This window comes from Blautia sp. Marseille-P3087, from assembly GCF_900120195.1.
Taxonomy (GTDB): domain Bacteria; phylum Bacillota; class Clostridia; order Lachnospirales; family Lachnospiraceae; genus Blautia_A.
Window position 1 is genome coordinate 2,081,600 of the sequence record NZ_LT635539.1, and the last position, 115,343, is coordinate 2,196,942.

Here is a 115,343-nt window from a genome sequence, read left to right on the forward strand (position 1 = left end):
TTTGATATCAGATAATGGTACACACAAGCACGGAAAACACTTTATGCAAAATCTTCCACAGTAAAATCTATAAATGATCCGCAAAGGCAAAGGAAACCGACAGTTTACCATGTTTGGAATTATGGCAGTTCTTTTAGGAAGTGGAGATGCATTCCATCTGGTTCCCCGTGCAGTAGCGCTTTGTACAACTGGACTTGAGAACTTTACTGTACAGATGGGGTTAGGAAAGTGGATTACCTCTATCACTATGACTATCCTAAAATCATCCCCGCCTCAGAATTTGCAACAAGTTGTTGCAAATTTTCTATATCCTTTTATTTTACAGAAGTACTTATTTTTAACTTTTTTCCTTCAGATTTTTATATTGCAAAAATCATATCACCATCTGCAGTATATCCTCTATATGTTCTGCATAATAATCAGCCCCATTCAGTTCCCCTTTCTCACCATATCCATACAGGCATCCTATAAAAGGGCTTTTGCAGGACCTGGCACATTCCAGATCCTGTCTCCTGTCTCCGACTACCAGATAAGGGCCACTATATTCCCGGATGATTTCCTGCACAATTTCTGTCTTTGGACGGAATCTGTATGATTCACAGTCATAAAAACGATCAAACCATCGTTCCATCCCAAATTCCTTCCAGTGTGCCTCACGATATGAAGCTTTACAGTTACTTAAGATCACAAGGTGATATCCCCGGTTCTTCAAAGCTGTTAGCATCTCCTCTGCTCCCGGATACCACACTGCCTTATGTTTCCTGATCTGTCTTACCATCAGATCTCCTACCATCCTGCTTGCCTGCTCTTTATAGCTCTGATCCAGTTCCGGCAAAAATGTATTCCACATCTCCTTACTGTTAAGTCCCAGCCAGCCGGCAATTTCCACCGAGCCTATCTCCCGTTCTTCGGTAACCTTCTGTTCTGTCAGCCACTGATAGGTTTCACGAAATGCCGGTTCATAGATTCCAAGGGTATGATGGATCGTTCCATCATAATCGAATATGATCGTTTTTGTCATCATTTATTTTCCTGTCTTTTAGAGTTGCTTCATCAGATTGACCATCTCAATCGCAGATAATGCACAATCATAGCCTTTATTTCCCGCTTTGCTTCCTGCACGCGCAATAGCCTGCTCGATATTTTCAGTCGTGATCACTCCGAATAAAACCGGGATTCCTGTTGCAAGTTCAACCTGTGCGATTCCCTTGGCAGATTCATTACACACCAGATCATAATGTGAAGTATCTCCACGGATGACAGCTCCAACGCAGATAATTGCATCATATTTTCCTGACTGTGCCATCTTCTGTGCTGTAAGCGGAATCTCAAATGCTCCCGGTACCCATGCTGCAGTAATGTTCTCTTCTTCTACTCCATGTCTTACCAGTCCGTCGACTGCCCCTCCCAATAATTTATTCACAATAATTTCATTGAATCTCGCTGCCACGATACCAACCTTCATTCCCTCCGGTGCTACTACTTTTCCTTCTACTAAATTGATCTGTCTCATTTTTTCTTCCTCCTGATATTTGCTGTTTTTTATAAATTTATTTCTTTAAAAATATGACCCATCTTTTCCTGCTTCGTCTTCATATACTTCCGGTCATACTTTTGTGCCGGAATCTCCAGAGGTACTCTCTCATTGATCTTCAGTCCGAATTCGCCAAGTCCATAGACTTTATCCGGATTATTTGTCAGTAATCTTAATGATTTCACACCAAGGTCTGACAGTATCTGTGCCCCGACCCAGTACTCTCTGAGATCCGGTGCAAACCCTAACTTCACATTAGCCTCCACAGTATCGTATCCCTGCTCCTGAAGCGCATATGCTTTGATCTTATTGATCAGTCCGATTCCTCGGCCTTCTTGTCTCATATACAGAATGATTCCTCGGCCTTCTGCTTCTACCTGGCGCATCGCTGTCTGCAGCTGCAGGCCACAGTCACATCTGAGCGATCCGAATGCATCCCCTGTCAGACACTCCGAATGTACCCGGCAAAGCACATCCTCACCATCTCCCAGATCACCTTTTACCAGTGCCAGATGATGCTCTCCTGTAATATCATTGATATAACCATACATTTTAAAATCACCGTACTGCGTCGGGAGGTTTGCAACGGCTTCCTCCTTTACATGCTTTTCATGTATTCTTATATAATCCTGCAGATCACGGATCGTAATAAATGTAAGGTTATGCTCTTTTGCCATTTCCCATAGCTGTGATGTACGCATCATAGTTCCATCTTCTTTCATAACTTCACAGCACACGCCGCATTCTTTCAGTCCGGCAAGTCTCATAAGATCTGTTGTTGCCTCTGTATGGCCATTTCGTACCAAAACCCCGCCTTTTCTGGAAATAAGCGGAAACACATGTCCCGGTCTTCTGAAATCCTCCGGTTTTGACTGATCATCCACACACTTCATGATAGTATAGGAGCGCTCTTCCGCAGAGATACCTGTGGTTGTATCTGCGTGATCTACTGCCACGGTAAATGCTGTACTGTGATTGTCCGTGTTCTCCGCAACCATCGGCGGAAAGTTCAATCTCGCCGCAATTTCTGCACTCATCGGTGTACAGATAAGACCCTTTGCATAGGTCGCCATGAAATTAATATTTTCCCTGGTCGCAAACTCTGCCGCACATATCAGATCTCCCTCATTTTCTCTGTCCGGATCATCTGTGACCAGAACTATTTTTCCTTCCTTAAGATCCCTAAGTGCTTCTTCAATTGTGTTGTACTGATAATTTTGTGACATAGTGTATATCCTCCTGTTCTAAAACCCGAATTCTTCAAGAAACTCCATCGTAATTCCGGATTCTTTTTTCTCTTCTTCGTTTTTTCTGATGCCAAGCAGTTTTTCTACGTATTTTCCGATCACATCATTTTCCAGATTAACCAGATCCCCCGGCACCTTTTCCAAAAGAGTGGTTTCTTCTCCTGTATGTGGAATGACCGACACCTGAAAACCAGCTTCATCAACCCTTGCAACTGTCAGGCTGATCCCATCAATACAGACGGATCCTTTTTCCACGATCAGATGCAAAATCTGTGGCGATGTCTCAATTGATACCCAGATGGCATTTTCTTCCCGGAGCATGGAACGTATCACGCCAGTCCCATCAATATGGCCGCTTACTATGTGTCCCCCGAACCTGCCGTCTGCAGCCATTGCACGTTCCAGGTTTACCTGGCTTCCGGCCTTGCAGCTGCCAAGACTGCTTCTTCTGATCGTCTCTGCCATCACATCGGCAGTAAATCCGTCCGGCTGAATCGACGTGACTGTCAGACACACACCATTCACAGCGATACTGTCACCGATCCTTGTCCCTTCCAGGACTTTCCGGGCTTTCACTGCCAGGATCCCTGATTCCCCTGTCAGCTGTATATAACGGACTTTTCCTTTCTCTTCTACGATTCCTGTAAACATGATTCCTCCTGTTTTTTATCACACACCTGACATTTTATCCGGATATCCTCACCGATCTGACAGATATCTGTATATTTCAGTTCCACTGCTTCAGACGGCAGTTCAACTCCAATACCCTCTACCGGTGTCTTCCCAGCCACACCGCCAAACAGCTTTGGTGCCACAAAAGCCTGTACTTCCTTTACAATTCCAGCTCGCAGTGCACTGTCATTTAACGTACCTCCTCCCTCCAGGAGGATGCTGTCAATGCCTCTGTTTCCAAGATCTGCCATCAGCTTCTTAAGGTCTATCTGATTCTTTTCGTCGGGACAGTAAATGGTTTCAACTCCCATGGTATGTAATATTTTTATTTTCTCTTTTGCATTTTTCTGTTCTGCATAAGCCACGATCGTCCGGTACTTTTCCGCACTTTTTACAATCTGACTGCCCGGCGGGATCCTGAGCTTACTGTCACACACAATCCTGACAGGACTTTTCCAGCCTTCTACCCGGACGTTTAACATCGGATCATCTGCAAGCACAGTTCCAATACCAGCCATGATTCCCATGTACTGATGCCGCATATGCTGTACTTCTTTTCGTGCAGATTCTCCGGTGATCCATTTTGATGCTCCTGTTTTCGTTGCGATCTTCCCATCCAGTGTCATGGCATACTTCATTACCACATAAGGGGTCTTCGTAGTAATATAATGGAAAAACACCGGGTTCAGCTGATCACATTCTTCTCTCATAAAATCTTCAACTACTGTTACACCGGCTTCCCTTAACATCTGTACACCTTTTCCTGCCACTTTCGGATTCGGATCTCTGGAACCGATCACCACTTTTCTGATCTTCTGTTCAATGATCGCTTCCGTACATGGAGGTGTTTTACCATGATGACAGCAAGGCTCCAACGTGACATAAATCACCGCACCTTCTGCAGATTCTGTAAGAGAAGCAATTGCATTACGTTCCGCGTGAAGTTCTCCATACTTTTTATGATAGCCTTCCCCGATGATCTTTCCGTCTTTTACGATCACTGCCCCTACCATAGGATTGGGATTCGTCCAGCCTTCTCCTTTTTGGGCCAGTTGAATAGCCCGAAGCATATATTCCTGATCCGTCATTTCTATTCCTTCTTTCTTATTCCTGTTCTTTGCCTGGGCTACGCCGAGGCTTTTAAACATGTGCAATCGGATTCACAGACAAGTGAATGGTATAGTTATTTCGAAAACGATGTACCAGATACAAAAAAAGCCTGCAGAAATATCTGCAGGGTGGAATTGATCTGTTACATATGATTGATAAATGAATGTCTGATTTTCCTATATAAAAAGCTCTGAAATGGATCACCATCTCAGAGCTCTGATACTACATTCATTCATACAAAAAATCAACTGTACTATCATCTTCTTCCATCCAGACTGTACTGTCGGCCCCGGAATCTCACCGGATCATGCCTCTCGGCTCGCGGGCTTTACCGCCGGTAGGGAATCTCACCCTGCCCTGAAGATATCTTTTTATTTATTTTAATACTTTATCTGTTGTTTGTAAAGCAGAATTTTTATTTTACTTAGTTTACTGATGGAGATAGAATATCCATATACACAATAAATATCCTCATTTTATCCATATATTATATCGTTTTATGGATTGTTTTTTCATTAAAATTACACTATTTTTTCACTATTTTTCATTACTTCATCGTTTTCGCCAGTGAATTGAGCAATGCCCACATCTCTGGATTAGCCAATACTTTTGCCAAAAGTTCCCATAGTGCATTATCTTTTAATTTTGCACGCTGGTGATAGAAGGCGGCTTTTGATGGTGTTTCATCAGTGCGTCCGAAAAAATGATAAAGTTCTCTCTCTCTGATATTGTATATCCACTATAGTTTTAGATGTATCATCTTTACCATCTTGAATTGATCAGAAACTGTCATACTGACCTTTGTGGATAGCTTTAAGTCATTTTTAGGGATGTAACGATAGTATGGTTTCTCCGCAATCACCTTCACATTACCCCCGATCTTTGCTGCCAGTTCTTCCGCTGAATCCACATAAAAGAACATTTGTGCATCGGCATGGCCGACCTGTTTCATATATTTTTTCTTCATCATGGTCATTCCTCTTTTGTTCACCGTATCAAAAACAACTTCCATATTTCCAAATTGCCCAATCATACGCAGAAGGGCAATGACCTTATGTTCCTCAAAATAATGAAATAACCCGCCTGCAGTAACGAGAATAGGAGCATCAAGTACATCATTGCGAACTTTTTTGATCCAATCCTTTGCAAAGGCATCCCCGGAAATATATAATTCCCTCTCTGGTTCGGGAAGAAGTCCCCGCCGGTATTCGATCACATGAGGCAGATCCATGGCATACCAGTGTGTCTTTCCGTTATCACATCGGTGATAGGTTGTTTCCAGACCACAGCCCAACTGGACAATCACACCGTCCGGTCTGCATTCCAGAAAAGTCCGAATAATCCGATCCATATTAGCAGACCGGGAAGCAGAGGCCAAAAGGGTATACTGGCTCTGCATATTCTGTTTAATCAAGTCTGAAGGCAGCTTCTTTTTCAATTCCAATGCTTTTTTATCATATAAAATTTGCGGGTAATGCTCACTAGCATAAATTCTTCCCAGCATAGGGACGAACAGTGTATCCTCCACGACTCCTAACTTGGACATAGCCAAACCTCCTGTTTTGATACATTACTTTCTGCCGACAAGCAACCAGGAAGACCCTAGCATCATCATGGCAGCCCGACGGTGGGAGCCAAAAGCTTCCTGTGCGATATCAACGAGTCGTACTTCCTCATACCCCATATCCCGCAGTTTCTGCGCAAAACCTTCCATGTCACCGTACATCTTTTGTTTCATATTATCGTTAAGTGCAAAGACGCCGCCTTTTTTCAATACCCGCAGGCTTTCCAGCAGCAGTTTCTGCATATCAGCACCCATAACATTGTGATAGACATAGTTGCTGATTACTACATCAAAACTCTCATCAGGAAAATCCAGCTGCTTCGCATCACCGTGCTGAAATACACAGCGGGAAGCCACGCCCTCACTGGCAGCATTCTTCTCGCAGAGTGCTTTGCTGTAATTGTACACAGCGCCCCAGTGATCAACACCGATCACTTTTGCTTTCGGCCATGTCAGAGCTGAACGGATTGTCAATGCTCCGGAGCCGCAGCCTACTTCCAGAATCTTCCCCTCGCCGTCATAGTCCAGATGAGAAAGAACGACTCGATGAACCTGTTCCATGATTCCGCCAATGATGTAAAAGACAGGGTTGGACATCCAGCTTCCATAGTCTTCTCCGTGGGTACCAAGTCGGATATTTTCCTGCTTACAATGGTTCTTGTTCATTACATTTCCTCCTTCTTTACCCAAGTTTCCAATTCTGGCTTTCTGTCTGCAGTTTTACCATATGGGCATATACACCATTCTTTTCTTCCAGATCCTTTGGTGATCCTTCTTCTGCCACGGTGCCATCAGAAAGGACAACGATCTTATCCGCTCCGGCTACGGTACGCATTCTGTGGGCGATAACCAGAACGGTTTTATCTGCGATCAGACGGGAAAGGGCTGTCTGTATCAGAGTTTCATTTTCCACATCCAGGGAAGCAGTCGCTTCATCCAAAAGAATGATCGGCGCATTTTTCAGAAATGCACGGGCAATAGAGATACGCTGGCGCTCTCCGCCGGATAGTTCACAGCCATTTTCTCCGATATTGGTATGCCATCCATCCGGCAGTTTTTTGGCAAATTCATCCACATTGGCAAGTTTCGCAGCCGCAATGACCTGTTCATCTGTGGCGTCTTTGTTTCCGATTCGGATATTCTCCAGAATCGTATTGTCAAACAGTGTGACATCCTGGAATACGATGGAATACAGAGAAAGCAGTGTTTCCGGGTCTATTCGGGATACATCCATGCCTCCCACGGTAATCTTTCCTCTGTTAATATCCCAGAATCTTGCAGCCAGCCGGGATACGGTTGTTTTCCCGCCGCCAGATGGGCCGACCAAAGCCGTAACCTCTCCCTGTTTTGCCGTAAAGGAAACATCTTTCAATACTGTTTCTCCGGTATTGTAGGCAAACCCAACATGGTCAAAGACAATATCATACCCCTGATTGGAAAGCCTGTCACTGCCTTGCTGGATCGGATGATCGAGAATCTCATTCATTCGGGCAATGTTGGTTCGTGTACTGATGACTGCCGCAAGATTCTGGAGCGCGCCCTGCAGAGGGTCATATAAACGTGATACTACCAGAAGGAACATAAAGAATGTAAGCACGGAGAGGCTTCCTTGCATGAGTAGAACAGCTCCCACCAGCGCAACCGTTGCAATACCAAGCTTCAGCACCAGTGACGCGGAAACCACAAAAGCAGCAAGACCAAATTCATTGAGGATGGAACGATGCTCCACAGCACGGATCTTCTTTTCCAGCCCTTTTAAATATGCCTGCTCCGCATTGTTCGCTTTCAGATCACGAACTGTTTCAATACACTCCTGTATCCCGTCTGCGCAGGCCATCTTCACATCCATCGCTTTCTGATTCAGATTTTCCTGAATCTTTGCGGAAAATCCCACAATCGCAAAAGCAACCGGCAGAACCCATAAGGCAGCCAGCGCCATTCTCCAGTCCGTAAAGAGCAGACCGATAGAAATCAGAACCGTAGAAATGATCGAACCCGCAAGCTCAGGGATAAAATGTGAAAAACTCTGTTCCAGGAAGGTACAGTCCGCCATAATGGTACTGGTAAGATCGGCTAAATCCTTTTTTCCGAAAAAAGAAAGAGGGATTTTGCGCAGATGCTCTGCCAGGGTAATGCGGCGGACACCGCTTTCTTTGTAAGTTGCAAAATAGGTCGCATTGTATTGAAAGAAAGTGGTCAGCAGAATCAAGCCGATACACACCACGCAGCCTGCCACATAAAATGGAATTTTCCCACCGGGAACACCCCCGTTCATCAAATCGCTGACCAGGTAATATAAAAGTCCTACCGGGAACATAAAAGACAGATTCTGAAGGACACAGGCCAGGCAGCCTTTGATCAGGTCTTTTGCTCCCTGTTCAGACAGGGCATATTTTTTCTGCAGTTTTTTGATCATATCACTGCACCTCCTTTGTTACCTTCCATTGCACGGAAGTCTGGTAATTTTTCCACATACGGCTGAAAATGCCGTCTTTTGCAAGCAATTCACGACTGTTCCCGCACTCGGCAACCTGTCCGTCCTGAATGACAAAAATCTGATCCACATTTGTTACGGTAGAAAGCCTGTGGGCAATCATAATCACTGTCTTTCCCTCGGAAAGTTTTGAGAAAGCAGCCTGTACACGGCTTTCGTTATCCGGGTCAGCAAAGGCAGTGGCTTCATCCAGAATAATAATCGGAGCATTTTTCAGCATCACACGGGCAATGGCAATTCGTTGCTGCTCTCCACCGGATAGATAGACCCCCTTTGTACCGATGACCGTATCCACACCCTGTGGGAGTTTTTTCAGAATATCATCGCATTGCGCGTGATGAAGGGCAGTCAGAACTTCCTCACGGGTAGCTTCCGGTTTTCCCATACGCACATTTTCCAGAATGGACGCCTTGATGAGACGGCTGTTCTGAAATACGAAAGACACCGTATTCATGAGTTCCTCTTTTGGGATGTCTTTCACATTAACACCACCGATTTTTACCATTCCGCTCTGGGGATCAAAGAATCGGGAAATCAGGTTGGCAAGGGTTGTCTTACCACCGCCGGACGGGCCTACAAAAGCTACCGTCTGCCCTTCAGGAATGGTCAGTGAAATATCTTCTAATACTTCTTTTTCTCCATCATAACTGAAATGAACCGATTTCAGTTCCACGGAAGCATTGTGCGGGTGTATTGGGTGTTTGGTTTCCTCCAGAGGCTTCAAACGCAAAACGCTGTCAATTCTCTGTAAAGCGTCATCTACGATCATGGCATTTTCACTTTGGAACATGATACGTGTCAGTGTAATAGAAATAACCGGCGTAATAATGATATAGAAAATGAGATCCAGTAAGAAACCGGAAGTCACACCGTCTTGTGTCAGCAACAAGCCTCCGGCGATCAGTGTGGCAAAAACTCCGTTGATTGCAGCTGTATAGAACATCATCGGTGTCCGAAGCTGCTTGGTATAAGCGATCACCCATACTTTATACCGGTCAATGGAGTCTTTAAACTTCTTAAAGGAAAAGATGGTCTGGCCAAAGGTTTTTACCACCGGAATCCCGCGGACATACTCTACCGCTTCGTTGGACATATCATCCAGCGCATTCTGGTATTCTTTCATCTTTTCCTGCATCTGCTTTCCGGTCATTGTCATCATGATCAGAAATCCCAGCACAACCGGAACAAGGCTCAACAGTCCCAGTCTCCAGTCAAATGCAAACAACAGCACCAAAAGACCACAGGGGGTTGCAATGGCATTGGCTCTGTCGGGAAGCTGATGAGCGAGATAGGTTTCAGTGGCTGCGCTGGATTCGTTGACGATCTTGCGCAGTTTTCCGCTGCCAAAACTTTCAGCAAAACCTAAGGGAAGTCTGACAATATGTTCCATGGTCTGGATACGCAGGTTTGTGGCGATACGAAATGCCCCTAAATGGGAACACATCAGCCCTGCTATGTAGACAAGCACCGCTATAACCGCAAACAATACTGCCATCCAGCCATTACCGGTCAGGTTCTGTGCCTGGCCAAAATTCGGTGCCACCTCCAGTACTTCCTTGATCATTTTCCAGATGTAATAGAAGGGTACCAGAGCGATCAGGGCACTGATTGCAGAAAGCACCCAGGAAGCATAGGTCAGGTACTTATGGCTACCTGCAATTTCCAGCAGGCGTGATAAATTGGATTGTTTTTTCAAAAAAATTCCTCCTTTTCTTTGTGTTTATGATAAAGAGAACACGTCTATGTTCTTACAATATCCGAATTTAGGTTAGTTGTTGCTAACTGTCAAACAAAAATTATAAGGCATTACTGCCCCATAATTTTCATCCATCCTGCTGTATAAAAGGCGCGCATTTCTCTAACGTAGTTTTCGGCATCTTTTAGCGGCATTTCATGAATGATCAATTCAAAAAAAGTATGAAACATGCCGGTGATCAGAATATGCTCCAGCGAAGGATCGATATGGGGAGAGGGCCTTCCAAGCTTCCTTAAAACCTCCTGATAGGCATGAGTCCCTTCCACTTCAATCTCCACCATTTCATCAATTAGCCCGGCAAATTTTGTTCCTTCCGAACAGACAAGGATCAGTTTACATTCCTCTAAATGCTCATACGCATAATGAAGAATATCGTACATGCAGATTCCCGAAATATCACTCATGACTTCCGGCTGTCTGGCAGCTGGAAGTTCGGCAAACTCCTGCTGTGCCTTTATAAAACGGTTGCGAATATATTCATAATGCTCACCAACGATGGCTTCAAAAAGTTCTTCTTTACTTTTGTAATATCCGTAAAAGGCTCCGGTAGTCATTCCCACGGATTTCACAATATTCCGCAGGGAAGCGTCTTTATATCCTTTTTCTAAAAATTCCGTTTTCGCTGCCCGGTGGATATTTTCTAAAGTCATTCCATTTCCGTTTATTTTGTACACCTCCTATATAACAGCGCTATATAACACTGTTATAATTTTAATCTCTGAAAAAGGTTTTGTCAATAGCAACAAGAAATAGTTGCATAAAAACTGCAATCCAAACATCATTCTGCACTTTATTACTGATAAAATTTTTAAATACTGGTTTTGACAAAAGTTTCCTTTTTTCTAATAAATGATAAGCAGGGTGGAGTTTGTTCTCACACCCTGCTTTGTGATTATCATGAATTACTCGAAGATCTTCTTCACTTTTTCTTTCAGCCTGTCCATGCACCTGTAAACTGCCTTTTCGGTAATCTTCAGATACCTGGCGATTTCATGAGTGCTGTGGTTGTCTTTCCCACGCCACCTTTTTGATTGGTCAGAGCAATCACTTTGCAATTTGACATAGGTGCGTCCTCCTTTTCTGATTTGAAATACTTTTTTGCGTATTTTTTACTTCTTTCACCAACAACTGAACATTATCATAAGCCAGACCGAATTTAAATAGCTTTTTACCTTGCTTATTATAGAAAGTAGTGACCTTATCCCAGCTACTAGTTACATTGCCATCGCCATAACGAAATCATTATTTCCCTCAAAATTATAAATTCTTTAGTTTAAAAAACTTGAAGTTATAAACATCTTTGCAAATATATCATATCTATCAACTGTACGCCGCCCTCATAAATTGGGTGGTCATAATTGTCAGTAAAGAAATTGGGAATCTTGTGAGAACGGACAAATCCACATTTTTCATAAAATGGTATCGTCAATGGACTGTCACCTGTTCCAACTTGCAAAACAGAATATTCATCTGCATATTTACTGGCAAGAAAATCAATTAGTGCTTTGCCATAGCCCTTTCCCTGACTTTTCGGATCGACTGCGATATTCTTGATTTCAAGTATTCCATTACCTTCATCGGTAACAACACATTCAGCTTTTACATTACCATCTTCAAGTACATACATAGTACTTTTTTCAAGATAGTGATCAATCATATTTTCCTGCTCATCAGCTAATAACAATAATGCTATAAATTGCTTTTTATTCTCATTCACTTCTCGGATTTTCATATCTATTACTCCGTCAAACTTGAAGTTGTCAGTTTAGAAAACCGGAAGTCAATCAAATAAAGCTTCCCATTTTTCTGATTGCATTGCATTAAAACACATCGCAATTTGTTCTTTATTATTCTTTTCTTCTGCAAGTTCTGGAAGCTCATCAATTCCAAAATAATCAAAACCTGTTGTTTCAATATTCGTTTTAAATTGACCGCCCGTTACTTCACATTGCATAAAAATCTTACATACTTTATACGCATATATTGGAAGATTATGTTTCTCCCTATCTTGAACAGCAATCACACGTTTTACAGTAACATCAAGTCCTGATTCCTCTTTGACCTCCTTTATTGTATTCTCCTCTACGGAAATATCAACATCACACCAACCTCCCGGTAATGACCAAGTACCATTTGCTTCATGAACCAATAATATTTTCCCATCTTTAAAAATCGCAGCCCTTGTATCTATTTTAGGAGTCTGATATCCTACATCACTGCAAAATAAATTTTGAACTTTTTCTGTAGATATTTCAGTTTTATAGCTTATCATTTCAGCAGAAATTTCTCGGATTCTTTCATATCGTTCTATATCAAATTTGTCCTTTCCATAAAACAAACCACCCTGAGCAATAGCTTGTAATTCTACTGCCCATTTTAGCCATTGTTCGTTTTTATTCATAGATTATCGCTCCTTTAAATTCCGAGTTGTTAAACTCTTTCTAACCTCCATCTTCTTGCCCTTCGGACAAGAAGCATCCCTCGCTCTAAGAGCTCGGTCAATTCCGATTGTTCGAGCTTTTCAAATACTAACGTACTTAATTCTGTTCAATAAGTGATTTATAGTAGTTACCAAAGTCAGCAAGTGAATTAACAATTGGAAGCATTTTTGTTCCGAGTTCCGTTAATCCGTATTCAACTCTCGGTGGCTGCTCATGGTAATCGTGGCGATATGCCAGTCCATCACTCATCATTTGTCTTAAACTATCTGTCAAAACCTTTTGTGAAATACCATCTATACTTCGTTGTAGCTCATTGAATCTCCATGGGCGCTCTTTCAAGTTACGCAAAATCAGCAGTTTCCATTTTCCTCCGATGAGAGATACCGCTGTTGCAACTGGGCATTCCGGTAATTCTTCTTTTGCTCGCATAATTCTCACCTCCGAGTCTATTGTAACACATTCAATTTTAAGTGTGCAGTTACAAAAAAGGTGCGTACTTGTTTTTGTATGTGTCTCACACTATACTAATACCAAGCAGCCAGAAACTACAAATTAACTATGGAGGTATTATTATGGCAAATTACACAAAAACAACTATTGGAAAGGAAAACCGAATTGAGCTGCATGAAAAGTTGTCTTTAACAGGTGCAGAAATCAGTTTAAACGAACTACCTGCAGGAGCAAATGTCCCATTTGTTCATTCTCATAAAGAAAATGAAGAAATCTATGGAATTCTTTCAGGTAACGGCAAAGCCATAATTGATGGAGAAGAAATCAGCCTTTCAACTGGAGACTGGCTAAAAATCGCACCTGCTGCAAAGCGTCAGTTTTTTGCATCCGATATTTCCGGAATTACTTATATCTGCATACAGGTAAAAGAAAATTCTCTGGAACATTTTACAGCAGAGGACGTCCTAATCGGCTAATTAAAAGTATTTATTTACAAAAATGCACAGTTCCCGATAAGCTAAGAACTGTGCATTTCTTTTTTCTTCAATTTTACAATTTCTCTATTTTTCAAACAAGAACTTCTCGATTTCAAATGGCGATAAATAAATCTCTCCACCATCATCAGTTTAATTTTCGTTTAGATTAACGATTTCTTTTTCCGGTATTTTCTGTCCCTCGGATTTCCTCATGATAGAAATAATCCACGATCACCGGATGTCCCTGCGGGACTCTGCCATAAGGCATTTCATTATCCACAAAAGGACAATCATACTTCTTAGCCATTTCCGTAGCTTTTACTTCAAGCGCTTCAAAGTAGCTGCGGTTATGCTTGTTATAGATCTCATCGTAAAGCGGTACAAGATCAGGATATTTTTCGGCGATATAATCCATAATTGTCTTTTTGAAACTGCCTCGAAGATTGAGATTTTCGAGCCAGAACAGATCGCACTGATCCTTTACCCTCTCAAAGATTGCTTCAAAATCCGTGATACCGGGGAATACCGGGGATACGAAACAGACTGTACGGATACCTGCTTCATATACCTGCTTCATAGCAGCGATACGGCACTCAATGCTAGAAGCAGAGTCCATATCGTTCTTGAATTTTTCATCTAGTGTGTTGATCGACCATGAAACGGTTACTCGTCCAAGCTTCTTCAGCAGATCAATATCCCGTGCCACAAGATCCGATTTTGTGCAGATCAGAATATCTGCGTCACTGCCGATCAGCTGCTCCAGAAGTTTTCTGGTATTCCCGAATTGCTTCTCCTGTGGATTGTAGCCATCTGTCACAGAACCGATGACCACCCGTTGTCCGGCATATTTCTTCAGATTCTTAATTTCCGGCCAATGCTTCACATCAAGGAAAGTGCCCCATTCCTCCTTGTGTCCGGTAAAGCGCTTCATAAAAGAAGCATAGCAATACTTGCAGGCGTGTGTACAGCCTACATATGGATTGACCGAGTAACCGCCTACAGGCAGACTGGACTTGGTCATGATGTTCTTTGTTTCCACCTCACGAATGAGGATTCCATTTATTACTTCTGCCATGATCTCTGTACCTCCAACACTTTATTGAATTCATCCGGCATTTCCTGAATCATATTTTCATTCCCTATGATAGGGACAAGATCTTCCTTCATAAATACCGGAATGTCAAGCACATGCGCCTGATCTGTCAGAGACCATGCCCACTCCGGCTCCGTATGAACCTTCCTGCTCTGAACTCCAGTCATGGTGCCGACAACGATCCAGTTAATCCCGGAAAGATCAACTGAACCTGGATTGTCGAATAGCGGCTCAAAGGTAACATGATAGTGTTTTGCTCTGACATTTTCCCGTAGTGCGTCAATACGCCACAGTTCTGCTTTTCTCGTCACCGTAACACCAAACCATGCGTTTTCCAAATCTGTATCAAAATCCAGCAGATCTGGTCGCTTTGTAAGGAACAGGAACTGATGCTGTGGATTTTCACGGATTTTTTCAAATACCTCGTCTCTCCATTCTGACTTCCAGCCGGAAAGATCACTCATGCCGGTAAGAAGAAAGTTCTGCGGACGTTTCTTTTCCATCATCTTGAGCTTACCCGGAAAGAATTCAGGGTCAGCAAAGTCATCAATCATATGCCAGCGTTTCACATTATTGCGGGCATAGCAATATGCACACCCCACTGTACATCCGATGACGATATTCATGTTTTGAATCTGATCTTTGATACAAATATTCATGATTTCTGCCACTCCTCAAGATTCTTTCTGATACGGTCGAGGCATTCCTCAAACTGGGTAATTTCTTCCTCCGAAAAACCTTTGTAGTAAATACTGCCCATTTTATCAGATACAGAATCGTATTCGTCCTTTAAGGCATGTGCTTTTTCAGTCAGAAACAGGAGTGTTTTCCTTTTGTCCGTTTCAGACTGAACGCGTCTTAGCAGCCCTTGATTTTCCATTCTTTCCAGCATCGTAGTAAGAGAAGTTATCGCTAATCCACATTTAATCGAGAGTGACCTGATTGAGATTCCATCTTCCTGCCACAGTACATAAAGAATACGCCCCTGGGCTCCGTTAAACGCATCAATATTCTTTTCGCTGAGAATCTTCTCAAAGATTCGATCTCCAAGTTGTTTTATTTTGGTAACAAGAAATCCGCCATTCATTTTCACACAAAAACTCCTATATAGTATTTTATCAAATAATACTATATAGGAGTTTTACTGTCAACAGTTTGTATGTCTAAGTAGAAGTAAACTCCGATTGTATAATCACTTAATTTAAGGGTTTCATTAGCTGTTATATTTTATTAATAAACTCCCCGCTAACCCTTATAAACACTAACTTTTCTGTAGGTGAGCTTTCCCTTAGGTATTCCCTTGTGTTATATCGTTTCACAAGGCTTTACGAACCCTCGTAAGGGAAAAAATAAGGGAAGCAAAATCGAATAACACATTATAGCATAATATGAACGGACTGTGTGAACTGCTTGAAATGCTTTTTGAATTTTACAGAAAAGAGGATTGGTTTAATGAACATAATATATGCAGATTACAACATTTATCATAACAGCATTGATATATGCACTTATGCCGGATATATTCTTCGGATTGATTGTGCAAAGGCAGAGGAAGGATTAAAGACAACACCTAATTCAGAGTGTGCCTTGAATGCTTTGGCAATAGACAATCCTGTGAAGTATGCTCGACTTTATCTTGACGGTACTATGCAGATGTGGATAGATGCGGAAGATTCGTTGGAACTATGGTAAATAATTCTTAAGTCAAAACAAGCACCAAATGACATTACAAGTCATTTGGTGCTTGTTTTATAGATTCCATGGAGCTTTTCTTTGTCGTCCTCTATGAGAAGATTAATAAGGTCAGTATTTTCTATCTAAAATTTTATTAAACCGACTAAAGAACGTTGAAGTTGTTATTATCGCTGCCAAAATATCACTGATTGGCTCAGCCAAAAATACCGCAAATACTTTATTCTGGATAAAATGCGGCAGGATAAAAATCAACGGAATCAACAGAATCAATTTTCTTAAGCAGGCAAGTAATAAACTAACTTTTGCCTGGCCCAATGCCATGAAACTCTGCTGACAAGCAACTTGGAATCCAAGAGAAAAAATACCTGCCATGTAAATTCTTAACGCCCATGCCGTATACGTGATTAACTCTGTATTATTCGAAAAAATACCTGCAAACATCTTCGGAAATAGAAGCATAATCAACCAGAAGCATCCCGTAAAAATTGTACAAACTGTAAATTGAGTAAAAAATGCTTTTTTTACTCGATTTCTATTTCCTGCACCATAGTTATAGCTCATGATTGGCTGTCCACCCTGACAAATTCCCTGTAATGGTAATGTTGCAAGCTGGCTAACACTGGTAATAATTGTCATAGCCCCTACTGCGAGATCTCCGCCATATCTTGACAAACTGGAAGTAAAACTGATAGACAAAATACTTTCCGTAGATAACATGACAAATGTAGATATACCAAGAGCAAGGCATGGTAAGATGATTTCTTTTTGCAGTTTAAAGTTTTCTTTTTTAAGATGCAGAATCGTCTTCTTTCCTGACAAGAAACGAAGGATCCATATTGCCCCTACAGCCTGACTCAAAACAGTTGCGAGTGCAGCTCCCTTTACTCCAAGATGAAATACGAAGATAAAAATCGGATCAAGAATGATATTGATTACAGCACCAATCACTGTTGTCATCATGCTGATCTTTGCAAATCCCTGTGTCGTAATAAATGGATTCATTCCCATCACGATCAAAACAAAAATACTTCCAAGAATATAAATCCTTGCATAATCCACGCCATAAGGAAGTGTCTTATCGCTAGCACCAAACATCGTCAGTAACTGTGGCGCAAAAGTAAAGAATATCACCGTCAAAGCTGCGGCCATAAGCATGAGAATTGCAAAACAGTTTCCAAGAATCTTTTCAGCTGTCTTATTATCTTTCTTTCCCATAGAAATCGCTGCACGCGGTGCACCTCCGGATCCTGCCAGCATGGCGAAGGCATTGATCAGCATGAGAATTGGCGTAAACAATCCAACACCTGTTAATGCTGCGGCACCGACACCTGGAATATGTCCGATATAAATACGGTCAACAATATTATATAAAAGGTTGATGATTTGAGCCACAACAGCCGGTATTGCAAGCTGGGCCAAAAGACGTGGTATTTTTTCTGTTTCCATAGCTTGTGCGTTTGACTTACTGTTCATGTCTGTGTTCTCCTAAATATTATCTAGTCATCTCAATATGATCAAATTGCTTATGCAGTCTCTCCCCTAAGTGTTCTGGTATTCTTGATAATGTACAAAACAACTGATACAACCATCATTATAGCACACAAACCAATTAACAGATCTGACACCATTGGTGTAATGTGGAACCATATAATATGCACAGCCACAGTTCCATATAATAAAAAGGTTACTATTTTTCCATGCCAGTCTGCACCATGCACTTTTCCTGTTTTTCGTATCACAAGGCATCCACTAACCGCCATATAAAGTTCCTTAACTGCCATTATAACGATCAACGGGAGCATATGTGGAAAGCGAGTAAACGAGCAAATCAACATTGCTGCCTGTGTCAGCTTATCGGCAACCGGATCGAGAATCTTTCCTAGATTGCTAATCATATGAAATCTTCTTGCAATATATCCATCAGCGAGATCCGTAAGACCGGATAGCAATAAGATTTCTCCTGCTAACAAAGGATTTTCCTTTACACAATAACTCCATATAATTACTGGAATCAGACAAAACCGAAAAAAAGAAAGCAAATTGGGTACTGTAATAATTCTATTCAAATTTTCTTTCTGACTTCCTTCACTCTGCATGTACGGTCACATCACTTTCCTTTTGTTTCGACATAAACCAATAAAATACAGCACAAAATGCCAATGCAAATACAACACCAAAAACATTCTGAATCACTCTAAGACTAACTGCTCCTTTTAATCCATAACTTTCCGCAGCAATTGCGAGAGCGCCAAAGGTATTAAATACAGCCTGCCAGCCGTATTGCGCTGAAAATCCTACACCAATTCCACCAAGAATTCCTATATAAGCATAGATGGATGATGGAAGCAGAAAATATAATACGGTGAAGCATATAACGCCTACAATATTTCCGACAATCCTTTTACGGACTCTGTATTGCATGTCTTCCACAAACGGCAAAATTGCTGACATAGCTGCAATACCTGCCCACATTGCACGTGGCATATTGCAAAGTTCTGCAATGCAAAGGACAATTGGTACACATATAATCTGGCATAACTGCCATTTTGTTCTCGATGAAGTGATATCAAATTCCTGGATTAGATCTTTCAAATTTCTTTTAAAAGTTCTATTTTTATGATTTCGATAAAATACAAAACAGGTAAGAACTGCACCTAAAGCCATTCCGACTAATCGCATCTGATAGCTTTTTCCCGTAACATCATAACCATATAGCAGCAGATACCCAAGAACCAATGTAGATTGATTAAACATGAATGGATTATGGCATCCGAACAGAATCAACACAGCCAGTGCCGCAATATTTAACAGCATTCCCAATACCGGTGAAAACTGATTTGCTAAATGCGGACATACAGTCATAATTACAAAGAACAAAGCCAAAAGCATCGTAGATTGTCCGGTGTGGATCCCCAGATCCGCATTCCGAAATACCATAAGGCATAATAAAACTACTACACCCACAATACTATTCTCATTTCCAAATAAGATACTGAAAATAGTAACAAATAAAAAACAAAATGCCATTGTAACAGCTATCTTTACCAAATATACCAGTATATGATATGATTTTTCTTTCACTGTTTCACTCTTTTTCAACAGATTTTTAGAACCTGCCTGATTTAACTGCAATTCCTGATAAAATGTCATGTAATTCCTCCTCTATCTGTTTTTCTTAAACTTATATGGCCTCATCTTTCTGTATTGGAAGCTCTACAACAAATCTGCATCCACCATATTCACGGTTTTCTGCTTTGATTGTTCCTCCGGCACTATCTACAATCCGTTTTACAAGTGCAAGACCAAGACCGTTTCCTTCTGCCTTATGAGAACCATCTACCTGATAAAACTTGTCGAATATTCTAGTCTTTACATCTTCCTCGATTCCTGGTCCTTCATCCTCCACAATGAACTTCACAGAATTCTTTTCCTGTTTCAGAAACATCGTAATTGTTCCCTTTGCCGGACTAAACTTGATTGCATTATCTAAAAGATTCATCCAGATATGCATAAGAAGTCCTTCATTTCCAGTATATTTGACTTCCTCCAATTCTACCTGGAAGCCAATTTCTTTTTCTGTCCATTTTGATTCCAAAGAAAGAAATGCCTGACGAATCTGTTCATCCAGTCGATATTTCGTTTTTTTCATTGGTATATTCTGATTCTCCAATTTAGACAACAACAAAATATTTCCAACCAACCCAGAAAGCCTCTTCGTGTTAAATAAGATTTTTTCTACATATCCCTCTTGCTCCTGCGATAATTCTTCTCCCTGAAGAAGCATTGTATAACCTTCAATGGCATTGATAGGGGTCTTAAACTCATGAGAAACATTAGATACGAAATCCATCTGCAGCACTTCTGTTGCACGAAGCTCTTTTGTCATCACGTTGAAACTTTGGTAGGATTCACCAACCTCTGCTATACGACTGTTCGTTTCCAAATGCTGTTCAAAATCTCCTTGAGAAACTTCCTTCATTGCTTTACTGAGTCTGGTAATTGGCTCCAGTAACTTTGCATTAATAAAAGAAGTAATGAGCCCTGCGATCAGTGTATTAAAAATCAAAAGCCAGCCAAGCACAGGTATACTCCCCGGTAGCTTAAAGAAATGATTTAAAAATGCAAATAATAAAGCAGATATCACTGTTGAAAATACGAGAGACAGCCAGATTGCACCAGTCAGACAGGACCGAATCTTCAATCTTTTTTCTTTCTTCTGATTCATTATTTTTTCACCACCTTATATCCAATTCCACGCATAGTTACAATTTCGAAATTTGGATTATCTTTAAAACGCTCCCTAATTCTTCCTATATGCACCTCTATCGTATGTGGGTCTGCCTCTGTCTCATATCCCCAAACTTCATCCATTAACTGCTGTTTTGTAAATGTTCTTCCCGGCGAAGCTGCCAGCTTATATAAAAGCAGGAATTCTTTTTTAGGCAAAACAAGACTTTCCTTATCAGTTGTAACCGTCATTGCATCATAATCAAACTCTGTTGAACCGATCACAATTTTGTGTTCATTCAGTATCTGTGCACGGCGAAGCAGTGCTCCGACTCTTAAAACCATTTCATTCACATTTACCGGTTTTACCATATAATCGTCACTTCCCGAAAGAAATCCCTGGCGCATATCATCAAAGGAACCTTTCGCAGTAATCATAAGCACTGGTATCTGATATCCTGCTGAACGAAGTTCTGACACCAGTTCATAGCCATCCATAACCGGCATCATAATATCTGAAATGATCAGATCAATATATTCCTTATCCAATACTTCTAATGCCTGTGCTCCATCCGATGCACTTTTGACTTGATATCCATTCTTCTCAAGCACTTTTTGGAATAGCTGGCTTAATTCTTTATCATCTTCTACAATCAATATTTGAAACACGTTTTCCTTCCTCCTTATTAAAACAGATACCTTGCCCATCCAAGCAGATGCTGTACCAAAAATATTTTTCTCTGACGTTTCTTTGTTAATTCGATTGGCTCTACATGATATGGATCACTATAAGTTCCGCCTTCTAATATCTGGCGGGACACTTTTTCATATTCCATCATGCCCTCTTCCAACTGTTTATTAATATCTTTACTACGTATTACAAGCATCAGTTCCGTATCCAGATATGCACTTCTCATGTCCATATTAAAGGAACCGATTACAGACAGATCATCGTCAATCAGAATACTTTTTCCGTGGTATGAATAACCGCCTTCATATTCCCAGATATTAATCCCTGTACTTAAGATTCTATTTCTGTTTTTCGCATAATCGGCAGACCCAAATGGATTCCCATTATTCGCAACTGAATTTGTCATGATAGAAAAATCTGAAACGTTCTCTGCAATCTCCTCCAATGTATTATACATCATATCATTACATATAATATATGGCGTGTGGATCTTCACACGATTTTTTGCATTTTTCATCAATTCTCCCAACTGATACCACACTACTGGTTCTTTGGAACCTGTGTGAATAGGATTTGACACTAATGTAATCTTTTCTGTCTCAAAAGTTTCGTCCGTATAATCGGTCTCGCAGATTTTTTCCTTATTCTCTTCAAAATATTTCTGATAGCTGTTCTGCAGCTCTAAAACTGCGTTCTTTACAGATTTTCTATTTGCCAGTTTTTTATTGTTATGAAAATAACCACTATCTTCCTGATTCCATATGGTTTCAAAATACTCTGACAACTGGTTAACTGAATTTTCTTTCTCAGGTTCATCGCAAACCACTAACACGTCTCTGTCATAGTTCTTATGTCCCGGAAAATCACCCAGGAAATAATTGTATGTATTTCTTCCCCCAAGAATATATCTCTTTCCATCTGCAATCAAATATTTATCATGCATTCTACCCATCATTTTCCACGGTTTCAACGGATTGGCCTTATTATACAGTTTAATTTCAACATTCTCATGGGAAGATAATCCATAGAAATACGGATTTCCTTCCATATCAATCCAACTCTCCATTCCATCTACTAACAGACGAATATGTACACCTCTGTCCGCCGCATCATGCAGTGCTCCTAAAATCAATTTTCCACTTTCATCGGATTGAAATGCAAAAGTAGAAAGAATAATTTCCTTTTTTGCATTCTTAATCAATCGCACTCTTTGTAAAAGAGCTTCCGAATTCTTTTCTATGATCACTGCCCGTTCTGGATTCTCACTGCATTCGTTCCACGACTCATTTTTTGTTTCTTTTTTGGTTGTATTGGACACTTCCGGCTGCTTTTTATATGCAACGCAGATTCCGAGCAATTCATAAAAAGCCACACATAAAAAAATTGCCAGTATAACAAGAAGGATTTTACATATTTTATGCTTTTTCATTGTACATCACCTGATTTCTTTTTATTTCATACTTATACAATACAAAGTCAATCTCAATTTAACCTCAACAAGGTTTGTTTTTTTCATCCATGCAAAATCTTCTTTGTACAACAGACTGTTAGATATAGCAAAAACGGCCTTTCAAAAACAGTTAACTTCTAAATCAACTGTTTTTTGAAAGGTCGTTTCATCAGATTCTTATAGCAATCCAGCAAATAATCTCATAAATAATTGTCCCAGTCGCAAATATGCACTTCGTCCGGTTTGATATTGGTCTGTCACATCACGACATTCTCCCATCGTTCTTATCAGATCATTTTTTATTTCCACAACTGCCTGACAATCTGCCATAAAACAGCCGTTTTCAAAATGGTGATATAAACTTCGATAATCCAGATTAATTGTTCCACAAGTTGCCATACAGTCATCTGCCACACTCATTTTTGCATGACAGAAACCAGGAGTCCACTCATAAACACGAACACCATGTTTAACTAATCCATGATAAAAAGAACGAGTTATATTATAAATGAATTTTTTATCAGGGATACCAGGTGTGATAATTCTTACGTCTACCCCTCGCTTAGCAGCCAGACATAACGCATGCGTCATTTCATCTGTTATGATTAGATATGGAGTCATAAACCAACAGTATTTTTCAGCTTTATTTATCATACTGATATAAACTTCTTCTCCTACTTGCTCATTATCCATAGGGCTGTCTGCATAAGGTTGAACAAACCCAGTTTGCTGTGCCGCATAATCATAGTGGAAAAGGTATTTACTAAAATCAGAATCATTAGCATCCTTATCACTTACTGCATTCCACATTTCCAAAAATGTCACCGTAAGCGACTGAACAGCATCTCCTTCTAAACGAATACCTGTATCTTTCCACTGTCCATACGGGTGTGTGTAATTAAAATATTCGTTTGCTAGATTATATCCACCTGTAAATCCGACTTTTCCATCAATAACTGTTATTTTTCTATGATCACGATTGTTCAAAAACAGATTTAAACCTGGCATAAACGGATTGAATACACGGCAATGAATTCCTATTGCCTCCATCTTTTTCACAAAATCTGTGTTAATAAAGCCTATAGAACCCATATCATCGTAGAATACTCTAACTTCCACACCTGCTTTTACTCGCTCTTCCAGAACATCTTGAATCTTATGCCATGCTTCAGCGTCTTCTATCGCATGATATTCCATAAAGATAAACTTCTGTGCTTTCTCCAAATCCTTAAGCTGTGCCTCTAATCCTTTCACTGCTTCATCAAAATACACAATATCCGTATTCTGATAGATTGGATACTGCGAATTTCTTTGTATGTAACTTGCTATATTTCCTGCTTTCGGAATTGTTTCTTTTATTCTGCTCAAACACTCCTGACTGTCCGGAAGCATTGGTAACAATTTGCTATCAATTTCTGCATATCGCTCACGCATTTTATGTGTGCCACCATTCAAACCAATCAACAAATACAGGCCTACACCCATAATTGGGAAAATTAGAATTAAGATGACCCAAGGCATTTTCATAGAGGATGTCTTATTTGATGCGTACAATCCCAAAACCAAGATCCCACTCAAAATCCTTGTAAATAAATTTATGATTTCTGCATATTCATTCAAGCGTGTTACGATAGTAATAATAAAAATCACTTCTAGAAGAATGCAGATTATGGAAAAACACAGCCGTTTTACCCCATTTTTTGTTTTTGCTTTGCCCTCTAAAGTATCTTGTTTCATATATATTCCACCTTCCTATTTGCTCAGTTTTCTCCCTAAATTTCGTGGAACATACCAATTTTGTCTTTTATTCTCTGCATTTCATTATCTGCTTCAATGATAGCTCTTGCAGAATGAAGTAATTCTTCACTTATCTCATCATAGCCAGGCATTTCTTCAATTCCTTTTTTATAGCGAAGTTGATGTTCCAATGTTGCCCAGAAATCCATACCATTGGTTCGAATCTGTAATTCTACACGCATAGGTGTTTTACCCTTAGCAAAAAATACTGGTATTTCAACAATCATATGATAGCTTCGATAACCATTCGATTTTGGATTTTTTATATAATCTTTTATTTCAATAACTTTAATATCATCCTGTTGGGTAATCAAATCTGATATCATATAAATATCGTCAATAAACGCACAAACTATTCGAACGCCTGCTACATCATTGAGATATGTCTGTATATTTTCTGTTGTAAATTCATATCCCATCTTCTGCAGTTTATCGTAAATACTATTGGGCTGCTTAATTCTTGTTTTTATAAAAGAAATAGGATTTCGATTGTTCTCAACTGAAAATTCATCATCCAAAACCTCAAGTTTAGTTTGTATCTCCCGAATAGCACAACGATACATCATCATTAAATTATAAAATTTTGTAGCATTATTTAAAAACTGTAGTGATTCCGGACTGTCCATCCTGAGTTTTTTTACTTCATCTTTTGTCATGGAACTTTCCTTTCTACCTCATCCCTGATTTCAAAACATTATTTATTTTGATAGTTGATTCGTTCTCCTTGAATTACTGGATAACAAATCATTTTATCACTATCCAGATTTTCTACATGCATATCTACTGCACTGATCTGATGGTTTTCATAAGTATTGTAATAATAAATACCTTTTGTAACATTACAACACGACGTATACAATGTGATTTCATATTTTCCATCCGCTACTTCGCAACATCCTCGTTGCTGATCCACAGATCCGAGAATGTGGAAGAATTGGCTAACGCTTTCTTCCTCTGATTCACCTGAAATTGCATTTACCTTTGTAAAAGCTACACGTACAAAGCGAGAGGAAGATGAGAGATCTCCCGGAAGACCTAATCCTCCCATACCTCTACTATATGCATCAAGAGCCAAATTTTCGCAGAAAGTATTTCTGGGCTGTTTAGGAGATAAATACATATAATTATTTAGTTGAAACATCTGCTGTGGAAATGGCGGATTATTCGTAAGCACTCCTACTGGATTGTCATAAATATGCAAACCATCTGACATAGATTCTACCGTAATTGACTCATTCTCATCAGAAATGATCCAGTGTAATTGTGCTAATGGTAATTGCTCGCTGAAAGGAGTATTAACAATATTAATTCGTTCAAGAAGCTCGCGAACTTCAACTAAAGAAGAACACTGACTTAAAATCCACGGAATAAATTCAAACTGTGCAATATTTTCCACATCTGGCTTAATCGCGGCATAAACAGCATTTCCGACAAAATTCAGTCCTGCCATTGCCACTCCTTTTTCATTCATAGCATCATAATACAAAGGATAATCTTCTGCAACATGAGCCATTCCAATAATTGCATAATGATTTTTCATATCGCCAACATGGCGAAAATTAAACGCATAATTACGTGGTGTAATTACTATCTGATCACCATAAGAGAATTCATAATCGAGGGTTCGTCCAAAGTAAAAATCTTTTGTTTTATAAGTTGCTGCTGTACACATGATCGTTTATCCTCCTAAATAGATTGAAATATGTCAATGAGTTTTTTTCTTGAACAATATTATAGCACAATTCTTTTATTTTGTTCCAACTTCATACATGATCATAACATGTAAACTTTAAACTATTTTCCTAGATTATTTCTCCATCAGTTTTTCAAACCAGGTATCCATAGCTAGGATGAATTGACCTACGTCTGGCAATTCTTGCAGCATTTCGTTTAGGGTTTTGTGCTTCACATATTTCTGCACATACACCCAACAGGCAACGCTACTGGCTTCTGATACAATGTCAGCTATGGTTTGGCGCATAAGCTCTTCAAATTCAGCAATTTCTTCTTTCGGAACAACATCATACAGTGTTGGTGCCTGATGACTTATTTTTACTCCATTTTCATTTGCATCTTTAAGCAGATTCTTAACTTTTTCTCTTGAATCCTCCGGTACTTTCATGTATTCCCACATAAATGCTACCACATCGGCTGGTGTGTCTTTTTTAAGTGGTGGTAGCTGAATATAATCATTGTTTTCGCTCATTTTCATATCCTCCTCACGATATAATAAAATCAATAATACGTTCTCTTGTCATGTCCAGTACAGTATCTACGAACACTCCTGCAAACAGGATCAGATGCAGAATTACACTCAGCGCAAACAGAAATGCAACCTGTACCCAGTCATGGTAACAGTATGCAGTCGCTATAATCAACATAGTGAATATAAACCCAAGAATCCCTCTGGCAACCGCATAAGTCTGTACTGTCATCTTCACTGCCAGGCCGATCACAAAAAGGATCAGCCATACTGGCAGTAATAATATTTTCCCAGCAAATTTTAAAATAAACATGTGCACCTCCTATCTTACCAGTCCTGGCATATCATGGTTCACCTCTGCCTGATAATACCCGTTCATCGTAGACGGTGCATTAAACAGGGCTGCTAATAAATATTTCTTGATGTTCTTCACTTTGGTGGTGTTACCACGCATACAGTGTAAGACATCCCTTGCGTAATTGGTTCTGAAATCTACCATAGTCAGGAGAATACCCTCAATCGCCAGTTTTCGGTTCAGTCTTTTCTTTACTGTAAGAATAGTCTTGATCAGCTGTTGAAGTCCTTTAACAGGCAGATATGCGGCCTGTACAGGTATCAGCACAGAATCAGAGGAGACCAGTGCATTGATTGTCATCATACCAAGGCTTGGCATACAGTCGATCAGGATATAATCGTATCGGCATCTTATCGCATCGATATATTCCTTCATGATCATTTCTCTGCTCATAACATTTCCCATCGTTACTTCCAGGGCAGAAAGCTCAATATTTGCCGGAAGTAAATCTACATTTTCCTGGTGATGTAAGATACCATCTTTCAAGGAGATTTCTTCTTCATTGATGACATCCATCATGATCGTTGCCAGTGTAATGCGAAGATCATCCGGTTCCTCATATCCAAGACTTGCTGTTAAACTTCCCTGTGGATCCGCGTCGATCAGCAACACTTTCTTACCTTCTCGTGCCAGTCCAATGCCTACATTTACGGTTGTGGTGGTCTTTCCAACGCCGCCTTTCTGGTTTACTACGGATATAACTTTACACATGATTTCTTCCTCCTTTAACTTTCCCATGATTCTTTTTTCCATAATTTCAACAATGCCAGTATTTCCCGCTTCATCATTGCCGGTGTATAGGAATTTGGAAAATACTTGTGTAACTGCTCATTAGTAAATGCTACTCTTGTGATCTCACCCTTTTTAACTTCACACATGATTTCTTCCATCTTTTCCAGTGATAACTGTTTTTCTTTACTCAGCTACTTTATCCGCTGAGCCTGTGAGAGTGACGGAATCGCTTGTGCATCAGTTCTTTATCTACCTGATTCATTTTGCCCTCTTTATCAAAACGGTAATTCTTCTCCATATCCATCCGGGATATGCTGAAACCCATCTGCATCTGCTTCTGGAAAAGGTATCGGAGTGTTCCCACTAGCATCTTTTCCGTCAGCGAATTCCAGTCGGCTTGCAGTTACCTCTGTGGTATAGACCGTTTTATCTGTTTCCTTATCTTTATAGCTTCCGATCATCAGCTCACCAAGAATTGCAACACGCTTTCCTTTTGTCAGGTAATCCCTTGCGAAATCTGCCTGTTTTCCAAAAGTTGTAATTTTAATATAATTGACACCTTTATTAAAATTTCTCGGCACAGCCAGATAAAATGATGCAATATGATACTTTCCTTTTTCTGTCTCGACTTCACTATAACTGGGATCTCTCACCAGACGTCCAATAAGTACAACCATATTCATCCATCCTTCCCCCCTTTCTTACTCTATTTGCTGCCTTACTGGCAACACAAGAGTACGGCAGATCAGATACGAAATAAAAACCAATCTGCCGCACAGCTTCTATTGTCAGCAGCCCTGGCGATAACCAGGGCTGTCATCATTTCAGAAAACAGTGCTAGATTGTCTTTTCACATGTGTAACCCATTTCAGGGTTCACCCAATCCGTTCACGCCATTGCAGGCAGTCTCAGCCATATCGTGTATGGTCTTCAGATTCCTCACTTTATCTGACCGGCATCATCGGGAGTATCATTATTGATCCGCAGCTTTCCATAGAAAAGCCATATGCAGACCCCTGTTTCTATTATCCTTACGGACTATCCGGAACTCTCTACAGCAGCTCCGGCGAATTGGCAAGCTCATTAAGTTGTCATTGTACGCAAGCTGCCACGACTTAAATGATGGTGTGACCTGCTCAATTCCTAAATACAAAAGGTGGGGATTTAGTTAAGAATCTTTTTGAAAAAATTTTTGATACAATTTTCAGAACTGTAAAAGTCAAAAAAATAGGGGCTGTCGGGAAATAGATAGTTCCAAAGCAGAGAGGGTATGGCTCACAACGAGTCATACCCTCTCTGAATTTATCTGAAAAAAGAAAAAAGATGGCTAACGACAACCATCTTTCTCTCCGTTACATGTTATAATGTAACTATGCTAACAACTAATTATTATAACGATTTTTTTGAGTTTGGGCAACAGAAAATTAACTTTAGTTTCTTCGAATTGAGTTTACCTGACGACGATCCAGTCTATACCCTGAAAAAAGTGATGGAGGAATTAGATTTTTCTGGCTTGTTAGCCAATTGTTCAGATAAGGGAAGAACCGGGTACAACCCAATTATGATGTATGCTGTAGTTACCTATGCAAATATGCGGGGAATACGTTCTGTTGACTGTATTGTTGATCTGTGTGAAAGAGACCATGCTTTTATCTGGCTGACGCGCGGACAAAAACCGAAACGTGATGCTTTTTATGACTTTAAAAACAGGAAGCTGACATCTGATGTCCTGGATGACCTGAATTACCAGTTTATGCGGCGGCTGCAGAAAGAAGGGCTGGTCACATTAAAAGAACTTTTTATTGACGGTACAAAGATAGAGGCAAATGCGAACCGTTATACTTTTGTATGGCGTGGAAGCATCAATTATCATCTGGCAGGACTTCTGGACTCTATCGACCAGCTTTTTGAAAAATATAATTCTTTTTTGCAGGAGAATGATTATGGAACAAAGTACGAGCTGGGAAATGCACAGATGTTTGTGATCGAAGGGATGGATAAAGTCCGGGAAGTGATCGAAAAGAACAGAAAACGAAAGCTTGTAAAACATAAAAAGCTTTCAAATAACCGTATTATAGAGATCGATAACTGTTCACCGCTTGAAATACGGAAACTCCAGAACAATCTCACGATGATCGCAGACAACGAGGAAATCGAATTCGTTTACGGAAAAGTAAAAAGAAAACCTGCACTTCAACAGCTGCATGAGGAACTGGAACAATGCGAAAAACGACTGATGGAATATAAAGAATGCTTTGAGATCATGGGAAAAAACAGAAACAGTTATTCCAAAACAGATCTGGAAGCGACTTTTATGCGTATGAAAGAAGATCACATGCTGAACGGACAGTTAAAGCCAGCATATAATGTTCAGATCGCGGTAGAGAATTATTATATCGTACATGGATATGTAAGCAGCGACCGCACCGATTATAATACCCTGATCCCGGTCCTTGAAAAACATAAGACTGCTTTCGGGAGTATTCTGGAAGAAGTAACTGCGGACAGCGGGTACTGTAGTGAAAAAAATCTGCTTTATTTAAAACGGAATGAAATATCCAGTTATATAAAACTTTGAGGTATATGGTTGTGCAGACTGCAGCGGATGTGAACATAAAGCGCGCTGTCTGTATAAGTATGATGCGGAGAAAGATGCCGAAAAGAACAAAGTCATGAAGATCAATGAACAATGGGAGGAACTGAAAGAAAGATCGCATGCCAATATCCAGAGTGAACGCGGGATCCTGAAACGCCAGACACATTCCATTCAGACGGAAGGACATTTTGGAGATATAAAGGAAAATGAGAACTTCCGGCGTTTTAATTACCGTTCGGCAGATAAGGTATATAAAGAATTCATGCTGTATGCTATTGGAAGAAATATAAATAAATATCATCGTTTTTTATACGAAAAACTGAGAAAATTTGAAGGAAAAACTGCCTAGAAAAAAATGCGGCTGAAAAAATCCAAACAAGGATTTTTTGCGGCCAAAAACAGAAAGTATTTATCAAAATAAAAATATCCTGAACAAGTTGCAGAGCCAGAAAGCTCTGTAACTGTCAGGATATTTTTGTTTGGTGCTGTCAGCTCTAAAAAACGTTATTTACCGACAGCTCCCTGTTTTGTTTTAATGATATTTATGCATCCGTACATAATAGCTGATACATAAGATCACAGTGGCTCCGCTCCATGCTGCAATCTCTGCAAAGAAAATACCGTCCTGTCCGATAAAATGGGGAAGGATCAGTGCAGCACTGATACGCATGACAAATTCAGCCATACCACTTACCATAGGCATTAAGGTATCTCCCAGCCCCTGAAGTACAGATCTGTACACGTACAGGAAGTACAAAACCCAGAGCATGGCAGCCATAATAGAAAGGTATTTAAAAGCAATTGCCAATACCTGCTGTGTCTGCTGCGGTTCACCTGAGATGAAAAGTGAGAGAATATTTTTTCCAAATAAAAACATGGCAGCAGAAATGATCAGTGAGGTAAGCAGGGAAAGCAGCATACTGCTGCGGACGCCTTTTCTGATCCTGTCAATCTTTCCGGCTCCCAGATTCTGACCCACATAGGTAACGATGGCATATCCATAGGAAATAGCAGCCATTTCCAGCAGACCATAAAGCTTGTTTGTAGCTGTAAATCCTGCTACAAAAAGGAAACCGTAGCCATTGATCACATACTGGACTACCAGACCGCCCACACCGATGATGATATTCTGAAATACAACAGGAATACCAAGCTTCATCAGGCGGGCATTCATACCGGAGGCAGGCATAAAATCTGCTCTGGTCAGATGAACGATATCAATTCTGCGTAAAATCAGGAAACAGTAAACAGCGGAGAAGCTCTGTGCAATCACAGTTGCGATTGCTGCTCCTGCCACACCCCATCCGAAGCCTGCCACAAAAAGGATGTCCAGTGAGACATTCAGCACAGATGCGATGATCATTGCGGTCAGCGGTGTTTTACTGTTTCCCATAGCCCTTAGAGCAGAGGCAAACATATTATAGGCTGCTGTGGCGGGGATTCCACAGAAAATGATGCGCAGATATAACAGAGACATTCCGATAATATTGGAAGGTGTATGCAGCCCTGTTAATACCAGCGAAGCAAATGACTGGCTGAGAATCAATACTCCGGCTGCGATGAATGCGGTCAGCCGGTAACTGTGAGCCAGAGATTTACGCAGATTTTCGAAATCCTTTGCCCCATAATACTGGGAGAGTTGAATAGAAAATCCCTGAGTGAGTCCTGTGGATATTCCTGTGACAACCCACATCAGAAAGTCAACAGCACCCAGTGCGGCAAGAGCCTCCACACCTGCAACCTGACCAACAACCATGGTATCCACCATTGTATAAAGCTGCTGACAGATATTTCCCAGCATCAGGGGAATTGCAAAAAGAATAATCAACCGTCCCGGTGAACCGGAGGTCATATCCTGAATCTTGGTTTTCATTAGTATAAAAGTTCCTTTCCGGAGCATATTTGAAAAAGTTTAGAAATGATTATTCGAATATGCCCTGATATTTACATTGATAATTTTACATCATTAACGTGAAAAATGAAATATAATATATCATCAGAATGATATAAATTTATCAATACCTGCTATAAGCAGCATGTTGTTGAAATTATTATGCATAGCGCCTGAGAGGAGTTTTTGATTGCTATTTTTTAAAATACAGATATATAATAGAAGGCAAGTCTTTACGGAAGGAGACATGAATTATGCTGAAAAGATTCACTAAATATGTAACCCAGAGTGTTGCCGGAATGATCGGGATTTCCGTTTATGTTCTGGCAGATACTTTCTTTATATCTGTATATTCCGGTGCTGACGGACTGGCAGTTCTCAATTTGATCCTGCCGGTTTATGGACTGATCTATGCGATTGGGGCTATGATCGGGATTGGTTCCGCTACCAGGTATGCCATAAGCAGGGCAAAAGGAGAAAATACAGAACATTATTTCGTACAGTCAGTAACCTGGAGCATACTGGTTGCAGTTCCATTTATGCTGATCGGAATTTTTATTCCGGACAAAGCATTGGCTTTGCTGGGTGCAGATGCCGGACTGATCGGACTTGGACGAAACTATGTGAGAATTATTCTGATCGCAACACCATTCTTCATGTCAAATTATACATTTACTGCATTTGCCAGAAACGATGGGGCGCCTTCTATTGCAATGATCGGTTCCATCAGTGGAAGTATCTTTAACATTATATTTGATTATATATTCATGTTCCCAGTCGGTCTGGGATTTTCCGGAGCCGGACTGGCTACTGCAATCTGTCCGATCGTAACAATGAGCGTCTGTACCATACACTACAGAAGTAGCAGAAACCATGTAGGATTCCATTGGAAAAAACCGTCATTCAGACACCTGATTTCCTGCTGTCAGCTAGGAGTTTCCGCATTCGTCGGTGAACTGTCTTCCGGTGTGATCGCTATTGTATTTAACTTCCTGATCCTGGGAATTGCAGGAAATGTAGGTGTAGCAGCCTATGGAGTTGTGGCAAACCTTTCTATCGTGGCATTTGCAATCTTCAACGGTCTGGCCCAGGGCGCACAGCCTCTGATCAGTGAAAGCTACGGAAAAGGTCAGCCTACTCAGGTAAAAAAACTTCTGAAATGGAGCCTGCTCGTATGTCTTGCCGTAGAAGCATTGATCCAATTGATCATCTGGACAGCAACTGACCCGCTAATCAGCATTTTCAACAGTGAAAACAATGTTCAGTTATTGAATTATGCACATACAGGACTGCGTCTGTATTTCCTTGGATTTATAGTTGCAGGAATCAATGTTGTACTGGTGGCATATTTCTCAGCAGTAGATGAACCGAAAATCGCGATTGTGGGATCATTCCTGAGAGGAATTGTTGCTATTGTTATCTGCGCAGTTATACTTGCGAAATTATTCGGATTAAATGGAATCTGGATCTCTCTTCTTGCAGCGGAGACAGTTACGTTTCTGACGATTCTGTTTCTGGCATATAAAGACAGAAGAAAAAGAATGGGGCTGTCGGGAAATATGTAAAAAACGTTATTTACCGACAGCTCCACTATTGATTGTGATTTCCTTAATTATGATGTCATAAAACTGTTTCCCTCAAATGGACTTTCGCTTCCCTCTGCGTCATCCATAAGTATATTCATTGCAATAATATATTTTGCAGCATGTGGCTGCTGGTCTATCATCTCCTCCAGAGATTCTTCCAAATCATATTTATGATAACGAACCCAACAAGCTAAGTTACAGGATTGCTGAACAATATCACGAATCATGCTCCGCATGGTTTCTTCATATAAATGAATTGCGTCTGCATCAATCTTTTCGATATTCTCCTGTAATTGCCTGTCTGCTTCTTCTTTCCTCTGATTTAACAATTCATATTGCTCCTGATAGCGTGCTTGGTATTCCTCAGGTAATTGGATAAACGCCCATAAAGCCTTTACAACATCTGGATCCAGATCTCTTTTTAATGCAGGTAGCTGAATATATTCTTTCTCCATAATAGTTTCCTCACTTAATAATCAATTCTCCAATTTTGTGTTGTGCTGATTCCAGTATAACTTCCATAAACACTCCGATCCACAGAAAGAACAGCAAGATACCACTGGCAACTGCAAGTAAAGCAAACCGCTCCCATTGTCTGTACCAGAGCAGTGTTCCAATCAGCATAAAACCCAGAATGAGATTGACAATCCCTTTGCCGATGCAGTAGATTTCAACTACGATCTTTACCAGTAAATGAGCAGTAGCTAATAATAACCACACCGGTAACAATAAAATTTTTCCTGCCATTCTTAAAACAATCATAAGTACCTCCTTCAGTTTGCGTACTGTGGCATGTCGTGATTTACCGCTGCTTTATAATAACTTCCAATCGTTGATGGTGCATTGAATAAAGCAGCCAGCAAATATTGTTTTATGTTTCTGACTTTCGTAGTATTTTTATCCATGCACTCCAGCACATACTCGATATGCGAATAATTCAGTTTCAGTAATTTTCCCTTTACAAATCCTGCCGGATAATATTCGCCGGCGATCCGTATCATATCCTTTTCAGTTTGAACGGTCTCCAGAATCAGCTGATATATTTCTTCTACCAGATCCTGCTCTCTGCTGTATGTATGCAGTAAAACATCAAAATCAATATTTTTCTTTACCAGTTCAGCATAAGCATTGATTGTCTGTTCTTTTTGATCACATCGAATCCTATCGCCATCTGATTTGATATGATTCGATTTTATATTACTCTGGTTATTATAATTCATATAAGTCTTATTATATAGAGGTACCGTTTTGGGAACCTCTTGAAGTCCGCTATTTGGCACTTCTGAGGTATCTATTTCGGCACCTCTGAGGTGCTTATTCATCACCTCAGAAGTTCCTATTTCGATACTTCTATGTACCAAATCTTTTTCCTGTGAAGTTCTCATTTCATTACTTCTCTGATGTGCCATAAAGCTCTTAACATATATAATGTTCGGCAATCCAAAGCCTCTCTTTTTCTTTTCAATCAGTCCGATTTTCTCCAATTCTGTGAGATAATCCATTGCTTTTTTCTTAGAGAATCCCAAGTCACTCTGTATCTCCGTGATCTGATAGATAATGTACACCTTGTTTTCTTCGTCAAGCCATTTATTTTTCATTGACAGTCCCATTCTATCCAGAAGTACCGAGTAAAGGACTTTAGCTGATAAAGACAGTGCGGAAAATGCTTCATCTAATAATAATATTCTTGGAATCCGGATAAAACTGAACTGATCAGCCTGAGTGCCATAATAGTATTCAAAATTCATACTGTTATCTCACCTCTCTTCCATTGATCCAGAAGTTCCAAAATTACACTTTCCATATCCTCTGCCGTATATTTTTCAGAGAAGAAATTTCTCAGTTTTTTCTCTGAAAATGTGATTTTCTGTTCCTGCTTCCTACCAGGCTGACTGTTTACCAGTATGGAGATCATTTTCGCCTGCGTCATCGGTCCTACTTCAAGTGCTGTGCGGAGTGCTGCTACCTGAACTGCTTTAACCGTACCATTTTCCTTGATGTATTCAAATAACCATGTTTGAATCTCTTTGTCAATATAGGAAATGTCAACCGCAACGGTAAACTGCAGACGTTTCTTATCTACATAATCAAGAAGGTCTGGAATAAGTTCTGTCAGACGGATATACCGCTGAATACTTCTTGCACTTTCTCCTATCTGTTCTGCCATTGCAGCATCAGCTCTGAACTTCGTGCCATTTTGGCACGAAGTTAAATCTGTCCGTATCCCTTGCCTTTTCATAGCATCCATTTTCATCTTATATGCAAAAGCCTTTTCACTTGGAAGCAATTCTTCTCGTTGGATATTGGCATCTACCATTATGACAATGGCTTCATCGTCTTCCATATCCCGCACAATAGCCGGTATTGTCTCCAGTCCAGCTTTTATGGCTGCGTGCATTCTTCGATGCCCGGATATCATCTCATAGCTGTTATTCTTATCTGGCCTTACTAAAACAGGTGTCAGCACACCATTCTGTTTAATACTCTTTACCAGGTCATCCATCTTATCATCATCCAAAACTTTAAATGGATGATTTGCAAAGCTGTGTATTCTGCTAATCTCAATATCTGTTGCACTTTCCTCACCGGACACTCCCAGCAGTTCATCTATACTGGGCATCTTTATTTTGTCTGCACTTTTACTCTTCATTTCTCAATATCTCCTTTGCAATCGTCTCATATGCTTTCGCTACTTTTCCATTCAGGCAATGGGAAAAGATACTGACGCCTTCTGCACTTGTTTCAGCTGCTTTCACTGACATAGGAATCACCGTATCAAAAATCTCTATCTTTTCTCCATAAGCTTCACGCACTTTACCAGCCACATCCTTTGCATAGTTTGTGCGGAAATCTACCATTGTGAGAAGTATTCCTTCAAATATGAGCTGCCTGTTCAGCCGTTTCTTTACCATTGCAATCGTATGTATCAGCTGCTGAAGACCTTTCACCGGAAGGTAAGCCGCCTGTACTGGAATCAACACGGAATCCGCAGCTACCAGCGCATTGATTGTCATTAATCCCAGACTTGGCATACAGTCAATCAATATATAGTCATACTCCGTTCTCACAGCCTCAATATATTCCTTCATAATCAGCTCTCTGCTCATCACGTTCCCCATTGTTACTTCCAATGCAGATAATTCAATATTTGCCGGAAGCAGATCTACATTTTCTTTATGATGCAGAATGCCATCTGTGATCTCAAATTCTTTTTCATTGATGATAGCCATCATAATTGTGGCAAGTGTAGTTCCTATTTCGTCCGGTTCTACATAACCAAGACTTGCTGTAAGGCTCCCCTGTGGATCTGCATCAATCAGCAACACTTTCTTTCCCTGTCTGGCAAGTCCAATTCCAAGATTTACGGTTGTGGTGGTTTTTCCAACTCCACCTTTCTGGTTTGATATTGCGATTACTCTACACATAATTTTCCTCCTATTTTGCTACCGTTTTCTGCGGTTTCCATTGGTTTAACATGCTCAGTATCTCTTCTTTCATTTCTGCCGGGGTATATGATTTTGGGAAATACCGATACAGTTGTTCGTTGTTAAACATCACTCTGGTAATTTCCCCTTTTTTGATCTCACCCATGATCTCTCTCATTTTTGTTCCAGTCAGCTTTTTCTCCCGGCTTAATTTCTTCATTCTCTGTGCCTGGGAAATAGATGGGACTGCCTGTGTATACTCCATAGCATCTATAAATTCCTTTTGTTCCTCTATCGTTAAATACGAAAGTTCCACAGCCGGGTTAAATGAAAGTTCACCGTTATCCAGCTTTTCCAGTAACTCAGGAATAAGATCCGTCAACTTCAGATACCGCTGTACCTGTTTTGCGCTGTCACCAAATTCTTCACCAATGATTTCTACTGTCTTTTTTCCTTTCAACGGGTAGTCAGACTGGCTACTTTTTCTTCTTCCTCCGGTTCGCTTCATAGCTTCATTCTTCATCTTATAAGCAAAAGCCTTTTCACTGAATGTTATCTGCTGCCTCTGTAAATTTGAATCCACCATATTAATTACTGCTTCATCATCCGACATGACTCTGATAATGACCGGCACCTTCCTGTAACCAAACTTTTCAGCAGCTGCCTTTCTTCTGTGTCCGGAGATAATCTCATAAACACCATCTGGAATCGGTCGTACAATCAGTGGATTTATGATTCCGTATTTCTCAACACTCGCACTGAGCCGAATCATTTCCTGATCCATCCGAACCTTAAATGGATGGTTCTTAAAGGTCCGCAGACGTTCCAGCTGAATCTCTATAATTTTTTCGCCATCTTCTGGAACTGATGCACTTCGTGTATCCACTGTATCCATATCTTTCCTCCATTTCTTATCTGCAACAGAAAAAGCCTGTCCAGATAGATTTTTTTGAAATCTGATCCAAACAGGCTTACTGTTGACCTTAGTTCTCACTAAGCAAAGATTCTATTGTATTCACACCTAATAACTTACCGCCGGATATTTCCCTTTCTCTTTTTTCTTATCTGAGCTTGGATTTACATCCACTTTCTCAAATAAACAGCTGGCTTTTCTCTTTTATTAGAATTTCGATTTATTTCCAGCTATTATACCAGCAGTGCGTTTTATTAGACAGCGGCTAATAGGATTCTTTCCGTATTAGCTGATATTCCATTCCTTTTTCCCTCTGAAAAAACAAAAAAGCGGAAATCATATTAGAAATTTTTCTAATACATTCCGCTTTTGATAGGACGTCCCGTGCGGGAATCGAACCCACATCTAGTGCTTAGGAGGCACTTGTTCTATCCATTAAACTAACAGGACTAATACCGGATTTTTGGCTTAAAATCAAGGTTTTCAGCCATTTCAACGGCATTGGATTTTATGATTTAAAACTGACTTACGTCAGCTGAATCAATCTTATATGATGAAATTTTTTGGTATGAAGCTATCGCCTTTTCCAAAAACGCATGTCCTTTTAATTGTGACATCACATAACAGAATCGAACTCAAATTCATTTTTCTGTTATACGCCGAGGCGATAACTCTGGTCACCGCTTAGGAGTTCCCTGTGGCGGTTAGTATGCAGTAGTTCGATTATCCTGTAAGGGACGTTTAACGCCCCAAAAAGCGGAAAAGGGGCTTGCACAACGACTCTGTTAATAAACTCTAATATTCAATTATATCCTTTAGAGTGTTAGCAGGCTGTTAGCAAACCAACCACTTTTTCGGGAATTACTGATAATTTGTTACAATCGTATTTAAAATCATTTATCACATGGAAACAAGATACCCGTTAGGTTGAATTTAATTAAATTAAAGGCGTTCAATAAATGAGCGTCTTTTTTCATACCCAAAATCGAAAGGAGAAAGAGAAAATATGAATAAGCTAGTAAAGCGATTGCTGACAGGAACGCTTGCTTTTGCAACCATTCTCACGGCATTACCAGTGACGGCGGTTCATGCTTCCGGCAATCAATACTGGACAGAATCAGCAGAACGTGTCGGCTACATTGAACACGTTATGAATGATGGTTCTATCAAATCTACATTCAATGAGGGACACATGAAAGTTGAGGGCGAAACTGCCTACTGCGTGGATATCAACACCAGTTTTAAGAATGGATATAAAACACGTTCTGACGCAAGCTCCCGTATGAGTAGCGATCAGATTGCGGACGTTGCTCTTTCCTTAGAGTACGTCAAACAATATACCGCTTCTCATACGAACTTGAATTATAAACAGGGATACTTGCTGGAACAGTGTGTTGTCTGGCAGAGGTTGAGTGAACAGCTCGGCTGGCAGTGCGATAACGTCAGAGCTTCCTATAATGAAATCTCACAGGTAGTACAGAATGAAGTTTACGCTGGTGCGAAAGCATTTGTGAAAGCAAATAAGGGACGCTATGAATGTGGCGGTTACATCTACACTGGCGAAGGACAGGACATCGGACAGTTCTGGGCGAAGTTAAATGTAGGAAATGCAAAAGTCAAAAAGACTTCTTCCAATCCCACGGTCACAGATGGTAACGCCAGTTATTCCTTTGAGGGTGCGACATTTGGTGTCTATTCTGATAAGGGCTGTAACAGCCAGCTTGCCACACTTACTGCCGATGGAAACGGCGATACCAAAGAAGTTGAGGTAAAAGCAGGAACAATTTACATCAAAGAGCTTTCTGCTCCAAAGGGTTATAAGCTGGATTCTACTGTCCATGCCTTAAATGTGGAAGTTGGAAAAACAGCGACATTAACTGTTGCTGACACTCCAAAGGTCACAGAAACTTTGATTGATTTATTCAAAATCGACATGGAAACAGGAAAATCCACTCCACAGGGAAATGCATCTTTAGAGAGTGCAGAGTTCACATGGAGCTATTATGACGGTTACTACAATGCAGACAATCTTCCTGCAAAGGCTACCCGTACATGGACAACTAAAACCGTTGCCGAAAAAGACAGTGACGGAACTATCCATTATGTATCCAGACTTGCCGACAGCTACAAAGTATCCGGCGACAGCTTCTATACACAGGACGGTAAGAATGTACTGCCACTTGGTACACTCACTGTCACAGAAACAAAAGCACCAAACGGCTACTTATTAGATGGTGCATATATGCAGGCTGACGGAAGTTCTGAACAGATTAAGGGGACGTACCTTACACAGATTTCCGAAGATGGCGAACTTGCCGTACTTTCTGGAAGTAACCAGTATTCTGTATCTGACAAGGTTATCCGTGGCGGTGTAAAAATCCAGAAACGTGACCTTGAAACAAAGGATACCAAAGCACAGGGAAGTGCGACCTTACAGTACACAGAATTTAATATCATTTCCTTAAATGACAGTCCTGTACTGGTAGAGGGAAAATTATACAACAAGAATGAAACTGTCAAGAAGATTCAGACAGGCATTGACGGAATCGCTTCTACTTCTGCTGACTTGCTTCCTTACGGAAATTACAGATTAGAAGAAAGCAAAGCACCAGAGGGCTACTTAACAGATGGTGCAAAAGCAATCGACTTTTCTATCACGGAAGATGGAAAAATCGTGGACTTGACTGACAAATCTCACTCTGTCTACAACCAGATTAAGCGTGGCGATATTGAGGGTGTAAAAATCGGTGCAGGTACACACAAACGCCTTGCAGGTGTTCCATTCAGAATCACAAGCAAGACAACGGGAGAATCCCATATTGTAGTTACTGACAAAAACGGTCAGTTCTCCACTGCTTCAAGCTGGGCTTCCCACAAGGTCAATACCAATGCCGGAAAATCCAGTGAGGACGGTGTATGGTTTGGTACATCTGAACCAGACGACAGCAAAGGTGCATTACTTTATGATACTTATGTGATTGAGGAATTAAAGTGTGATTCCAACGCCGGATTTAAGCTGATTCCAGCTTTTGAAATAGTCGTATCCAGAAATAAAGTGACCATTGATTTAGGTACGCTTACCGATGAATACGAAAAAGAAATCACAATCCATACCACAGCTACCGACAAGAAAACAGGCGAAAAGATGATTGTTGCCGGAAAAGACATCAAGATCGTGGACGAAGTCACACTTGATGGATTGGAAACAGGCAGAAAATATAAACTTTCCGGCTGGCAGATGGTAAAGGAAGAAAATGCGGAACTTCTCATTGATGGGAAACGTGTAGACAGTGATTATACCTTTACTGCTGACAGCGAAAAAATGACGGTTAGGATTACTTACAGTTTTGATGGTTCAGCTCTTGGTGGTCAGAACCTTGTTACCTTTGAGGAATTGTACGATATGAGCAATCCGAAAGAGCCTGTCAAGGTTGCCGAACATAAGGACATCAACGATGATGGACAGACCGTTCTTATCACGGAACGTGTCATCAAAATCCATACGACCGCTACGGACAAGAACGGCAAGAAAGAAATTGAAGCCGGAAAAGACGTAACGATTGTGGATAAAGTCACATTAGATGGGCTGGAAGTTGGAACAAAATACAAACTTTCCGGCTGGCAGATGTTAAAAGAGGAAAATGCAGAACTTCTGATTGATGGAAAGAAAGTATCCAATGGTTATGAGTTTACAGCCGACAATGAAAAAATGACGGTTGAGATTGCATTTACCTTTGATGGTTCTTCTCTTGGTGGAAAGAGCCTTGTTACATTTGAGGAATTATACGATATGACCAATCCAGACGAACCAAAGAAAGTGACAGAACATAAGGACATCACAGACGATGGACAGACTGTGACAATTAAGGAAGTGCCGGAAGTCCCAGACACACCAAAGGATACTGACACGCCGGATACACCATCTACGGTTAAGACAAGTGACAGCCCAAAAACAGGCGACAATACCAATATCTATGCTTACCTTGCCATGCTTGGTCTTTCCTGCGTAGGGCTTGGCGGTATGCTTTATTTCAAACGCCGTAGAAAGAAATCATAAGGCGGTAATGTAGCGGTTGGTAGAGCGTTCAAGGTCGCCACCCTTTTTGCAACTTCACGCTCCCGTGAAGCACTTGGTTTACGGGAGCGTGAAGTCCACTAGGGGCGTGGGGAGTGTAGCTCCCCACAAAGTACAGCAGGAAAGAAAATAAAACAGAAAGAAAAGAGGTCAATCATTTATGGAATTAAGATTTGTCGTACCAAACATGGAAAAGACATTCGGAAACTTGGAGTTTGCCGGAGAAAATACTACGGAACAGCAGAGAATCAACGGGCGTATAGCTGTCATTAACAGAAGCTACAACCTGTATTCCGATGTACAGAGAGCCGATGATGTAGTTGTGACACTTCCTGCCAAAGCTGGCGAAAAACATTTTTCGCCGGAGCAGAAAGTAAAACTTATCAACCCACGAATCACTACCGATGGTTATAAAATCGGGGAACGTGGATTTGTCAATTACATCTTACTTGCAGACGATATGTTACCAGTAGAAAATAAATAAGGGGGTATTCAGATTATGAGATTAGCAAATGGAATCGTCATTGATAAAGAAAAGACATTCGGAGTGTTGAAGTTCTCCGCATTACGCCGTGAGGTTCATGTACAGAATGAAGATGGGACGGTCAGTGAGGAAATCAAGGAACGTACTTACGATTTAAAATGCAACACACAGGGACGCATGATACAGGTATCTGTTCCGGCGACTGTTCCGTTAAAAGATTATGATTACAACGCCGAAGTGGAACTTATCAACCCTGTTGCAGATACGGTAGCCAATGCGAATTACCGTGGTGCAGATGTGGACTGGTATGTAAAAGCGGACGACATTATTTTGAAGAACAAAGGAACTCATACCGGAAATCCACAGAACAATGCTCCCCAGCACCCGCCGAAGAAATAAGTTTGTAACTAATGGATTTTCATTGTATTGTTCAAATGTAATTGATATAATATAAAAAAATCAAATTGGAAGTTATAAAGGAGAAACACTATGGGATTATTTGGTAAAAGCAAAAAAGAGCGAGAAAAAGAGTATATGAACAGATTAGATGTTCCATTATGTTTAAAAGAAGACTTTGAATTGATTATTGATGATGTATTTACAATTATGGGGGTTGGAACAGTTGTCACAGGAAACATATCAACAGGAATGTGTAGAGAAGGAGAAAATGCGTGTGTTTATAAAACAAATGGAGGTGTATTAGAGACTATAATTACTAACATCGATATACATACAAAAGAACGAAAATCAAATGGTTGTGGATATAAAACAGAACATGTTGGACTTGGGTTAAGAGGAGTTTCTAAGGAACAATTAGAAAAAGGAGATAGAGTGATTGTAAAGAATGCCAATATGTATGGAATGTAATTACAAATTCAAGTTTGCAGAATCAAGAAAACTGGAATTTGAGGTGATGAAACTATGACAGAAATACAAATTGCATGGTTAGAATTGATGACAGTTGGAGGTCTTGGTGTAATATTGGTTTTACTAGGAGTTACTTTCAATATCATTGTAAAAAGACAGAATCAATTGTGTACAAAGCAGACAGACGGTATTGTTAAACAATATGGGTTTCCGGGAAATGGAAGGGTGTATCCAATCGTGGAGTACTTTGTGAATGGAACTTGTTATAAAACAAAGAAAATATTTCGTGGAATTAAAACAACGCAAATATCTGGAGTACCCGTACCGGTGAAATCAGAAGTCTATGAAGATGAAAAAGGCTGGCTACATGTAAAAACTGGATCCATTGCAAATTTGCGTCAACTTGCAGAGCAGTTGTGGCCTATCAACAGTAAGATGACAGTTTATTATAATCCAAACAATCCTAAAAAGTGCTATGTTGATAGACCAATTTCAAAAAGTTTTACTTCCATGATGTTTATCATAATGGGAATAGTAACGATACTCTTGAGTGTATTGGTATTCTTTTTGATGCAGCTATAAATTACAAAAGATAATTGGTAATCAGACAAAATTCAAGTTTATAAGTTAGCTTATATGTTCCAAATAATTAAACCAACATTTAAGGAGATGGGAAAATGAATTTTACTGATGAAAAAGATTACATCATGCGAATGATAAAAGAAATGGTAAGAGTATTATTTTCATTAGCCTTTGGGAAAAAGTATGTTTCTGTTGAACTTGAAAAAGAAAACAAGTATGAAGTATCGGGAAAAAATTTGAAAATTTTTCTTAATATGATTGATTTAGGACAGATTAACGAAGCAGAGAACATACTTTTAGATAGCATTGACTATACAAACAAAAACGAAGTAATGGCGGTGGCTCTTTTTTATCAGTACCTTAGTGAAAAAGATAATCAGTTTTTGGAAAACAACAATTATACAAAAGAAGAAGTGCTTTCTGGTTTCAAACAATTACTTATGAAATCGGGATATAGCGATTTGCTTTATTTGCTCAAATATGATGAGTAATACAGAATTAAAAATTCAGCCTTTATAATTTTATATTTATATTCACAAAGCAGTTAGTCTACATGATTGACTGCTTTTCTTACGTCCAAAGAAAGGAGTTTATATGAACGTATGGAAAAAATCTAAAGGTAACAGGATTCGTGCCAGTGACAAATCGCTGGTCTATCATTTCTGTATTGGCTGGCTGTTGCTCCTGTTTGTTGCGGTATTCTTGCTACTGAACCTGCGACAGCCTCTTGTTACAGACTGGAAAGAATTTAACCTGCTCCATGCCGGAATTACTTGGACTGCCTACAACTCCATTACGGTTCTGATAGCGACTGGTATTTGTGTATTGGTCACTTTTCTCTACTACCGTTATGGATATGACCGTATCAAGCGGTTGCTACACAGACAAAAACTGGCTCGCATGGTGCTGGAAAATAAATGGTATGAAGCGAAGAACACCAAAGACAGCGTTTTTTTCACTGACCTGCAAAGCAGATCAAGAGAAAAAATCGTGTGGTTTCCGAAAATTTACTACCAGATGGACAATGGATTGCTCCATATCCTGTGTGAAATTACAATGGGAAAATATCAAGAACAGCTCCTGTCCTTAGAGGATAAACTGGAATCGGGACTGTACTGTGAGCTGACCGACAAGACACTGCATGACGGCTATATCGAATACACCCTGCTCTATGATATGATAGCGAACCGTATTTCGATTGATGAAGTAATTGCCGAAAACGGCGGTCTGCGGTTAATGAAAAATCTGGTGTGGGAATATGATTCACTTCCCCATGCCCTTATCTGCGGTGGTACAGGTGGTGGAAAGACCTATTTTCTACTGACCATCATTGAAGCACTGCTTAGAACCAATGCAGATTTATATATTCTTGACCCGAAGAACGCTGACCTTGCAGATTTGGGAACGGTCATGGGAAATGTCTACCACACGAAAGACGATATGATTGACTGCGTCAATACCTTTTATGAGGGCATGGTCACACGCTCGGAAGAAATGAAACTGAACCCGAACTACCGTACAGGAGAAAACTATGCCTATCTGGGACTTTCTCCACAATTCCTTATCTTTGATGAATATGTGGCTTTCCTAGAAATGCTCACAACAAAAGAAAGTACCGCCCTGTTAAGCCAGCTAAAGAAAATCGTCATGCTTGGCAGACAGGCTGGCTATTTTCTGATTGTGGCTTGCCAGCGTCCAGACGCAAAGTATTTCGGGGACGGTATCAGAGATAACTTTAACTTCCGTGTGGGGCTTGGTCGCATGAGTGAACTTGGTTACGGTATGCTCTTTGGAAGTGATGTGAAAAAACAATTTTTCCAGAAGCGAATCAAAGGGCGTGGATACTGTGATGTGGGAACAAGTGTCATATCAGAATTTTACACTCCCCTTGTACCCAAAGGCTATGATTTCTTGGGTACGATTGGGGAACTTGCAGAAAGGAGAACAGAAAAAAAGGCTCTGGAATAATCCGAAGCCTTACTTTAATTTCAAGATGTCATTAGGTGTGCAGTCCAGATATTCACACAACTTTGCTAAGATGGAGAAGTCGATTCTGGTTACTTTATTTTTGCAGTAGTTGTTGAGCTGTGTCCTCTGTAAATTACAGGCTTCACAGACTTTGTTTTTACTGATATTCTTTTCTTTGAGAAGATTTTCTAAATCCATGTATACTGTCATTTTTGTTTACCTCGTCTTTTAATCAAATTATAAATATAGCTGTATTGAAAAATAAGCTGTTTTGCTCTACACTTGTACTGTAATATAGGTGTACGGAGGGAATTAAAATGATAAGAAAACGGACAATAATTATAGTAATCACTATACTTCTGCTCTTGGCAGGAATCCTGTTTTACCTGCAATGGGGACGACAGATGGACGTATCTTCTTCGTCTGGCTCTGGCTCTGATAACCATTATGAGCTACGGGTGTCGGTCATACTCAACACTTTGGTCGTGACCGATCAACAGAAATGTGCGGAACAAATATTTGAAAAATGCAGGGACAACTCTTTTCACAGTGTCCGTTTCAGTTATGATATTCAGATTCCCCACGCACTTTCTGTTACGGTCTACAAGAACCAGAAAGACGCTGAATCCGGCAACTCGGCATTTAGCTTTTCCTATCGGCAGGAGAACCAGATAGACGGCACATACAATATTGTGGACAATCCAGAAAAATTTACTCTGGAAATGGACTGATTGTACACATAAGGCAGGACGGACAGGTGGCGTGCGAAGCGAAAGCCACAGGTACGGACTAGCCTTGCTGGTGTGGCGGTAGCCACGCCAGCAGACAATAGCCCCTCGGTATCTAACAGAGGGGCACAAATCACAAGGAAACATACACAAAAGTTACCGATTCTTGGCTGAAATCAAGCATTTGGTAGCTTTTTTTACTGCTGTGACATCGGATATAAAATGTCACAGTTTTTTCGTAAAGGGGGTATCGCACTGAATGATACAGAGTGGATACAGGATTTTGCAGACAGACGTTTGCAGTACGGTGTATCCCAGACGAAACTTGCGGTCATGGCTGGAATCAGCCGTGAACATTTAAGCCGTATCGAATCCGGAAAGGTGGCGGTCACAGAAGAAATGAAAGTGAAACTTTTGGAAGCTCTGGAAAAATTCAATCCAGAAGCACCGCTTACCATGCTGTTTGATTATGTGAGGATACGGTTTCCGACACTGGATATTGGACACATCATTAAGGACATCTTACAGCTCAATATCCAGTACATGATACATGAGGACTTCGGGCATTACAGCTACACGGAACACTACTACATCGGAGATATTTTCGTATATACTTCCCCCGATGAAGAAAAAGGTGTCCTGCTGGAACTGAAAGGAAAAGGCTGTCGCCAGTTTGAAAGTTATCTGCTGGCACAGGAACGGAGCTGGTATGATTTCCTTATGGACGCTCTGGTGGACGGTGGTGTGATGAAACGCCTTGACCTTGCCATCAATGACCATACAGGAATGTTGGATATTCCAGAACTGACCGAAAAATGCCGGAATGAGGAATGTGTATCGGTGTTCCGTTCCTTTAAGTCCTATGCTTCCGGCGAACTGGTCAAGCATGAGGAACAGGACAAGGCTGGTATGGGTTATACGCTTTATATCGGCTCGCTAAAAAGTGAGGTGTACTTCTGTGTCTATGAAAAGAGCTATGAGCAGTACATCAAACTAGGGATTCCCATTGAGGAAGCACCGATAAAAAACAGATTTGAAATACGGTTAAAAAATGAACGTGCTTATTATGCTGTCCGTGACCTGCTGACTTACTATGACGCTGAACGGACGGCATTTTCTATTATCAACCGTTATGTACGCTTTGTGGATAAGGAAGCAGACAAGAAACGGAGCGACTGGAAATTATCTGTCCGCTGGGCGTGGTTCATCGGGGGAAACAGAGAGCCGTTAAAGCTCACGACCAAACCCGAACCCTACACACTGGACAGAACCCTACGCTGGATTCAACGGCAGGTTGACCCGACACTCAAAATGCTGGAAACAATCACAGCGAAAACAGGGATTGATTATCTGAAAGAAATCCGTAAATCCACGAAACTGACGGAAAAGCATTACAAGATAATTGAACAGCAGACCACATCTACCGAAGATGTGATTTTAGAAAAGGAGAATTGAAAAATGCAACGATTATTATTTGACTTCCTGTTCTTCTCTTTAGGGGGAACAGTTGGCGTGGTTGCCATGTGTATTTTACAGGCTGGCAGACAGTCTGACAAAAAAATGATGGAACTGAAAGGAGAAAAGAAAGCATGAATTTTGGACAGAACCTTTATAACTGGTTTTTAAGCAATGCACAGAGCCTTGTGTTGATGGCGATTGTTGTTATCGGTATCTACTTGGGATTCAAGCGTGAGTTTTCCAAACTCATCGGATTCTTGGTAGTTGCCTTAGTAGCCGTTGGTCTTGTATTCAATGCATCCGGCGTAAAAGACGTATTGTTACAGTTATTCAATAAGATTATTGGAGCGTAAAATTAAGAATCCCACATTTTAAACACAAACTTGTGGTAATATACTACTTGTGGTAATATACTAATATCATTAAAATGTTTAAAGGAGATTCTTATTATGGTTAGATACAGTATTGAAATCGGACAGCAAGAACAAGATATTTTAAAAGAAATCGTTTTAGCCAGTGATAAAAATGTAAAGAAACGTAAATTTGCAATAGGGTTATCGTCTGTGATGTCTGTCATAATGTTAATATATACGACTCTTTGTTTTATGAATAGTCGTATTGGATATGGTATTATTGGATTATTATTTTCAGTTTTCTTTATCTGGATTATCATAAACGGAGCTAACACATTTCAAAAAAAAGTAATAAATATTGTTCATTCAAAGATGGATAATAAACTGACTTCGGGAAAACGTGAATATTGTTTTGATACCGATGGAATTACAGTTAGTTCTGATATTGGTAACGGGACTAATCATTGGAACGCCTTTAAATGTTGGGGGATTTTTAGAAATTACATATATATCAGAACAATAAAAAATGAAATGGTTCTTGTTAATCAAAATGATTTGTCTGAAAATGATGTAAAAGAGTTAAAATCCCTTTTGAGTCAGAATTTAAAAGAAGAAACGCTTTAATATTGTTTTAGAGTTAAGCAGTCTTTCAGTTATGATCGACTGCTTTTTTCATACTCAAAATTAGAAGAAAGGACTGAATTACGATGGAAGAATGTAGCGTATTGATTGAAACGACCAAATCAGCAGAGGATAAAACCTCTCGCTGGTTTGATTTACCCATTGATTATGAGCTGTTCCGTGACCTGCTCGGTGTGGAAGCTGACAGCAAAGACTATCAAATCACAGATATGAAGCTCCCCTTTGCTGGCGATATTGTAAGGACAACTTCTGTCAGACGATTAAACAAGCTATACTTTGCTTACACGGATTTATCGCCAGAAGTTCAGCAGGCATACAAAGAGTTGATTCCTTATTGTGGCGGTGTAGAGGATTTATTGCAGGAATCCGAAGAATTTTTGTTTTATCCAGAGTGTCACAACATCATGGACGTTGCCCGTTACCGCTTGGAGCATAACATTGAATTTTCTGCTCTTTCCGAAAAAGGAAAGAAATATTTTAATCTGGAAGCCTACGCCCATGAACTGGAAGAAAAAGGACGTTATGCTCTCTGCAACAATGGTATGTTCAAACTTTGACAGGTGGCATTGCTTATGGCAGAAATGAAAGTATTTGTTATCAATCTTGATGAACAGGAAAAAGATACAGGCTGTGCATGGTTTACACTTCCCTGCAACATAGAAGCATTAAAACAATCCATTGGCTTACCGCCGGACAGTGACCGTTATCTTATCAGTGATTATGATTTCCCTTTTGAAATCCTGCAAGATACAGACCTTGACCTGTTAAACAATATCTGCCTTGCGATTTCGGAGAGTGAAATCCCACCCGAAGATATACCTGCAATTCAAAGAGAATGGTTTTCAAACCTGCAAGAGCTGGAAGCCGGACTTTGCAATATTACATACCATCGGAACTGTTCAGATATGGAAGAAACATCAGAACATTTCCTGTGTGTGCATGGCAGATTTTATGAATACAATGAGTGAAAGGAAGTGACCGCTTATGATTGATGATATGCAAGTCTATATAGCCAATCTTGGCAAGTACAATGAGGGAGAACTGGTCGGGGACTGGTTCTCTTTTCCATTGGACGAAGAAGTGATTGCAGAACGTATCGGCTTAAAAGCAGAGTACGAAGAATACGCAATCCATGATACGGACAACTTCCCGATGGAGATTAGCGAATACATTTCCATCGAAGAACTGAACCGTATCTATGAGCAGTTGGAAGAATTACCGGATTACCTGCTGGACGACTTGGACAGTTTTATATCCTGCTATGGAAGTCTGGAAGAACTGGTGGAACATAAGGACGACATCATTCTGTATTCCGGCTGTGAAACGATGACCGATTTAGCCTACTATCTGATTGATGAAGAACAGGTACTCGGAGAAATCCCGTCCTCTTTACAGAACTATATCGACTATGAAGCCTACGGGCGTGACCTCGATATAGAGGGGACATTTATTGCAACAAACGCTGGTATCTGTGAGGTACTGCGTTAAGGGCTGGCAGATCAGCACCGCCACTGGTGCTACTGTCAGCTTTTCTCTTGGGGGCAGTCTGGAAAATCCGGCTGTCCCTGTTGTTAGGAAAATGAAGAAAGGAGCATTTACAAGTGAAGAAAATCCGAAGTTATACAAGTATCTGGAACGTGGAAAAGGTACTGTATGCCATCAATGATGTAAACCTGCCATTCCCTGTGACCTTTACCCAGATTACATGGTTCGTGCTGACGGAATTTATCATCATTCTGTTTGCAGATGTACCGCCACTTTCCATGATTGAGGGTGCGTTTTTGAAATATTTCGGGATTCCCGTTGCCCTTACATGGTTTATGTCACAGAAAACCTTTGACGGGAAAAAGCCATACAGTTACATCAAGACGATGGTGCTGTATGCTCTGCGTCCCAAAGTGACTTATGCCGGAAAAGCCGTGAACCTGCATAAGCAGAAATTTGAGGAAACTATCACGGCAGTAAGGAGTGTGACCTATGTTCCCGATTAAATATATCGACAATAACCTTGTCTGGAATAAGGACAATGAGGTGTTCGCCTACTATGAGCTGATACCGTACAATTATTCATTCTTATCCCCAGAACAGAAATACCTTGTGCATGACAGCTTCCGTCAGCTTATCGCACAGTCCCGTGAGGGAAAGATTCATGCGTTGCAGATTGCAACTGAAAGTTCAATCCGAAGCATACAGGAACAGTCAAAGAAGCTGGTCACTGGAAAGCTCCGTGAGGTAGCAATCCAAAAGATAGACGACCAGACCGAAGCCCTTGTATCCATGATAGGCGACAATCAAGTAGATTACCGTTTCTTTCTGGGATTCAAGCTCATGGTCACAGAGGACGAAGTCAATCTGAAGAACATCAAAAAATCGGTATTTCTGACATTCCGTGAGTTTTTGAATGAGGTAAGGCATACGCTGATGAACGACTTTGTTTCTATGAGCAATGATGAAATCAACCGTTATGTGAAGATGGAGAAATTACTGGAAAACAAAATCTCCCGTAGGTTCAAAATCCGCCGACTGGAAGCCAAAGACTTTGCGTATCTGATGGAACACCTCTACGGCAGGGACGGGATAGCCTATGAAGATTATGAGTATCCTCTGCCAAAAAGAAAATTAAAAAGGGAAACACTGATTAAGTATTATGACCTTATCCGTCCTACCCGTTGTGTGGTGGAAGAAAGCCAGCGATATTTGCGTCTGGAACATGAGGACAGCGAAAGCTATGTATCCTACTTTACGGTCAATGCCATTGTCGGGGAGCTGGACTTCCCATCATCGGAAATCTTTTATTTCCAGCAACAGCAGTTCACATTCCCTGTGGATACGTCTATGAATGTTGAGATTGTCGGGAATAAGAAAGCCTTAACCACTGTCCGTAACAAGAAAAAGGAATTAAAGGACTTGGATAATCACGCCTATCAAGCCGGAAACGAAACAAGTTCAAATGTGGTGGAAGCCTTGGACAGTGTCGATGAACTGGAAACAGATTTAGACCAGAGCAAGGAAAGTATGTACAAGTTAAGTTACGTCATACGGGTATCTGCACCCGATCTTGACGAACTGAAACGCCGTTGTGATGAAGTCAAGGACTTTTACGATGATTTGAACGTGAAGCTGGTACGTCCTGCCGGAGATATGATGGGACTGCATGGAGAGTTTCTTCCCGCCAGCAGGCGTTATATCAATGATTATATCCAGTATGTGAAATCCGATTTTTTAGCCGGACTTGGCTTCGGTGCTACCCAGATGTTGGGCGAAAATACAGGAATCTATATCGGATATTCCGTGGATACGGGAAGAAATGTCTACCTACAACCGTCCCTTGCCAGTCAAGGGGTAAAAGGTACGGTCACAAATGCGTTGGCTTCTGCTTTTGTCGGTTCGCTTGGTGGTGGAAAATCATTCTGTAATAACCTGCTGGTGTATTATTCCGTCCTGTTCGGTGGACAGGCAGTTATCCTAGACCCGAAAAGTGAGCGTGGGAACTGGAAAGAAACACTGCCGGAGATTGCAGAGGAAATCAACATTGTAAATCTTACTAGCGACAAGGAAAATGCAGGGCTTCTTGACCCGTTTGTAATTATGAAAGATAAAGAGGACGGAGCTACACTGGCAAAAGAAATTTTAACATTTTTAACAGGTATCTCAACCCGTGATGGAGACAAGTTCCCTGTGCTTATCAGTGCAATCAGCAAAGTATCAGAAAGTGAACAAAGAGGATTGCTAAATGTTATCACAGAATTACGGAAAGAAAATACGCCTATTTCAAACCATATCGCAAATCATATTGACAGTTTTACAAATTATGATTTTGCACACCTGCTCTTTTCAGACGGAACAGCGAAAAATACTATCAGTCTGGATAACCAGCTCAATATCATACAGGTTGCGGATTTGGTTCTGCCGGATAAAGATACTACTTTTGACGAATACACGACCATTGAATTATTATCGGTGGCAATGTTGATTGTAATATCTACCTTTGCCTTAGACTTTATCCATTCAGACCGAAGCATTTTTAAGATTGTAGACCTTGATGAAGCATGGGCGTTCTTAAATGTGGCACAGGGCGAAACACTCTCAAATAAGCTGGTGCGTGCTGGTAGAGCCATGAACGCCGGAGTTTATTTCGTGACACAATCCTCTGGGGACGTATCGAAAGAAAGTCTGAAAAATAACATCGGTTTAAAGTTTGCGTTCCGCTCCACAGATACCAATGAAATCAAACAGACCTTAGAGTTTTTCGGACTGGACAGTGAGGACGAAAACAACCAGAAACGGTTGAGGGATTTGGAGAACGGACAATGCTTAATGCAGGATTTATACGGGCGTGTCGGCGTGGTACAGATACACCCTGTCTTTGTAGAACTGCTCCATGCCTTTGATACCAGACCGCCGATAAAAAGTGAGGTGGATTTGGAATGATGAAATCTGTCACAAAAGAAAAGGTATTCCATGTACTGAAACTGGTACTGCTTGCCGTGACCGTCACGCTGGTACTGTTGTCCCTGCTTGGGACGGTAGCTCATGCGTCTGGACTGGTCGATGATACGGTCAATGCAGACAACCTGTATTCAAAGTATCCGCTTTCCAATTATCAGCTTGATTTCTATGTGGACAATAGCTGGTCTTGGCTTCCGTGGAACTGGCTGGACGGCATTGGAAAATCGGTGCAGTACGGGCTTTACTGTATCACAAACTTTGTCTGGACAATCAGCCTGTATCTTAGCAATGCCACAGGGTATGTGGTGCAACAGGCGTATAAGCTGGACTTTATCAATGATATGGCAGACAGTATCGGGAAAAGTATCCAGACACTCGCCGGAGTGACCGAAAACGGATTTTCCAGCAGTGGATTCTATGTGGGATTCCTGCTCATTATCATTTTGATTGTAGGTGTTTATACCGCCTATACAGGGCTTCTCAAACGGGAAACAAGCAAGGCACTTCACGCCGTTATCAACTTTGTGGTGGTATTTATCGTGTCTGCGTCCTTTATTGCCTACGCTCCCAATTATATCCAGAAAATCAATGATTTCAGTTCAGACATCAGCACCGCTTCTCTGGATTTGGGGACAAAAATCATGCTCCCCGATTCACAAAGCAAAGGCAAGGACAGTGTAGACCTTATCCGTGACAGCCTGTTTGCGATACAGGTAGAAAAACCGTGGCTGTTATTGCAGTTCGGAAACAGTGATACCGAAGAAATTGGAGCTGACCGTGTGGAAGCTCTGGTATCTGCCAGCCCATCAGACGAAGATGGAGAAACAAGGGAAAATGTTGTAAAAACAGAGATTGAGGATAACGACAATGACAACCTAACGATTCCGCAGGTCGTCAACCGTCTTGGCATGGTGTTCTTCCTGCTCATCTTCAATCTTGGCATTACTATTTTTATCTTTCTGCTTACCGGCATGATGTTGTTTTCCCAGATACTTTTTATCATCTATGCCATGTTCCTGCCTGTCAGCTTTTTAATGTCCATGATACCGACCTATGAAAACATGGCGAAACAGGCAGTTGTCCGTGTGTTCAATGCCATTATGACAAGAGCCGGAATCACACTGATTGTGACTGTGGCATTTTCGATTTCCAGTATGTTCTACAACATTTCCACGGATTACCCGTTCTTCATGGTGGCATTTTTGCAGATAATCTGCTTTGCTGGAATCTATATGAAACTCGGAGAACTAATGAGTATGTTCAGCCTGAATGCCAATGACAGCCAGCAGATAGGTCGCCGGATATTCCGTAGACCGATGGTGTTCATGCGACACAGGGCAAGACGTATGGAACGCCGACTTGCAAGGGCTGTGGGTACAGGAAGTATGGTCGGAGCTGGTACTGGTGCAGTCGCTGGTTCTGCTTATAATCACTCTCGTTCTACACATAAAAATACGCCAGCCAGACCACAAAGGAATAATGATATTTCCGTGGGAAGCCGTGTCGGTTCTGCGGTAGGTGCTGTAATGGATACAAAAAATAAAGTCCGTGACAGTGCTTCTTCTCTGAAAGAAAATGTGAAAGACTTACCGACACAGGCTGGTTATGCTGTCCACTCTGCAAAACAGAAAGCAAAGGATAATGTATCAGATTTTAAGCGTGGCGTTGTGGAAGAACGGGAAAACCGACAGGAACAGCGTACACAGAAACGCAACCTGCACAGGGAAAATATCTCACAGAAAAAGCAGAAATTACAGAAAGCACAGGAAGCAAGACAGAATGTTCATGCGAATGGATCAGCGACAGCCGGAGCTACCAGAAGCCATGAACGCCCTGTTGCCACATCTGTTCCAAAACCTGCACAGACCGATACAGTCACAAAACCGGATATGAAACGTCCTGCTACTTCCCCTGTGATAAAAAATGCAGAAATCAAGGCTGGAAAAGAAACTGTCCGAACCAACATCAGACAGGAACAGCAGGTCACACCTGTTGTCAGAACGAATCAGTCAAACGTAGCGGAATCCAGAAGTAATCAAAAGAAAACAACCGTACAGAAACAGGTCAACCAAAAACAAAATTGTAAGACTGTTACGAAGCAACCAGAGAAAGGACGGAAGAAATGAGATTAAAGCGTATCCTTATCATAGGTACGATATTCCCAGTCCTTTTCTCCCTCGTCCTCTTTTTCGGGATACTGATTTCCGGCGAAGATGACGACAGTTCAAACAGCTATTCGCCTGTCTATTCTGGCATGAACCTGTCAGCCGATGTCCTCAAACATCAGCCGATGGTAGAAAGATACGCCAGAGAAAACGGTATCTCGGAGTATGTGAACGTCCTGCTTGCCATCATACAGGTAGAAAGTGGTGGTACGGCTACTGATGTCATGCAGTCCAGCGAAAGTCTGGGACTACCGCCAAACTTCTTAAGTACAGAAGAATCCATTAAGCAGGGGTGTAAATATTTTGCGTCCCTGCTTTCTTCCTGTAAAGCAAAAGGCATGAATGACATTAACGTTATCATACAGTCTTATAACTATGGTGGTGGCTATGCAGACTATGTGGCGAAGAACGGGAAAAAGCACAGCTTCAATCTTGCGGAGAATTTCGCAAAGAATAAATCCGGCGGTACAAAAGTGACCTATACGAACCCGATAGCGGTCAGTAAAAATGGTGGCTGGCGGTATAACTATGGAAATATGTTCTATGTGGAGCTGGTCAACCAATATCTGACCGTGAAGCAGTTCAGCAACGAAACGGTACAGGCTGTTATGAATGAAGCGTTGAAGTATCAAGGCTGGAAGTATGTCTACGGTGGCAGTAACCCGAACACCTCTTTTGACTGTTCTGGTCTTACCCAGTGGTGCTACGGAAAAGCCGGAATCAGCCTGCCACGAACCGCACAGGCACAATATGACGCAACCCAGCATATCCCATTGTCACAGGCACAGGCTGGCGATTTGGTCTTTTTCCATTCCACCTACAACACCAGCGACTATGTTACCCATGTAGGAATCTATGTGGGAAACAATCAGATGTATCATGCCGGAAATCCAATCGGCTATACTGATTTGACCTCTGCCTACTGGCAACAGCACATCATTTGTGCCGGAAGAATCAAACAATAGAAAGGACTTGAAATATGTTTAAGAAGAAAGAACAAACAGAGAAAGCACCTAAGAATAAGAAAGTGCGTACCATGAAAGTCGGGACACATAAGAAATCTGTCCTGCTGTTGTGGGCGGTGCTTTTAGCAAGCACCAGCTTTGGTGTGTATAAGAATTTTACCGCTATTGACACCCACACGGTACATGAAAAAGAAATCATTCAGCTAAGATTGAACGATACCAACGGTATTGAAAATTTCGTCAAGAACTTTGCGAAAGCCTACTACTCATGGGATACAAGCAAGGAAGCCATTGAAGCAAGAACAACGGAAATCAGTAAATACCTTACCAAAGAATTACAGGACTTGAACGCTGATACCATCAGAACGGACATACCAACCAGTGTTACGGTTACAAATGTGCTGGTCTGGAATATAAAGCAGTCTGGAACGGACGATTTTACCGTTGCCTACGAAGTAGATCAGCAGGTAAAAGAGGGAGAACAGACACAGGCAGTTGCAGAAAACTACACCGTGACTGTTCATGTGGATAAGGACGGTGCAATGGTCATTACCCAAAATCCTACCCTTGCTCCGGCGGTACAGAAATCAAAGTATGAGCCAAAAGCACAGGAAGCAGATGTCAGTATCAGCTCAGACACAGTCAAGGACGCTACCGCTTTCTTGGAAACATTCTTCAAACTGTACCCTACCGCTACGGAGAAAGAACTTGCCTACTATGTCAAAGACGGTGTGCTTGCTCCTGTATCTGGCGATTATGTATTTTCAGAACTGGAAAACCCTGTCTTTACCAAAGATGGCGATAATCTCAAGGTCAGTGTGTCTGTGAAATATCTGGACAACAAATCGAAAATGACGCAAATTTCACAGTATGAGCTTATGCTTCATAAGAACGACAACTGGAAGATTGTAGAATAAATATTACAGCAGAATAGTATGGAAAGTTGTTATTTAATCTATACTATTCTGCAATCTATTATAATATTTTAAGGCAATTTCTAAAGCGATAAATATGTAGAAAAATACATAAGTACTGTGTATAATGAAGAAAAAGACAAATCGAAATTTGTAGGAATAGGTATTCAGGAAAATATACAGAAAATCACGCATTTGTGGGGATGATACGAATCGTGTCATACATGTGAAAGAGCGATTCTTGCGTCATTTTACGCTTTTTGATAAGGTGAAATCGTCGAAAAGACAAACCAATATAGAAAGGACGTATAATGATGAAAAAGAATGGAAAACAAGTTTTATTTTTAGGAGGTATATTTATTATAGCGTTTGCAATATGGACAGCTTTGATTCAGATGGTAGACGTGCAGCCACTGGGGCAGAATGCAACGAATATTGGATTTGCAACATTCAATTGCTGGTTTCATCGTTTAACAAATGTTAATATGACAATTTATACGATTACCGATTGGATGGGTCTGATTCCTTTAGTTGTATGCCTGATTTTTGCAGGTATTGGACTGGTTCAGTTAATAAAGAGAAGAAGTCTCTTCAAAGTGGATCCCGATATCATTATCCTGGGAGTTTATTATGTTATAGTGATACTGGCATACTTCATTTTTGAGATCATCCCAATCAATTACAGACCAATTTTAATCAATGGAATTATGGAGGCTTCTTATCCTTCTTCAACGACTCTACTGGTATTGTGCGTGATGCCGACTTTGGTTGAACAGATCCAGCGAAGAATGTCATGTTCTACATTGAAAAGAATCATAACGATTCTAGCAATCGCTTTTTCTGTATTCATGGTTATCGGCAGATTGATTTCCGGAGTACATTGGTTTACGGATATTGTGGGTGGTGTATTGTTAAGTGCCGGATTATTTACTGTTTATAAGGCAGTAGTTATGCTAACAATAAAAAAGTGAAATAAAAAAGGAGGTGAAGGAGGTGGAATTCCATGAAAAGCTTCAGGAATTAAGAAAGAGCCGAGGTTTGACACAAGAAGAACTAGCCGAGGCATTATTTGTTTCAAGAACTGCAATTTCAAAATGGGAATCCGGAAGAGGATATCCGAGCATAGATTCATTAAAGGAAATATCCAGATATTTCTCTGTGTCCATTGATGAGCTGTTATCCGGAGATCAGTTGGTTTTGATTGCTGAAAAAGAAAACAAGTCAAATCTCAATGGTCTATGTGACTTGTTATTTGGATTTACCGATTTGCTCTCTTTGATGCTTATTTTTCTTCCATTGTATTCCAAACCGGTTGATGGATATATCTATTCAGTAAGTCTTATTGAGTATGTAGATAATGAAATTTGGATTCGTATGACATACTGGGGTCTTTTTATCGCATTAACGATTATTGGAATTGTGAATATTTTAATGGTCAATTTCAAATTTGAAAAGGGAAAAAAGGTGATTACTTTTTTGTCTGTAGGGCTTAGTATTATTACTGTTTTGTATCTGGCGATTGCGAGAGAACCATATGCAGTAACAGTGGCTTTTCTGTTGTTACTTATAAAAGAAGGTCTACTTTATAAACGAGCTATGGACGGTCGATAAGGAGTTGAGCCATACAAATTCAAGTTTGTAAAAAACTAATGAGTTATATACGAAAGTATTCATTATTTTTAATATTTTGTGGCATTATCGAATGGAAATAAATTTATTCAGAAAGGTTGTGGTTAGATGTTGGGTATCAAAAAGCGTGATACAAAACAAGTATTTAAAGCGATTGCACATCAACAGGGTGTTTCCGTATCAGAAGTAAAAGAACGTATTCAGTCAACCATTGATGAAATGTATTACAGCGATGACCCAGATGTGCAAGCTGAATTTTCAAGTTATTTTGGAAAGAAACGACCTACACCAGAAGAATACGTTTATACGATGGCAACAAAAATTAAATACTGATTTTATGAAAAATCATCACTTCTTTAACCTGTACATTAACTGTGCAGGTCTTTTTTTGTCTTTTTTTATCGAATTGAATAATTTTTACCTTTCTCATCGGCTTATATATTGAGGGCAAATATAAATTTTATCTAAAATAGCGATTATTTTTTCAAATCACTTAGCAACTGCCCTGTTTTTTTCTTATATGGAGTGGAAAGAGGGATAGATACAAAACAGCACAGGGAGGAGGTGAGAACGTGAAACCATCTGACTTCCAGAAAACTGTAATGTGTCGTTTTGATAGTTGTTTAAAAAAAACTGTTTTCGGAGTTGTAAAAGATTACTACAAAGAGTTGAAAAAGAATCAAGCAGAAGCTATCCCCTTTTGTGAGCTTCCCGACATTATCATAGATAAAGTTGCTATATGGGATACATATAAAACGGATTACACGACTTTCAATATATGTGGACATGACATTTATGTATATGACGATGAGCTGGCAAAAGTCATTAAACAATTATCTGACCGTTACCGTGAAAATGTACTTATGTACTATTTCTTGGATATGAGTGATACGGAAATTGCAAAATTGCAGAATATATCCCGAAGTGGTGTATTTCAAAACCGACACTATGCATTAAAACAAATGAAAAAGTCATTAGAGGAGGGAAATTAGTATTTGAAACAAAAACGTTCGTATAAGAAGCCATCATTTTATGTGATTTCATCGGCTATGGACGGCGACAAAATTTCCATTGATAAAATCTTAGATTTCTATGACCCGTATATATCAAAAAGCTGTATTCGCCCATTATATGATGAATACGGAAATGTATATATCGCTGTGGATATGGAGTTAAAAGGTCGTATCAGAGAAGCCATTATGAAAATGATATTGGAATTTGACATAAAAATCGAATAGGTAATATCTGCGGAACGCTTCATATAAGCACTTCCCTCTTTCCTGTTCCGCTTACTTCTTAGCTTGCCATTTTGTATCAGTCTATTTAACAAAACAGATTGATACAGGCTGACAAGAGCCTAATAGTTCTTTGACAACTGAATAATGCAGACAGATACGTTTGTGCTTGCAGTGAGCCATCAGAGATTGTACGCCGTGACTTTTCCAATCGGGAGATAGCGATTCATGCAATGATCTGGGAGCGACCGTTGGAAAAGTCGTTCTGCCATGACCTGCAACACAGGATAATGATACACCCGTATGACACGGTTCAGCCCACAGGAATGGGAATGGTTGAGATACCAGTGGAGCTTGCCAAAGCCATTTGTCTGCATATAAAAAGTATTAGCAAAAGTGTTAGCAACGGCAAAAAACATATCCGCAAGAGTTATTGATATGCTATAATGACCTTGTTAAACGTATGTATTTTGCTGTTATCACACGGAAAGGAGTTATTATTACTCGTGATAAGTGATACATCAAATACAGAAACTCCCAAAAAGGAGAAAAAGACATATACAGTAGAGGAAATTGCAGAACAATTATGTGTGAGTAAAAAAGTGGCTTACGCATTGGTTAAAAGTGGACAGTTCGCTTATGTTCGTGCTGGTAGAGCCATACGGGTATCTAAAGATTCTTTCGATAAATGGTTAAATCAAAATTAACTGTTAAGGAGAGAATATATTATGGCTTCAATCAAAAAAAGAAAATCAACATTTTCTGTTATTTACTGGTATTTAGACAATGCAGGAGAACGTAAACAGAAATGGGATACGTTAGAGACAAAGAAAGAGGCAAAGCAGAGAAAAGCATTTGTTGAGTATTATCAAGAAAAATATGGTTATGTGATTGTTCCCTTAGAGGAACAGTTTGCACGCCAGATTGATGAATCGAAAAAAGAACTTGATAGTACCGATGAAGATATTACGCTTTGTGACTTTTTAAAAATATTTGTCAATCTCTATGGTACGTCAAAATGGTCGCCTAGTACATTTAGTAGCAAGGTCGGTACTATCGAAAATTACATCAATCCACTTATCGGGGATTGGAAGTTAAATGAGATTACCACAAAGAAATTATCTGCCTACTACAACGATTTATTGAGTGTTCCAGAAGTACCCAGAGCTAATAGAAAAGCTACTGGACGTTGCGTACAACCTGCCAATATCAAGAAAATACACGACATTATACGCTGTGCATTAAATCAAGCAATCCGTTGGGAATATATTGATACCAACAAGCGTAACCCTGCTTCATTAGCAACGCTTCCTAAAGTTCCTAAGGTAAAAAGAAAAGTATGGAGTGTAGATACATTCCGTGAAGCAATTCAGCAGTCAGACGACGATTTATTAACCATCTGTATGCATTTGGCGTTTTCCTGCTCAATGCGTATTGGAGAAATTACAGGTCTTACATGGGAAGATGTGATTATTGATGAACAATCCATTGCAACGAATAACGCAAGGGTAATCATCAACAAAGAGCTTTCCAGAGTAAATGCACAAGCTATGCAGAAATTAAAGGAAAAAGATATTATCAAGATTTTTCCGACACAAAAGCCACATTGCACAACAAGGCTTGTATTAAAGACACCAAAGACAGAAACAAGTAATCGTACCGTATGGTTGCCAAAGACAGTTGCAGAATTGCTGGTGCAATATCAAAAAGACCAAAAGGAATTACAGGAATTTCTAGGAGACGCTTATAACAATTACAACCTTGTTATAGCTTTGGAAAATGGAAATCCCGTTGAAAGTAGAATTGTGAGAGACAGATTTCAAAAGTTATGCGAACAAAATGGCTATGAACAAGTTGTTTTCCACAGTCTGCGTCATTTATCCACAGGATACAAATTGAAAATGACCAACGGCGATGTAAAATCGGTACAAGGCGATACAGGTCATGCAGAAGCAGAAATGGTTACAGACGTTTATTCAGAAATCATAGACGAAGATAGACGTTACAATGCTCAAAAGATGGACGAACAATTTTATTCCACTCTAAACCATGATTCAGAAATGCAACCACAAAATGAGGAAGTTCAGCCAGAAAACAACGGCTTATCAGACAGTGATATGGAGCTTTTACAGTTTTTAAAATCACTTACGCCGGAGATGAAAGCAATGCTTTTGAAACAATCAGCTTCAAAGTAATTTTTCAAAAGTGTTAGCAAATCTTCAAAAATCTGCTGATATTTTTTCAAAATAAAAAAAGTGTTAGCAAACTCTTCTACTCAAACAGTCATAAAAATATCGAATTACAAATTCTGAAAATCAAAAGAAATTGCAAAATATAAATTGAATATGTTCTTATCCGACAGGTTATAAGCCAAAAACAAAAGAAGCTGAAAACCTCTATAAATCAAGGCTTTCAGCGTTGTTTGCTGGCGTCCCAGACAGGAATCGAACCTGCGACGTTTCGCTTAGGAGGCGAACCCTCTATCCTACTGAGGTACTGAGACGTATTTAATTTTCATGGAGCAATTTTCAAATTTATTTCATAAATCGCTTCCAAAAGGGGATTGCTCCACCTGACCCTTAGGAGGCACTTGTTCTATCCATTAAACTAACAGGACAAATACCGGATTTTTGGCTTAAAATCAAAGTTTTCAGCCATTTCAACGGTATTGGATTTTATGATTTAAAACTGACTTGCGTCAGCTGAATCAATCTTATATGATGAAATTTTTTGGTATGAAGCTATCGCCTTTTCCAAAAACACATGTCCCCTTAATTATGACATCACATAACAGAATCGAACTCAAATTCATTTTTCTGTTATATGCCGAAGCGATAACTCTGGTCACCGCTTAGGAGGCACTTTTTATATCCATTTAACTAAGGAAACACATATATTATTTAATATGGAGTAACGCATTGCGTCACTCCACATAAAATTGTACTATATCTTTCTTTAAAAAACAAGACCTTTATTTTTGAAGCTCAAAATTGCAACTGTCCCTGAAGCCATATGGTACCTTTGAATCTTCTTCCTACCTGTGGATCTCCCAGAAGATCTTTTCGGTTAATGCATACATCAAATTGCATATTGTTGCTTTCTATCGTCATCTGGACAAGTTCCTCATCTGTGACAATATTGTTGACAGTATGCACTTCCAAAATTTCACCCAGTATGCTGTACTGATCACACTGGATTCCATAAGGCATAAAATAGGAATCCACAATCGAAAGAATATCCTCATTCACAATTCTGGTTGAAATCATGGAATACGTATCCATTTCTTCCATTGTCAAATTTTCCATTGCCTCTTCATCACCATTTCTGGCAGCTGCAATCATGGAGCTTCTGTTCTTTGCAGATTCCTGCTCCACCTTGACAGCTTCTTTATCTTTGAGGACTGGAAGAAGGATTTTGCCTTCTCCCGCAAGTCCTGATAAAATCAATGGATAATTGTCAATTTTTTCTTTTCCACTTTCCTTCATATATTCAGCAGTATTCTGAAGATAAAAAATCAATGTGATTCCGATTCGCAGATCATCACATGCTCCGGAAAAAGCATTTCTATCTACATGCTTTTCTACGGTAACTGCCTCCTGTGTCGTAACTCCTGTCCCATGAAAGAACGGATAATAATACTCCACATGAAACCGGTCTTCCTCATCATACTGACCACAAACAGTGATTCCACAATCGTTTCCATAATTTCTCGAAAATTCAGCAAATGTGCCATCTGGGTAATCCTGAATAACATTTTTTTTATCATAATTCTTGATAACATCAAGAATTATTTTTTTCATTTCTTCTCGTTTACTGATCTGAGAAAAACCAATTGCTTTTAAAAAGCTGTGCAAAATATACCTCCGTACCCTTATGCCTGGGTCTTTTTCTCAATCTTTTTCATGCCGCCCATGTATGGCTGCAGTGCTTCTGGAATATTTACAGATCCGTCTGCATTCAGGTTGTTTTCCAAAAATGCGATCAGCATTCTCGGAGGTGCTACTACAGTATTGTTTAAGGTGTGAGCCAGATATTTCTTACCATCTTTGCCATTTACACGGATTCTCAGACGACGAGCCTGTGCATCACCAAGGTTAGAGCAGCTTCCTACCTCGAAGTATTTCTTCTGACGTGGAGACCATGCTTCTACATCAAGGGATTTTACTTTCAGGTCTGCCAGGTCACCAGAGCAGCATTCCAGTGTACGTACCGGAATATCCAGAGAACGAAACAGATCTACAGTATTCTTCCACAGTTTATCAAACCACATCGGGCTTTCTTCAGGTTTGCAGACAACGATCATTTCCTGTTTCTCAAACTGATGGATACGGTAAACCCCTCTCTCCTCAAGACCATGTGCACCTTTTTCTTTACGGAAACATGGGGAATAGCTTGTAAGTGTCTTCGGCAGTTCTTCTTCAGGAACAATCTGATCTATGAATTTACCGATCATAGAATGCTCACTTGTACCGATCAGGTAAAGGTCTTCACCTTCGATTTTATACATCATGGCATCCATTTCTGCGAAACTCATTACACCTGTTACAACGTTGCTTCTGATCATGAAAGGCGGTACACAGTAAGTAAATCCTCTGTTTATCATGAAATCTCTTGCGTATGCAATAACTGCAGAATGAAGTCTTGCGATATCTCCCATCAGATAGTAGAATCCGTTACCTGCAACACGTCTTGCGCTGTCCAGATCAATTCCGTCAAAGTTTTCCATAATTTCTGTATGATATGGAATTTCGTAATCCGGAACAACTGGTTCACCAAATTTTTCAATTTCAACATTTTCACTGTCATCTTTACCAATCGGGACAGATGGATCGATAATATTCGGAATAACCATCATATTTTTCAGAAGTTCTTCTTCTACTTCTTTTTCTCTTGCAGAAAGTTCATCAATACGTGCACCGGATGCTGCAACCTGTTTTTTTACTTCTTCTGCTTCTTCGCGTTTACCCTGTCCCATCAATGCACCGATCTGTTTGGAAATTTTGTTTCTTTCAGCTCTGAGTGCTTCTACTTCCTGTTTGATTTCTCTGTTTTCTTTGTCCAGAGCGATTACTTTATCAACCAGTTCCAGTTTGTTATTCTGGAATTTGTTGCGGATGTTCTGTTTTACGATTTCAGGATTTTCTCTCACAAATTTAATGTCTAACATAATTTCTCCTCCTGACAGTTTTTACTGTCTCTTTATTTTTCTATATCACTTTCTTCTTCATTGATATTGGCAAGTCCAAAGTTTACTGCCTTACGCAAAGCCTCTACTTCTTCCTGACTGAGCATTACATAAGATTCACCTTTGACAATTTCCTTTAAATAAAGGAAACAGTTGTCTCGGCTATGTACTGCATTCAGAATCAGGCCGGTATTGTCTTTATCCAATAATGCGAGTGCAAAACTAAGTTTACCACCCACATCATCAAACGCATCATATTTTTCTACGCCATATTTGCTGAAAATGATTTTAAAATGCTGTTCCAGTGCATTGATTGCATGCTCATGGTCTTCTTTTGCTTCATACAATCTGTCTATCTGAGCAAATTTACGTACAAACGTTTTTTCTAAGGATTGCGCATCGCTTCCTTTCATAAACATTTTGTATTTTCTTTCCAGTCGTGTCAGACGCATGCCATTACTGATCATCAATCCAATTAGAATAATTACAATAACCAGTAATACAATAATGATGATTCCAGAGTCAATACCCATACTATCAAAAATTGTACTCATATCATACTCCTTTTAACCAATGGATTCAAATAAATCAATAATTCTGTCCAAGTCATCTCTGGAATAGTATTCGATTTCTATTTTTCCTTTGTTATTTTTCTTGCGGTGAATGAATACACGTGTTCCAGTAATTCCTTTCATTCTTTCCTCAAGACTTTCATAAATGGCATCTTCTGCCGGATTTGTGACTTTATCTTTTTTCTTTGACGGTGCAAGAACCGTTTTTACCAGTTTTTCAGTTTCACGCACACTGAGTTTTTCATCAAACACTTTCATTGCAGTCGTGTACTGTTTCTCTGAATCATCAATTGCAAGAATTGCTCTTGCATGTCCGGCTGAAATCATCTCATCAACCATCATCTGCTGTACGCGTGCATCCAGTTTCAAAAGTCTCATAGAATTGGTTACTGCTGTTCTGCTCTTTGAAACTCTTTCTGCGATTTCATCCTGTTTCATGTGAAACTCATCAATCAGGCGTTTATATGCCATTGCTTCTTCAACCGGATTGAGATCTTCTCTCTGAATGTTTTCAATAAGAGAGATTTCTACGATTTCCTGGGTGGAAAGTTCTCTTACTACAACCGGAACTTCTTTCAATCCTGCAAGTTTAGCAGCTCTCCAACGTCTTTCACCGGCAACGATCTCATAATAGTCCTTTTTATCAGACACGAGAAGTGGTTGCAGTACTCCATATTGTTTTATGGAATCAGCTAGTTCTTGAAGTGCATCTTCATCAAATTTTTTACGGGGCTGCTCTCTGTTTGGCTCGATCATAGATAGCTTCATCATTCTCGCGCCATTACTGTTTTCCTGCTGACTGGATTTCTTTGTCTCTGCTGTAGCTGTTTTTGTTTGTTTTACAGTTTTAACTGTTGTTTTTGGCTTGCTCTGTACTGTTTTTTCCGGAAACAATGCATCCAGGCCGCGTCCAAGTCCTGACTTTTTTCCAGCCATTATTTATCCTCCCTGTTTATTACTTCTTCTGCAAGAAGGCGGTATGCCTCTGCTCCTGCGGATTTTGTGTCGTATAAGGTTATAGGCTGTCCGTAACTCGGAGCCTCTGCGAGTCTGACATTTCTAGGAATAATCGTTTTGTAAATATTCTGCTGAAGATTATCCTTAACATTTTCTACGACCTGCAGGGAAAGATTTGTTCTTGCATCATACATGGTAAAGACTACGCCTTCCATAACAAGTTTTTTGTTCAGACGATCTTTAACGAGATCAATTGTATGTATCAGCTGTGACAGTCCTTCCAATGCGTAATATTCGCACTGAATTGGTACTAATACGGAGTTTGCAGCCGTTAATGCATTGATAGTAAGCATGTTTAATGATGGTGGACAGTCGATAATGATATAGTCGTATTTTCTGCGAACCTTATCTATAATTTTTTTTAGGATATATTCTTTTTCATCTACACCAATAAGTTCAATTTCTGCTCCAGATAAGTTTACGTTGGATGGAATCAGATCTACGTTTTCAACTACGTCTTTTACAATAGTATCTTTTGTCTCTGCTTCTCCTAAAAGTAATTCGTATAATGTATTTTCTACATTATTTTTATCTACTCCTAATCCACTTGTAGTGTTTCCCTGTGGATCCATGTCGATTGTAAGTACTTTTTTTTCTTTTTCAGCAAGGCATGCAGAAAGATTGATTGCCGTGGTGGATTTTCCAACACCGCCTTTCTGATTTGCTACTGCTATTACTCTTCCCAAGTTTCACCCTCCCTTCGGGATGTCAGCTGCGTATTTATTTGCATAGCGCATTGATATTATTATAGCACTTTTAATATTATTGTTCCACAAAATGTTTCACGTGAAACATTAAATTTCGAGAAATTTTTTGAAAATTTATTATTTATATTTGACAAGGTGTTGGGGAATGTAGTTTTATTTCAGCTTACATGTTATATTTCACGCAATTGAATAAGATATGGCGTGCAACAACGGCTTCGTCGTTCGGTAGTTCTATGAGATAACCTGTCTGTTAAATGCATACGTAGAAAATCACAAACTCGCTGACGCTCAAACAGTATGATTTCCTACGCATAACACAGCCAGGACATCTCTAAGAGCTTCTCGAACTCCTGCAGAGGTTGTCGTACACCATATCTTTTCATTGCTGATATATAAATATGTAGTGAAATAGAGCAACTGTGAACTGCGGGCTGTGGTAGTTAAGCGTATATCTGCTTAATTATTTTTCACATGAAACATTGTAGAAAATCGACAGGATCTTATTGAGAAAGAATGGATATGGAAGCCTTGAAGAAATTTTCATAAATTCTACGCTAATTATCATATTTCTTACGTACATTACTGATATATAAATATATAATAAAATAAAGCAATAATGGGCTTTATCAGTTCAGTTATGTTTCACGTGAAACATTGCTAAAATACAGTAGCCTCTATAACAGGACAGATGCAGGAACCTTGGCCAAATTTCGTTACGAGCTTTGCGCTAGCTGCCGTCACCGAGCGCTCTGTCTGAGCGTAGCGAGTTTGCGCGAATGGCGGCTTATCAGCGCGCGAAGTGAGTAGAAATTGGGGCTTGTTCCTGCATCCGTCCTGTGTATAGAGGCTGCGTGAGTTTGCATTGTGTTTCGGCTGATATATGATTGAAATTGTTATTTCAGATTACATGTTATATTTTACGCAATTGAATAAGATATGGCGTGCAACAACGGCTTCGTCGTTCGGTAGTTCTATGAGATAACCTGTCTGTTAAATACATACGTAGGAAATCACAAACTCGCTGACGCTCAAACAGTGTGATTTCCTACGCATAACACAGCCAGGACATCTCTAAGAACTTCTCGAACTCCTGCAGAGGTTGTCGTACACCATATCTTTTCATTGCTGATATATAAATATGTAGTGAAAGGGAGCGGCGATGAACAGCGATTATTTAGAATATATCTACCGAATGATGTTTCACGTGAAACATTGCTAAAATACAGCAGCCTCTATAACGGGACGGATGCAGGAACCTGGGTCAAATTTCGTTACGAGCTTTGCGTTAGCTGCCGTCACCGAGCGTTCTGTCTGAGCGTAGCGAGTTTGCGCGAATGGCGGCTTATCAGCGCGCGAAGTGAGTAGAAATTGGGGCTTGTTCCTGCAGCTGTCCTGTTTATAGAGGCTGCGTGAGTTTGCATTGTGTTTCGGCTGATATATGATTGAAATTGTTATTTCAGATTACATGTTATATTTTACGCAATTGAATAAAATATGGTGTGTGGCAACGGCTTCGTCGTTCGGTAGTTCTATGAGATAACCTGTCTGTTAAATGCATGCGTAGGAAATCACAAACTCGCTGACGCTCAAACAGTGTGATTTCCTACGCATAACACAGTCAGGACATCTCTAAGAACTTCTCGAACTCCTGCAGAGGTTGTCGTACACCATATCTTTTCATTGCTGATATATAAATATGTAGTGAAATGGAGCGGCAATGGACTGCGATAATTTAGAATATATCTACCGAATGATATTTCACGTGAAACATTGTAAAAAGGCACAACACAATCTATAGTAAGGTGAATACTGAGTATGTAAGCTTATTTATTATGAACTTTATGCCAATTATCACGTTTTCTATTTTCATTATTGGCAAATATAAGGCAGCAACAAGACGTATACTTGTAGTTTGTCAGTTCAGTTATGTTTCACGTGAAACATTGCTAAAATACAGCAACCTCTATAACGGGACGGATACAGGAACCTTGGCCAAATTTCGTTACGAGCTTTGTGCTAGCTGCCGTCACCGAGCGCTCTGTCTGAGCGTAGCGAGTTTGCGCGAATGGCGGCTTATCAGCGCGCGAAGTGAGTAGAAATTGGGGCTTGTTCCTGCATCCGTCCTGTGTATAGAGGCTGCGTGAGTTTGCATTGTGTTTCGGCTGATATATGATTGAAATTGTTATTTCAGATTACATGTTATATTTTACGCAATTGAATAAGATATGGCGTGCAACAACGGCTTCGTCGTTCGGTAGTTCTATGAGATAACCTGTCTGTTAAATACATACGTAGGAAATCACAAACTCGCTGACGCTCAAACAGTGTGATTTCCTACGCATAACACAGCCAGGACATCTCTAAGAACTTCTCGAACTCCTGCAGAGGTTGTCGTACACCATATCTTTTCATTGCTGATATATAAATATGTAGTGAAAGGGAGCGGCGATGAACAGCGATTATTTAGAATATATCTACCGAATGATGTTTCACGTGAAACATTGCTAAAATACAGCAGCCTCTATAACGGGACGGATGCAGGAACCTGGGTCAAATTTCGTTACGAGCTTTGCGTTAGCTGCCGTCACCGAGCGTTCTGTCTGAGCGTAGCGAGTTTGCGCGAATGGCGGCTTATCAGCGCGCGAAGTGAGTAGAAATTGGGGCTTGTTCCTGCAGCTGTCCTGNATATTTCGACGTGTATAAAGTTAGAATTATTATTTCAGCTCACACCAGAGAGTCCCATCAATAAGTATTTTACGAATTATGTAAACTGATTCTATGTTTTCTCCGTCAGTCTTTGCATCACGAACATTTGTCTTTCTTCTTTCCTCATTTTATTGCATTTACCCCACCTTTCAGCACTCTTTTTCTTATTTTCCCATCTCTCTTGTTCACTCTGTTTCATCTATACGGATTTTTTCTACTTCTATGCATATCAATTAATAATTATTCATTCAATTTTTACTATTTTATGCATCTGCATTCATCAAATCATCCACTAAATCTGTATTTTCTACTTATGTTGATAATAGAAAATTGCCAGCTGCGTCCGATCTCTCAACTGCAATTTATCCAAAATCGAACTCAGATAATTTCTGATCGTTCCCTCACTCAAATATAACTCCGCCGCAATCTCCTTATTACTGTTTCCATCCGCAATCAATCGAATAATTTTCTTCTCCCGCTCATTGATTCCACGAGCCGCATAATCAAATTCATCCTCCTTTCTTATCAGATCCGGTATTTTTGACACAATTTCCGCCCCAAAAACCGTTTGTCCGGAGCAGACCGCCCGGAGTGCAGGCAAAATACTTGCATAATCCTGTTTTAAAAGATATCCCTTCGCCCCTATGCGAAGTGCTTTTACAATATATTCATCATCCAGAAATGTTGTAAGAAGCAGTATATTTGCTTCAGGATATACGTGTAAAATCTCCGTTGCCGCCTCCAGTCCATCCATATTTTTCATACGAATATCCATCAGAAGTACATCTGGTTTGTGCTCTCCGTATAGCAGCACAGCATCCCTTCCATCCAGCCCCGTTGCCACTACATCAACATCCTCATTCACTTCCAGAATCGTCTTTAATGCCCCTGTAACCAGACAATCATCATCTACAATTACTATTTTCATTACAAACTCCTCATTTACTGCATTTCTTTCGGTATCACTACAAAAATCCGAAAACCTTTTTCACTCTCAATCCGTAGCGTTCCATTCAGTGTGGACACCCTTTCCTGCATATTTTTCAAACCAATTCCCGTCGTTTTATTCATATTATCTGCACATCCATGTCCATTATCTTCCACGCACAACTGGTATAATGCCGGGTGTTCTCTTACCGTTATTTTTACATAAGTCGCACCACTGTATTTCATTACATTTGAAAGTGCTTCTTTTACAATTCCAATAAGACAATATTTTACATTACTGGTCACTTTATTGGACATATCGTATTTCAATTCAACTTCGCAATATTTAAAGTCCCGAATAATTCCCTTTATACTTTCCTGCAGATTAACCGCTTCATCATGTAAATCATGCACACTTGAACGAATACTGTCCATTGCAGAATTAAGCGAATCGTCCAGTCCATCGAGTATCGGTTCCAGGTTCTGATCCCTATTTAAAGCCTTCGCAGCCCCTGTCAGAAGTATTGTACGCGAAAGTACATGTCCCACATTATCATGGATTTCCCTTGCAATTCTGTTTCTTTCACGGAGTGTCGCCGCATATATTTCATAATTTTGTTTTTCTATCAGAGCTCTGTTTTTTTCTGCCAGAAGAAGTGTTTTTTCTTCTCCATCATCAATTGTTTTCCGAAATTCTCTATCCAATTTATCGTACTTTTCCGTTTTTCTTTCCAAAAGTACTGCAAGTAGACAGCCAAAGGCAACATTCAGCAGCATCCCATTTTGCAAATATGTATTTTCTGTCAGTATCACACCACCTGTAATCATACTGGTCAATGCTGCTACCCGGCTTTTTTCTTTAAGCAAAGCATATCCCATCACTGGATAAAATACTACAAGTTCAGGGATAAGAATCGAAGTCCCGACAAACGCCACGCAACCCAGAATCTTTGTCATCCTGTGTTCCAGAACATATTCTCCGCACAAAAGGACAAGCGCATAAAGCAGTGCAAATATAAACTTTCTGTCTGCACTTATCCAGAATAATGCAGTCATACAATACAGCAGCAATACTCCCGTATCCTGAAAATATCCCATTTCTCTCCTCCCGTTGTTATAATAATATAACATATTCCATACCTCTCAAAGTGACAAATGTCATGTTTTTCTTGTGACATCTTACACTTGGTATTGAACGCATCTTATTTTATACTGTAGTTATCAGGTATAAAAGCCTTCATATTCTCATAAACGACGTTTATATTCCTGATATTACTATGTGAAAGTAACTATTTAACTGGAGGGATTCTTATGATCCATATAGAAAATCTGGTAAAAAGATATGGTGATCTGGTTGCACTCAACCACCTGAGCCTGGATATTCATGAAGGTGAGATCTTCGGGCTGCTCGGACCGAACGGCTCAGGGAAGACAACTGCTATCAACTGTCTTCTTTCCCTTTTGAAATATGATAAGGGAACCATTGAAATTTTTGGACAGCCTATGACACCTGACAATTATCAGGCAAAACAGCAGATTGGGATCGTACTGCAAAACGTTGCTGTTTTTGACGAACTGACCGTGTATGAAAACATCGATTATTTCTGTGGTCTGTATGTTTCCGATAAAAAGAAACGTAAAAAACTGGTTGATGATGCTGTCCAATTTGCAGGACTTGAAGATTATTGCAAAATGCGCCCGAAAAAGTTGTCCGGCGGTCTTCTTCGCAGGCTGAATATTGCCTGTGGAATTGCCCACAAACCGCGTCTTATCATCATGGACGAACCAACTGTGGCCGTCGACCCGCAAAGCCGTAATAAAATCCTCGAAGGTATTCAAAAGCTGAATGCGCAGGGATCAACGATCATCTATACTTCACATTACATGGAAGAAATTGAACAGATCTGCACTCGCATCGCGATTATGGACCATGGTCGGGTCATTGCTTCCGGTACATCCGAAGAATTAAAGAAAATGATCAAGACCGGCGAAACTATCACCGTAGAAGCAATTCTTCTGGAGGAAAAACATCTGCGGGATATCCGCAGTCTTCCTCATGTATTTGATCTGCATTATGAAAATCAGATTCTTGTACTCCGTTGCACCGGTGCACAACATAATCTGATTCGTCTTCTGAATTATCTGCAAAGTCAGGATATCACCTTCGGAAGAGTATTTTCCGAGCTTCCGACGCTGAACGATGTTTTTCTGGAAATCACCGGAAAACAGCTTCGCGATTAATGGTTTTTCAGGCATATAAAGAGAAATACATGATGTATATTTATGCATTATTTTGTATAATTAATGATTACAGAAAGGATTTCTTATGCTGCATTTAATAAAATATAACATTCTGGTAAAACTCCGGAATTTTAATATGACTTTCTGGCCACTTGTTTTTCCTCTGATACTCGGCACTTTTTTCTTTTTTGCTTTCGGAAATCTCAATGATGCCGATTTTGAGACGGTACAGGTGGCTCTGGTAAGAGAAACAACCAGCAATCCATTATTTGATTTTTATCTTGAACAGGTGCAAAAAAGTGACTCAGATCTGATCAACATACATGAACTGACAGAGCAAAAGGCTCTTACAGCCCTGAAAAACAAAGAAATCTCCGGAATTTATTATACCGGTATGACGCCTTCCCTGACGATCAACGCACACGGAATCCCGGAAAGCATTCTACAGTCCATTCTGGAAAGTTATAACAACAGTCTGCACACCATACGGACGATTTTGAAAACTCATCCATCCGGGCTTCTGAACGGACTTACACAGATGATAGACACTCGCAATCTGGTTCAGGAGGTTTCTCTGGGCGGAAAAACAATTGACGGGAATTCGCAGTTTTTTTACGCTCTGATTGCAATGGCATGTCTCTATGGATGTTTTATCGGCTTTGGCTCCGCAATCACATTACAGGCCAATTTAACGGCTCTGGCGGCAAGGCGCTGTGTCACTCCTACCCACAAGCTGAAATTGATCTTATCCGAGCAGATTGCATCTTTCCTGATCGGATATGCAGACGTCATTATCCTGCTTATTTATCTGCGAAACATTTTGAAACTTGACTTCCAGGGACAGATAGGAAAAATGCTTCTTATTTCTCTTTTCGGAAGCCTCATCGGTGTCTCCATAGGTCTGTTTGTAGGCAGCCTCAGCAAAATGAGTGAGGGCATCAAAGTATCTGTTATCCTCGCCATTTCCATGGTCTGCAGTTTTCTCTCAGGCCTGATGAACAGTTCGATGAAAGATTCGGTAGAAAAGCATTTTCCAATCATCAACCGCATCAATCCTGCTGCACTTATCTCGGATGCATTTTACTGCATTAATGTATGCGATGATCCGACTCGCTACTATCGAAATGTACTGACACTGGCAGTCATGAGTGCTGCACTTGTTTTTGCCTCATTTTTACTGATCAGGAGGAATCGATATGACAGTATTTAAGTGTTATATGAAAATATTAAAAAATAATATTGGTCTGGTCAGCATCTATCTGGTGATTTTCTTTTCGATTGCCATGGCACTTCAGGCATCCGCCAAAAAGGATCATCTGGAAGATTTTGAAAAGACGCGGATCGACCTTGCCATCGCAGATCAGGATGACAGCACACTTTCTCACGCACTTACGGATTATCTTAAAACCATCCATAATGTATATGAGATTTCCGCAGAACCTACAGTGATGCAAGAGGAACTTTTTTACAGAAATGCAGAATATATCGTGCAGATTCCGAAAGATTTTTATGAAACCTGTATTGTAGACGAAAACCCGCTTTCTGTCACAAAAGTACCCGGATCCTATTCTTCTTTTTATGTCGACCAGCAGATAAATGTATGGCTGAATTCCATCCGCACTTATACTGCTGCCGGATTTTCACAGAAAGAAGCCGCCTCTGCTGCGCTTGAACAGTCTGCTTCGGAAGTTACCATGTATCAGGACGATGAAACAACAATCGAAACGCCGGGATATACGTATTATTTCCGTTATATTCCATATCTGTTTCTGGCCGTATTGTGCTACTCCATGGGCTATATCCTTCTGGCATTCCGAAAAGAGGATATACAAAAACGTATGCTGGCATCTGCCATCTCCACCCGCAGACAGAACCTCGAAGGTCTGCTTGCCATGTTTACAATCAGTTTGGTTCTCTGGCTGATAGTAGTCGCCGGTGCCGGTATTATGTATGGGAACGAACTCCTGACTTCCAAAGTTCTGGGGTATTACCTGTTAAATACCTTCCTTATGCTGACAATTGCACTTTCACTGGCATATCTGATTGGCCTTTTTATGAAAAACACCAACATGCTCAATGGAATCACAAACATCGTTTCCCTTGGCATGTGTTTCCTGTCAGGTGTCTTTGTTCCAATAAATATCATGGATAAAAAAGTCCTTAAGATTGCACAGTTTCTGCCTGTTTACTGGTATGAAAGCATCAACGAGACTCTTTCCCGGTATCATGTCGTCTCCGGTAAAATTGCCGTTGATATCTGGAAATCCATGGGAATCGAAATCATGTTTACTCTTGCTTTGCTCGCACTGATCCTTGCTGTTTCCAAATACAAACGGCAGGGATAATCACTTCTAATAGATTTCTGGCATCGGTACACAGATTATCCCCATTGCCGATGCTTAATGATTATCATTAACCAAGTCTCAATGAATGACTCGCAATTCTGATATATTCTTAAGTAGAACAAAGCCCACAGCATCTGCTGTGGGCTATCTATACTCTTGTCTTATGACATTTTACTGTATTAATTTCAGAAGAAAATTCCAACCTGCTCCAGGAACTGTTCCGGAACTTCTACATGTGGGAAATGCTTCGTTTCTTTAAGTGTCGCAACCTCTACAGACGGATTGACATTCTGGTAAGCTTCTACGATCGCTTCACCATTATTTTCTGCTTCACCTTCTACGATATAAAGGCTGTTGTCAATCTCTTTGAGGCCTCGGGTAATATCAATGTTCATATATTTTGACGCTTTATTTGCATAGACATTTTTTGCGTAGCATCCGCCTCTGTGAGCCGCTTCATAATATGCATCCTGAAGTTCCCGATCCGGATGGAACGGATCAAATGCATAGTTCTCGATAAAGTCATCATTGACTGCACTTCTTGATACAACCATATGATAAACCAGTGTTCCAAATACCGGAATCTCCAGACATTTTCTCAATAGCTTTTCTTTCTTACCAGGCATCTGCTTCAGACTGGCAAGGCTGACCGGATTCACCATCATGATCTTATCAAACAATGTCTTTTCGTTATGGCATGCCATAACTACAAAGGAAGCGGAATATCCATTTACAATGACATCCGTTTTTTCTCCGATTACATTTTTAATAAAGTCACAGATTGCCTGAACATAAACAAAATTTGTATAAGTCATGCCCGGCTTCTCAGAACGTCCGCATCCCGGAAGATCCAGATTGTATACGGTATGCTCCAGCGCAAGTTCATCCTCGATTCTGGTCCATTCATATCCGGAACCACCCGGAAGCATATCATGAATCAGAAGAATCGGGCTTCCTTTACCTTTTTTTGTATAATAAATATCGCCAAAACGCCAATGATAATAGTTTCTGACATCTGTATCCAGCATTTCCTTAAGACAGGCGGATGCTGCAATTACTTTATTTATAATATGGATCGTGGCAGTTGTTGTTGTCGCCAGTGCTACAAGAGTAAGCAGTCGTTTACTGTGCTTGTTCATGTTCTACCTCCCTTTTTATCACCTGAGTAGCTTTATTATACGCTAAAAAAAGTTTTTTTACAATCTATAACAAAGAAAGAAGTTTTTGTACATCTTCCATTCTGGTTGCCCAGCTGGTTGCAAATCTGACCACTGTATGCGAATCGTCAGCTTTTTCCCAGAAACCAAACTGTACGTCTTTTTTTAATTCTTCCATTCTGCTGTTTTCAAGTACGACAAACTGCTGATTTGTAGGTGAATCAATAAAAAACTGATATTCTTTTTTCTTTAAGCCTTCTTTCAGGACTGCTGCCGTCTCGATGGCATTTTTGCCGATTGCCAGATAGAGGTCATCTGTAAAAAGTGCATCAAACTGCACGCCAAGGAGTCTGCCTTTTGCAAGAAGTGCGCCATGCTGTTTTACACGTGTGAGAAAATGTTTTGGCATACATTTTCCGGTAAAGACAACCGCTTCACCACAAAGCAGTCCGGCTTTTGTTCCGCCGATATAAAATACATCGCAAAGCCTGGCAATATCATGCAGTGTCACATCTGTCTCTTTACTGACAAGGCCATAAATCAGTCTTGCTCCGTCGAGAAAAAGCGGCAGCTTATATTTTCTGCACACAGAGGAAAGCTCTTCCAGCTCTTTTTTGCTGTATAAAGTTCCATATTCTGTCGGATGTGAAATATAGACCATTCCCGGAAATACCATATGCTCATGGTTATCATCTCCATAGAATGTTTCTACCAGTTCTTTAAGGTCTGATGCACAGATCTTACCGTTTTTTTCCGGAAGCTCCAGTACTTTATGTCCGGTAAATTCGATTGCACCGGCTTCATGTGTGCTGACATGTCCCGTGTGAGCCGCTACAACGCCCTCATACGGTGCCAGCATGGTGTCAATGACAATCTGATTGGTCTGTGTGCCGCCTGTCAGCAAATAGACTTCTGCGTCCTCACAGCCGCATGCTTTCTTTATCTTTTCCTTAGCTGTTTCACAGTAATGGTCTGTTCCATAACCGGAAAGCTGTTTCATATTGGTGTCAATCAGGTGCTGAAGAACTTTTTCATGTGCACCTTCTGAATAGTCATTTACAAAATATAACATTTCTCGTTCCTCACTTGTAGTAATATCATGTTCATTTTATCACCATCTGTTCTTTATACAACCTGTAGATATTAACACAACCTAAGAATATACCGATAGTGAATAAATTTATATACTTTTTTATATTTATCTAAAAAAACTAAAGCGGATATAAAAATTACACACTCTCTTTAAACTCTTTCTTCGAATAATTCAATATTTTACTAGCATCAATATCAAGTTTGTTAAAAATAGCTCTCTTTTTACATTCAATAATGTTGTCAACAGTAATTCCAACAGCCGTATACACGATTGTTAATAAAATAAATCTCAATATATGAATTGCAGAAAACAGCTCATCATAAGATGGTTCGACATATTTTCTAGAATTATAGTGAGTGTAATAGTTTCTCATATTAGAAAAACCCTGTGCATAATTTTCTATATTAGATTCAGTCAATTCAAGAGTACTATTATATGCAACTAATATATCTTGATATACATGTTTCAATTTCGTATTTTTTCCTTTAGTAGTGTTCTTTTGATCGCTTTTTGCAATCGCCCTTGCTTCTGTCTTTCTATATGTATTTGAATATACTTCAATTGCTTGCGACAAATTCAAATAATAATTTATTCTTGTTGAACGATTACAAACAATTTCATAAAATAGTGTTGGAATTGGACTTGCACTCTCATATAGATTCAGCCAAGATTCCCATACTTTCTGAAATTGATTTCCAAACATAGATGTTGTAATAAGAAATGGTTCATTTACCGCTGGAACCTTCTCTTTGCAATTCAGGTGCAAAATATATTTAGTTTCTTCCATATCGTCTTCAAAAGTAATACTTCCAAATGCAACATATCCATTTCCAAAAAATGAAAAAAGACTTCGTGCCGCAGCTATTTTTGCAACGGCATCCATCAACGGCATTGATTTTGTAAAAGAATACTCAATAACTGAAATGATGCTATATTCATAAACATCAATTGAACATTTGGCATCAAACGTTTGATACAGTTCTATTTCTCCGTATTTATCCTTAGCATTAATCAATTTCGGAAAAGTATAATTCAAAACACTAGGATTTTCTTTTGTAAAGTTATAATTAGATTCTAAAGGTGATAAACCAGCAAACATATAATTTAAATCCGAAGTGGACACAATTATTCTTTTTGCCATAGGCATTGAATAAAAACATTTTCCAACAATTATTTCATTTGGAACTATAAAAAGTGAGATATCATTATTCTCTATAGTATATGATGCAGATTGTATATGACATCCCATTAAAGTAATTTCTGTACCGGATATTTTTCCTGTGACAACAAATTCATCATATAGCCCTATTTTTCGATACCCTTCTATCGGAAACATTGTAATAAGGATGATATTTTCTTCTTTTTCTTGCAGAGTACCAGGAAATATTATTTCTTTTCCATCAATTTCACATCTAAAATTAGATATTGTATTTAAGATTTTTTTAATACTTAACATTTATTCACAACCCTTATTCATTATTTTCAGTTTTCCTATCTGTATAGAGAACAACATCTTTTATAACCCGTTTTCGTACAGCAGAAATCAACCTTTCCATAAAATTAAAATCAATTTTTCCATTTTTCTGAGGTAAATTAATTTGCTTACGCTTAACAACATTCCATCCTCCCAATTTATTTTTATAGGAGTAAATTGGCAAATCAGTTACTTTGTTGATGCACATAACCATAAACAAATATTGATTTGGAGTAATTTTATGCTCTGTCAGTTTCCATTGAATAGCATAAGAATCTGAAAGAACTGTAAAATCTTTTGACTGATAATAAGCTCTGTAAACATCACTATTAGACGGTAGCGATATCACATTATTTATAATAGTCGCTCCTACTTTAGGAGCATAATAATTCAATCCCTGGTTTTGAAAGCTTGATGTAAGACAAGGAAGCACACAATCCTCTATCGGTTTCTTTGGTAGCTCTTTTGCCTTGTATGGTAACTTCTTTGTTGCAACTTTTGCAAATAAACTACCTATAGTGTATGTTCCCCAATCATCAATCCCAATCTCTGTAAGTTTTCGAAGAGCTGTTAGCTCTTCGTTTGACACTTCATAATTGTCAAATCCATTTGCTGTCAAGTAATCAGACAACTTAGCAACTTGCTGATTCTCAAGCTCAGCAATAAATTTTTCCATAAAATCAAAGTCAATTAAATTTTCTTCCCTTACTGGAAGTAATACTTTTTGGTTGTTTAATGTTTCAACATTAAACCTTGAACTCCCCCAAGAAAAACCATAGAACGCTTTTCTCATAGAAATTAAGAAAAATTGCGCATTTTTCTTGCTGAATTGAGAATATTTGGGCTTAAGTATCTTTATTTTATCCCCTGTAAAATATGGTTTTTCTTGATAAAACATCGTAGCCGTGTCTTGTCCAAAGGATATAGTGTTCCCCTCATTAAGAAATTCAATTGGCTCATCAATATTTCCTTTTTTTCCATTTTCTGTGCTCTGACGAACAATGTATGGATGCCCACCACTTTTAATTATTTTTACTTTATTTGCATACGTATTTATTATATTATATTTTCATCGTTCCGTCTGCAAGGTCTTTTGCCACAAACGGAATAAAGTAAAACGGCACAGTGAGCAGTTTTTTCTCTGCATTGTAGCCATAATTATTTTTTGAGACTTTAATAGCACACTCAAACTTATTATGATTTGAAAATTTTTCAAGAGAATTAAGTGTACCTCTGCCTTTTTTGACATCGAGCGGATATAATTTGTTATTTGATTCAATAATAAATTCAAGCTCGGCTGATGTTCTGCCTCGCCAGTAAAACAATTTATGCTCTTTTGCAATTAATTCGTTAGCCACAAAATTTTCAAAAAATATTCCTGATAAAGTATTATCTCTTTCATTCGACACAAACGAAGCAGCATTAATACCGCTTTGATATGAGAACATGCCGATATCTCCTAAAAACAGCCGGAAATTACTTTCACTGTCTGGCATAAGCGGCATCGTAATATGTTCTTTCAGTTGAAAGGACTGATTTACAACATGTGCCATTGTAAGCCACTGTATAGAAGTTGCATAATCTCGCGTTTTACTTTTTTCCTCAATAAGCCCCGGGGAAAAATTTTTTGATTCTTTATTCAGCTCTCTGTAAATATTCTGAAACAGTACACGAGAGCGCAATACAGCCTCCTGGCTTGCCTGATAAAGTTCCATGTCTGAGAGGTAATTATCATATAAGACTTTGAGAATTTCTCTTGATTCAAGAAGATTATTTTCCTCAATATAAGCTTCTACTGCTTCAGGCATACCACCTACAAGCAAATATTTATATATCTGCTCCATAGCCAATTCATGAATTTTACTATCTAAAGGCTTTTTTTCTTCATAAGCTTTTTTCACAGTGGCATAAAGTATCTTATTACTGTTCATTAAAAACTCGTCAAAAGTCATCGGATAAATTGTTATTTGATTAATTTTTCCAACCGGAAAAAGGAATTTATTATTTTCTCTTGAACCTCTTTTATGCGTTTCTCTTTGAAGTTTGATACGGACCATTGAGCCAGTTGCAATTACAGGAATTTCTCTGAAGTCCTGACAAAAATATTTAAGGGAAGAAATAACATTGGGACATTCCTGCACTTCATCAAAAATCAACAAAGTATTTTCATTTATTTGCTTCCCTTTACGCAACGAAATATATTCAATAATTTTCTCTGCATTGGCGGTTTCAGAACAAAACTCACGAATTTCATCCTCTTTTTTGCAATCAACATAGATGTAGTTATTTTTATAATAAGTTTTGGCAAAAAGTTCTTCTACAAGATAAGTTTTACCAACCTGTCTTGCTCCCCAAATAATCAGAGGCTTCTTGCGTTTGTTATTATTCCAATCAATCAATTTTTGCAATGCAATTCGTTCCATAAACACCTCTCCAATCATATGATACATATATCATATATTAATTTGCACCAATTATCAAGAAAATTCAAAAGTTATTTGCACCTATGCAGTATTAAAAATTACAGTTATATGCACGTTATCGTTCAAAATATACCTTTATAAATCACATGGGTAAATAGCAAATAAAAAGAAAATGGTGTAATCCCTCTTATAGGGATCACACCATCATTCTTAAAATATCTCTTTATCAATCTACAAAATATCTCGCAGAACATTTTCACAGATTTTAATTTTCTTCTGTACTTTCATCTTCTGTATCTGTGGTTTCAGCATCTTCTGTATCTGGATTTATCATATCCTGATAAGCGTCATTCAGTTCTTTTACGTTCATCTTATTTACCAGATAAACCTTATCTCCTACGACTGCTGCATAGAAGTTTGTATCATACTCATAATATTCTGCAGTAGTTTCATTTCCATCTGTATCTTTGAAGAGGAATGTATATGCTGCCTCACCATCCGGAGTATATTCCTCGGTAAGACGCTCCTGTGCAGTCATATTGATGAGTTTGTTGTAGAAGGTCGTAAATGCCGATTCATCGAGTTCTTCTCCGTCCAGCTCATATGAAGTCGTTGTAGTATCTGAAGTGGTTTCGTCAGAGGAATCTACATCAGCAGAACTCTCATCTGATGTATCTGTATCAGTATCGGACTCTTCTTCATCCTCAGCCTTAGCTGTCTCCCTTACAACGTCAACTGTGTGATCTCCGTCATCACTCTTTATTTCCAGTGAATCCAGATCATTCACGGATACATAATTTACGGTCAGGCTGTAAAAATCAGATATTGTACTGTCAAGGATATCTGTCAGGGAATCTTTGGTGATTGTGTATACTTCTTTGCTGTCATCTACTTTTACATAACGGTCATCACCGGTCTCATCTCCCACATAGATGGTAAGTGTCTTCTCAACCGTCCGGGTCTCCTGCTCATCCTCGGAAGAATCTTCTTCTGATGCATCAGCACTTTCTGCAGTATCAGAATCTGCATCTGTGTTTTCTTCTGAAGATTCTGTGCTCTCTTCGCTGTCAGCATCTTCTTCATCGCTTTCCACTGCTTCTTCTTCAGTGTATTTCACTGTAACTACAGCATACGGATCGTCAAATCCATATTTTGCATCATCCGTGCAGTTGTAATCTACGAATTTGTCATACGCAAGAGAACCAATTGCCGATGTCACATTTCCTGCTTTCGTTGTATCTGCCTTTTCTGTATCTTTTCCATCAGAGACATTCCAGAACAGATTATCTGCATCCTGCGTAAGTTCATATCCGTCTTCTTTGTCAACCTTTATATCTGTGATTGTTGCAGAAGTAACAGATGGGAATGTACCGCTCTCGGCAAAATCATATAATCCTCCCATAAAAGGCTCCAATGATGTACTTGCTACCAGATAGACATTCTTATCATCGTCCACCTTCTTCACGTAATACTGATTATTCGAAGATTCCATACCGACCTGAAGTGTTGTATCTCCATCTGCCGTTGTCAGTGTGATCGTATTCTGCGGATCATCCAGCTCATACTGACTCAAATTCTCAACATCCGAAATCTCCTGATCTGCAGTAAGGGAAGCAACTCCCTTAACTGCATCATCCACAGTATCCTGATTTACCGGAAAATCTGCATCTGATTTTTCTGTCCAGCTATCATCTTTTTTATCAAATTCTACATCTGCGTCATCTGCTTTAAAAGAAACTGCTGTCACAGCATCTGCTTTAAGGCTTATGAGATCAACACTCTTATTCTCTTTCTCAGCCTCTTTTGCTTCCTGTGAAGAAACATAAGAATTCACACCGACATAAGCACCGCATGCCACACCAAGCACCACAACAGCAGAAATAAGTTTGACTGTTTTTTTCTTCATTATGCTTTTCTCCTTTTCAGCCATACCATAAATCCAATGACAAGGAAAATAACCGGGATGATTCCCATTACCATAATTTTCCAGAAGCTTACATCATAAGCAGTCAGTGTCAGATAGGAAATCTGCAGGTTTTTGGACGGAATAGAGATGGTAGAAGTTTCATCAGAGCTGCACATCCAGTTCAGAGAACTCATGATCATCTGTTCGTTTCCTCCGGATACCATCTGGTTGATCTGGCTGTCCATGAGATTGGAACTTGTGTAATAAACAATCTGAGTTTCTTTATCATCATCCAGAGTTTCGGTAATACTTACACCCAGGTCAAACGGACCATCAATATCATCATCGCTCTTGTCAATTGTGCCGCTGTTGACATCAACCTTGGAATATGCACTGTCGGAAGTAGTCAGAAGACTGTTGACTGTAACGGTGTCACGAAGATTGTCTGTCTGTTTGATTCCCTGTGCATATGGCATCAGAACATAATATCCTTTGGATGCAAAATCAGAGATTGCATCTGTGCTGTTGACCGTCGGTACCAGATAATAAGGCATCTGTGCATAATGCTGTGAATCGCCCTCTATCACGATACCATCTGTTCTTTCCACACCATAATTTGCAAGAACGGCATCAAAATTTTCCATAGATTCTTCTGTATAATCAGAGAAAATCATAGCCTTTCCGCCATTTTCCAGATAATCAATAATTGCATCTTTTTCAGATTCGGAAATATCAGAAGTAGGTGCATTGATCAGCAGACATGCCGTATCATCCGGAACTTTTTCTTCTGTGATCAGATTCAGGGACTTAATGTCAATATTCGCCTTCTGGATATCCTCCTGAAGTGTGGAATCCAGTTCTTTTTCACCATGTCCGTCCAGCGTATAAAGCACCGGAAGGTCTTCTGATGTCACATAGGAAATTGCACTGTCAATCTGGCCTTCTCCATCAAATCCTGTCGTTGTAGACTGATAAGTATTGTAATCTATAGAAGATTCATAAATACTGCTGTAATTTACCACTTTGCTTCTGTCACCACATACAACGATCAGGCTGTTTGCAGCAACATCGTCACTTGTATAGTCGGATGTAAATTTCGGGTTTACTACCGGATCTTTCTGTTCTACTTTAATGTGATCCGATTCTTCCTCATATTTTTCCAGAAGTTTCTTAATGGTCTCATCTTCGGAACCACTCTGAACTACCTGATAAATTGTGATATCTTTGTCCAGTTTTTTAAGGAATTTTTTTGTATCATCACTGATGCTGTACAGTTTTTCGCTGCTGACATCAACCTCCGTATATTTTGTTGGAAGTGAGCCGACGATCATATTGACTACAAGTACGATCACAACAAAAATGGCACTGATGACTACGCTGTAGGAGCCATTTTTGAGATACTTTTTGTTCATGGAATCCTTGATCTTCTGCTTCAGAGGTTTCTTTTCTTTCTTTGAAGCTTCGTTTACCGGATTTTCCTGATTTTCTGTCTTCTTTGCTTTAAATTTATCTGTAAATTTCATTGTCTCCCACCTCCTTAATTCCAGTGTCTCTTGGCAATCGACTGTACGGTCAGGAATAAGCATACTGCGATTACAGACACAAAATACAGAATTCCTTTTACATCGAAAATTGCATTTGCAAAGTTGTCAAAATGGCTGCTCAGGTTAAAAATATCCAGTACTTTCTGGATTCCGCCTGAGAAAAAGCTGGAATTCACGACATAAACGATCACAAGTGCAATTTCTCCTACCACGCAGACAACTGCGGAGATCAGGAAGTTTTTGATCATGGTGTAGATTATGATTGCTGCTGCAAGGATAAGAAGTCCAAATGTAATACATGTAGACATTGCGCCTTCGGAGAAGAAAGAAGAAATGCCATTCATCATATAAAAAGCAAACAGAATGACAAAGGTCAGCACTGCCGCAATGACCTGACTTTCAGTAAGCGATGAAATAAACACACCGATTGCAAGGTTTGCACAACCCAGAAGGAAAAATCCGAGGACTGCCGTATAAGCTGCACTCAGAGATACTGTGCCGAATTTTGTCATAAGTAATGGATAAAAGCACATGATCAGCATCGGAATCGCAAAGATCGTAACCAGTGCAAAATATTTGCCGAGAACGATTTTTTCTACAGATACCGGTGCGGTAAGGAGCAGCTGATCTGTTTTCTGTTTACGTTCTTCTGCAAGAACTCTCATGGTAAGGATCGGTACACTGATCAGAAATACGAATGTCAGTGCACTCAATGTATATTCAAAGCGTGGGTATGACGCTCCGAGCTGATATGCGGAAAAATAAATACCAGTCAGAAGCAGGATAAAAAATATGAACAGATAGCCAATCATAGATGTAAGGTAACTTCTCAGCTCTCTTTTATATACTGCGATCATTTATCTTCCCCCTCCTTTTTGTCTGTTTTTTTATCGTCTTCGGTCAGTTCAAGGAAGATTTCCTCCAGAGATACTTTCTTAGACTGCATCTCAAGGATCGGACACTTCGCATCTGCCATTTTGAAGAATACTTCTTCACGGACATCACTGTCCTCATTTGTGGAAACAGTTACATTCCATGCATGCTCTTCTTTTGCATCAGCTACAGTAACATTCTTTACACCCTCAATCTGTCCGAGTGCTGTACGGATCTTGTCTTTCTCACCTTTTACGATCAGATTCAGGGTATTAGATCCTTCTGCAAGTTTTCCGAGGTTCTCCGGTGTATCACTGGCAACAAGTTTACCATGGGAAATGATCAGTACATAATCACAGACGGCACTTACCTCTGAAAGAATATGGGAACTTAAAATTACCGTATGTTTTTCCTTAAGACTCTTGATCAGATCACGAATTTCAATGATCTGTTTCGGGTCAAGACCAACTGTAGGTTCATCGAGAATGATCACTTCCGGATATCCTAAAATTGCCTGTGCAAGACCAACCCTCTGTCTGTAACCTTTTGAAAGGTTTTTGATCAGACGGTTTTTCATGTCTGTGATTTTTACCATTTCCATGACCTCTGCAACCATGGATTTCTTTTTATCTTTTGGGATTTTTTTAAGATCAGCGACGAAATTCATATATTCCAGCACTGTCATATCGAAATAAAGAGGCGGCATTTCCGGCAGATAGCCGATACATTTTTTTGCCTGCTCCGGTTCATCCAGTATATCATGACCGTCAATGGTTACCGTTCCCTCCGTAGATGCTATATAACCGGTAATCATGTTCATCGTCGTAGATTTACCAGCTCCGTTTGGCCCCAGAAAGCCGTAGATTTTGCCCTTCTCTATTTTAAAAGAAAGGTGGTCAACTGCTGTATGATCTCCATAGCGTTTGACCAGATTGTTTACTTCAATCACAATTCTCTCCTCCTTTTCCATTGACATAATTGTTTTATTATTTCTGTCTCTATACAAAATGAAAGACACCTCCAGGTGAAACAGAGATAGGGGGTACCTGGAAGCATCTTCCATTTTAGAGCCAGATCTTATGTCTGCTCTTGGAATATTCTATGAGAAAGTTGTGATAAAAATAGGATAAATCTGTGATGATTTTGTGAAAATAAATATTGCTGATTTGACCCTACGCAAGAGGTTCTTTTAACGGTGTTCCTGCCTTGCGCGGATAGCGTCCCGGCGTCGTTTTTATCTTCTCGATCACGACGAGAGAACGCTGGATCTCAGAATCAGGAAGGTTAAAATAAACTACATCCTGAATTTTACCGCCGAGGATTTTTACTGCTTTTTCTGCCTGCTGCAGTTCTTCCTTTACCGTGCCGGATTTATAGGAAATAAAATGACCGCCGACCTTTACATATGGAAGACAATATTCTGACAGAGTTGCCAGATTGGATACGGCTCTGGATACGCACAGATCATACTGTTCACGGTACGATTTATTTTTTGCAAATTCTTCTGCACGTCCATGGATCGCCGTGATGTCTTCAAGCTTCAGAAGATCAAATGTCTCCTCCAGAAAATTTACACGTTTTTTCAGGGAGTCCAGAAGGCAGGCTTCCAGATGCGGAAATGCAATCTTAAGTGGAACACCTGGAAAACCGGCACCAGTTCCGATATCCATGATTTTGTTTATTTTGTTCATTTCCACAGCCTTCACACAGGCGAGGCTGTCCAGAAAGTGCTTTACCAGCACCTCCTGAAATTCTGTGATTCCGGTCAGGTTCATGACTTTGTTTTTTTCAACCAGATATTCATAAAATGTAATAAACTGCTGTTTCTGCACTTCATTCAGGGTAATGCCGAGTTCTTCACACCCTTTATCAAGTACTTTCAGATCATAAGCCAATATTCTTATCCTCTCTTTCTCAGGAATTTCTTCTGTACTGTTCGAGATATACCAGAAGTACGGAAATATCTGCCGGTGATACACCGGAAATACGAGATGCCTGTCCAATGGAGATCGGACGGTATAGTTCCAGTTTCTGTCTCGCTTCGATACGTAAACTTCCTACTTTTTCGTAATCAAGATCTTCCGGAATTTTCTTTGCTTCCAGTTTCTTAAACTGTTCTACCTGTTTGAGCTGACGTTTGATATATCCTTCATATTTCAGGTTAATCTCCACCTGCTGCTTCACATCCCACGGAAGCTCTGGTCTTTCCGGATCGATTGGTGCCAGATCTTCATAATTGAGTTCCGGTCTGCGGATCAGCTCGGCGATCGTTGTACCGGATTTCAGAAGTGTGCTGCCCTTTTCTTCCAGAAGTTTTTGTACCTGTGGTGTTCCGCCGATCGTTGCATGCTCGGTTCTGTCAATTTCTTTCTGAATGGCTTCTTCTTTTCGAAGAACTGCCTGATAAGTTTCTTCATCGATCAGCCCTGCCTGATACCCTTTCTTGCGAAGACGGAGATCGGCATTATCCTGTCTCAGAAGCAGTCGATATTCTGCACGGCTGGTCATCATTCGGTACGGCTCATGATTTTCTTTTGTCACAAGATCATCGATCAGCACGCCAATATAAGCCTCGGAACGATCCAGTACAAGCTGCTCCTGACCTTTGATTTCCATTGCTGCATTGATTCCGGCAATCAACCCCTGTGCAGCAGCTTCTTCATATCCGGAGCTTCCGTTAAACTGTCCGCCGCTGAACAGACCTTTGATCTTCTTAAATTCCAGTGTCGGATAGAGCTGACGCGGATTGATGCAGTCATATTCGATTGCATAAGCATTCTTTACGATTTTTGCATGTTCAAGCCCCGGAACAGAATGATACATGGCATCCTGAACATCCTCCGGAAGAGAACTGGACATTCCGCCGATATACATTTCATTCGTATAAAGTCCTTCTGGTTCGATAAATACCTGGTGGCGGTTTTTATCCGCAAAACGAACGACTTTATCCTCGATGGACGGGCAGTATCTCGGTCCGGTTCCTTCAATCATTCCGGAATATAACGGGGAACGGTCCAGATTGTTACGGATAATCTCATGTGTTTTTTCATTTGTATAAGTCAGCCAGCAGGATTTCTGCGGAATCTGTACCGACTCCGGATCCGTAGAAAAGGAAAACGGCACAACTTTTTCATCACCAAACTGTTCTTCCATCTTGGAATAGTCGATGGTATTTCCGGCAATTCGCGCTGGTGTTCCTGTCTTGAAACGAAACATTTCGATTCCGAGAGATTTCAGGGAATCCGTCAGATAATTGGCTGCCTGCAGACCATTTGGGCCTGTATAATTGCTGACATCTCCGTAGATGCATCTTGCTTTCAGATAAGTTCCTGTACAGAGTACAACTGCCTGACAGTGATAAATGGCTCCGGAATACAGTTTTACACCTGTGATCTTTCCGTCTTCGACAAGAAGTTCTGTTACTTCTCCCTGCTTGATGGTCAGATTTTCCTGATTTTCCAGAGTTTTTCGCATCTCTGTACTGTATGCCTGTTTATCTGCCTGTGCTCTTAAGGAATGCACAGCAGGACCTTTGGACTTGTTCAACATTTTTGACTGAATAAATGTCTTGTCAATATTTTTACCCATTTCTCCACCGAGAGCATCCAGCTCTTTTACCAGATGACCCTTTGAGCTTCCGCCTACATTCGGGTTACACGGCATCAGTGCAATACTGTCTACGCTTACCGTAAACATCACTGTATCAAGTCCCAGACGTGCACCGGCCAGTGCGGCTTCACATCCGGCATGTCCTGCACCTACTACTACGATATCACAGGTTTTTTCCAGTGTTTTATTCTCCATTATTATCTTCCCTTCTTACTTCCCTACACAGAATTTGCTGAATATTTCATTTACAAGATCTTCTCCTACTGACTCGCCTACGATGCGTCCGAGGCTTTCGTATGCACTCATCAGATCTATGGAGAAAAAGTCTTCTGCCATTCCCATGTTAATACTTTCTTTTACCAGCCTCAGACTTTCTTTCGCCTCTTCAAGTGCTGCTTTATGGCGGGCATTTGTAATATATACCTCATCATTAAAAGAAAGTTCTCCATGGAAAAACATACGCTTGATCTCATCTTCAAGCTGTCTGAGTCCTGTTTCTTCCACAACGGATACCGGAATGACAGGACTACCTGTTTTTTCTTTTAATTCTTCAATACTCACTGCGGCTTCCAGATCGGTTTTATTGTAGATCACGATACTCTTTCTTCCGGAAAGAAGTTCCATGATTTCTCTGTCATTATCATCAAGAGGAAGCGAAGAATCCACCACATAAAGGATCAGATCCGCATCCTCAGCCATCTGTTTTGCTTTACCGACGCCAATCTTTTCCACAATATCTTCTGTCTCACGGATACCTGCCGTATCAATCATTCGAAGTGTAATGCCATTCAGTGATATATATTCCTCAAGAATATCTCTTGTTGTTCCTGCGATTTCTGTAACGATTGCACGGTCTTCCCCTACCAGAAAATTAAGCAGCGATGATTTTCCCGCATTTGGTTTTCCGAGGATGACCGTCTTGATTCCTTCCTGAATCATTCTTCCGTCGTCGGCAGTTTTCAACAGGTCACTTATATTTTCACTCTCTTTTTCCACAATTTCAAGTAGTTCCTGTGGATACCCGGTAAGGTCAAAATGCTCCGGATCGTCAAGTGCTGTCTCAATATAAGCAATCTGATGTAGCAGCCTTGCACGGATCTCCCGGATTGCTTTCTGCACAGAACCCTTTAATTGCTCGACAGAGCTTTTCAGTGCCATTGAGTTTTTGGCCTGAATGACATCCATGACCGCCTCTGCCTGCGAAAGATCCAGTCTTCCGTTTAAAAACGCTCTTTTTGTAAATTCTCCCGGTTCTGCAATGATGGCACCGTTTTTCAGTACCGTCTCGAGAACTCTCTTCATGGCATATACGCCGCCATGACAATCTATTTCAACAGTGTCCTCACCTGTATATGTGTGAGGTCCTTTCATTATCATAACTAATACTTCATCTACGACTTCTTCTCCATCATATATAAAACCATAATGTATCGTATGGCTTCCTGCTTCACGGATATCTTTTTTGCCGTTTTTGGAACGGTAAATGTTCGCAATCACATCCATTGCTTTTTCTCCGCTGATGCGGACGATACCGATACCCGAAGCACTCATAGCTGTAGAAATTGCTGCAATTGTAGCGTCCATATTTCCTCCTGAAAAAGAAAGATGTTATTCAAGGTAAAAAGCACACGTCAAGCACGTGTTATTCACGCTTTCACCTAGAATAACATCTTTTAAAAATCACATATTAGTATCTTTTTAATTTTACAACTACGTGACGGTAAGGTTCTTCTCCCTCACTGACTGTCTCAACAAATTTGTTTCCCTGAAGTGCAGAGTGGATGATTCTTCTTTCATAAGGATTCATCGGCTCAAGTACTACCGGTTTTCTTGTCTTTTTGACTTTGTAGGCAATTCCTCTTGCCAGGTTTTCGAGAGTTTCTTTACGACGTCTTCTATAATCTTCGGTATCCAGTTTTACACGGATGTAATCGGATTTTCCTTTGTTTACTACAAGGCTTGTCAGATACTGGAGAGAATCCAGTGTCTGTCCTCTCTTACCGATGAGGATGCCCATGTCTTCGCCCTCGAAATCAACTTCCAGACAGCCGTCTGTTGTGTTGTATTTGGAAGTGATCGTTACTTCTCCGAGATCCATAGAACCAAATACATCTTTCAGGAATACAAGTGCTCTCTCTTCGATATCTTTGATTTCTTCCGGATCTGTAATAATCTCTATTGCCTTTGCAGCTCTGACCGGTTTTTCTTTTGCAGGTCTTTCCTTCTGTTCTCTGACTTGTTTCTCTCTGCAAACTTTTTCTTTGACCAGTTTTTCTTTAGCCGGTTTTGGCTGTCTTTCTTCTTTTGCCTTTTCTGCACCGGATTCTTTTTTGATTTCCGGTGTTTTAGAAACAGACTTCACTGCAGGTTTCTGTACTTCTTTCGCAGTTTCTTCTTTAAAAGCATCGATTTTAACAGAATCCACGATTTTTTCGATTTCTTTTTCTTCAGAACTTTCTTCTACTTTGCGAGCTTTGATGATCGCCGGTTTGCTTCCGATTCCGAAAAATCCGGAGCTGCCTTCACTCACTACCTGAATATCAAGCTGATCGCTGGATACACCCAGTTCAATACATGCTTTGGTAATTGCCTCATTTTTGGTTTTTGCTGAGAACTGCATATATTCGCCCATGATAAAACCCCGCCTTCCTTTCCTGTTTCTTACTTATTTCTTCTTATTACGTGCATCAAAATCTCTTACCATATTTGCCTTGGCTGTGATACTTCCGGCTTTTGCGTGTGAAGCCTTTTCGTAAGCATCTTCCACCTTCTTCGCACGGCTGTTTTCATCTGTACCACTCATGCCCTTGTCAATTTTATTGATGTTTTTAACACTCTGATGTGCCTGATTGGTAATCTTCTGAGGCGGAAGACCTTCTTTAGCTCTCTTGGCTTCCATCTTTCTCATATTTTCATTTACCAGATCATCAATGTTCATCTTGTCCAGATGACGGTTTATCAGAAGCTGCTGGATACTTCTTACTACTGAACTGGCAATCCAGTAAATACCAAGACCTACCGGGAATGTGAAACAGAAGAATGCTGACATCAGCGGCATAACTGTGTTCATAGTCTTCATGGAGCTTGCCATTGCGTTGTTGCCATCATTTCCGTTCTGTGTTGCTGCCTGTGGCATAAGTTTTAAGTTGAGCATCTGAGTTGCCCATGATAAAAGCGGAATTGCAAGTGCTGCAATGATAAGGATCAGAGATCCTGTTTTAATATAGCTCAGTGGCTGATCCGCAATGTTCAGTACACCAAAAGTCTGCATCTTCTGAATTTCAGAAGCAGTTTTGCTGATCTGATCAGAAAATCCGGAAAACTGACTGATCTTCTGTAAGGATTCCCACTGGGACGGAGACAGAGCATACAGGAAATCTACGATAGAATCTGCATTTTCCGTAACCTGTCTTACTCGTGTCATCTTGTTATCTGTGATAAAGTTATTAATGATATTTGTAAATCCGTCTACTGCAAGGATTTTTGTGCAGACGCCGTTAAATACATTGTAAACACTTCCAACATAAGCCGGAATGTTCTGGATTACCTGATACAGGGCAAACAGGATCGGCATCTGGATTGCCAGCTGAACGCAGCTTCCTGTCGCAGATACACCATATTTCTGGTATACTGCCTGTGTTTCTTCCTGCATCTTCATCATGGAATCCTGATCTTTTTTACCCTGATATTTCTTCTGTATCTTCTGGATCTCAGGCTGCATGATCGCACTCAGCTTAGAAAATTTCTGCTGTTTGATCTGCAGAGGAGTCATACAAAGGTAGATCAGTATACTGAAAATAATAATACAAAGACCGATATTCTGAATTCCAACTGCATCCAGAACCTTGTAGATTGCATTCATGATCCATCCCATCACTACTGCGATCTGACCAATGATCGGGGTACCACTCTTAGTAGCCAAAATCATACTTTCCAATTTTCTAGTTCCTCCTGGATAATCTGATGGAGCCACCTCCACCTATACATTTATGGTACAGGATCATATCCTCCATGAGAAAAAGGATTACATCTTAAAATTCGCCAAGCTGCCAGTAATCCTCCCTTTAATGCACCATATTTTTCGATTGCTTCCAAACCATATTGAGAACAGGTGGGAATATAAGGACACTTTGTTCTCTTCATCGGTGATATATATTTCTGATAGAGACGTATCAGTTTAATAAGAAGTTTCTTCATTTACATTATCTCCTGCAATTCCATGCTTCCTCGCCAGATCCATAAATGCCTTCTCTATCTCATGATAGTTTGTACCATTTGCAGAGTTTCTGGCTATCACGACAATATCAAGATTCTTTTTAAATAAAGATTCATTTAAACGATAGCTTTCCCTTACCAGTCTGGTGATTCTGTGGCGGACCACACTATTTCCTACTTTTTTGCTTACTGATATTCCCAGACGATTCTTCATGTGCTGATTTGGCAGCACGTACATCACCAGATACCGATTTGCTTTTGATGTTCCACGCTTGTAAACCTGTTGAAAATCTCTGTTTTTCTTTAAGGACTCTGAGTATTTCATCGAATCCCCCTTCTTTTATTATAGAAGAAAAGACCACATAACTGCGGTCTTATATCTTAGGCTGATAACTGTTTTCTTCCTTTTAATCTTCTGGCAGCTAATACTTTACGGCCACCCTTTGTGCTCATACGAGCTCTGAATCCATGAACTTTAGCTCTGGATCTTTTCTTTGGCTGAAATGTCATTTTCATAGGTAAAGCACCTCCTTTATCTATTATACCTTATTCATAATATTTTCATAGAACATCATTTCAATTATATTCATAACACCCCTGTTCGTCAAGCAAAAATCTTAAAAAATTCTACAAAATCAGGCTTTTTTTCAATTCTCAAAAGTACCCACATGCCAATGTGGAAAGATATGGTTAACGTAAAGTTATCCACCATCTTGTGGATAACTTGTGGATAACTTCATTTTTTACACTAAATCTATCCCCAAAAGACGACTTAATTTTACACATACCCCTAAAAAAAGTCTTTATTTTACAATATTTTTTATGTGGACACAGTTATACACAATCCCCATAGGATTTTTTCCACATCGTTCAGACTTATGTAAACCCATGAGCGTTTATCCACCATTTTCATGTTATACACATGTGGACAACGTGGAAAACTTCTCTTTTTTTCTTTAATTTTCCCCACGCAAACCCTCAAATAATCATTGCTAAACAAAAGAATTTATTATAATATATAAACGGATATTTATGTCTTTTGACCTATATTATAAACTTTCAAAGAAACCGGGAGATAGAAACATGGATAAAGTTATTGAAAACTGGGATAAAATTCTGCAGACAGTCAAAGCAGATTATGACGTGGGCGACGTTGCCTTTAATACTTGGTTAAAACCGCTGAAAGTCTACGATGTCCGGGATCATGTGATCACGATTCTGGTACCATCCGAGCAGGTTGTTTTAATAAATCTTCTTAATAAAAAGTATAAACTTCTTCTTCAGGTTACGATCTGTGAAATAACCGGAATGGAAGAGTGTGAAGTCAAATTTATATCTCCTGATGAGGCCCCTAAAAAAGAAGTTTCTTCTTATGATAATACATCTGCATCTACAGCGATATCTGACATTGACCGCCGCTGCGAAGAAGCTCATCTGAATCCCAAATATATTTTTGATACCTTTATCGTCGGTAACAACAATAAATTTGCCCAGGCGGCAGCCCTTGCTGTTGCAGAATCTCCGGGAGACACCTACAATCCGCTTTTTATTTATGGAGGCGCCGGACTCGGCAAGACCCATCTTATGCATTCCATCGCTCATTACATTATCGAGCACGATGAAAACAGCAAGGTTCTGTATGTTACCAGTGAGGAATTTACAAATGAGCTGATCGAGACAATCCGTAACGGAAATAATTCCGCTATGTCCAAATTCCGCGAAAAATACAGAAATATTGATGTACTTCTTGTCGATGATATTCAGTTTATTATAGGAAAGGAATCTACACAGGAAGAATTTTTCCATACTTTTAACAGCCTTCACAGTGCGAAAAAGCAGATCATCATTTCCTCTGATAAACCACCTAAAGATATGGAAATCCTGGAAGAACGTTTCCGTTCCAGATTTGAATGGGGTCTGATTGCAGACATCACACTGCCTGATTATGAGACCCGAATGGCAATTCTTCACAAAAAAGAAGAAATGGAAGGCTATAATATCAGCGAAGAAGTTATCAAATACATCGCTACCAATATAAAATCCAACATTCGTGAGCTGGAAGGAGCATTTAATAAAGTAATGGCAAGTTCCAAGCTCGAAAAGAAAGAAGTTACACTCGAACTGGCAGAACAGGCACTCAAAGACATCATTTCTCCTAATGAACAGAAAGTGATAACACCGGATTATATCATTTCCGTTGTTGCAGAGCACTATCACGTAACTGTCGCTGACCTCTGCGGAAACAAGAGAAGCTCCAAAATCGTTATGCCACGCCAGATTTCAATGTATCTGTGCCGTGATATTATCGACACTTCACTCAAAACAATCGGAAAAAATCTTGGTGACCGCGACCATACTACAGTTATGCACGGGATAGAAAAAATCGAGAATGAATTAAAGGTAAATGATAACCTCAAAAACTCGATCGAAACACTTAAGAAAAAAATTAATCCACAGGGTTAAATGACTTTTCCACATACATTTTCAAAGTTTGAAAGTACTTTTACACGAAGTTATACAGTGAAGAAATCCCCGTTTTTCAAGGTTTGAAAGACTTTTTCACATATTCACACCCCCCTAAGGCGGCTACGGCGGATTTCTTTATATATTTTTATTTATAAGGCCGATTCCGATACAGAAAGGAGTTACACACACATGAAAATCATCTGTTCCAAAAGTAATCTTTTAAAAAGCGTAAATATATCTTTGAAAGCTGTTCCTTCTAAGACAACAATGCCTATCCTGGAATGTATCCTTATGGATGCAACCACAAACCAGATTAAATTTACAACCAATGACATGGAACTTGGTATTGAAACAATCGTAGACGGACACATCGAAGAAAAAGGTATGGTTGCCCTTGATGCCAAAATCTTTTATGAAATCATACGAAGACTTCCGGATAATGATGTAACCATTACAACTGACAGCAATTATGTAGCAACAATTATCTGCGAAAAAGCAAAATTTACCATTCCCGGAAAAGCAGGTGAGGATTTTGCATACCTTCCGGTTATTGAAAAAGATGACTCTCTTACTTTATCTCAGTTTACTTTGAAAGAGATGATTCGCCAGACTATTTTCTCTATTGCAGTGAATGAAAACAACCGTCTGATGACTGGTGAATTGTTCGAAATCAAAGATAACTGTCTGAAAATTATTTCTCTTGACGGACACCGTATTTCTATCCGAAAGATGCCTCTTAAGAGAGAATATTCCGACCGTAAGATTGTCGTTCCTGGAAAGACACTCAGTGAGATCAGCAAGATCCTGTCTGGTGAGATCGATGATCAGGTAAGCATTTATTTTACAAAGAACCACATTTTATTCGAGTTTGACCAGACAATGGTCGTATCTAGGCTGATCGAAGGTGAATATTTCCGTATCGATCAAATGCTTTCCAGTGATTACGATACAAAAGTCAGTGTCAACAAAAAAGAATTTCTTGACTGTATCGATCGTGCAACTCTGCTTGTAAGAGAAGGTGACAAAAAGCCGATCGTTATCGAAATCACAGATGGCAGTATGGAACTTAAGATTGATTCTGCGATGGGATCCATGAATGAAGAGATCGATATTGAAAAATCCGGTAAAGATATCGTGATAGGATTCAACCCGAAATTCCTCATCGATGCTTTGAAAGTTATCGATGATGAAGTGATTAATATGTATCTGATGAATCCGAAGGCACCATGCTTTATCAGAGATGATGAAGAAAACTACACATATCTGATTCTTCCGGTTAATATCAGCCAGAATCAGAGCAGATAATGTAAGTGTTAATCAGTCAGGATAATAAGAGGTGAATGGATTTGGAAATCAAAATCAGAGATGAATTTATCAAACTTGGACAGGCTTTGAAACTTGCAGGAGTTGTGGAAGATGGTGTGGAAGCCAAATATGCGATTCAGGATGGTCTGGTTCAGGTAAATGGAGAAGTGGATGAGCGCAGAGGCCGCAAAGTTTATGTAGGCGATGTGATCACATATGAAAATCAGGAAATAAAAGTAATCAAATAATATGTATATCGAATCGTTAGAGCTTAAAAATTACAGGAATTATCAGAATCTGCAGCTTGACTTCGATAAAGGAACCAATATTTTTTACGGAGATAATGCACAGGGAAAAACTAATATTCTGGAGTCGGTGTATCTTTGTGGGACGACAAAATCTCACAGAGGAAGCAAGGACAAAGAGATCATCCGGTTCGGAGAAGAAGAATCTCACATTCGGATGATGATCCGGAAAGATGAGCTTTCTTACAAAATAGATATGCACCTACGTAAAAATAAGGCAAAAGGCGTTGCAATCAACGGACTGCCGATCAAAAAAGCCAGAGAATTATTCGGTATTGTAAACCTTGTGTTTTTTTCACCGGAAGACCTGAATATTATAAAAAATGGTCCAGGTGAGAGAAGAAGGTTTATGGATTTGGAATTATGTCAACTTGATCAGATCTATCTGACTGATCTTGCCGGGTATAATCACATAGTGAACCAGAGAAACCGCCTTCTGAAGGATCTTTATATGAATCCTTCTCTGAAGGAGACACTTGATATCTGGGATATGCAGATGCTGCAGTATGGCACAAAGATTATCAAAAAGCGCAAAGATTTTGTTCGTGATCTGAATCAGGTAATACAGGATATTCACCATAATCTGACCGGAGGAATTGAACATCTGGAAGTTGTTTATGAGCCGAGTACGGAAGCAGAAGATTTTGAAAATGTTTTAAAGAAAAACAGAGAACGAGATATCAGAATGAAGATGACATCCGCAGGACCGCATCGAGATGATCTGAGTTTTGTGGTAAATGGGATTGATATACGCAAATACGGATCCCAGGGACAGCAGCGTACGGCTGCTCTGTCTTTGAAACTTTCAGAAATCTATCTTGTGAAAGAAAAAATTAAAGATACGCCGATACTTTTGCTGGATGATGTACTTTCAGAGTTGGACAGCAACAGGCAGACGTACCTTCTGGATTGTATTCATGATATTCAGACACTGATCACCTGTACCGGCCTGGATGATTTTGTCAGTAACCAGTTTCATATCAACAAGGTTTTCAGAGTCATAAAGGGAGAAGTTTATAATCCGGTAAGCGGCTAAAGTATTTTGACAAGCAAGTATGCTTATGATACACTGGTTTTAACTATTGGAAAGTTGGTGAATACATTGGATAAAGAGGAATTTCGGATCAAACTTGAAGAAATAAATCGCCTTGTAGAAAAGAAAAATTACAAGGATGCCATGGAAGTTGTAGACAGTATTGACTGGCGTCGTGTGAAGAATGTCCGTACTTTATGTGTTGTAGGTGAGATTTACGCAGCAAATAAAAGATACGAGGACAGTAAGGAGATTTTTCTTCTCGCTTATCACAGAGCTCCTATTGGCAAAAACATTTTATACCGATTGATTGAAGTATCCCTCAAGATGAAGGATATTCAGGAAGCAGAGGAATTTTATGAAGAATTTCTGGAAATTGCCCCTAATGACAGTACCCGGTATATTCTGAATTATAAAATAAGCAAAGAAAAGCAGGTTCCGCTTGATCAGCAGATCAGGATTCTGGAAGAATACAAAGAAAAAGAATTTACAGAAAGATGGTCTTACGAACTGGCAAAACTGTATTATCAGAATGGTGATACAGAGAAATGTCTGGATCTCTGTAATGAGATGGTTCTCTGGTTCAGTGAAGGCAAATATGTCATGAAAGCACTGGATCTTAAGAATCGTATGGGTATGCTGACCGGAAAAGAAAAGGAAAAATATGACAAACAGTTTATTCCGAACCTTACAACGGTAGAAGAAGCAGCCGAATTAAATACTGACAAAGAAGGACAGAAAGTATCTGAAGTTGAAAAAGCAGAGGATGAGAGGCCGGTAATCGAGAGTGTTCGCATTGATGAACGTGATGTAAACGGAGCAGAAAGTCTTCAGGAAAAAATCTCCAAAGGCATCCGTGATATTTTCAGCGGCAAGCGAAAAGAGGAAAGCGAAGAGCTGACCGAGGAAGAATCTGAGACACCGGCAGAAGAAGTGCAGGAAGAAATGATCAAAGACATTTCTTCGGAGGAAGAGCCGACTAATGTTCCGGAGCTTGAACCAGAAGATGCGGTGATTCATGCACCGAAAAATCCAGGACAGTCTGTATTCAGTGATATAGAAGAACGAATCGAAGAATTTACAGAAGAAGAAATCAAGAATGATTCGGAGGAAGAAGCACAGGAAGTTCTAAAAGAGGAGAAGGCCTCGGTGACTGAGGACAAAGCCGAAGAAGCGAAAGCGGCTGCACCGGAAAATGAGACTGAATTTAAGATGCCGGAGCTTGAAATTCCGGAATCCATGAAGAATTTCAATGTGGATGCTCATCTCGAAACAGAAATCCCACAGGCACCGAATATCTGTCTTCCGGGAATGGATAAAGAAGATTCTGATGAAGAATTTGATTTTAATCTTGAAGATACAATTCTTGCGGCTGCAAGCGAACAGGGAATTGAGATTCCAAAAGATCCGATTCAGCCCAAAAAACCGGTTAAAGCACTGGAACCGGAAGAAGATCCGGATGACTTTATGACAGAAGAAGACCTTCAGAGTGCAGAAGATGAGTTTCTGAACGGTCCTGTCGGAAGAAATACAGATGAGGATGATCTTGCAGAAACAGTTGAAATTCCGGTGAAAGAAGTAAAACATTCCAAAAAGGAAAAATCAGCGAAACCTCTGACACAGGAAGAAGAACTGGAACATTTCATTGATTCCATGCAGCCGGACAATAACGCAGATGACATTATTCCGCGGGAGAAAAAACTGACTGAGGATGAAGAAAAACTGTTTACTTATTTTGCAAAAGTTCCGGGACTGAGAGAACAGATTGTCGAAGCACTGTATGATGTACAGATCAATGCATCAGACAAGACCTCAAAAACCGGTAACGTGATCGTCATGGGTGCTCGTGAAACAGGAAAAACACGCCTGATTTCCGGACTGATTCCTGCAATCTGTAAAGAACTCAATCTGGAAGCATCCAAGGTTGCCTATGTGTTTGCTGATCAGATCAATGGCAAGAATATTGCAGAAATCGTGAAGAAGATGTCCGGTGGTTTCCTTGTTATCGAAAATGCGAATCAGCTCACAAAAGAAACAGTCGAGCAGTTAAATAAAGCAATGGAATTCCGCACAGACGGACTGATCGTAATCATTGAAGATGAAAAAATCGGTATGCGCAAGCTGATTGCGAGATTCCCGAAATTTACATCGAAGTTTACATCTATGATCAATATTCCGGTATTCACCAATGATGAACTTGTAAACTTTGCAAAAGTGTACACAAGAGAAAATGGATATACGATCGATCAGATGGGCATGCTTGCACTGTACAACCTTATCAGTACAAGTCAGAAAGAGGACCAGCCGATGAATATCGGTGCTGTCAAAGATATGATTGACAATGCAATCATGAAATCCAAAGGCGGTATCCGTAAACTTATATCCAAGAAAAAAGTAAATCAGGACGGATATAAAGTACTTTACGAAAAAGATTTTAATTAAAAAAACATGCATCAGGAGGAAATTATGACCAGACCTTATCTCGGAAATCCAAAATATACCATTGAAGTTCTTCAAAAGTATGGATTTGTGTTCCAGAAAAGGTTTGGTCAGAATTTTTTGATCGATACACATGTTCTGGACAGGATCATACAGGCTTCTGAAATCACAAAAGATGATTTTGTACTGGAAATCGGACCTGGAATCGGAACGATGACCCAGTATCTTGCGGATTCTGCAAGGGAAGTGACGGCAGTAGAAATAGATGATGCACTGATTCCTATTTTGAAAGATACTTTGAAAGAGTGGGATAATGTCAATGTGATCCACGGAGATATTTTAAAGACGGACATCCGTAAGATCGCAGATGAAAAAAATCAGGGACGTCCGATCAAAGTCGTGGCAAACCTGCCATATTATATTACGACACCGATCATTATGGGATTGTTTGAAAGTCATGTTCCGGTAGATTCGATAACGGTCATGGTACAGAAAGAAGTTGCAGACCGTATGCAGACAGGACCGGGTTCCAAAGATTACGGTGCTTTATCACTGGCAGTCCAGTATTATGCGAAGCCGGAAATCGTGGCAAATGTGCCACCGAACTGTTTTATGCCGAGACCGAAGGTTGGGAGTGCGGTGATCAGGCTGACACGTCATCAGAATCCGCCGGTTACGGCAAAGGATGAAAAGCTGATGTTCCGTATTATCCGTGCTTCTTTTAACCAGAGAAGAAAGACACTTGCAAATGGTCTTAAGAATTCTCAGGAGCTGAATTATACAAAAGAGCAGGTAGAATCAGCAATTACAGAGTGCGGACTTCCGTTAAATATTCGAGGAGAGGCACTGACACTGGAGCAGTTCGCAAAACTGTCCGATATTTTCCACGATATGAAATAAAAAATAATTAATAAGCAAATAAAATCAACTATAAAAGGCATCCGGTTATTGGTCGGATGCCCTTTATAGTTATTTTATTTAATTTAAAAGGAAGGAGAGTTAATTACCTTTTGGTAATCAACATATGAAAAAGAAAATTTATAAAAATAATGTTGGCTGTATTATTTTTATGGTCTTAGTATATCCGGAAAATATGATGGAATCGTGTTTAAGTTATGAAAAAATGGTGAACGATTGTCGAAGCTTTTATGAATGAGTATGGCAAAAAGTGGCGTAAAAATGAAAAAGAATTTTACAGAGATGATAAAAAGTGTGCTATAATGCAGAGCGTACCCAAAAAGGCAGTTGATTCAGGAGGTAATTAAAATGAAAATAAACAAATTAAGCGCAATTATTCTTGCAGGAGTTCTTACCTGCATGACACCGGCAATGGTTTATGCAGATACAACATCTGATGCAGTAGATCAGGCAGTAGCAGTTCTGGAGGACAGCGGAATTGATGATCTTCTTTCTGATCCGGATAAAGTAGTAGACATTATTGTTGCAGCACAAGATGCAATCGGACAGGTTGATGTATCCGATGAGGAAATCAGCAGTGCTATTGATGTGGCAGCAAGCGGACTTGGTGTATCACTTACCGATTCTGAGAAATCCACTCTGGTTCAGTTATACAACAAATTCAAAAATATGAACCTTGATGAAACAGAGCTGAGATCCCAGATCACAAAGGTGTATGATAAACTCGAAAGTCTTGGAATTACGAAAGATGATGTCAAGGGCATTATCGGAAAACTCATCGACATCGCAAAAAGTTTGTTGAACTAAGTAATAGAGAAAATTATATAAAATAAACAAATGAAAAAATCCATGTGAAAAAAGAATATGTAGTAATTTTATAAAAAAATACGAGATAAATATTGAAATTTGTGCAAATACACGAAAGATTCATTGCTTGTTCATAATGTGTTCATAATTAATTGATATGATAAGTGCAGTTCGAAAGAGCTACACAAAACAGACGTTGTAATGTTCTTCATTACACATAAATTTTTTCATAATAATCGCCCCGGTAAACCACTGCCGGGGCACTCCTCGTTTATAAAGCCCTATTTTGGGGCTTTTTTTATTTTTGGTGTTATAATATAATAAAAAAAAAGTAAAGGAGAACGAAATATCATGGCTGAATCAATGAAAGATTACGAAAAAGAACTGGAAGAATCTATGAAAAAAATAGAAGAAGGCGATATTCTTACAGGAACGGTAATCAGTGTAGATGAAAAAGAAGTAATCCTTGATCTGAAATATTATGCAGAAGGTGTGATTCCGGTAGAAGATTACAGCAGAGAGCCGGGATTTAATATCAAAGAAGAAGTACATGAAGGAGATGAGGTATCTGCAACAGTCGTACGCAAAGATGACGGTCATGGAAATATCCTTCTTTCCAGAGTGGAAGCTTCTGACATTCTTGCATGGGACAAACTGGAAGAATTAAAGACATCCGGAGAAGTTATTGATGTAGTAGTTAAGGGAATTACAAATGCTGGTGTAATCGCATATGTAGAAGGTGTACGTGGTTTTATTCCGGCATCAAAGCTTGCACTTGGATATGTAGAAGATACTGAAGAATATCTGAACAAACCGATTCAGGTTCAGGTCATTGATGTAGATAAGGACAGCAAGAAACTGATTCTTTCCGCAAAAGAAATTCTCAGAGCAAAAGCGGAAGAAGAAAGAAAAAATAAAGTTTCAAACCTTGAGATTGGACTGGTAACAGAAGGAACTGTAGAAAGTCTTCAGCCGTACGGTGCTTTTGTTGACCTTGGAAACGGACTTTCCGGACTGGTTCATATTTCCCAGATTTGTGAAAAACGAATCAAAAAACCATCCGAAGTGCTGGCAGTCGGCGACAAAGTAAAAGTTAAAGTAACTGCAATCAAAGATGGCAAGTTAAGTCTCAGCATCAAAGAAGCATCTGACATGATGGCAAAGGAAATCGAAGAAGAGGTATATGAAGTACCGGATGCCGGACAGCAGGCAACAACGTCACTTGGCTCTCTTTTTGCAAATATTAAATTAGATTAAGAAACATATATTCAGAGGTTTTTATTTTTATGAAAAAACAGGAAAAAATTTTTGTTATCGGACATAAGAATCCGGACACAGATTCTATCTGCTCAGCAATAGCTTACTGTGATATCAAAAACAGAACCACACAGGACAGCAAATATATTGCGAAGCGTGCAGGACAGATCAATGAAGAAACAGAATACGTACTGAACCGTTTTGGTGTGCAGCCGCCGGGATATTTAAGCAATATCGGTACACAGGTAAAGGATATGGATATTCGTTTAAGTCCTGAGGCAAACAAGAGCATGTCACTGAAAAATGCATGGGATCTGATGCAGGAAAACAGCATCGTTTCGCTCCCAATCAGAGAAAAAGACGGTACTCTGGAAGGTCTGATCACAATCGGTGATATTGCCAAAACTTACATGGATACGACCGACAGTTATCTTCTTTCCCGTGCGCGGACGCAGTATCAGAGAATTGCCGAGACTATCGGAGGAAAGGTGGTCGAAGGTAACGGACACGGTTATTTTGTTCAGGGAAAGATCATGGTAGCAACTGCCAACCCGGATAAAATGAAAGAATATGTCGAAGAAAATGACATGATCATCATGGGAAACCGTGAAGAAGACCATCTGCAGGCAATTGAGCAGAATGTTAGCTGTATCATCGTCGGACTTGGAATCGAAGTGACAGAAAAAGTCCTGAAGCTGGCACATGAGAAAGATATCATCATCATTTCATCACCATATGATACATTTACGATCTCACGTCTTATTAACCAGAGTATTCCGGTGAAATATATTATGAAAACCGAAAATCTCGTAACATTTAAAACCGAAGATTTTACAGATGATATTCAGGATGTGATGATCAAACACCGTCATCGTGCATTCCCGGTCATTGACAAAAAAGGAAAATGTATAGGTACGATCTCACGTCGTAATTTCCTTGACATGCACAGGAAAAAAGTGGTTCTCGTAGATCATAATGAAAAAGACCAGGCTGTAGATAATATAGATAAGGCTGAGATTATGGAAATCATCGATCACCACAAACTTGGAACACTGCAGACGATGCAGCCGATCAGTTTCCGCAACCAGCCGGTTGGCTGTACCGGCACGATCATGTACCAGATGTATGGCGAACAGAAGCTTGAGATTCCATCAAAAATCGCGGGACTTCTCTGCGCAGCAATCATTTCCGATACCCTGATGTTTCGTTCTCCAACCTGCACACTGCAGGATAAGATGGCGGCAGGAGCACTTGCACTGATCGCAGATATTTCCATCGAAGAATTTGCGCGTGAGATGTTTAAGGCAGGAAGCAATCTGAAAGATAAATCTCCTGAGGAAATTTTTTATCAGGATTACAAGAAATTTATCGCAGAGGGAGATGTCTGCTTCGGTGTGGGACAGATCAGTTCCATGGATGCAGATGAACTTAAAGAAATCAAAGAAAGACTGCTTCCGTTTATGGTCAGCGAATGTGGCAGACACGGAGTATCCAGAGTTTACTTTATGCTTACGAATATTATAGAACAGTCCACGGAACTTCTTTTCTATGGTGAGGGAAGTGAAGAGATGGCGGTAAATGCATTTAAAATGCAGCCGGAAAACGGCACGATTTATCTGAAAGGTGTGGTATCACGTAAGAAACAGCTGATCCCGCCACTGATGGAAGCCGCACAGATGAGCGGCGGCGATTACGTATAAACAGACGGAGGGCGAAAAATGACAAAGCAGACATGGAAACCGGGTAATATGCTGTATCCGCTTCCGGCCGTTATGGTGAGTGTTACAGACGGCAAAGGTGAAGATGATATTATAACGGTTGCATGGACAGGAACCATATGTACCAATCCTCCGATGGTTTATATTTCAGTAAGACCGGAGCGTCATTCTTATCACATGATAAAAGAGACCGGAGAGTTTGTCATTAATCTTACGACTGAGAAACTTGCTAAAGCAACAGATTTCTGTGGTGTCCGTTCAGGAAGAGATGTAGACAAATTCAAAGAGACAGGACTGACCCGCGAAAAAGCTGATATTGTAAGTGCACCGATGATTCAGGAGTCACCTGTATCCATCGAGTGCAGGGTAAAAGAAATCAAAGAGCTTGGTTCCCATCATATGTTTCTGGCAGATGTAGTAGCTGTTCATGCAGACGAACACTATATGGACGAAAATAATCGTTTTGATCTGAATCTTGCAAAACCACTTGTTTATTCCCATGGGGAATATATGGGGACTGGAAAGCAGTTGGGAACGTTTGGATACAGCGTCAAAAAGAAGAAAAAAACGTCGCAAAAAGCATCCCCAAAAGGCCGCAAAGCCTGATTTTAAAAGGGATTGCAGAATTACAGTGTTTATGATAAAATATAAGTTAAGCAATTTATAAAACGGGAGAAAACACTTTATGAATAATATAACATTGATTGGAATGCCGGGAGTTGGAAAAAGTACGATCGGTGTTGTGCTGGCAAAGGTGTTGGGGTATCAGTTCCTCGATTCAGATCTTCTCATTCAGAAACAGGAGAATCGACGCCTGTGGCAGATTATCGAAGAAGAAGGATATGAGGGATTTCAAAATGTAGAGAACCGTGTAAATGCTTCCATAGAAGCAGAAAATACTGTAATTGCAACAGGTGGAAGTGTCGTCTACTGTGAAGAAGCTATGAAGCATCTGAAGTCTGTTGGAACAGTTGTTTATTTGAAATTATCTTTGAATTCTCTGGCAAAGCGCCTTGGAAATCTGAAGGGGCGCGGCGTTTTGCTGCGAGAAGGGCAGACTCTTGAGAGTCTGTATGAAGAAAGAACTCCGCTGTATGAAAAATATGCAGATATTGTGGTAGATCAGGAGGGGAAAGATCTGGAAGCAAGTCTGGAGCTTCTTTTGGAAACACTAAAAGAGAAAGCAAAGTAACTATTGTACAAGCAGGGGAGCAGAACTGTACAGAAGAAATTTTTATTTACAAATGGCAAATATGTGCTATAATACGAAATTGAGCTTTTGGGACAAGTGACTGAAAGTGAGATAGAAATTTATTTCTGGCATTCGCTTCGGCTTACGGAGTGAAAATAATTATAGAGGTGTTTTATGGAACAGTATGTAATCAAAGGCGGCAATCCATTAGTGGGCGAAGTTGAAATAGGTGGCGCCAAAAATGCTGCACTTGCAATTCTTTCTGCAGCCATTATGACGGATGAAACGATCCTTATCGAAAATCTGCCGGACGTAAGAGACATAAATGTTTTGTTAGAAGCAATTGCCGGGATAGGGGCTCAGGTTGACAGAATCGACAGATCTACAGTCAAAATCAATGGATCTACAATTGCAGATATCAGTGTTGATTATGAATATATTAAAAAAATCCGTGCATCTTATTATCTGTTAGGTGCATTACTTGGTAAATACAAACATGCGGAAGTACCGCTTCCGGGCGGATGTAACATTGGAAGCCGTCCTATCGATCAGCATCTTAAGGGATTCCGTGCACTCGGTGCATCAGTAAAGATTCTTCATGGAGCAATCGTTGCAGAGACCGAAAACCTTCATGGAAGTCATATTTTCCTTGATGTTGTGTCCGTTGGAGCTACGATCAATATCATGATGGCAGCGGCAATGGCATCCGGACGTACGATTATTGAGAATGCAGCACGTGAGCCGCATGTCGTAGATGTCGCAAACTTCCTGAACAGTATGGGCGCCAATATTAAGGGGGCAGGTACTGATGTAATCCGCATCAAAGGTGTTGAGAAGCTTCACCGTACCGAATATTCTATTATTCCGGATCAGATCGAAGCAGGAACCTTTATGTTTGCAGCCGCTGCAACAGGCGGTGATGTAACCGTTAAGAATGTTATCCCGAAACATCTGGAAGCAACTACAGCAAAGCTTGAAGAAATCGGATGTGAGGTTGAGGAATTTGATGATGCAGTACGTGTTCGTGCAGGCAAGAGACTTCACCGCACACATGTAAAGACTCTTCCTTATCCGGGATATCCTACTGATATGCAGCCACAGATCGCTGTGACACTTACACTGGCCGAAGGTACAAGTATTGTTACAGAGAGTATTTTCGAAAACCGTTTCAAATACGCGGACGAGCTTTCCAGAATGGGAGCCAACATCAAGGTTGAAGGCAATTCCGCAATCATTGACGGCGTAAAGAAACTAACAGGAGCAAGAGTCAGTGCACCGGATCTTCGGGCCGGAGCAGCGCTTGTTATTGCCGGTCTTGCAGCAGACGGTATTACGGTTGTAGATGATATTGTATATATCCAGAGAGGATATGAGAATTTTGAGGAGAAACTGAGAAGCCTCGGTGCTGAGATCGAGAAGGTTTCCAGCGAGAAAGAAATCCAGAAATTCCGTCTTCGTGTTGGATGATAAAAATTGTCAAAAATTTAGCAGAGTTACTACTTGACATTTATATAAAATAAGTATATTGTAAGTTCTGCAATAACTTCATAAAGCGGCCTTTTATTCAGAGTGGTGGAGATACAAAGGATCTGAGAAGCCACGGCAACCCCTTTTTATGAGGAAGGTGCCAACCTGAGCGAGTCATCGAACAATAAGAGGATTGAAATTGAATTCAAGACAGTCCTATTGTTGGGGCTGTCTTTATTTTTGTTATACAGGCTGAAAAAGTCATAATGCCGTTCGTGCTTGCACGTATAGGCATTTGAATTTGGAAGCCGCCCAATCATGAGGAAGTAGCGATTTTTGAAAAAAATCTGCGGATTCCGAATGATTGCAGAATTACGAGAATTGCGAAGCAATGGAGTAATTCGTAGAACATAAATTTACTGATTATTTACAGAAAGAGGTTTAACAATGGAAAAAGAGAAAATTTTATTTACTTCTGAATCAGTAACAGAAGGCCATCCGGACAAAATGTGCGATGCTATTTCAGATGCTATTCTTGATGCAATTATGAAAGAAGATCCGATGGGACGTGTTGCATGCGAGACATCAACTACAACCGGTCTTGTACTTGTAATGGGTGAGATTACTACAAGTGCTTACGTTGATATCCAGAAAATCGTAAGAGATACTGTAAGAGAAATCGGTTATACCCGTGGCAAATATGGCTTTGATGCAGACACATGTGCAGTTATCACTGCAATTGATGAGCAGTCTGCAGATATCGCAATGGGTGTAGACAAAGCTCTGGAAGCTAAAATGGGTGAAGATGAGATTGATGCAATCGGTGCCGGAGATCAGGGTATGATGTTCGGATATGCTTCTAATGAGACAGAGGAGTATATGCCATATGCAATCAACATGGCACATAAACTTGCACGTCAGCTGACAAAAGTTCGTAAAGACGGAACTCTGCCATACTTAAGACCAGACGGAAAGACTCAGGTGACTGTAGAATACAGCGAAGAGGGCAAACCGATCCGTATAGATGCAGTTGTATGCTCTACACAGCATGATCCGGAAGTTACACAGGAACAGATTCATGAAGATATTAAGAAATATGTTTTTGATGCAATCATTCCGGCAGACATGGTAGATGATGATACAAAATACTTTATCAATCCGACAGGACGTTTTGTAATCGGTGGACCTCACGGTGACAGTGGACTGACAGGACGTAAGATCATCGTTGATACTTATGGTGGAGCAGGACGTCACGGTGGCGGTGCTTTCTCTGGTAAGGACTGCACAAAGGTTGACCGTTCCGCCGCATATGCAGCTCGTTATGTTGCAAAAAATATTGTAGCAGCAGGACTGGCTGATAAATGCGAAATTCAGCTTTCTTACGCAATCGGAGTTGCAAGACCGACTTCCATCAATGTAAATACATTTGGAACAGGTAAAGTTTCTGATGGAAAACTTGTTGAGATTATCCGTGAAAACTTTGATCTTCGTCCGGCTGGAATCATTCGTATGCTTGACCTGAGAAGACCGATTTACAAACAGACTGCAGCTTATGGTCACTTCGGACGTACAGATGTAGATCTTCCATGGGAAAAACTGGACAAAGTAGAAGACCTCAAAAAATATCTCTAAGAAACAGAACAGGGATAAAGAATAAACTCTTTTTACTGATTTAATAGAAAATTTAGAGATAAGAATATAGTGATATGATATAATGAACGCATATATCGAACAAATGGTTCGTAATATGCGTTCATTTTTTATTGCATATCGAGGAGACACCGGTGGCGCGTCCGCTGATTTTATCAAGAGGTGAATAGATACCATGAAATTAAAAAACAGAATCATTGTAGGCTTTATGATGATCATATTGATGCCGATGCTTTTGCTGGCGGCTACGCTGTTTGGAATCAGTGAGGCACAGCACCGCAATTCATCGGGCAGTGATACGGTGCAGGAAAGTGCATATGATATTACGATTGCGGATACCGGAAGCAGTCAGACCAGTATACAGATCATGACGAAGGATCTTTTTTTTACCGCGCTTGTGATATTGATTTTTACAAGTGTTTCCATCGGTCTCTGGATATACAGAAGTGTGGCAGCTCCGCTGGTTAAATTACGAAAAGCAACGCAAAATATAAAAGAAGGCAATCTGGACTTTGTGCTGGAAGTAGACGGGACAGATGAGTTTGCAGAATTGTGCCGGGACTTTGAAGAGATGAGGCGACGGCTGAAAGAATCAGCAGAAGAAAAAGTACTTCTCGATAAAGAAAATAAAGAACTCATCAGTAATATTTCCCATGACCTGAAGACCCCGATCACGGCCGTAAAGGGGTATGTAGAGGGAATCATGGACGGGGTTGCGGATACGCCGGAGAAGATGGACCGCTACGTTCGCACTATTTACAACAAAACAAACGAGATGGATCATCTGATCAATGAGCTTACTTTTTACTCAAAGATCGATACCAACCGCATCCCATATACATTCAGCAAATTAAATGTGGATGATTATTTTTCAGACTGTGCGGAGGAAGTGGGGCTGGAACTGGAGACGAGAGGCATTCAGCTTTATTATGCAAATTACGTCGAAAAGGATGTTCTTGTCATTGCAGACGGAGAGCAGATACGGCGTGTGATCCATAACATCATCAGCAATGCAATCAAGTATATGGATAAACCAAAAGGTGTGATACAGATCCGTGTGAAAGATGTAGGAGATTTTATACAGGTTGAAATAGAAGATAATGGTAAAGGCATTGCATCCAAGGACCTGACCTATATTTTTGACCGCTTTTACAGAACCGATGTTTCGCGAAATTCTTCCAAAGGAGGAAGCGGAATCGGTCTTTCCATCGTTCGTAAGATCCTTGAAGACCATGGCGGCAAGGTATGGGCAACCAGCCGTGAGGGAATCGGAACGATCATGTACTTTGTTTTAAGAAAATACCAGGAGGTACCTATGAAATGAGCAAAATTCTGATCATTGAAGATGAAGAAGCAATTGCAGATCTGGAGAAGGATTATCTGGAACTGTCAGGATTTGAAGTAGAAATAGCAAACAGAGGAGATGTGGGCCTTGAAAAAGCACTAAAAGAAGAATATGATTTGATTATTCTTGATCTGATGCTTCCGGAGGTAGATGGATTTGATATCTGCCGTCAGGTACGCCAGGAAAAAAATATTCCGATCATCATGGTCTCAGCAAAGAAAGACGACATTGATAAAATCCGTGGTCTGGGGCTTGGTGCAGATGACTACATGACGAAACCGTTCAGTCCGAGTGAACTGGTTGCACGTGTAAAGGCACATATGGAGAGATATAACAGACTGGTTGGCTCCGTGGCAGTAAAGAACGACATTATTGAAATCCGCGGAATCAAGATTGACAAGACGGCGAGACGAATCTGGGTAAACGGAGAAGAAAAGACTTTTACAACGAAGGAATTTGATCTTCTGACATTTCTTGCTGAGAATCCAAACCGTGTATTTACAAAAGCGGAGTTGTTCCGTCAGATCTGGGACATGGAATCCGTAGGGGATATTGCAACTGTCACGGTTCATATCAAGAAGATCCGTGAAAAAATCGAATTCAATACGGCGAAGCCGCAATATATAGAAACTATATGGGGTGTCGGTTATCGCTTCAAGGTATAAATCATATGGAAAAATTATATAAAAAACTCGAAAGCTACGGTCAGTCGGATTATTATCCGTTTCATATGCCGGGACATAAGCGCAATCCGGATTCAGTAAGAGGTGATTTCCCTTTCGAGAGAGACATTACCGAAATAGAAGGTTTTGATAATCTTCATCATCCGGAAGACATTCTTCTTGAGGCGCAGAAAAATGTCTCAAAGCTTTATGGAACAAAAGAAAGTTATTACAGTGTGAACGGAAGTACGGCAGCTTTGCTTGCGGCTGTTTCTGCAGCAGTTCCACGAAAGGGACAGATACTCGTGGCGAGAAACTGTCATAAAGCAGTCTATCATGCCATGTATCTGAGAGAGTTAAAACCAACTTACATTTATCCACAAATGGATATGAAGTGGTGGATAAACGGTGGGATTTTTCCGGACAAAGTGGAAAGATGCCTTGCAGAGAATCCAGAGATCAAAGCAGTATTGATTACTTCACCGACTTATGACGGAGTGGTTTCTGATGTTAAGGCAATTGCTGAGATTGCGCACAAATATGAAATCCCGCTGATCGTTGACGAGGCACATGGAGCACATTTTCAGTTCTCGAATTATTTTCCGACTTCAGCAGTGGAACTTGGAGCAGACCTTGTAATCCAGAGCTTTCACAAAACGCTTCCGGCTATGACGCAGACTGCAATTCTTCATAACTGCAGTGGCAGAGTGGATGGAAGACTTATTCGGAGATTTATGGGAATCTATCAGACGAGCAGCCCGTCTTATATTCTTATGGCAAGTATCGATGCATGTATGGATACGATGGCAGCAAAAGGTCATGAAATGTTCCGTGAATTTACAAAAATGCTGGAACAGGCACGAAAGAGGCTTTCGCAGTGCAGATATATCTGTCTGGCAGATCCGGAAAAGGATGTAAATGGTGTTTTTGATTATGACCGTTCGAAACTGATTTTTTCTACGGTGAATTCTACACTGACAGGAGCGCAGTTGTATGATATCCTTCTGGAGAGATACCATATACAGATGGAGATGGAAACTGAAACGTATGCTCTCGCACTTGCAGCAGTCGGAGACAGAGAAGAAGGATTTGAACGTCTTTGTCAGGCAATCAAGGAGATAGACCGGGAAGAAGAGCAAAAAGTGAAAAAGCTTGATCTGACAGGAATGGAAGAACGTAAAATGGATGCAAAGTCCATGTACTGTGTCCTGAATCAGGTACTTTCTGTTTCTGAGGCAATGGAAACGGAGAGCGAAAGCTGTATTCTGGAAGAATGTATCGGCAGGATATCGGCAGAGTTTGCTTATCTGTATCCGCCGGGAATACCACTTCTTACTCCGGGAGAGCAGATTACGGGAAAGTTTATCCGTAATATAAAAATATATACGGAAGAAGGCCTGTATCTGCAGGGGCTTGAAGACTATACGAACCAGTCCATCCGTGTGGTAAAACAGACAACAAAGGAGCAATACGAAGAAACTAATGGGTAAGATTTTTTATATCATGGGAAAAAGTGCGTCCGGAAAAGACAAAATCTATTCCAGACTTGCAGGAAATAAAGGACTGAATCTCAAGAAGCTGATTCTCTACACGACCAGACCGGTAAGAGACGGAGAAGAAAACGGCAAACAATATTATTTTACAGACGAAAAGAAACTTCAGAAATTTAAGGCAGAAGGAAAAGTCATCGAAGCAAGAGCTTATAATACAGTATACGGTGTGTGGACTTATTTCACGGCAGATGATGGACAGATAGATCTTAAGAAGGGACATTATCTGGGAATCGGCACACTGGAATCCTATCAGAAAATGCGAAATTATTACGGGGAGTCAAATGTAATTCCTGTTTATATCGAAGTGGAAGACGGTGAAA

At 40.0% G+C, this 115,343-nt stretch carries 113 protein-coding genes, 2 tRNA genes, 4 pseudogenes and 2 riboswitches (2 of these 121 running past the window's edge); of the genes and pseudogenes, 52 read left to right on the forward strand and 67 right to left on the reverse strand.

Annotated features, from left to right (window positions below; genetic code table 11):
• Positions 1–27: the 5' end (the start) of a hypothetical protein gene (locus BQ7344_RS16545; RefSeq protein WP_044929370.1), read on the reverse strand. Its footprint begins 180 nt before the window's first position; only the first 27 of its 207 coding nucleotides appear in the window; it begins with the start codon at positions 25–27; its stop codon lies off the left edge, out of view.
• Positions 28–73: 46 nt separating this feature from the next.
• On the opposite strand from BQ7344_RS16545, the pseudogene BQ7344_RS16830 reads away from it, so the two are divergent.
• Positions 74–256: pseudogene (locus tag BQ7344_RS16830) on the forward strand (hypothetical protein); the annotation flags it as partial.
• A gap of 117 nt (positions 257–373) precedes the next feature.
• On the opposite strand, the gene BQ7344_RS09940 reads toward BQ7344_RS16830, so the two are convergent.
• From BQ7344_RS09940 to BQ7344_RS10015, 15 genes and pseudogenes are all read right to left on the reverse strand, one after another.
• Entirely contained in the window at positions 374–1,024 is a 651-nt protein-coding gene (locus BQ7344_RS09940) for an HAD family hydrolase (RefSeq protein ID WP_004844981.1), read from the reverse strand.
• A gap of 15 nt (positions 1,025–1,039) precedes the next feature.
• The gene (gene ribH / locus BQ7344_RS09945) at positions 1,040–1,513 is read right to left on the reverse strand and encodes a 6,7-dimethyl-8-ribityllumazine synthase (protein WP_072522456.1); all 474 of its coding nucleotides are present in this window, start codon (positions 1,511–1,513) and stop codon (positions 1,040–1,042) included.
• A 29-nt stretch (positions 1,514–1,542) separates the two neighbouring features.
• Positions 1,543–2,760 (reverse strand): bifunctional 3,4-dihydroxy-2-butanone-4-phosphate synthase/GTP cyclohydrolase II, encoded by a 1,218-nt coding sequence (locus BQ7344_RS09950; protein ID WP_055230843.1) that lies wholly within the window; start codon positions 2,758–2,760, stop codon positions 1,543–1,545.
• An 18-nt stretch (positions 2,761–2,778) separates the two neighbouring features.
• The gene (ribE, locus tag BQ7344_RS09955; RefSeq protein ID WP_004844978.1) at positions 2,779–3,432 is read right to left on the reverse strand and encodes a riboflavin synthase; all 654 of its coding nucleotides are present in this window, start codon (positions 3,430–3,432) and stop codon (positions 2,779–2,781) included.
• Positions 3,414–4,541, reverse strand: a complete 1,128-nt coding sequence (ribD, locus tag BQ7344_RS09960; RefSeq protein ID WP_072522457.1) for a bifunctional diaminohydroxyphosphoribosylaminopyrimidine deaminase/5-amino-6-(5-phosphoribosylamino)uracil reductase RibD — start codon at positions 4,539–4,541, stop codon at positions 3,414–3,416. Before ribD ends, ribE begins: the two co-directional genes overlap by 19 nt.
• 276 nt (positions 4,542–4,817) lie before the next feature.
• Positions 4,818–4,932, reverse strand: a riboswitch (FMN riboswitch).
• A 370-nt stretch (positions 4,933–5,302) separates the two neighbouring features.
• A complete protein-coding gene (locus tag BQ7344_RS09970; RefSeq protein ID WP_072522459.1) occupies positions 5,303–6,109 on the reverse strand; it encodes a class I SAM-dependent methyltransferase in 807 nt (268 codons plus the stop codon).
• A 24-nt stretch (positions 6,110–6,133) separates the two neighbouring features.
• Positions 6,134–6,793: a class I SAM-dependent methyltransferase gene (locus BQ7344_RS09975; RefSeq protein WP_072522460.1), complete on the reverse strand. Its 660-nt coding sequence runs from the start codon at positions 6,791–6,793 to the stop codon at positions 6,134–6,136.
• A gap of 16 nt (positions 6,794–6,809) precedes the next feature.
• On the reverse strand, positions 6,810–8,543 hold the full coding sequence (locus tag BQ7344_RS09980) for an ABC transporter ATP-binding protein (protein ID WP_072522461.1): 1,734 nt from the start codon (positions 8,541–8,543) through the stop codon (positions 6,810–6,812).
• A gap of 1 nt (position 8,544) precedes the next feature.
• A complete protein-coding gene (locus BQ7344_RS09985) occupies positions 8,545–10,317 on the reverse strand; it encodes an ABC transporter ATP-binding protein (RefSeq protein ID WP_072522462.1) in 1,773 nt (590 codons plus the stop codon).
• Between the two features lie 110 nt (positions 10,318–10,427).
• A complete protein-coding gene (locus BQ7344_RS09990) occupies positions 10,428–11,051 on the reverse strand; it encodes a TetR/AcrR family transcriptional regulator (protein ID WP_416386345.1) in 624 nt (207 codons plus the stop codon).
• Positions 11,052–11,088: 37 nt separating this feature from the next.
• The gene (locus BQ7344_RS16190; protein WP_159431374.1) at positions 11,089–11,325 is read right to left on the reverse strand and encodes a hypothetical protein; all 237 of its coding nucleotides are present in this window, start codon (positions 11,323–11,325) and stop codon (positions 11,089–11,091) included.
• 46 nt (positions 11,326–11,371) lie between these two features.
• A pseudogene (locus BQ7344_RS16025) lies at positions 11,372–11,440 on the reverse strand (ParA family protein); the annotation flags it as partial.
• Between the two features lie 225 nt (positions 11,441–11,665).
• Positions 11,666–12,109 carry a GNAT family N-acetyltransferase gene (locus BQ7344_RS10005; RefSeq protein ID WP_072522464.1) on the reverse strand — a complete coding sequence of 148 codons (444 nt, stop codon included), beginning with the start codon at positions 12,107–12,109 and terminating at the stop codon, positions 11,666–11,668.
• 48 nt (positions 12,110–12,157) lie between these two features.
• Complete coding sequence (locus tag BQ7344_RS10010) at positions 12,158–12,778, reverse strand: NUDIX hydrolase N-terminal domain-containing protein (protein WP_005334860.1); 621 nt, start codon at positions 12,776–12,778, stop codon at positions 12,158–12,160.
• 136 nt (positions 12,779–12,914) lie between these two features.
• The gene (locus tag BQ7344_RS10015; protein WP_072522465.1) at positions 12,915–13,247 is read right to left on the reverse strand and encodes a winged helix-turn-helix transcriptional regulator; all 333 of its coding nucleotides are present in this window, start codon (positions 13,245–13,247) and stop codon (positions 12,915–12,917) included.
• A gap of 143 nt (positions 13,248–13,390) precedes the next feature.
• Here BQ7344_RS10015 and BQ7344_RS10020 point away from each other — a divergent pair, with 143 nt between their 5' ends.
• On the forward strand, positions 13,391–13,744 hold the full coding sequence (locus tag BQ7344_RS10020; protein ID WP_072522466.1) for a cupin domain-containing protein: 354 nt from the start codon (positions 13,391–13,393) through the stop codon (positions 13,742–13,744).
• A 166-nt stretch (positions 13,745–13,910) separates the two neighbouring features.
• On the opposite strand, the gene BQ7344_RS10025 is transcribed toward BQ7344_RS10020, so the two are convergent.
• The 3 genes from BQ7344_RS10025 to BQ7344_RS10035 are packed head-to-tail and all read right to left on the reverse strand — an operon-like array spanning position 13,911 to position 15,930.
• Positions 13,911–14,819, reverse strand: coding sequence for a radical SAM mobile pair protein B (locus BQ7344_RS10025; RefSeq protein ID WP_072522467.1), 909 nt, complete (start codon positions 14,817–14,819; stop codon positions 13,911–13,913).
• Complete coding sequence (locus tag BQ7344_RS10030) at positions 14,807–15,496, reverse strand: radical SAM mobile pair protein A (protein WP_072522468.1); 690 nt, start codon at positions 15,494–15,496, stop codon at positions 14,807–14,809. The genes BQ7344_RS10025 and BQ7344_RS10030 overlap by 13 nt, the downstream gene beginning before the upstream one ends.
• The gene (locus tag BQ7344_RS10035; RefSeq protein ID WP_072522469.1) at positions 15,493–15,930 is read right to left on the reverse strand and encodes a radical SAM mobile pair system MarR family transcriptional regulator; all 438 of its coding nucleotides are present in this window, start codon (positions 15,928–15,930) and stop codon (positions 15,493–15,495) included. Before BQ7344_RS10035 ends, BQ7344_RS10030 begins: the two co-directional genes overlap by 4 nt.
• Positions 15,931–16,289: 359 nt before the next feature.
• On the opposite strand from BQ7344_RS10035, the gene BQ7344_RS10040 reads away from it, so the two are divergent.
• Positions 16,290–16,529 carry a DUF6061 family protein gene (locus BQ7344_RS10040; protein ID WP_072522470.1) on the forward strand — a complete coding sequence of 80 codons (240 nt, stop codon included), beginning with the start codon at positions 16,290–16,292 and terminating at the stop codon, positions 16,527–16,529.
• 111 nt (positions 16,530–16,640) lie between these two features.
• Here BQ7344_RS10040 and BQ7344_RS10045 read toward each other — a convergent pair whose 3' ends face one another.
• From BQ7344_RS10045 to BQ7344_RS10105, 14 genes and pseudogenes are all read right to left on the reverse strand, one after another.
• Positions 16,641–18,005, reverse strand: a complete 1,365-nt coding sequence (locus BQ7344_RS10045; protein ID WP_072522471.1) for an MATE family efflux transporter — start codon at positions 18,003–18,005, stop codon at positions 16,641–16,643.
• A 50-nt stretch (positions 18,006–18,055) separates the two neighbouring features.
• On the reverse strand, positions 18,056–18,628 hold the full coding sequence (locus tag BQ7344_RS10050) for a CDP-alcohol phosphatidyltransferase family protein (RefSeq protein WP_072522472.1): 573 nt from the start codon (positions 18,626–18,628) through the stop codon (positions 18,056–18,058).
• Positions 18,618–19,682: an FUSC family protein gene (locus tag BQ7344_RS10055; protein WP_072522473.1), complete on the reverse strand. Its 1,065-nt coding sequence runs from the start codon at positions 19,680–19,682 to the stop codon at positions 18,618–18,620. The genes BQ7344_RS10050 and BQ7344_RS10055 overlap by 11 nt, the downstream gene beginning before the upstream one ends.
• A 31-nt stretch (positions 19,683–19,713) precedes the next feature.
• A complete protein-coding gene (locus BQ7344_RS10060) occupies positions 19,714–20,757 on the reverse strand; it encodes a HAMP domain-containing sensor histidine kinase (protein WP_072522474.1) in 1,044 nt (347 codons plus the stop codon).
• On the reverse strand, positions 20,757–21,467 hold the full coding sequence (locus tag BQ7344_RS10065; protein WP_072522475.1) for a response regulator transcription factor: 711 nt from the start codon (positions 21,465–21,467) through the stop codon (positions 20,757–20,759). Before BQ7344_RS10065 ends, BQ7344_RS10060 begins: the two co-directional genes overlap by 1 nt.
• Positions 21,446–22,879: a phospholipase D family protein gene (locus tag BQ7344_RS10070; protein ID WP_072522476.1), complete on the reverse strand. Its 1,434-nt coding sequence runs from the start codon at positions 22,877–22,879 to the stop codon at positions 21,446–21,448. Before BQ7344_RS10070 ends, BQ7344_RS10065 begins: the two co-directional genes overlap by 22 nt.
• A gap of 198 nt (positions 22,880–23,077) precedes the next feature.
• Entirely contained in the window at positions 23,078–24,637 is a 1,560-nt protein-coding gene (cls, locus tag BQ7344_RS10075) for a cardiolipin synthase (RefSeq protein WP_014080824.1), read from the reverse strand.
• Positions 24,638–24,672: 35 nt separating this feature from the next.
• Positions 24,673–25,353 carry a GTP pyrophosphokinase gene (locus tag BQ7344_RS10080; RefSeq protein ID WP_072522477.1) on the reverse strand — a complete coding sequence of 227 codons (681 nt, stop codon included), beginning with the start codon at positions 25,351–25,353 and terminating at the stop codon, positions 24,673–24,675.
• Between the two features lie 38 nt (positions 25,354–25,391).
• A complete protein-coding gene (gene bsh / locus BQ7344_RS10085; protein WP_005347230.1) occupies positions 25,392–26,369 on the reverse strand; it encodes a choloylglycine hydrolase in 978 nt (325 codons plus the stop codon).
• Positions 26,370–26,504: 135 nt separating this feature from the next.
• Entirely contained in the window at positions 26,505–26,909 is a 405-nt protein-coding gene (locus BQ7344_RS10090) for a hypothetical protein (RefSeq protein WP_072522478.1), read from the reverse strand.
• A gap of 7 nt (positions 26,910–26,916) precedes the next feature.
• Entirely contained in the window at positions 26,917–27,213 is a 297-nt protein-coding gene (locus BQ7344_RS10095) for a hypothetical protein (protein WP_072522479.1), read from the reverse strand.
• 9 nt (positions 27,214–27,222) lie between these two features.
• Positions 27,223–27,966, reverse strand: a complete 744-nt coding sequence (locus tag BQ7344_RS10100) for an AAA family ATPase (protein ID WP_072522480.1) — start codon at positions 27,964–27,966, stop codon at positions 27,223–27,225.
• Between the two features lie 14 nt (positions 27,967–27,980).
• Positions 27,981–28,223, reverse strand: a pseudogene (locus BQ7344_RS16030) (ParB/RepB/Spo0J family partition protein); the annotation flags it as partial.
• 39 nt (positions 28,224–28,262) lie between these two features.
• Positions 28,263–28,670, reverse strand: a complete 408-nt coding sequence (locus BQ7344_RS10105) for a single-stranded DNA-binding protein (RefSeq protein ID WP_072522481.1) — start codon at positions 28,668–28,670, stop codon at positions 28,263–28,265.
• 689 nt (positions 28,671–29,359) lie between these two features.
• Between BQ7344_RS10105 and BQ7344_RS16970 the strand changes: the two are divergent.
• Positions 29,360–30,932: pseudogene (locus BQ7344_RS16970) on the forward strand (transposase).
• Positions 30,933–31,115: 183 nt separating this feature from the next.
• Here BQ7344_RS16970 and BQ7344_RS10115 read toward each other — a convergent pair.
• Entirely contained in the window at positions 31,116–32,456 is a 1,341-nt protein-coding gene (locus BQ7344_RS10115) for an MATE family efflux transporter (RefSeq protein ID WP_015528771.1), read from the reverse strand.
• Positions 32,457–32,728: 272 nt separating this feature from the next.
• Between BQ7344_RS10115 and BQ7344_RS10120 the strand changes: the two genes are divergently transcribed.
• Entirely contained in the window at positions 32,729–34,039 is a 1,311-nt protein-coding gene (locus BQ7344_RS10120) for an MATE family efflux transporter (protein WP_055066638.1), read from the forward strand.
• Positions 34,040–34,086: 47 nt separating this feature from the next.
• On the opposite strand, the gene BQ7344_RS10125 is transcribed toward BQ7344_RS10120, so the two are convergent.
• The 7 genes from BQ7344_RS10125 to BQ7344_RS10155 all read right to left on the reverse strand — a co-directional run bounded on the left by BQ7344_RS10125 (position 34,087) and on the right by BQ7344_RS10155 (position 38,848).
• Positions 34,087–34,515, reverse strand: a complete 429-nt coding sequence (locus BQ7344_RS10125; protein ID WP_072522482.1) for a hypothetical protein — start codon at positions 34,513–34,515, stop codon at positions 34,087–34,089.
• A gap of 10 nt (positions 34,516–34,525) precedes the next feature.
• On the reverse strand, positions 34,526–34,822 hold the full coding sequence (locus BQ7344_RS10130) for a hypothetical protein (RefSeq protein WP_072522483.1): 297 nt from the start codon (positions 34,820–34,822) through the stop codon (positions 34,526–34,528).
• Between the two features lie 11 nt (positions 34,823–34,833).
• Positions 34,834–35,808 (reverse strand): DUF6017 domain-containing protein, encoded by a 975-nt coding sequence (locus tag BQ7344_RS10135; RefSeq protein WP_072522484.1) that lies wholly within the window; start codon positions 35,806–35,808, stop codon positions 34,834–34,836.
• The gene (locus BQ7344_RS10140) at positions 35,805–36,710 is read right to left on the reverse strand and encodes a ParB/RepB/Spo0J family partition protein (RefSeq protein WP_072522485.1); all 906 of its coding nucleotides are present in this window, start codon (positions 36,708–36,710) and stop codon (positions 35,805–35,807) included. The genes BQ7344_RS10135 and BQ7344_RS10140 overlap by 4 nt, the downstream gene beginning before the upstream one ends.
• The gene (locus BQ7344_RS10145) at positions 36,700–37,485 is read right to left on the reverse strand and encodes a ParA family protein (RefSeq protein WP_072522486.1); all 786 of its coding nucleotides are present in this window, start codon (positions 37,483–37,485) and stop codon (positions 36,700–36,702) included. Before BQ7344_RS10145 ends, BQ7344_RS10140 begins: the two co-directional genes overlap by 11 nt.
• Positions 37,486–37,495: 10 nt before the next feature.
• Complete coding sequence (locus tag BQ7344_RS10150) at positions 37,496–38,380, reverse strand: ParB/RepB/Spo0J family partition protein (RefSeq protein ID WP_072522487.1); 885 nt, start codon at positions 38,378–38,380, stop codon at positions 37,496–37,498.
• A gap of 396 nt (positions 38,381–38,776) precedes the next feature.
• Positions 38,777–38,848 (reverse strand) — tRNA-Arg (locus tag BQ7344_RS10155).
• A 556-nt stretch (positions 38,849–39,404) separates the two neighbouring features.
• Between BQ7344_RS10155 and BQ7344_RS10160 the strand changes: the two genes are divergently transcribed.
• The 7 genes from BQ7344_RS10160 to BQ7344_RS10190 all read left to right on the forward strand — a co-directional run bounded on the left by BQ7344_RS10160 (position 39,405) and on the right by BQ7344_RS10190 (position 46,374).
• Positions 39,405–42,455, forward strand: a complete 3,051-nt coding sequence (locus BQ7344_RS10160; protein WP_072522488.1) for a VaFE repeat-containing surface-anchored protein — start codon at positions 39,405–39,407, stop codon at positions 42,453–42,455.
• 178 nt (positions 42,456–42,633) lie between these two features.
• The gene (locus BQ7344_RS10165; RefSeq protein ID WP_055060381.1) at positions 42,634–42,957 is read left to right on the forward strand and encodes a YdcP family protein; all 324 of its coding nucleotides are present in this window, start codon (positions 42,634–42,636) and stop codon (positions 42,955–42,957) included.
• A gap of 15 nt (positions 42,958–42,972) precedes the next feature.
• Positions 42,973–43,356 carry a YdcP family protein gene (locus tag BQ7344_RS10170; RefSeq protein WP_072522489.1) on the forward strand — a complete coding sequence of 128 codons (384 nt, stop codon included), beginning with the start codon at positions 42,973–42,975 and terminating at the stop codon, positions 43,354–43,356.
• 90 nt (positions 43,357–43,446) lie between these two features.
• Positions 43,447–43,824: a hypothetical protein gene (locus BQ7344_RS10175; protein WP_055169795.1), complete on the forward strand. Its 378-nt coding sequence runs from the start codon at positions 43,447–43,449 to the stop codon at positions 43,822–43,824.
• A gap of 54 nt (positions 43,825–43,878) precedes the next feature.
• Positions 43,879–44,406, forward strand: coding sequence for a hypothetical protein (locus BQ7344_RS10180; protein WP_072522490.1), 528 nt, complete (start codon positions 43,879–43,881; stop codon positions 44,404–44,406).
• 95 nt (positions 44,407–44,501) lie between these two features.
• Complete coding sequence (locus tag BQ7344_RS16310; protein WP_008704173.1) at positions 44,502–44,897, forward strand: DUF6483 family protein; 396 nt, start codon at positions 44,502–44,504, stop codon at positions 44,895–44,897.
• Between the two features lie 103 nt (positions 44,898–45,000).
• Positions 45,001–46,374 carry an FtsK/SpoIIIE domain-containing protein gene (locus BQ7344_RS10190; protein WP_072522491.1) on the forward strand — a complete coding sequence of 458 codons (1,374 nt, stop codon included), beginning with the start codon at positions 45,001–45,003 and terminating at the stop codon, positions 46,372–46,374.
• A gap of 9 nt (positions 46,375–46,383) precedes the next feature.
• Here the strand turns inward: BQ7344_RS10190 and BQ7344_RS10195 are convergent, their stop codons facing one another.
• On the reverse strand, positions 46,384–46,584 hold the full coding sequence (locus tag BQ7344_RS10195; RefSeq protein ID WP_005334884.1) for a helix-turn-helix domain-containing protein: 201 nt from the start codon (positions 46,582–46,584) through the stop codon (positions 46,384–46,386).
• 107 nt (positions 46,585–46,691) lie between these two features.
• Here BQ7344_RS10195 and BQ7344_RS10200 point away from each other — a divergent pair, with 107 nt between their 5' ends.
• The 20 genes from BQ7344_RS10200 to BQ7344_RS10305 all read left to right on the forward strand — a co-directional run bounded on the left by BQ7344_RS10200 (position 46,692) and on the right by BQ7344_RS10305 (position 63,107).
• Positions 46,692–47,105: a hypothetical protein gene (locus BQ7344_RS10200; RefSeq protein WP_005334885.1), complete on the forward strand. Its 414-nt coding sequence runs from the start codon at positions 46,692–46,694 to the stop codon at positions 47,103–47,105.
• Positions 47,106–47,324: 219 nt separating this feature from the next.
• Positions 47,325–48,557, forward strand: coding sequence for a MobT family relaxase (gene mobT / locus BQ7344_RS10205; RefSeq protein WP_072522492.1), 1,233 nt, complete (start codon positions 47,325–47,327; stop codon positions 48,555–48,557).
• 3 nt (positions 48,558–48,560) lie between these two features.
• Positions 48,561–48,695: a DUF3789 domain-containing protein gene (locus tag BQ7344_RS10210; protein ID WP_072522493.1), complete on the forward strand. Its 135-nt coding sequence runs from the start codon at positions 48,561–48,563 to the stop codon at positions 48,693–48,695.
• Positions 48,692–48,913: a hypothetical protein gene (locus tag BQ7344_RS10215; protein WP_004844214.1), complete on the forward strand. Its 222-nt coding sequence runs from the start codon at positions 48,692–48,694 to the stop codon at positions 48,911–48,913. Before BQ7344_RS10210 ends, BQ7344_RS10215 begins: the two co-directional genes overlap by 4 nt.
• Before the next feature lie 96 nt (positions 48,914–49,009).
• A complete protein-coding gene (locus BQ7344_RS10220; protein WP_072522494.1) occupies positions 49,010–49,537 on the forward strand; it encodes a YcxB family protein in 528 nt (175 codons plus the stop codon).
• 83 nt (positions 49,538–49,620) lie between these two features.
• On the forward strand, positions 49,621–50,112 hold the full coding sequence (locus BQ7344_RS10225) for an antirestriction protein ArdA (protein WP_055060387.1): 492 nt from the start codon (positions 49,621–49,623) through the stop codon (positions 50,110–50,112).
• Positions 50,113–50,127: 15 nt separating this feature from the next.
• Complete coding sequence (locus BQ7344_RS10230; protein ID WP_055200585.1) at positions 50,128–50,523, forward strand: hypothetical protein; 396 nt, start codon at positions 50,128–50,130, stop codon at positions 50,521–50,523.
• 16 nt (positions 50,524–50,539) lie between these two features.
• Complete coding sequence (locus BQ7344_RS10235; protein WP_072522495.1) at positions 50,540–51,043, forward strand: antirestriction protein ArdA; 504 nt, start codon at positions 50,540–50,542, stop codon at positions 51,041–51,043.
• 113 nt (positions 51,044–51,156) lie between these two features.
• Positions 51,157–51,546, forward strand: a complete 390-nt coding sequence (locus BQ7344_RS10245; RefSeq protein ID WP_005611098.1) for a conjugal transfer protein — start codon at positions 51,157–51,159, stop codon at positions 51,544–51,546.
• Positions 51,533–53,986 (forward strand): conjugal transfer ATPase TcpF, encoded by a 2,454-nt coding sequence (locus BQ7344_RS10250; RefSeq protein WP_072522496.1) that lies wholly within the window; start codon positions 51,533–51,535, stop codon positions 53,984–53,986. The genes BQ7344_RS10245 and BQ7344_RS10250 overlap by 14 nt, the downstream gene beginning before the upstream one ends.
• Entirely contained in the window at positions 53,983–56,130 is a 2,148-nt protein-coding gene (locus BQ7344_RS10255; RefSeq protein WP_143143558.1) for a CD3337/EF1877 family mobilome membrane protein, read from the forward strand. Before BQ7344_RS10250 ends, BQ7344_RS10255 begins: the two co-directional genes overlap by 4 nt.
• Entirely contained in the window at positions 56,127–57,134 is a 1,008-nt protein-coding gene (locus BQ7344_RS10260) for a bifunctional lytic transglycosylase/C40 family peptidase (RefSeq protein WP_072522497.1), read from the forward strand. The genes BQ7344_RS10255 and BQ7344_RS10260 overlap by 4 nt, the downstream gene beginning before the upstream one ends.
• Before the next feature lie 14 nt (positions 57,135–57,148).
• On the forward strand, positions 57,149–58,051 hold the full coding sequence (locus BQ7344_RS10265; protein WP_072522498.1) for a conjugal transfer protein: 903 nt from the start codon (positions 57,149–57,151) through the stop codon (positions 58,049–58,051).
• Between the two features lie 308 nt (positions 58,052–58,359).
• Positions 58,360–59,019, forward strand: a complete 660-nt coding sequence (locus BQ7344_RS10270; protein ID WP_013976757.1) for a phosphatase PAP2 family protein — start codon at positions 58,360–58,362, stop codon at positions 59,017–59,019.
• Between the two features lie 22 nt (positions 59,020–59,041).
• Positions 59,042–59,659, forward strand: a complete 618-nt coding sequence (locus BQ7344_RS10275) for a helix-turn-helix domain-containing protein (RefSeq protein WP_072522499.1) — start codon at positions 59,042–59,044, stop codon at positions 59,657–59,659.
• Between the two features lie 126 nt (positions 59,660–59,785).
• Positions 59,786–60,010 (forward strand): sporulation initiation factor Spo0A C-terminal domain-containing protein, encoded by a 225-nt coding sequence (locus tag BQ7344_RS10280; protein ID WP_005334915.1) that lies wholly within the window; start codon positions 59,786–59,788, stop codon positions 60,008–60,010.
• 239 nt (positions 60,011–60,249) lie between these two features.
• Positions 60,250–60,669: a sigma factor-like helix-turn-helix DNA-binding protein gene (locus BQ7344_RS10285; RefSeq protein WP_072522500.1), complete on the forward strand. Its 420-nt coding sequence runs from the start codon at positions 60,250–60,252 to the stop codon at positions 60,667–60,669.
• 57 nt (positions 60,670–60,726) lie between these two features.
• A complete protein-coding gene (locus BQ7344_RS10290) occupies positions 60,727–60,915 on the forward strand; it encodes a helix-turn-helix domain-containing protein (protein WP_005334926.1) in 189 nt (62 codons plus the stop codon).
• A 503-nt stretch (positions 60,916–61,418) separates the two neighbouring features.
• Positions 61,419–61,619 (forward strand): helix-turn-helix domain-containing protein, encoded by a 201-nt coding sequence (locus BQ7344_RS10300; protein WP_226814520.1) that lies wholly within the window; start codon positions 61,419–61,421, stop codon positions 61,617–61,619.
• 21 nt (positions 61,620–61,640) lie between these two features.
• The gene (locus BQ7344_RS10305) at positions 61,641–63,107 is read left to right on the forward strand and encodes a site-specific integrase (RefSeq protein ID WP_072522501.1); all 1,467 of its coding nucleotides are present in this window, start codon (positions 61,641–61,643) and stop codon (positions 63,105–63,107) included.
• A 231-nt stretch (positions 63,108–63,338) separates the two neighbouring features.
• Here the strand turns inward: BQ7344_RS10305 and BQ7344_RS10310 are convergent.
• The 8 genes from BQ7344_RS10310 to BQ7344_RS10345 form a co-directional block, all read right to left on the reverse strand.
• A tRNA-Arg gene (locus BQ7344_RS10310) sits at positions 63,339–63,415 on the reverse strand.
• Positions 63,416–63,896: 481 nt separating this feature from the next.
• Positions 63,897–64,766, reverse strand: coding sequence for a DUF3881 family protein (locus tag BQ7344_RS10315; protein ID WP_072522502.1), 870 nt, complete (start codon positions 64,764–64,766; stop codon positions 63,897–63,899).
• A gap of 17 nt (positions 64,767–64,783) precedes the next feature.
• The gene (gene serS / locus BQ7344_RS10320; RefSeq protein ID WP_072522503.1) at positions 64,784–66,079 is read right to left on the reverse strand and encodes a serine--tRNA ligase; all 1,296 of its coding nucleotides are present in this window, start codon (positions 66,077–66,079) and stop codon (positions 64,784–64,786) included.
• Between the two features lie 32 nt (positions 66,080–66,111).
• Positions 66,112–66,651, reverse strand: coding sequence for a DUF4446 family protein (locus BQ7344_RS10325; protein ID WP_072522504.1), 540 nt, complete (start codon positions 66,649–66,651; stop codon positions 66,112–66,114).
• A gap of 12 nt (positions 66,652–66,663) precedes the next feature.
• Positions 66,664–67,605, reverse strand: a complete 942-nt coding sequence (locus tag BQ7344_RS10330; RefSeq protein ID WP_072522505.1) for a ParB/RepB/Spo0J family partition protein — start codon at positions 67,603–67,605, stop codon at positions 66,664–66,666.
• Positions 67,605–68,372 (reverse strand): ParA family protein, encoded by a 768-nt coding sequence (locus BQ7344_RS10335; RefSeq protein WP_072522506.1) that lies wholly within the window; start codon positions 68,370–68,372, stop codon positions 67,605–67,607. Before BQ7344_RS10335 ends, BQ7344_RS10330 begins: the two co-directional genes overlap by 1 nt.
• Before the next feature lie 3,034 nt (positions 68,373–71,406).
• Complete coding sequence (locus tag BQ7344_RS10340) at positions 71,407–72,027, reverse strand: response regulator (RefSeq protein ID WP_072522507.1); 621 nt, start codon at positions 72,025–72,027, stop codon at positions 71,407–71,409.
• Positions 72,028–72,041: 14 nt separating this feature from the next.
• Positions 72,042–73,124 carry a sensor histidine kinase gene (locus BQ7344_RS10345; RefSeq protein ID WP_072522508.1) on the reverse strand — a complete coding sequence of 361 codons (1,083 nt, stop codon included), beginning with the start codon at positions 73,122–73,124 and terminating at the stop codon, positions 72,042–72,044.
• A 213-nt stretch (positions 73,125–73,337) separates the two neighbouring features.
• Here BQ7344_RS10345 and BQ7344_RS10350 point away from each other — a divergent pair, with 213 nt between their 5' ends.
• The 3 genes from BQ7344_RS10350 to BQ7344_RS10360 all read left to right on the forward strand — a co-directional run bounded on the left by BQ7344_RS10350 (position 73,338) and on the right by BQ7344_RS10360 (position 76,612).
• Positions 73,338–74,267 carry an ABC transporter ATP-binding protein gene (locus tag BQ7344_RS10350; protein ID WP_072522509.1) on the forward strand — a complete coding sequence of 310 codons (930 nt, stop codon included), beginning with the start codon at positions 73,338–73,340 and terminating at the stop codon, positions 74,265–74,267.
• A 136-nt stretch (positions 74,268–74,403) separates the two neighbouring features.
• Entirely contained in the window at positions 74,404–75,477 is a 1,074-nt protein-coding gene (locus BQ7344_RS10355; RefSeq protein WP_235816094.1) for an ABC transporter permease, read from the forward strand.
• The gene (locus BQ7344_RS10360; RefSeq protein WP_072522511.1) at positions 75,464–76,612 is read left to right on the forward strand and encodes an ABC transporter permease; all 1,149 of its coding nucleotides are present in this window, start codon (positions 75,464–75,466) and stop codon (positions 76,610–76,612) included. The genes BQ7344_RS10355 and BQ7344_RS10360 overlap by 14 nt, the downstream gene beginning before the upstream one ends.
• Before the next feature lie 185 nt (positions 76,613–76,797).
• Here BQ7344_RS10360 and BQ7344_RS10365 read toward each other — a convergent pair whose 3' ends face one another.
• From BQ7344_RS10365 to rpmH, 17 genes are all read right to left on the reverse strand, one after another.
• Positions 76,798–77,751, reverse strand: coding sequence for an alpha/beta fold hydrolase (locus BQ7344_RS10365; protein ID WP_072522512.1), 954 nt, complete (start codon positions 77,749–77,751; stop codon positions 76,798–76,800).
• A 64-nt stretch (positions 77,752–77,815) separates the two neighbouring features.
• On the reverse strand, positions 77,816–78,841 hold the full coding sequence (locus BQ7344_RS10370) for a threonine aldolase family protein (RefSeq protein WP_072522513.1): 1,026 nt from the start codon (positions 78,839–78,841) through the stop codon (positions 77,816–77,818).
• A 157-nt stretch (positions 78,842–78,998) separates the two neighbouring features.
• Positions 78,999–80,318 (reverse strand): HEPN domain-containing protein, encoded by a 1,320-nt coding sequence (locus BQ7344_RS10375; protein WP_072522514.1) that lies wholly within the window; start codon positions 80,316–80,318, stop codon positions 78,999–79,001.
• Positions 80,319–80,331: 13 nt separating this feature from the next.
• Positions 80,332–81,396: a restriction endonuclease subunit S gene (locus BQ7344_RS10380; RefSeq protein ID WP_072522515.1), complete on the reverse strand. Its 1,065-nt coding sequence runs from the start codon at positions 81,394–81,396 to the stop codon at positions 80,332–80,334.
• A gap of 1 nt (position 81,397) precedes the next feature.
• A complete protein-coding gene (locus BQ7344_RS10385; protein ID WP_072522516.1) occupies positions 81,398–82,759 on the reverse strand; it encodes an ATP-binding protein in 1,362 nt (453 codons plus the stop codon).
• A gap of 265 nt (positions 82,760–83,024) precedes the next feature.
• Positions 83,025–84,665: a DUF4340 domain-containing protein gene (locus BQ7344_RS10390; RefSeq protein WP_072522517.1), complete on the reverse strand. Its 1,641-nt coding sequence runs from the start codon at positions 84,663–84,665 to the stop codon at positions 83,025–83,027.
• Positions 84,665–86,188 (reverse strand): Gldg family protein, encoded by a 1,524-nt coding sequence (locus BQ7344_RS10395; protein WP_072522518.1) that lies wholly within the window; start codon positions 86,186–86,188, stop codon positions 84,665–84,667. The genes BQ7344_RS10390 and BQ7344_RS10395 overlap by 1 nt, the downstream gene beginning before the upstream one ends.
• A 14-nt stretch (positions 86,189–86,202) precedes the next feature.
• Positions 86,203–87,066 (reverse strand): ABC transporter permease, encoded by an 864-nt coding sequence (locus BQ7344_RS10400; protein WP_072522519.1) that lies wholly within the window; start codon positions 87,064–87,066, stop codon positions 86,203–86,205.
• Positions 87,063–88,031 carry an ABC transporter ATP-binding protein gene (locus tag BQ7344_RS10405; RefSeq protein ID WP_072522520.1) on the reverse strand — a complete coding sequence of 323 codons (969 nt, stop codon included), beginning with the start codon at positions 88,029–88,031 and terminating at the stop codon, positions 87,063–87,065. Before BQ7344_RS10405 ends, BQ7344_RS10400 begins: the two co-directional genes overlap by 4 nt.
• Positions 88,032–88,254: 223 nt before the next feature.
• Positions 88,255–88,977: a 16S rRNA (guanine(527)-N(7))-methyltransferase RsmG gene (rsmG, locus tag BQ7344_RS10410; RefSeq protein ID WP_072522521.1), complete on the reverse strand. Its 723-nt coding sequence runs from the start codon at positions 88,975–88,977 to the stop codon at positions 88,255–88,257.
• A gap of 19 nt (positions 88,978–88,996) precedes the next feature.
• On the reverse strand, positions 88,997–90,886 hold the full coding sequence (gene mnmG, locus BQ7344_RS10415; protein ID WP_072522522.1) for a tRNA uridine-5-carboxymethylaminomethyl(34) synthesis enzyme MnmG: 1,890 nt from the start codon (positions 90,884–90,886) through the stop codon (positions 88,997–88,999).
• A 15-nt stretch (positions 90,887–90,901) separates the two neighbouring features.
• Positions 90,902–92,275, reverse strand: a complete 1,374-nt coding sequence (mnmE, locus tag BQ7344_RS10420; protein WP_072522523.1) for a tRNA uridine-5-carboxymethylaminomethyl(34) synthesis GTPase MnmE — start codon at positions 92,273–92,275, stop codon at positions 90,902–90,904.
• 103 nt (positions 92,276–92,378) lie between these two features.
• The gene (gene jag, locus BQ7344_RS10425; protein WP_072522524.1) at positions 92,379–93,323 is read right to left on the reverse strand and encodes an RNA-binding cell elongation regulator Jag/EloR; all 945 of its coding nucleotides are present in this window, start codon (positions 93,321–93,323) and stop codon (positions 92,379–92,381) included.
• Between the two features lie 33 nt (positions 93,324–93,356).
• Positions 93,357–94,619, reverse strand: coding sequence for a YidC/Oxa1 family membrane protein insertase (locus BQ7344_RS10430; protein ID WP_072523412.1), 1,263 nt, complete (start codon positions 94,617–94,619; stop codon positions 93,357–93,359).
• A gap of 59 nt (positions 94,620–94,678) precedes the next feature.
• Positions 94,679–94,888, reverse strand: coding sequence for a membrane protein insertion efficiency factor YidD (yidD, locus tag BQ7344_RS10435; protein WP_015541427.1), 210 nt, complete (start codon positions 94,886–94,888; stop codon positions 94,679–94,681).
• Positions 94,869–95,231: a ribonuclease P protein component gene (rnpA, locus tag BQ7344_RS10440; RefSeq protein WP_015541428.1), complete on the reverse strand. Its 363-nt coding sequence runs from the start codon at positions 95,229–95,231 to the stop codon at positions 94,869–94,871. Before rnpA ends, yidD begins: the two co-directional genes overlap by 20 nt.
• A gap of 56 nt (positions 95,232–95,287) precedes the next feature.
• Positions 95,288–95,422, reverse strand: coding sequence for a 50S ribosomal protein L34 (gene rpmH, locus BQ7344_RS10445; protein ID WP_005423866.1), 135 nt, complete (start codon positions 95,420–95,422; stop codon positions 95,288–95,290).
• Between the two features lie 567 nt (positions 95,423–95,989).
• Between rpmH and dnaA the strand changes: the two genes are divergently transcribed.
• From dnaA to BQ7344_RS10530, 17 genes are all read left to right on the forward strand, one after another.
• On the forward strand, positions 95,990–97,369 hold the full coding sequence (gene dnaA, locus BQ7344_RS10450; RefSeq protein WP_072522525.1) for a chromosomal replication initiator protein DnaA: 1,380 nt from the start codon (positions 95,990–95,992) through the stop codon (positions 97,367–97,369).
• A 192-nt stretch (positions 97,370–97,561) separates the two neighbouring features.
• Positions 97,562–98,677, forward strand: a complete 1,116-nt coding sequence (gene dnaN / locus BQ7344_RS10455) for a DNA polymerase III subunit beta (RefSeq protein WP_072522526.1) — start codon at positions 97,562–97,564, stop codon at positions 98,675–98,677.
• Between the two features lie 35 nt (positions 98,678–98,712).
• Positions 98,713–98,925 (forward strand): RNA-binding S4 domain-containing protein, encoded by a 213-nt coding sequence (locus BQ7344_RS10460; protein WP_072522527.1) that lies wholly within the window; start codon positions 98,713–98,715, stop codon positions 98,923–98,925.
• A gap of 1 nt (position 98,926) precedes the next feature.
• Positions 98,927–100,018 (forward strand): DNA replication/repair protein RecF, encoded by a 1,092-nt coding sequence (gene recF / locus BQ7344_RS10465; RefSeq protein WP_072522528.1) that lies wholly within the window; start codon positions 98,927–98,929, stop codon positions 100,016–100,018.
• A 57-nt stretch (positions 100,019–100,075) separates the two neighbouring features.
• On the forward strand, positions 100,076–102,457 hold the full coding sequence (locus BQ7344_RS10470) for a hypothetical protein (protein WP_235816095.1): 2,382 nt from the start codon (positions 100,076–100,078) through the stop codon (positions 102,455–102,457).
• A 24-nt stretch (positions 102,458–102,481) separates the two neighbouring features.
• A complete protein-coding gene (gene rsmA / locus BQ7344_RS10475; protein WP_072522529.1) occupies positions 102,482–103,354 on the forward strand; it encodes a 16S rRNA (adenine(1518)-N(6)/adenine(1519)-N(6))-dimethyltransferase RsmA in 873 nt (290 codons plus the stop codon).
• Positions 103,355–103,720: 366 nt separating this feature from the next.
• Positions 103,721–104,179 (forward strand): DUF1002 domain-containing protein, encoded by a 459-nt coding sequence (locus tag BQ7344_RS10480; protein ID WP_072522530.1) that lies wholly within the window; start codon positions 103,721–103,723, stop codon positions 104,177–104,179.
• Positions 104,180–104,530: 351 nt separating this feature from the next.
• Positions 104,531–105,436 (forward strand): S1 RNA-binding domain-containing protein, encoded by a 906-nt coding sequence (locus tag BQ7344_RS10485; protein ID WP_072522531.1) that lies wholly within the window; start codon positions 104,531–104,533, stop codon positions 105,434–105,436.
• A gap of 29 nt (positions 105,437–105,465) precedes the next feature.
• Entirely contained in the window at positions 105,466–107,136 is a 1,671-nt protein-coding gene (locus tag BQ7344_RS10490) for a putative manganese-dependent inorganic diphosphatase (protein WP_072522532.1), read from the forward strand.
• 18 nt (positions 107,137–107,154) lie between these two features.
• Complete coding sequence (locus BQ7344_RS10495) at positions 107,155–107,760, forward strand: flavin reductase family protein (RefSeq protein WP_072522533.1); 606 nt, start codon at positions 107,155–107,157, stop codon at positions 107,758–107,760.
• Positions 107,761–107,839: 79 nt separating this feature from the next.
• The gene (locus BQ7344_RS10500) at positions 107,840–108,346 is read left to right on the forward strand and encodes a shikimate kinase (protein WP_015541438.1); all 507 of its coding nucleotides are present in this window, start codon (positions 107,840–107,842) and stop codon (positions 108,344–108,346) included.
• 174 nt (positions 108,347–108,520) lie between these two features.
• Entirely contained in the window at positions 108,521–109,813 is a 1,293-nt protein-coding gene (locus BQ7344_RS10505) for a UDP-N-acetylglucosamine 1-carboxyvinyltransferase (protein ID WP_072522534.1), read from the forward strand.
• A gap of 90 nt (positions 109,814–109,903) precedes the next feature.
• A riboswitch (SAM riboswitch) is annotated at positions 109,904–110,004 on the forward strand.
• A 256-nt stretch (positions 110,005–110,260) separates the two neighbouring features.
• Positions 110,261–111,445 carry a methionine adenosyltransferase gene (gene metK / locus BQ7344_RS10510; protein ID WP_072522535.1) on the forward strand — a complete coding sequence of 395 codons (1,185 nt, stop codon included), beginning with the start codon at positions 110,261–110,263 and terminating at the stop codon, positions 111,443–111,445.
• Between the two features lie 193 nt (positions 111,446–111,638).
• Positions 111,639–112,787 (forward strand): sensor histidine kinase, encoded by a 1,149-nt coding sequence (locus BQ7344_RS10515; RefSeq protein WP_072522536.1) that lies wholly within the window; start codon positions 111,639–111,641, stop codon positions 112,785–112,787.
• Entirely contained in the window at positions 112,784–113,473 is a 690-nt protein-coding gene (locus BQ7344_RS10520; protein WP_015541442.1) for a response regulator transcription factor, read from the forward strand. Before BQ7344_RS10515 ends, BQ7344_RS10520 begins: the two co-directional genes overlap by 4 nt.
• A gap of 5 nt (positions 113,474–113,478) precedes the next feature.
• Positions 113,479–114,960, forward strand: coding sequence for an aminotransferase class I/II-fold pyridoxal phosphate-dependent enzyme (locus BQ7344_RS10525; RefSeq protein WP_072522537.1), 1,482 nt, complete (start codon positions 113,479–113,481; stop codon positions 114,958–114,960).
• Positions 114,953–115,343 carry the 5' portion of a nucleoside/nucleotide kinase family protein gene (locus BQ7344_RS10530; protein WP_072522538.1) on the forward strand. It continues 197 nt past the right edge of the window, so only the first 391 of its 588 coding nucleotides appear in the window; it begins with the start codon at positions 114,953–114,955; its stop codon lies off the right edge, out of view. Before BQ7344_RS10525 ends, BQ7344_RS10530 begins: the two co-directional genes overlap by 8 nt.

Excerpts from the sequence above, each read along its gene's own strand:
- BQ7344_RS09940 (WP_004844981.1), bottom strand. The coding sequence starts at position 1,024 with ATGATGACAAAAACGATCATATTCGATTATGATGGAACGATCCATCAT.
- ribH (WP_072522456.1), bottom strand. The coding sequence starts at position 1,513 with ATGAGACAGATCAATTTAGTAGAAGGAAAAGTAGTAGCACCGGAGGGA.
- BQ7344_RS09950 (WP_055230843.1), bottom strand. The coding sequence starts at position 2,760 with ATGTCACAAAATTATCAGTACAACACAATTGAAGAAGCACTTAGGGAT.
- ribE (WP_004844978.1), bottom strand. The coding sequence starts at position 3,432 with ATGTTTACAGGAATCGTAGAAGAGAAAGGAAAAGTCCGTTATATACAG.
- ribD (WP_072522457.1), bottom strand. The coding sequence starts at position 4,541 with ATGACGGATCAGGAATATATGCTTCGGGCTATTCAACTGGCCCAAAAA.
- BQ7344_RS09970 (WP_072522459.1), bottom strand. The coding sequence starts at position 6,109 with ATGTCCAAGTTAGGAGTCGTGGAGGATACACTGTTCGTCCCTATGCTG.
- BQ7344_RS09975 (WP_072522460.1), bottom strand. The coding sequence starts at position 6,793 with ATGAACAAGAACCATTGTAAGCAGGAAAATATCCGACTTGGTACCCAC.
- BQ7344_RS09980 (WP_072522461.1), bottom strand. The coding sequence starts at position 8,543 with ATGATCAAAAAACTGCAGAAAAAATATGCCCTGTCTGAACAGGGAGCA.
- BQ7344_RS10005 (WP_072522464.1), bottom strand. The coding sequence starts at position 12,109 with ATGAAAATCCGAGAAGTGAATGAGAATAAAAAGCAATTTATAGCATTA.
- BQ7344_RS10010 (WP_005334860.1), bottom strand. The coding sequence starts at position 12,778 with ATGAATAAAAACGAACAATGGCTAAAATGGGCAGTAGAATTACAAGCT.
- BQ7344_RS10015 (WP_072522465.1), bottom strand. The coding sequence starts at position 13,247 with ATGCGAGCAAAAGAAGAATTACCGGAATGCCCAGTTGCAACAGCGGTA.
- BQ7344_RS10020 (WP_072522466.1), top strand. The coding sequence starts at position 13,391 with ATGGCAAATTACACAAAAACAACTATTGGAAAGGAAAACCGAATTGAG.
- BQ7344_RS10025 (WP_072522467.1), bottom strand. The coding sequence starts at position 14,819 with ATGGCAGAAGTAATAAATGGAATCCTCATTCGTGAGGTGGAAACAAAG.
- BQ7344_RS10030 (WP_072522468.1), bottom strand. The coding sequence starts at position 15,496 with ATGAATATTTGTATCAAAGATCAGATTCAAAACATGAATATCGTCATC.
- BQ7344_RS10040 (WP_072522470.1), top strand. The coding sequence starts at position 16,290 with ATGAACATAATATATGCAGATTACAACATTTATCATAACAGCATTGAT.
- BQ7344_RS10045 (WP_072522471.1), bottom strand. The coding sequence starts at position 18,005 with ATGAACAGTAAGTCAAACGCACAAGCTATGGAAACAGAAAAAATACCA.
- BQ7344_RS10050 (WP_072522472.1), bottom strand. The coding sequence starts at position 18,628 with ATGCAGAGTGAAGGAAGTCAGAAAGAAAATTTGAATAGAATTATTACA.
- BQ7344_RS10055 (WP_072522473.1), bottom strand. The coding sequence starts at position 19,682 with ATGACATTTTATCAGGAATTGCAGTTAAATCAGGCAGGTTCTAAAAAT.
- BQ7344_RS10060 (WP_072522474.1), bottom strand. The coding sequence starts at position 20,757 with ATGAATCAGAAGAAAGAAAAAAGATTGAAGATTCGGTCCTGTCTGACT.
- BQ7344_RS10065 (WP_072522475.1), bottom strand. The coding sequence starts at position 21,467 with ATGGGCAAGGTATCTGTTTTAATAAGGAGGAAGGAAAACGTGTTTCAA.
- BQ7344_RS10070 (WP_072522476.1), bottom strand. The coding sequence starts at position 22,879 with ATGAAAAAGCATAAAATATGTAAAATCCTTCTTGTTATACTGGCAATT.
- cls (WP_014080824.1), bottom strand. The coding sequence starts at position 24,637 with ATGAAACAAGATACTTTAGAGGGCAAAGCAAAAACAAAAAATGGGGTA.
- BQ7344_RS10080 (WP_072522477.1), bottom strand. The coding sequence starts at position 25,353 with ATGACAAAAGATGAAGTAAAAAAACTCAGGATGGACAGTCCGGAATCA.
- bsh (WP_005347230.1), bottom strand. The coding sequence starts at position 26,369 with ATGTGTACAGCAGCAACTTATAAAACAAAAGATTTTTACTTTGGACGA.
- BQ7344_RS10090 (WP_072522478.1), bottom strand. The coding sequence starts at position 26,909 with ATGAAAATGAGCGAAAACAATGATTATATTCAGCTACCACCACTTAAA.
- BQ7344_RS10095 (WP_072522479.1), bottom strand. The coding sequence starts at position 27,213 with ATGTTTATTTTAAAATTTGCTGGGAAAATATTATTACTGCCAGTATGG.
- BQ7344_RS10100 (WP_072522480.1), bottom strand. The coding sequence starts at position 27,966 with ATGTGTAAAGTTATATCCGTAGTAAACCAGAAAGGCGGCGTTGGAAAG.
- BQ7344_RS10105 (WP_072522481.1), bottom strand. The coding sequence starts at position 28,670 with ATGAATATGGTTGTACTTATTGGACGTCTGGTGAGAGATCCCAGTTAT.
- BQ7344_RS10115 (WP_015528771.1), bottom strand. The coding sequence starts at position 32,456 with ATGAAAACCAAGATTCAGGATATGACCTCCGGTTCACCGGGACGGTTG.
- BQ7344_RS10120 (WP_055066638.1), top strand. The coding sequence starts at position 32,729 with ATGCTGAAAAGATTCACTAAATATGTAACCCAGAGTGTTGCCGGAATG.
- BQ7344_RS10125 (WP_072522482.1), bottom strand. The coding sequence starts at position 34,515 with ATGGAGAAAGAATATATTCAGCTACCTGCATTAAAAAGAGATCTGGAT.
- BQ7344_RS10130 (WP_072522483.1), bottom strand. The coding sequence starts at position 34,822 with ATGATTGTTTTAAGAATGGCAGGAAAAATTTTATTGTTACCGGTGTGG.
- BQ7344_RS10135 (WP_072522484.1), bottom strand. The coding sequence starts at position 35,808 with ATGAATTTTGAATACTATTATGGCACTCAGGCTGATCAGTTCAGTTTT.
- BQ7344_RS10140 (WP_072522485.1), bottom strand. The coding sequence starts at position 36,710 with ATGAAGAGTAAAAGTGCAGACAAAATAAAGATGCCCAGTATAGATGAA.
- BQ7344_RS10145 (WP_072522486.1), bottom strand. The coding sequence starts at position 37,485 with ATGTGTAGAGTAATCGCAATATCAAACCAGAAAGGTGGAGTTGGAAAA.
- BQ7344_RS10150 (WP_072522487.1), bottom strand. The coding sequence starts at position 38,380 with ATGGATACAGTGGATACACGAAGTGCATCAGTTCCAGAAGATGGCGAA.
- BQ7344_RS10160 (WP_072522488.1), top strand. The coding sequence starts at position 39,405 with ATGAATAAGCTAGTAAAGCGATTGCTGACAGGAACGCTTGCTTTTGCA.
- BQ7344_RS10165 (WP_055060381.1), top strand. The coding sequence starts at position 42,634 with ATGGAATTAAGATTTGTCGTACCAAACATGGAAAAGACATTCGGAAAC.
- BQ7344_RS10170 (WP_072522489.1), top strand. The coding sequence starts at position 42,973 with ATGAGATTAGCAAATGGAATCGTCATTGATAAAGAAAAGACATTCGGA.
- BQ7344_RS10175 (WP_055169795.1), top strand. The coding sequence starts at position 43,447 with ATGGGATTATTTGGTAAAAGCAAAAAAGAGCGAGAAAAAGAGTATATG.
- BQ7344_RS10180 (WP_072522490.1), top strand. The coding sequence starts at position 43,879 with ATGACAGAAATACAAATTGCATGGTTAGAATTGATGACAGTTGGAGGT.
- BQ7344_RS16310 (WP_008704173.1), top strand. The coding sequence starts at position 44,502 with ATGAATTTTACTGATGAAAAAGATTACATCATGCGAATGATAAAAGAA.
- BQ7344_RS10190 (WP_072522491.1), top strand. The coding sequence starts at position 45,001 with ATGAACGTATGGAAAAAATCTAAAGGTAACAGGATTCGTGCCAGTGAC.
- BQ7344_RS10195 (WP_005334884.1), bottom strand. The coding sequence starts at position 46,584 with ATGACAGTATACATGGATTTAGAAAATCTTCTCAAAGAAAAGAATATC.
- BQ7344_RS10200 (WP_005334885.1), top strand. The coding sequence starts at position 46,692 with ATGATAAGAAAACGGACAATAATTATAGTAATCACTATACTTCTGCTC.
- mobT (WP_072522492.1), top strand. The coding sequence starts at position 47,325 with ATGTCACAGTTTTTTCGTAAAGGGGGTATCGCACTGAATGATACAGAG.
- BQ7344_RS10210 (WP_072522493.1), top strand. The coding sequence starts at position 48,561 with ATGCAACGATTATTATTTGACTTCCTGTTCTTCTCTTTAGGGGGAACA.
- BQ7344_RS10215 (WP_004844214.1), top strand. The coding sequence starts at position 48,692 with ATGAATTTTGGACAGAACCTTTATAACTGGTTTTTAAGCAATGCACAG.
- BQ7344_RS10220 (WP_072522494.1), top strand. The coding sequence starts at position 49,010 with ATGGTTAGATACAGTATTGAAATCGGACAGCAAGAACAAGATATTTTA.
- BQ7344_RS10225 (WP_055060387.1), top strand. The coding sequence starts at position 49,621 with ATGGAAGAATGTAGCGTATTGATTGAAACGACCAAATCAGCAGAGGAT.
- BQ7344_RS10230 (WP_055200585.1), top strand. The coding sequence starts at position 50,128 with ATGGCAGAAATGAAAGTATTTGTTATCAATCTTGATGAACAGGAAAAA.
- BQ7344_RS10235 (WP_072522495.1), top strand. The coding sequence starts at position 50,540 with ATGATTGATGATATGCAAGTCTATATAGCCAATCTTGGCAAGTACAAT.
- BQ7344_RS10250 (WP_072522496.1), top strand. The coding sequence starts at position 51,533 with ATGTTCCCGATTAAATATATCGACAATAACCTTGTCTGGAATAAGGAC.
- BQ7344_RS10255 (WP_143143558.1), top strand. The coding sequence starts at position 53,983 with ATGATGAAATCTGTCACAAAAGAAAAGGTATTCCATGTACTGAAACTG.
- BQ7344_RS10260 (WP_072522497.1), top strand. The coding sequence starts at position 56,127 with ATGAGATTAAAGCGTATCCTTATCATAGGTACGATATTCCCAGTCCTT.
- BQ7344_RS10265 (WP_072522498.1), top strand. The coding sequence starts at position 57,149 with ATGTTTAAGAAGAAAGAACAAACAGAGAAAGCACCTAAGAATAAGAAA.
- BQ7344_RS10270 (WP_013976757.1), top strand. The coding sequence starts at position 58,360 with ATGATGAAAAAGAATGGAAAACAAGTTTTATTTTTAGGAGGTATATTT.
- BQ7344_RS10280 (WP_005334915.1), top strand. The coding sequence starts at position 59,786 with ATGTTGGGTATCAAAAAGCGTGATACAAAACAAGTATTTAAAGCGATT.
- BQ7344_RS10290 (WP_005334926.1), top strand. The coding sequence starts at position 60,727 with ATGGACGGCGACAAAATTTCCATTGATAAAATCTTAGATTTCTATGAC.
- BQ7344_RS10305 (WP_072522501.1), top strand. The coding sequence starts at position 61,641 with ATGGCTTCAATCAAAAAAAGAAAATCAACATTTTCTGTTATTTACTGG.
- serS (WP_072522503.1), bottom strand. The coding sequence starts at position 66,079 with ATGTTAGACATTAAATTTGTGAGAGAAAATCCTGAAATCGTAAAACAG.
- BQ7344_RS10325 (WP_072522504.1), bottom strand. The coding sequence starts at position 66,651 with ATGAGTACAATTTTTGATAGTATGGGTATTGACTCTGGAATCATCATT.
- BQ7344_RS10330 (WP_072522505.1), bottom strand. The coding sequence starts at position 67,605 with ATGGCTGGAAAAAAGTCAGGACTTGGACGCGGCCTGGATGCATTGTTT.
- BQ7344_RS10340 (WP_072522507.1), bottom strand. The coding sequence starts at position 72,027 with ATGAAAATAGTAATTGTAGATGATGATTGTCTGGTTACAGGGGCATTA.
- BQ7344_RS10345 (WP_072522508.1), bottom strand. The coding sequence starts at position 73,124 with ATGGGATATTTTCAGGATACGGGAGTATTGCTGCTGTATTGTATGACT.
- BQ7344_RS10350 (WP_072522509.1), top strand. The coding sequence starts at position 73,338 with ATGATCCATATAGAAAATCTGGTAAAAAGATATGGTGATCTGGTTGCA.
- BQ7344_RS10355 (WP_235816094.1), top strand. The coding sequence starts at position 74,404 with ATGACTTTCTGGCCACTTGTTTTTCCTCTGATACTCGGCACTTTTTTC.
- BQ7344_RS10360 (WP_072522511.1), top strand. The coding sequence starts at position 75,464 with ATGACAGTATTTAAGTGTTATATGAAAATATTAAAAAATAATATTGGT.
- BQ7344_RS10365 (WP_072522512.1), bottom strand. The coding sequence starts at position 77,751 with ATGAACAAGCACAGTAAACGACTGCTTACTCTTGTAGCACTGGCGACA.
- BQ7344_RS10370 (WP_072522513.1), bottom strand. The coding sequence starts at position 78,841 with ATGTTATATTTTGTAAATGACTATTCAGAAGGTGCACATGAAAAAGTT.
- BQ7344_RS10375 (WP_072522514.1), bottom strand. The coding sequence starts at position 80,318 with ATGTTAAGTATTAAAAAAATCTTAAATACAATATCTAATTTTAGATGT.
- BQ7344_RS10385 (WP_072522516.1), bottom strand. The coding sequence starts at position 82,759 with ATGGAACGAATTGCATTGCAAAAATTGATTGATTGGAATAATAACAAA.
- BQ7344_RS10390 (WP_072522517.1), bottom strand. The coding sequence starts at position 84,665 with ATGAAGAAAAAAACAGTCAAACTTATTTCTGCTGTTGTGGTGCTTGGT.
- BQ7344_RS10395 (WP_072522518.1), bottom strand. The coding sequence starts at position 86,188 with ATGAAATTTACAGATAAATTTAAAGCAAAGAAGACAGAAAATCAGGAA.
- BQ7344_RS10400 (WP_072522519.1), bottom strand. The coding sequence starts at position 87,066 with ATGATCGCAGTATATAAAAGAGAGCTGAGAAGTTACCTTACATCTATG.
- mnmG (WP_072522522.1), bottom strand. The coding sequence starts at position 90,886 with ATGGAGAATAAAACACTGGAAAAAACCTGTGATATCGTAGTAGTAGGT.
- mnmE (WP_072522523.1), bottom strand. The coding sequence starts at position 92,275 with ATGGACGCTACAATTGCAGCAATTTCTACAGCTATGAGTGCTTCGGGT.
- jag (WP_072522524.1), bottom strand. The coding sequence starts at position 93,323 with ATGGGCGAATATATGCAGTTCTCAGCAAAAACCAAAAATGAGGCAATT.
- BQ7344_RS10430 (WP_072523412.1), bottom strand. The coding sequence starts at position 94,619 with ATGATTTTGGCTACTAAGAGTGGTACCCCGATCATTGGTCAGATCGCA.
- yidD (WP_015541427.1), bottom strand. The coding sequence starts at position 94,888 with ATGAAGAAACTTCTTATTAAACTGATACGTCTCTATCAGAAATATATA.
- rnpA (WP_015541428.1), bottom strand. The coding sequence starts at position 95,231 with ATGAAATACTCAGAGTCCTTAAAGAAAAACAGAGATTTTCAACAGGTT.
- rpmH (WP_005423866.1), bottom strand. The coding sequence starts at position 95,422 with ATGAAAATGACATTTCAGCCAAAGAAAAGATCCAGAGCTAAAGTTCAT.
- dnaA (WP_072522525.1), top strand. The coding sequence starts at position 95,990 with ATGGATAAAGTTATTGAAAACTGGGATAAAATTCTGCAGACAGTCAAA.
- dnaN (WP_072522526.1), top strand. The coding sequence starts at position 97,562 with ATGAAAATCATCTGTTCCAAAAGTAATCTTTTAAAAAGCGTAAATATA.
- BQ7344_RS10460 (WP_072522527.1), top strand. The coding sequence starts at position 98,713 with ATGGATTTGGAAATCAAAATCAGAGATGAATTTATCAAACTTGGACAG.
- recF (WP_072522528.1), top strand. The coding sequence starts at position 98,927 with ATGTATATCGAATCGTTAGAGCTTAAAAATTACAGGAATTATCAGAAT.
- rsmA (WP_072522529.1), top strand. The coding sequence starts at position 102,482 with ATGACCAGACCTTATCTCGGAAATCCAAAATATACCATTGAAGTTCTT.
- BQ7344_RS10480 (WP_072522530.1), top strand. The coding sequence starts at position 103,721 with ATGAAAATAAACAAATTAAGCGCAATTATTCTTGCAGGAGTTCTTACC.
- BQ7344_RS10485 (WP_072522531.1), top strand. The coding sequence starts at position 104,531 with ATGGCTGAATCAATGAAAGATTACGAAAAAGAACTGGAAGAATCTATG.
- BQ7344_RS10490 (WP_072522532.1), top strand. The coding sequence starts at position 105,466 with ATGAAAAAACAGGAAAAAATTTTTGTTATCGGACATAAGAATCCGGAC.
- BQ7344_RS10495 (WP_072522533.1), top strand. The coding sequence starts at position 107,155 with ATGACAAAGCAGACATGGAAACCGGGTAATATGCTGTATCCGCTTCCG.
- BQ7344_RS10500 (WP_015541438.1), top strand. The coding sequence starts at position 107,840 with ATGAATAATATAACATTGATTGGAATGCCGGGAGTTGGAAAAAGTACG.
- BQ7344_RS10505 (WP_072522534.1), top strand. The coding sequence starts at position 108,521 with ATGGAACAGTATGTAATCAAAGGCGGCAATCCATTAGTGGGCGAAGTT.
- metK (WP_072522535.1), top strand. The coding sequence starts at position 110,261 with ATGGAAAAAGAGAAAATTTTATTTACTTCTGAATCAGTAACAGAAGGC.
- BQ7344_RS10515 (WP_072522536.1), top strand. The coding sequence starts at position 111,639 with ATGAAATTAAAAAACAGAATCATTGTAGGCTTTATGATGATCATATTG.
- BQ7344_RS10520 (WP_015541442.1), top strand. The coding sequence starts at position 112,784 with ATGAGCAAAATTCTGATCATTGAAGATGAAGAAGCAATTGCAGATCTG.
- BQ7344_RS10525 (WP_072522537.1), top strand. The coding sequence starts at position 113,479 with ATGGAAAAATTATATAAAAAACTCGAAAGCTACGGTCAGTCGGATTAT.